This is a genomic window from Chryseobacterium rhizosphaerae, assembly GCF_003385455.1.
Classification (GTDB): domain Bacteria; phylum Bacteroidota; class Bacteroidia; order Flavobacteriales; family Weeksellaceae; genus Chryseobacterium; species Chryseobacterium rhizosphaerae.
Map to the genome: position 1 here is coordinate 1 of NZ_QNUF01000010.1, position 115343 is coordinate 115343.

Here is a 115343-nt window from a genome sequence, read left to right on the forward strand (position 1 = left end):
ATATTAAACACATAAATCTATAAAAAGTATTGTAATAAATTCGGAATTTATTTTTATAACACGTTGAAAACAAGCCATCACCATCATTAGCAATTCGTTTAAAATAAACAATTACCATTAATAATATTAAATTCTAAAAAAAAAAATTAAAAAATATCTATTTCAATATCTACATCAATATCTTTTAATTCAAACAGATTTAAGCCCTTATTCTCAAACTTCCCTTTTACAGTAAAAGCCTTATTATAAAACTCATTATGTTTATTTCCATTTTTAACGAACGTTATATGTGAAGATAGAAAACCATCATCAACTACAAACATTCCAGTATTAAGATCAATATTTATATTTTTTGAATCAATATCTACCTTCCAATGATTACAAATATAACCTTCCGGCTGAGTATTGTTCAATACGGCATTCCATGTATTAAAATCATGGCATAATAGCTCTGTAAGCTGATTTTTAAAAGTATCAATTTCCATAATTAATATTTTGAGTTTGTTATAAAAAATAAAAAACACCCACAAAATGTGAGTGTTTTCTTCATTAAAATTTAATGAACTTCATGGTATATATTATATTTTTTATCTCTAGTAACATCTTATGGTAATCAATGATGTTCAGAATATGCTATTAATTTTGGATCAGTAAACAGCACCTTCAAATAATTGGATTCTACAGAACTGCTAATTTTTCCGTTATTTTTTATCATAGTGAATCCTAATGAAGCTCCTTTCTTCAAATACATCTGAAAAAAAAATACTCCGGTAGGCAGCATGTCCTGAGGATTAAGTTCGAAGACTTCTTTACTATTAATATTTACAGCATATTTATCCCGTGTTTTATTATCTTTTATGACAGATGAAAGAATGATTCTATAGGTACCTTCTTTCCCCATAATTATTTCATTATCCTTAAGGAAAATTCCTTCCGTATTGGTACTCTCTATACTCAGCTCTGAAAAAATGTTTTTTTTCCTTATGCCTTCACCTTCATATCCGATTCCGCTAAAGGAATAAATAGATTTTTTGTCAATAATTTCACATTTAGCTGTGTTCTGTGCATATGCGAAGTTCATAAAACTGATTAGAAAGGATAAGGACATAAATTTTAAATATATTATTTTTTCTAAATGATCTGCATTTATCCACTGATATTGAAAGGACGCAGTTGTAGGTAATGCTAGCTATTTTTTGTCATTCTTTATATTTTATATGGTTAATACTTAAACTTTATTAAAAATTCTATGAATAAAATATTGGTATTGGCAGATATAAAATAAAGGCAGGCCCTAATATGGCTAGGGCCTGGACTTATTTAATCAAATAAGGAATGATGATGCAAAAAATAAAAATCATTGGCTTTTCATCATTAAAAGACTGGCCCTTGTAGCAAGGGCCCAACAACAAAGAATGGAAACAGATCTTGTGATTGAGGGAACCAAAAATTCTGATTATAGCATTCTTTTTCATCAGTTGTATTTTTTTAAGTGTAAATAAAAATCACTTGTATTAATAGATTTAACGGGAACAATGTTTTCTCTCTATTTTTCTGCAAGATTATGGTTTTATTTGTTGAAATGAAAAGAATTCATGTGAGATTTTCCGAATAAATAACACAATAAACAACTAACAATCAAAATATTACAATATATAACCTTTAATTAATAATGTGAAAATTTTGAAGCATTATTAAAGAAATTGAAAGAAAAAATTAATTAATAAACATAAAAAAACTCCTCATAAGGAGTAAGGAACTTATAATAATTTTCATCAGAAACAGCTATTGCAAATACATTACATCTTCTTGTTTTAGCTGGCTGATAAAATAAGAAGGAGTCATTCCCGTTTCTTTCTTAAAAATAACTGCAAATACTTCTCTGGATGTGAAACCACATTCTTCTGCCAAATAACTGATTTTATACTCTCTGTATACAGTATTTTTATAGAGCTTATTGGTGATATAGCCAATTCTTAATCCATTAATATAATTGTTATAACTTTTTCCTTTATGCTGCTTAATAATTTCAGACAAATATCTGGGGTTTGTATTCAGTTCACTGGCAAGAAATGTAAGTGTAAAGTCTTTTTTTATAAACTTTTGTGAATTTTCAATTTTTCTCAGCTTTGACAAGATATTATCTACAGTATCATTTTTAATAATAAGGCTTGGTATTTTTTCATTGGAATAAATGATCCTTTCATTATTTTCTATGGCCAAAGTTTCAGCGGTTATATCCTTTTCTTCAACGGATACAGATTCTACTTTTTTTAGGTCTTCGATGATCTGCTCATACTTTTTATGTAAGATTTTGTTTCTTCTTTTCCAATAAGCCCACCCTCCTAACATTGAAAGGATAAGTAAAATAGCCCCTGCCACCATCATTCTATTCATTAAATCACGGTTATCATTCTCCTGTTCAGATAAAATATGTTCTATAGGCGTATTGATCATTTGCCTTTCTGCATTTACAATACTATCATTCAATTCGGTAAATTTTTCCATATATTCGGAAGATTCTTCTTTATTCCCTTTCTCTACATGGGACTTAAACAGAACTTCATAAATATCTCTCCGAATATATGGAAAACTGGATTTTTTCTCCATAAAAGCAGCTTCTTTAGCATATTGGATAGCTTTATCATAGTTTTTCTGATCAAAATAAAGCCATGCAAATTCATTTAAAATCAGTATCTCAGTTTGTACATCTATTGAATAGTTCTTATTTCTGCAAATTTCTAAAGCTTTGGTAAGATACTCTTCAGCTTTTTTAGGGTTTGCCTTCGCCACATTCATCATTCCTAAATTCATATAAACACGGGAAATCATGTAATACTTCTTACTTACAAAATTCTTATCAGCACTTATCTTTAAAACTTCATCCAATGTTTTTTTTTCATAAGACATTACAGAATCTATAGGAGCATTGATATGGGCCATATAACTCCCTATCCCTGTATAGATAAGAGATCTATAATAAAATCTGGAATCAGCTGATGTAATTTTTTCAGATATTTCTAAAGCTTTGGTAAATTCTTTTAAACTTTCATCATTGAAGCCCAGTTCAGTATAGGCAGAAGCTCTAAGTCTAAAGGTATTTGACAAGTCATCCATTTTTTCCAAATTGCTTGACAAAAGTTCTGCTTCCTTACTAATCTCAATTACCTTTTTGAAATTGCCAGTATCAAAATACTTTGCCATCTGGATCATAAGATTGTCAAGCATGCCTTTCTTATAATCTATTTTTTTAGCTGAATTATAGCTTTCTATTGAAAGTTGAATAGCTTTTTTAGGGTTAGTAGTACTTATTTTTCTTAGTTCAACAATTTCTTTGTCCACATCTTTTTCAGATGATGGCATTGAATAGATACAGCTAAAAAAAAAACACAATATGAGGGAGATAATTTTTTTCATAGTTTGTGCCGGTAATATGCAAAATAAACACTAATTCTAAGATATTTGTTTATTTTTTCCTTTATATTTTCCGAATTTATTACATGACAAAACAAACACAACACACTAAATTACAGACAGATAAAATTAAAAAGCATCCATTTCAATTCATGCCTATTTTTGAATAAAAATGAACCGGACATTAAAGTTATATCTGATTTAAGTCGAGTGTAAATTAAGTATTAAAAGAATATAAGTGTTGATAATACGATCACTATCTTCTGATTATTTTGATACCGATCCTATCTTTAAATCAACACCTGCAAGATATTGCATTAATCTATGGTGAAGCAAAGTGTCAACTGTTAAAAGGCCAACAAACATTATGGCAAATCCCAGTGCTAAACCTTTATAATAACCTTCAGGGATCATCAGGTATGATATTAAAGAAATAACAATTAATATAACCCAGATTTTCTTCAGCATTAAAAAGACATTATGATCTTTTTTTAATTTTTGTGATTCTTTTTTAAGAGCATCTTCAGTGGATAATTTTGTATGCATTTCCACTTTTTGTTCCTGTTGATTTCTATTCATCAGTAAATAGCCTCCATATCCAATATTAACTGCAAATAGCAAAAAAAGCGGCAAGGTCATTCCCCTGAGAATTACATTAGTATTTTTTACGAACAGTAGCAAAACAGGAACAAGAAGAACTGCAGCAGTTACCATCCATTTTCCCTGTTCAATTTCACCTTTAGTCCAAGTATAATAATCTTGGAAAAAATCATTTCTCATGTTTATGTAAGTCTTTGAAATTATAATTATTAATCTTATTCACCTCATTTTTATTCGTTAGTATATTCTTCAGAATCTTCAACAAAATCAATACAGCTTCTTTTGTTCTTATATTTTCTTTCTCAATTGTCAAAATTAAAGCATTACTACTTCTTTATTGTTGGCATTTAGTTCAATCTTATATTTCTGAAAAGCTCATAAACCTAAATAATGCCTTCCAAATACATCAAGAACTCTTCTTATCTTCGGTTAATTAAAATATTGAATAATATAAGAGGAATATTGCAGTTCTTATTCTTCTATATATTTATTATATTTATACAGCCATTTGTAAAGGGTTGTTTTGGGGATCCGGTATTTACTGATGATTTCTTCCCTGGTCATTTCCCCTTTATTGATTCTTCTGATGATAAATTCAATAATTTCTTTTGTATAAATATTTTTACGAAACTGAGGTTCCTGAGACTTTACCTCTTTTTTGATTTCTATCTGGTTATATCTATTGGCAGACGGAGGAGCATATAAAACCAAATGCTGAGAGTACAATCTGAAAAAATCATATTGTAATAGCTGAGACCATTTGATTAAAATATCCGTATCTAAAGTATCGGAGTTATACATCTGCTCAATATCCTTAGCTTCGCAATTAAAAATGCTGCATAAGCTTTCAATTTCTATATGATTCTCCTTTACACTGTTCTCAAGCAGTTGTCCGATATTAATTTGTTTTAAGTCCATCATTAAATTCATTTGTGTTTTATTATCTGACCATCCATTGATTTATCCTTAATATTTTAGGATTAAAAATTCATATCCGGATTCTATTTCCAGTACAACAATATGGTTTTAGGTGAATACAGAAAAAAGAACCGTGTGATAAATTCTGAATACATTACGATAACCACTTAAGGGTTCTATCCAATTTATACAAACAAAACATACATTGTTTATCAATATAGTATAACTCAATCTTGTAAGAAGTCATCTTGTATGAGGTCATTATTTAAACTGTTGATAAAATATGAAGGAGTAACTCCGGTTTCTTTTTTGAAAGTAACCGCAAAAACCTCTCTTGAAGAAAATCCACTTTCATCAGCCAGATAACTTATTTTGTATTCTCTATAAATAGGATTTTCAATGAGTTTCGTTTTAATATAGCCAATTCTTAGTCCATTAATATAGTTACTATAGTTTTTCTTTTTATATTGTTTTATAATAGCCGAGAGATATCGCGTATTGGTATCCAGATCATTCGCCAAGGAACTAAGACTTATATCTTTTTTTATAAATTTCTGAGATTTTTCGAATTTAGTAAGCTTAAGCAATATTGATTTAGTGGTATAATCAGGAATGTTTATTGTTTTTTCATTGGGAGCTTCAGAGTGCTCATCTTGCTCTGCTATAGTATTTTCTGTATCTGCTGCATCCGATATTTTATACATTTTTTTCCATACAGCGAGGCTGATGACAATAATAATGGCAATAATAATCCAGATTAAGATACTACCTTGTTTTGTTCGCGTATTAGGTGTCTGCTTACCTATTAAAATATCTTTCTCATTAATATTCACAGCATTCTTCTCTATATTCACAAGGCTGTCATTCAACTTAATATAAAGATTGGTGTATTTTCGTGCAGGTACTTCCTTTTTTAATGCTGAATATGCCTTAAAACCAACTTCATATATATCTCTGCGAACATAGGGCATATCTACTTTTTTTTCTGCCTTTTCTGCCTGATCTGCGTAGTACGCTGCTTTATCATATTTTTCATGATCATAATACATCCATGCAAATTCATTGAGTATACTTACTCCAAGATCTTTATGAATATGATATTTTTTATCTTGGCAAATTTCCAGCGCTTTTGATAATTTACTGACAGCTTCTTCGGTATTTCCCAAAGCAGCATTCATCATTCCCAAATTCATATAAGCAACAGCCATAATATGGTACTTTTTTTCCAGGAATTCTTTATTATCATCAATAATCATTGCACTTTCCAAGCATTTATTCTGATAATACATTACCGAGTCAATAGAAGCATTCACATGAGAAAAATAGGTTACAAATTCTTTATACACAAGAGCTTTCATGTAATTTCTATCATTTTTAAGTTCGATGTTACCTGCCGCTTCAAGGGCTTTTTTAAGCTCCTGAAGGCTTTCATTATCAGCATTCAATTCAATATAGGCAGAGGCCTTATATCTATGAGAATTAACCAGTGATGTATCATTTTTGCTGGTCAGTTTTTCAATTTCGTTACATAATGCAATTGCTTTTTTAAAGTTCCCAATCTCACAATATTTATTAATGAGTACGCTATTAATTTTAAGTAATTCTTTTTTATACCCTTTATTTTTGGCAATATGATAGATATCTGCAGAGAGGGCAATTATTTTATGGGGGTCATTGGCATGAGAATTTTGAATCTTTTTAATTTCTTCTTCAATTTGTGATTCATTTAATGATTTTAAGCTTGTAAAAGACAGCATACAATACAAAAAAATCAAAACTTTTTTTTCTATCATTAGTAGTGTTTGTGTTAACAAATTAAATCATAACCCATTGATCTGTACAAAAGAACAATGTAAGTTATTCTGAATTCAACTCGTATTTTTAAAATTATAAAGTTTTAATATTCAATAAATTAATAGCAATACAAATCATATTAGATTGGCTATTTTTTTTCGAGTATTTTTCAAAAAAACAGGGATATATTCATAAATCATCTTGTGTTAAATTTTCTCCGGCAGAGGTAAAGGTGTAGGTTTGCATACCTGTTAATCACAGATCGGTTAAACACCAATTTAAAAACAACATAAAATGAACAAAAAATTATTGACTGCTTTTGCTGTCTCATTATGCCTGTCACTTCACGCTCAATCCAACAGTGTAGGTATCAGTACTTCTACTCCCACAGAAACTTTAGACATTAACGGAACTGAAAGAATAAGAGAACTTCCAGTAGATGGATCTTCAAATGTAATCTACACTAAACCGGACGGAACAAAATCCATTAATAAAGACCAGTCTTTCAAAGCTCTTAAAACTCTTGTAGCCGACGCTAATGGTGTAATAGGTTCCGTAAACTGGATGCCTGTACAACCTTCTGTCGTTATTAGCGGAGCCGATGGCCTTGATGCTGTAACAACCACCAGTACAATATCTGCCGTAAACGGTGAACTCACAACAACACCTGTTTTAGCAACAAAAACCTTTACTCTATCTAAAAAATCAATGGTTACATTTTCTTATAATATTTCTGCTTCTGATATTGTAAAAGCCAACGGGGACAATCTCTTTGACGGAACTTCAAAAAGAGTGGGTGCAAAACTGATCCTAAACTCCAAGGACATTATCAATTCCGGCATTCCTTTTACCAACAGCGGACAAAAATATGTCTTCGGTGTTTTTTACCTGAACGGAAACAGAAGTATTATATTAAGCGAAGGTACTTATACTGTTAACCTGGTAGGAAACGTATTTGCCTACACCGGAGATACTATAGGAATAAAGGCAACCTTTGGTGCTACTTCTACAGATCAATTTGATATTATTGCAGTCCCTGTTCAATAATTTATTCGCCTAATTGAAAATTATATATCTCTAAAAAAACAAAATATACATAACATTCATTATTAACTTTTTAAAAATCATTTACGATGAAAAAAACATTATTCGCAGGATTATTACTTGCAACATTAGGAACCGCAAATATCAGTGCAAAAACACAAAGTATTCAAGAACCAGAAACGGCACAGTGCTATAGACAAGTATGCACCGTAATTACAGTAAAAGAAGGAAATTGTAATGTTACTTATAAAGTGACAACAACTTATTTCCTTTGCTTTGTTGTTTGCGAAAAAAGAACTGAAATAAAAAGAGACTGTTCCGGAGGTGGAAATGGTAATTTTACAAAGTAATTTTTAAGTACCCCCTCAACAAAATCAATTTTGTATAAGAAAGGAGACCCAAAAAGTCTCCTTTTGATATAAAAAACTATTTCTTTAATAATGCTTTTTAAATACCTATCTCAACAATTATCTATGAGTTGAACATTTTTTTCCATTTGGTTATTGTATTTCTGCTCAATTTAAAATGATTGGCAAGCTGTACATTATTCATATTATTTTTTTTCTGATATTCCAATATTTCAAGAATAGCCAATCTATCATAAGATTTATGTTTTTGATTGTACATATTTCCTTTTGTACCAAAAATAATTTCATTAAGCCTTATTATATCTGTTGAAGACAGTATTTTTTTATTTAAGATAGATAAGCAGTAAGGTATCTTCTCAGTATATTTTGCATTTAAAATATCTGAGTAAATTCTTTTATAATCAGGTATTAATTGTTGTATCTTTTCACCCATTTGTATAATGTTGTTTTAGGTATTCCGTAATCATTTATAGCTTCACTGCAAGATTTTTCCCCCCTATTAATCTTTTCAAGGATAAAATCTACCATCTCCTTAGTATAAATATTCTTACGGAATTGGGGTAATTGACTTTTTATACTTTTATTTTGTTCCTTTTTAAGCGGACTAAAAAGTATTAAATGTTGAGAATAGAGTCTAAAGAAATCATACTCCAGTAATTTACTCCAACGCAGCAGCGTATTGGTATCCAAATTCTCTTGGTTATACATACTGATAACCTCTTCTTCGGAACATTTGAGAAAACTACAGATACGGGATATTTCTATCTCCTTTTGAGCTACAATCTCTTTAATTAATTCTCCGATATTTATGTTTTTTAAATTCAAATCAAGTGTATTTTAAGTATTTTTAAATATCAATGGGATTTTCTTTTTTTATTGACGGTGAAAATCATTACAACTGTTTACTATGTTATCCACACTTAAAACACTCAATTTTAAGCTTTACGAACCACAGACATGAAAATTTTCTTTTGTCCGGATACTTGCATACACCACCATTTAAATTCGTACCATCTGTAAGTATTATTATCAATCTGTACCTGAAGATTTGTAGTCTCAACCTCTGCTGCGTCTGTACGCCAAAATACTATATTATTAGCATCAATCTGAAGATAACTTCCTGTCTGCAGATTGTTATTTAGTGAAGTTTCATTTTCATTACCCACTGTAGCAAACGACTGATAACTAACAAGTAAAGCCCCATTTGATATATTATATATACGTGGGTCATAATAGTCTGAATTAACTCCTTGTAAATTCATTTCCAAGCCATCAATAGATGGTAAGGACTGCAAACCATTAGCAACTATATAATCTTTTAAATTAAATGTACTAAGCTGAGCAGTTGCAGCAGGTACAGAATAAATTCTTGTAATAGCATCTCCTATATTCAAACCTCCATCATTAGGTTTGGGTAATCCATCAACATATCCTAGCACCCCATTTGCATCTGCTACTACAGTTTTAGTTGCGATGAAAGACTGATCTTGATTATCTGATTTTGAACCATCAGGTTTTGTAAAAATAGCATTTGCCGTTTGATGTTTGGGAAGTATTCGTATTCTTTCATTACCATTAACATCCAATATTTCAGTTGGATTTCCAGTATTGATACCTACTTGGCTATAGGCGTTGACAAAAAAGAAAATTGCCAGGAAACTAAATTTTTTCATAATGTTTTTTTTCTAAATGATTATTATTATTTCTATGGCTAGGGATAGTTTTAACCCTCATAAATTACCATTCAATATTTCTATTCCTTAATATTAAACAGATCCGGGGAAGCAATATTCTTTCACCCCAGAAGAGGGCTGGGAAATATTATTCCCAGCTATATATTAAGACATTTGTGTTTTGTTTCAGAAAATACAACTGTATGATTTTCCAGACAGGTGCAATATTAAATAAAACGTACTTCTCAAAACTAAAAAGATAACTTTCACATCTACTTTCACCCCTACTCACTTCTACTCAAAACTTATAACAATCTAAATATCAATAAGTAATTAAAAAAAATTTATAATATATAAATTCAAGTCAGTTTCCGTAGGAAGGTTAATTTTCTTGCGAATTCTATGTTTTTTATTCTCTATGGCCCGAATCGTTGTATTTGTTGCAATGGCAATTTCCTTTGTGGTTAGATTCAGTTTTAATAAAGCACATATTTCCAGTTCTGATGAAATAAGATTTGGACATATTTTTAAAATTTTTTCAAAAAATTCGGGAAATTCAGATTTAAAATAGGTAATAAAAAGCGAGTTTTTACTCATTGCTAATTCATACAATTCATTGGAAGAGTTTATCTTATCCGTTTTCTTTATAAAGTCGTTAAGCTTCTCTTTTTCTATATAATATTTAATGATCATTTTTTCTTTTCTATGTATAATGTACATTCCAATAAAAGTACAGAAGGAAATTTCCATCGCCTTATAAACTCTTATATACCAAAGTTTTACAGGTGATAAATTTTGATGAAGAGATGAAAATATAGAATAGTCTGTGATGATATTGATTAAAAAAAATATTACATAAGTAGCCACCAGCATAAAAATGATATACTTATCCTTATCATAGTCAAAAAAAAATGCTACAGCTATGGTAAGAGAGATATATGACAGATAGTTCATAGCTCCGTTTCCACTTATGGTATCACAGTAAAAAATAACCAATCCCAGAAACCAGAAAAGAAGCATTAAAAGATTCCGGTTAAATCGTATGTTATCCGGCCAAAGCAATGTACACAGCATAAAAAGAGCCATTCCGAAAAATATTCCTCCATACACAGGCTGATCTAAAAAGAAAACATTCAGTACAACATTGCAACCAAGAATAAATACAAGCACAAGAGTATAAATATCAAAGTAAAGACTTTTTTCATACTCAATCTCATCTGCAGCCAATTGTCTTTTTTCTTTTATATAATTTAACATAACAATTTATATAAATCCAAAATAGGCAATTATTCATCGAAATGTTCATCATCTGCTCTATGTGCAATAAACTAAAATACGCACATACATAACATATTAAATAACAATGATTTACATTTTAAATTTAGTTGTAAGAATTTCCGAAAATAACAAACCCATTTCATTCAAAAGTCTAAATTTTACTTGAAAATAAAGGATTTTGAGCTTCTGTCTTAAAAATAAACCATAAATTTATCTCAGAAAAACAATTCACTTTTTTATACTATTTTAAATTGCTATTTTCATTAATTCATACATCTTTCAGCTTTCTTTCAGGAAGCTACAGTTATTTTTTATACAATTACCCCGTGTTATATCGTGTTATATTTAGATATATCATTACCATTTCTAAATGATTTTAGTTTTGATAATTATAATTATATTCTAACCATGACAAGTATCACCCCATCATTTAAGTAAATTATCTTCAAAGTACTGGACATCCCTGATACAAGTCCTAATACTTCATTAGCAATAATCGCCTTCGTTTTCACAAAAGTTCAGTCTTGGGATTCGGACTTGGTTCCATTAGCTTGTAATAAAGATAATGGTTGAATTACGTTTTGAAATATTTGAATAAAAATATGGATAGTAATCTACAGATTCAATTTATCAAGCAGTGAAGCCATAAGGTTATGAAGATATTTTTCCTGCTCTGTATCTATGAATGTGCCTGAAATGCTTGAATTTCTGAAGACTCCTTCATCCCAAAGAAACATAACTCTTCCGCCTGGCCCTGTCATCCATATTCCTGCTTGGGTTAACGAAGGTGCAGCAACACTACCTCCTTCTCTAGCCAGAAGTTCAGAACCTGGAGCCAATTGAGTATTGAGTACTCTCCCCATGGTTTGAGCTCCAATAATGGTTGCAGTATTCGAAATAGTTCCAAAAACACCCGTAGTTCCGGTACTTCCCGCTATGGGAAAGGCATTAATTCCTCCTGAAGACACAGTTCCTGTTCCTCCAAACCCTTGAAGAGCAGGAGTATTCCTGCCTGCATCAAGTAATACCATAACCACTCCACCCAGATTAGCAAAATCCTTGATCTTGGCTATGATCGTTGCATCCAAATCTTCACCATTTTTCACTCCAATACAGAAAACATCTACAAAGTTTTTCAGCTGTGCTCCTGTATAGATATTCAATTGCTCTGTTTCAAATTGTTGAAAATCGATCCCTTCAACTTTATTATAAATCCCATTGGGTCCATAATTGAGCCTACTCTGTAATTGCGAATTGAAAATAGGAAATCCTGTTCCTCCTATTGCATAAAGGTTTCCATCCCATAATCCTGCCCAATATCCTATCGTTACTCGTTTTTTAAGTCCACCTGGTATAGTGGTCGGACTCCAATCCACATACCCCAATACTCCATTTGCATCTGCAACAACCATTTTCGTAGCCGTAAAGGTTTGATTCTTGGATTCTGACTTAGTTCCATCAGGTTTTGTAAAAATTGCATTGATTGAATTATGCTTGGGAAGTTCCCTTACCCTTTCAATTCCATTGACATCAAGAATCTCTGTAGGGTTAGGAGTGTTAATCCCTACTTGAGGGAAAAATAAACTTGCCGAAAGGCTCGTCATTAAAATAAATACTTTTTTCATTTGTTTTGTTTTCGTTATAATTATGACCAGAGAAAGAGGAAACAATTCATAGGAATGAAGTCTGGCAATTTTTTGGCAACAATAAGAACTTGAACATGAATTCAGCAAGTATATGTATTCATATTTACAGCTATTTATGATTACTTAAACTCTGATAAATTCAGTCATAAACAAAAAATACATTTTACAAAATACAACTACTGATAATCAATTAATTAAATCTTATCACATTATTGTTAAATTAAGAAAAATTCACAACTAAAAATTGATAATTGGTTAAAAAAAAGTAAAATATAATATCTTTGTCTCACCCAAAAAATATGAAAATTTAAAACTTGATTTTCTTTTTTTATTCTCAAGTAGAGATTTATTTATAAAAAAAGGAACAATCTTTTTTTCAAAAACACATACACCCTTAAATATTTAAACCCTAAAAAACACATGAAAAAAGCTGTATTACTTTCCCTTCTTTTTCTGTTCTGCTTTTGCAAGCAGCAAAAACAAAATGTACAGGAAGAAGATATTGATGAAGCAATTATGGCTGCCAATAAGATGCTTGACAGAACTTCCTCCAATCTCAATGTAGATAATAGCATTTCTCTTTTCACAAAAGCAGAGAAAGAGTCAGAAACCATAAGTTACAAGAAAGGAATCATGGAAAGCAACAAGTATTTGATGACCATTTACTATAGCTTTGTACAAGACAACAAAAAGTCTTTGGATCATGGTTATAAGGCTGAAAAGATAGCCCTTGAACTTAATAATGAACAAGCACTTTCCCAAATCCATGAATTTAGAGGAGGTGCCTTTCTGGATATGGGACTAATTAAGGAAAGTCATGATGAACTTCAAAAAGCACTAGCTTTATCCAGAAAAAATCAAAATCATTTAAGGCTTTCAAGTATTTATCTTAAAATGCTGCTTTACACTGAAAAGACAAACGCTCCCCAAGATACTATACTCGCTTACCTCAATAAAAGTCTTCATGAAGCAGAACGAATTAAGGATAATGATCAAGAACTAAGAAGTCCTGATGAGAAATATTATCAAATTTCCTACATTCACACAAATATGGGAATGTTTTATACAGGTATTTATAAACCTCAACAACCAGAACTTGCAGAAAAGCATCTTTTGGATGCATTATTCATCTTTGAAAAAAGAAAATTAAGCAATCCTACCAGCCAAATAAGCGCATTAAATGCTTTAGGTAGATTTTATGAGGCTACAAACCAACCTCAGAAAGCAGTTCCTTATGCTGCTAAGGCTTTGAAACTTGAAAAAGGAAGCCAACAGTTAGAGGAAAGATTAACTGCATTCATGGTGCTTGCCAATTCTTATGACACCCTCAAGGAGAAAGATTCCACCATAAAATATACTCAATTATATTCTCATCTATCAGACAGCCTGGCAATCATCCAAAAAAAAGAAGTCAATACCACTCTTAACAAAATCAGCATCCAAAAAGAAAAAAGCTATCAGGCTAACACTCAAAGAATCATTGCAATCGCACTTACTTCAATATTGATTTTAATAGTATCAGGATGGTTATATATAAGGTCGAGAAACAAAACAGCCAGAGGAAATTATGAAAAATTGATAAAAAAGCTTAAGACAGACTATCATTCATCTGTAGAAACTATTGAGGAGGTAGAAAAAAAAATACCTACAACCCTTCAAATCTCAGAGGAAACCCAAAACTCCATTCTTGCCAAATTGGAAAGATTTGAAAATTCTAACAGATATCTGAAGAAAAACATCAGCCTGAGTTCCCTTTCCCATTCATTAAATACCAATCAAAGATATCTTACAGAAATCATCAAAACCCACAGGGGAAAGTCCTTCAGTAATTACATCAATGGATTAAGGATAGATTATATCACCCACAAACTCTATGAAGCTCCTCAATACAGAGAATATAAGATCAGTTATCTGGCTGAGGAATGTGGATTTGCCTCGCATCAGGCTTTCATAAGGGTATTTAAACAAGAAACCGGAGTCACTCCTTCCTATTTTATTGAGAAATTTAAAAGCCAGAAGCAGAAGCTTTAAGAAAGAACAAAATAATTTTTTTTGGTTCAAAAAACAATATCTGTAACTTCGTAATAAGATATTATTGGTTTGTGAAGATTTAGCCCTTATTTGCCCCTCGATGGTGGTAAATAATTGATAATGAAATACCTGAAATTTTTGTATTGGGAAATAATTAAGGAAAACAGAATAATAAAAAAAACCAACTTATTGATATTTAACCATTTACAAACCATATGTTTTTGTAACAGTTTATCATAAGTTGGTTTTTTTGTTCCTAGTTGTCTCCCAAACTGGCAGTACTTTAATTTTTAAAACCAGCGAGCAATTACTTCACTTAACCTATCTTATTGTTACTTAATATACCTTAAACAGGTTTGTTTTTCTCACAAGAAGATAAAAAAATACAGCATTAGCCTATTGTATTGTCGTATTATTGGGGAGTATAATACTTAATGGGTTTTATTTGAGGTTGTATCAAGAACAAACTTTAGGTTTGCAAAATCCGTATTGGCTTCAACTAAGGTGCAAATTCCACCGCTGTATGTGTAAGTAGTAGTGTTTCCGTTCGGCAGATTGATCCTGTATTTTTGGGAATTAATCTTCTGAATAGGAATCATTTTTTGGAATTTCTCCGAAAAAACAGATTTTATATTTCCGGGTTCATTAAAATACAGGCTTGCAGTAGAGCTGAAAATGGACTGTTTTAGAGAACCATTAGCTCCATCTTTGTCCGAAAGAGTATAAAAATTTCCGTTCCAGGTAGCCGTGTTGTTCACTTTTAGTTTCCCGTTCATTGTTCGGTAAAGTTTGGCCTGCTGTAGAATATTCTGCTTAAAAGTAACACCCATTTTGTCATAAATCTCAATACTGTAAAGGATTTTAACTTTAGCGCGGGATTCAAAAAGATATTCCGTGATATCGTCTTTCAAAGAACGTTCTACGCGGATATTACCAATGGTTCTATCGTCTTTTATAATAGAATAATTCAGATATTCTTTGGTAATTGATGTTGTAATGTTTGCTTGAAGATAATTGTTCAACATTATCGAAAAAAACAGGAATGCTTTTATTGTTTTCATTGTTTTTTATTTTTTAAATAATAATGACTTCTTTTATTAGGGTTTTCTATTGGTGTATACTGAAAGGCCGAAAGGTGCATTCATAATAAAAATATTTATGATGCAAAATTAGGACTGGGAAAGGCTTAGAATGTTCCGTAAGATAAATGCGAACTACAATTTAATCATTTGAAAACAAGATATTTAAATACAAGACTACGTTCTGATTTATAATTCTGAACCTTGTTTTTTAAAATTCCGGAGGTGTTAGATGATAGTTCTTTTTTGAAGCAGTAACTGATGATGAATAAAGTATAGTATTCTCATTTCATAGTTCCCTGTTCCCAATTTTAGAACAGTTTGAAATGCATCCAATTTACTGGCTGTACACTGAATATGGTAACCTTTACTTTTTTGAAAAAATGGAAAGTTGACATACCCAATATTATGCTGTTAACACCATTAAACAAAAAAATAAATATGTTACGAAATGCAATCGTCATCCCGGTATAGACATTGAAAAACCCTTTAAAAACATTCCTGTATTGACAAAAGTTTTTAAAGTAAAAGCAGTCAGTATTTTTGAAAAAATTAGCTAGTATCAGCAAGTAATCACTTACAAATTATCATATTTTGTATTGATTTTTCTTTTCCCAGGAACCATTTTCATCGAGAATTTGTAAATAGCTGTTAGGTGGTTCATCAGAATGGTAAAGTTGATACAGCTGATCGGTTAGCGCTGTAAGGAAGGCAAAGAAAACTGAAAAATCTTCCTTTGAGTTGTAAAGTCCACCCCACTCACCCAAAACCCAACGTAATATATGACCATTGTCAAGCATGATTGAAACTACAGGATTAGGAATATTTACTTCGGATTGTTTGTAATAATCGTACTTGTGTCCTCCCAATAATGATATTTCCCGGGCAGGAATTTTGATAGAGCTTATATCGGAAAATAAAACAGCACCGAAACAGGAACTGGTAAACCCTAGTTCACTTAAGGTAATGACTTCTACCGACTGTCTTTTGGATGCTACTTTAAACAGCTTATAAATAGCCATCAGCGTTAATGGCAAAGAGATCAGCAATAGCCAGGTCGGGAAATAGGATCCCGATGGTATCACTAAAATAGTACTCGTTAATGCAATAGTCACCAACGTCGTAAAAAACCAAATCAGAATAGTCAAGGTTTTACTGCTGTTATTAAAACGAAATTGATAGGTCTTCATAAGTGTCCAAAAGCGTTGGTTAGATAAGATAATTTCTAAAAGAAAACTACAGTCTCAAAATAATACTAAATCTACATGCATTCAGCTATATATTGGCACTTTATATACCGTTACCGGGTATTATGGATTATTAGTAGTAATGACAAACATAATCAGGGGTTCATTTCCTGTATTTTCAATGGAATGATATCCGATGGAACTGATAGCGGTAATATCTCCTTTTTGAAGTGTTTTTTGACGTACAGCTCCTTCCGTTCCGGTTCTCTCACGATACTCTCCTGTTCCGTGTACAACCACATATAATTCTTCTTCATTCTTTTCATTATGGGTATGGAATCCGGATTCGTCACCGTTATTCAATAAAACCATATAAGCAGCCAGACGGTTATTAGCCAATTCCTTATGATCAAACATTTGGATCATGTATACAATTCCTTTTCCGCCATACATATTTTCACGTTTATCTATACGGGTAATGGTACGCTCGCTTTTTTCAAATGCCATGACATACAGGTGGATGTGTTTTGAAACTTCCTGTATAACGTGATCAAATTCTGCTCCTTCAGACAATATAACTGTATCAGCCATGTGGGTTATCTATTAATTTATAATAATGAAGATCAATGTACCAAAAAATATATAAAAAGACAACAAAAACAGCTTTCATTAATTTGTTTTCTGCTAAGTCTGAATAAAACTAAGGTATATGATTTAGCAGATTAACAGCAGTCTGTATTCACCATCATTTTCAACAGGGGCTCTATGAACACAGGGTAAAACCTCTTGCGCAGGGTGATCTACTGCCAGACGCCAAAGATGACCTACTCCCAGATTGGTAGGTTCCGCTCCTGGTTTAGGCTGATAATGCAGATCAAAGAAATATTCTTCCAGGAAGTTTTCAAATGTGGTTTCCGGACCGTCATGGAGTTCTTTAAGTTTTTCACGGATTTCAGGAATAAGGGTTTTCTGTACAGTCTGGTCGTTAGGTAAGATCTCACTGGCAGCTCCATGATAAGTACACAAAAAAGTATCTGTTCCAATGGGTGAACGATCTACATGATAAGAATATACGTCTGTGGAGAAGAAATCCAGCTCGTCATCACGGTCATAGCATTGCAGTAAATTGAGAGAAGGCAATGCCCCGAAATCAGTTAATAATTGTAGATCACTTAAGATCGTTTCTCTTGCAATACTCCCCTTTTCAGAAAGTGTCAGGGCTAAAAGGTCTTCGGCAGATACTTCTGTCACATTCTCCTTGAGCTGAAGTTTAGAAACAATTTCTTTAAAATCCCCATTCAAATTTCTATTCCAGCAGATAGCATTCATAGTTCCGTGAAAATCAGTATTGATAAGTTCGGAAAAAGTAGAGACTACTCCAATTTGACTGTTGTCAGAAAATGTCTTGTCCATAGTTTAAAGTAAACAATTTAGCCGTTTAATTCTTTGCAAAAATAAACAATACATAAGAAGATCACACTAAGATCAGACTTGTTTTTATGACCACAACTGATTGACATATCCTCGCTGGTATAAAAACTAAAATTGGCTTTCTCCATGTTTGGGAAAGCCAATGTATTATTCTTTATGTAGAGCTGTATAGTCTAAAGCAACTAGTAAACACCTGTTGATTCCCCATATTTTTCTACACAAACTTCGTCTGCTACTCCATAGAGGATTTGTTCTGTTACATCATTGACGCTGTGTGGTATTTCTTCAGGATTATCCATAATCTGAAAATAAAGCTCCTTACCGTTACTCACCACCCAATTGGCTATATCTTCTACCCCATCCTCAGATTCTTCCATATAATCAATAAAAGGCTCATCCTGCAATTCAACCGATGCATCAACGAATTCTTCCTGAAATTTGATAATTTCTTCTTTAGAAAAACCAGTCAGAATTTCTTTAAGCTTATCCCTATTAAGATCTGCTCTTCCAATGATAGACCAAAACCATTCGGATGTTTCAATATTTTCCATTTTTTATATAATTTATTTAATGTACATGTTTCGGTTTTAAATTCCCTTTAGCGTCCCATTCATGCGTTGCCCTCAGCTTTTTATTTAATCTTGTAAACGGAGTTCCCGGGCCAGATCTTCCAAGTCTGTTAAGAGTGTTGTCCCAAGGTAATGAGTACCCCATTTTTTCCAACCCTTCTCTCATAGATTTTTCAATGCTTTCCACACTGCTTAATGCTGTTTTATCTACGGTAAATACATCTAAAGATAAATTTCTTCCGGTTTTATTTCCGGCTGTTGCATACTTTTCAAATCTTCCTTTAAAAGTACCCACCTCACTTTTACCTATTTTTAAAAACTCGCCTGTATCTGCATCCTTTAAAATATATACAATCCCTTTTTGATTACCATCAAAGCTCAGATTCCTCCAATTAGGATCAGTAAGATCAATTGATTTTAGGTTTTCGGAAGGAATGATAGTATTCCACCCAAAAATATCAATAAACGAGTTTACATTTTTTACATAGGCATATAAATTAGGTTCACCAGACATCAGCCCGATCGGATCCTGGCTGATATAATTACCACTTTCATTATCATAATAACGAAAACGATTATAAGCCAGTCCGGTTTCCTCATCTATATATTGTCCCTGATATAAAAAAGGAACAAATGTATGATCTCCTTTCCTCAAAGAACCATAGATATCCAGTTCCCGTTCCCAGATTAAAATACCATCACGATTATACGCATGGGTTGGGGTTCCTAAATAATCACTGATTATACTAAACTGTTGCTCTCCTGTAATTTTACCACAAGGGGTAAAACTTCCTTCCTTATACAGCCAAGTTATTACATTTTCTGCAGATTCTACAGCCTCTTCTACATTATTTTCGGCATCAATCGTTAGCTCTGGCGGAAAACTACCTTCATATTGCCATTCATGCAGAGGAATATTCCCATCCCAGACCCAACGGGTCACTTTATTTTTATATTGTTTTGCAATACGCCGTCCTAAAGGATCGTAAAAAAAGACAACCTCACTGCCTTTAGGTAGGATTACCCTGGCCAACATTCCATTTCCTTTCCATTCGTATTGCCAGCCGATACCGCTTCCTGTAAGGCTGATTCCGTATTTATGTTCTATTGTGGAAGCAGATACTGCTGCACGCTGGCTGCTCTTTCTGAATTCCTTAAAGATCAGGTTTCCTTCGGCATCATAGTAATAATTATAGCGGATATCTTTTAAAAGCCTTCCTCCGGCTCCATACGTACGATCCGACTGCTCCGGAGTCTCAAACAGATTTCCTATAGCATCAGGTGCTTTATAAATGGTTTCGGTTTGCTGGCGGCTCTGGTAATTGCCGCTTACCAGATTATCCCATGAGTCATAATTAAAAGAGGTACTGGCTCCTGTAATTTCGTTAACCGTTTTCAGCAGGCGGTTGGCAGTACCCCAGAAATAACGGGTCCGGTTTTGTTCTACATTATGACTATTAATGCTGCTTCGTATCACACGGCCCTGCTGGTCTCTTTCCGTAAGCTGGCTGATTCCTCCCGTGAGCTCTCTTTGGATCTCCAGCCCTGTAGCATCATACTGCCACTGAGCTTTCCAGTTTCCACTTTCCATTTCCCTTACCTGCCCAAAATGGTCATACTGGCTGGTAATATCAGCCCCTAAAGAACTCTGGGTCTGTAAGGAATTATTCTCCTCATCAAACAAGGTACTCACCCAATGCTGGCCTTGCTGCTCTTTAAGAATACGGCCATCTTTAGCACGTTGTATTTTTATGGTGATATCCTGGTTGAGTGCTCCCGATAAGAATCCATCTTTATTATAATGATATCCTGTAAATGAAAGGTCACTATGCTGCTCCATGATAACATTCCCTGTGCCGTCATAATCATATTCGGTCCAGCGGTTATCGGGTCGTATCACTCTTTTCACCCTGCCTACTGCATCACGTTCATACTGCCGGTGCAACCCGTCAAATCCCCATTCATTGATTACATTTCCCACTCCATCCAATGCAAACCGGTATACTTCTCCTTTTTCATTGCTGATATTTTTCAGCTGTAACTCTGTATCATAAGCAAATTTTACGGTACGGTTATTTTGTGTGCGGCTTAGTAAAACTCCCAGGCTTCCATACCGAAAATGGACTTCATGTAAATCATCTTTCGCGTGGATGATGTTATAGGAAGTATCATATTCAAAATAATGCTCATTTCCATCCGGCTCTTTTATATACACCGTATTTCCTGCATCATCATATTTGTAATACGCCAGATTGCCACGCACGTCACGTTCACAAATTACATTTCCCACCTCATCATAATCCCATTTGTTATAGGTTTCGTTGGGATAGATCACCTGTACCATGCGGTGGAATTTATCATAGAAAAAATGCACAGAACGGTTGTTACTATCGGTGATTTTTCTAAGATACCTGTTTTCATACTGATAAAACAGTTTTTCACCGGAAGGAAGTTTCTTTTTTATAATCCTGTGAAGATCATCGTAGCTCCATTCTATTTCCGTCCCTCCGGGCGTTGTGACTTTAGTCAGGTTAAAAACATCATCATATTGAAACTGAGTTGTTTCATTATTCTCATTTTCAACAGTTTCCAACAATCCATTTTCAGTATAGAGGTATTTCTTCGTAAGACCTTCGGCATTTACGGTTAATTCAAGCTCCTGATACTGATTGTATTTTTGATGGGTAACCCCTCCGTTTTCATCTATTATTTTATAAATCAGCTTATCATCATCATAAAAATATTCTGTGGTAAAGCCTAAACTATTCCGCGTAATTGTCTGTCCCGGATTATATTCTGTAAAGTATTCCAATACCCCACCATCACCCCAGGTATGAATACATTTTGCATCATCCCCTTTGCCTTCATATTCCCAATAAAAGTTCTGTCCTGTCTGGTTGGTGAGCTGTATGAGTAAATGATGGTTATAATAAAAGTGTTTTTCCGCTCCTATGACATCTTTGTTGTAGATCATATTCCCCAATTCATCATATTTATATTGAATATAGGTGATCTCTCTATTTTCTGAAATGGTATATAAACGGGTAATGCGTTGATCAGCATCACTTTCGACTTTTATTATTTTACCTGTACTGTCTATAATCTGTTTTAAACATCCATTGGGATGATATTGAAATTCCATGATAAAACCGTCTGCTCTGGAAATTGAAGAAAGCATCCTGTAACCTTCCTTATTCAAAGCTCCATTAAACCTGTAACGAAGGTTATTGGAATCTGTCAGCAGATATCCTTTTTCATCGTTACTAAAGGTCAACTGTTCTTTTCTGCTAAAATATTTTTCACCATCACTAACCAGTGGAACAACCGTCTCACGGCCATCTGACAGGCGTAAGGAAGCAAAATTATTTCCCAGATCAAACAATCCCATATGATAGCTGTGATGCCAGTTAAAACCTAACGGCCCATTTACCTCGGCATCACTGTAGTAGGTTCGCTGCCATACAAAAGGGATAGGTCCCGGCAGCTCGATATCTGTATTTGTGGAGTATACTCTTCCTGTAGCAGCATCCACGGGTTCACCAAACAAACGGCATTTTACAGGCTGTAAAACTTTTGCCAGCTTAGGTTTGTTGGGTTTAATACCGTCAATAGCGTCCTGTAATTTGTTTCCTGCTTTTTTCCATAATTTCCCCATTCCTTTCAGTCCCAGGCTCATCGCCAGCTGAAAAAGGTCGATGGTAGGGGGACCTCCTGCCAAAACAGGCTTCCCTGCTGATGTCATGATCAGCAGCATGGAAGTAGGAGCCATTAATGCTACTTTCGGTTTAGGTTTTGTAATACGAAATGGCGCAGGGATTCCTATTAAATTACATGACAAAGCAAGATGGAATTGCGTACTGCATGGCCCGCCATCTGCTAAAACAGTACTGCTTCCCAGAAACATTTCTGAGCTTGCAATAGGTTTTACTATAGGAAACGGAATATGTAAGAAAATTCCCGGTAAATGCTGAATTCCTGTTCCCGCATTCGCCACCCACTGCCCATGAACCTGTACAGAAGGTTTCATACCGTTTACAATTGCTGTACATACCGAAGCTAAACTTGTTGGAGGTTCAGATCCGTCAGCAGGAGGAGCAGGAGGTTCCGGCAAAACGCTGGAAATAGCATTCATGATGGCACTCATAATATCGAAAACCATTCCGATGTGAGGAACCGGCAATAAAGGCATTGGCGGAAAAATGGTTTCATGGAAATCTATACCAATAGCCAGATCAAAATACTTCCCTACAGGCATCCCGGGCATAGCCGGTAAAATACTGGCCATATCTTTCTGCAAATGGTCCAGTTTATTTTTAGCCTCTCCAAAAAGTTCACCAAAACCTTTTCGCGGAGCCGGTGATGTTACTACTTTTCCAATAATATCTGACATAGGCTAGTTTTTAAGTTTTGATAATTGATCTTTCCAAACCGACTGTTCCATTTTTAACGAAGCAGAATCAACACCTGCCTGCGCTAATAAACTTTCCCAATCATCACCTAACCAGTCTGCCAACTGTAGTTCTATTTCATTGACTTCTTCTTTTGTCTTGATCTGCTTTCCTAAATAAAGCCCCATAAAAGCGGCATGCAGAAAAGTAGACTGCCTTCTGACACTGATATCTAAATACGCTCCGGCAGCCAAAGAAAAAAGAATGCTTTCAAAGGCCTTCTGAAGGTTATTTTTTTCATAATAAATATGTGCTATAAGCCGGTTAGTCTCCATAATATAGTAGACATCCTGGCGTTTGGATGCTTTTTCTGATAATTCCTGATAGACCAACAAGGCAGCATCCCTGTTTTTGTTACCATATAATAAAGCTGCTTTTAGAAGCATACAGGATTTCCAGACCGGATAACCTGTAGCATCATCATCTACCATTGCTTTTGATGATTCTTCCAGTGCTTTATCGGTATATTCTTCACTTTTTTTAGTATTCTGTACGGCAAAGAAGGCTTGTGACGCCACCAGCAAACCTGCTATTTTTGAAGATACAGAGCCTATTTCCTCGGTAATCGTTATCAGACGTTTCACTTCTACTTCAGTCCTGTTTTTTATTTTCTGAGTCGTAGAATCCATCACTACAATCACCTGCTTCCGGAATCTGGCATCAGCATCTACCGTATTATAATTATCACTTGCTTTATACATTTCATTTTTAATAGCCTCTGCCATTTTAAGCTTTGGATATATATAATGATAAAGAGCTTCATTATCTTTTTTCCCTTGCAGCTTTATACGTCTTTCCTCAGCCAGATCCATCGTTACCAGACGTAAGGAATCGGGAACCGTTTCAATAACCTGTTGAAACCAGTGGGCTATATTTTGTTTCGCATGGGCTACCAGAGGGAAATACAGACAGAAATAAAAATGCTCTCCTTGATCTGTGATACTTCTTTTAAAGCGCTCCAGCTCACTAAACAGGCTGACCGCACTGGGCAGCAGGCTGTCATCAGGAACAAAAGCTTCTTTAATGATATTATTCTCCCAAAGTGCCCGGTGCAGATCTTTATCTTTTTTAGGATGAGGAGTAAACCAGGTTACGAATTCATTCCATAACTGCTCTTCAAATAATTGTTGATCACCATGATATTCGGCTTCAAAACGGAAAAAGATGTCATTAGATTCTCCAACAGGAGACTGCTCGATCTGCATGAATTTATCAATCATCTCAACATCCGGATACTGTGCTACCCAAACAGCCAGTTTCCAGGATTCCTTTTTTTCAGCAACAGACCATAACTCTTTAAGTTTATAATATTCCTGTGCTATTGAGGATGTTTCCATATTATGAATTCAGTTTAACTAAACCTCCCGTAATTATTGTTTCCCCTTCTCCATTCATAGAGACCTTACTGCCACTGATACTTGTTTCTTTTCCGGTCACCTGAACTTCTTTACTGCCGGAAGCCGTTACAGTAACACCGCTTACAGCAGCCACATTGGCTTCCGAGCTCAGCTCTACACCAGCTTTACCACTTCCCATAGAAATAATGGTATCCCCTGTGATCTTAATATTTTTAGCGTGAATGGTAATGGTTTCATCTTCAATAACAATAGATGATTTTCCATTATTCAATGAGATTTTTTTACTGGCCACTCCGGAAATGGTATCCTTACCATCTACTGTAATTGTATTTCCGCCTGTCTTGTCTTTGATGGTGATTCCTCCTCCATCATCAAGGCTTATAATATGACCGCTTTTACTGCTAATGCTTTTCACGTTATTACCCTGACCGCCACCTCCTCCGGCTCCCCCATGAAACATTCCTCCCATGACGAATGGACGGTCAGGATGCTGGTGAACAAAATTGACCATGATTTGGTCATCTACCTCAGGGATAGCCATAAACCCTCTGTTTTTACTTACTTTATCGCTGCTTCCCCCATCAGGAGTCATAACACGAACAAATTCAGTAGTATCGGGACCGTTCTGCCAGTCAAACTGTACCTGAACACGCCCCTGGTTTAAAGGATCTGTATTGGAAATTACTTTTGCAAACTGCGGCTCTGCTTTAGGATAATGGAATTCCGGTCTTGGCATAAATCCGGTGTCAGCTGCAATGGCATCAAAAAAACCTGTATAATGTCCTCTTGCATCCACTTCATGTCTTACCTCCGTCATCATCAGTTTTGTAAAGTAAGAGGTTTCATTAGTATCCGGTTTTCGCATTTCAATATCTGCAGTACAGCCCGGATATAAAAACGGAACAGAAGTAGATCCTGAAGTGGTAAATACATCTACAGAATTACTTCCTGCCGCCCCTTTTTGGGAAGCATCTATATCCATGATCTTTGAAGCTTTTATAGGAGCTATACTCAGCGAGGGAGTGATAAACGTCTTTTCAGAAATTTCATAAGCCCGTTTAGCAATATCCGAAGTATGGTTAATTTTTGAATTTCCGGCAGTCAGTTTTTCATTTTTACTGCTGTTGTATCCATAGAAAGAAGGATTCACATGCTGGGCTTTCATCTTAATTTTCACATCTGCAACGTTGCTTCCATAAGTAAGTTTTATCGGTTTTTCCTGGGGTGGTAATTTTCCAAAATGCAGAACTTCACCATCATAAAAAAACTGCTCTCCATAAGCTTCAGCAATCCTTGCCAGGTAATTGTAATGCGTTTCATTATATTGAGAGCTATAAGAGACATTTCCATATTGAGCATCTACCCTGATATCAAATCTACTTGTTCCCAGGCCTTCTTTTATCACCTGATCGGCAACATTATTGAGACTTATTTCCTGCTTTCCTCCAAAGCTTTGGGTATGGGGAGCGGAATCTAATAAAATAGTAGGGCTATATCCTGTAAGAATAATATTTCCCAGACTTCCTTTATCCTGCTCAAAACCTACTTCGGTGATCACTCCTACAAAATTTCTTTCCGGACCATCATCAACATCTTTATACTTGAAAACAATGGTAATCCTTTTTCCAAGGAAGCTTTGAGCCTGTTCCAAATTATGGTTTTCCGTACTTCCCAATGTATCATGGGCTAAGGTCAAATCAAACTGATGATGTTTTACTGCACTTTGGTTAAGTTTGAAATGTTTAAAAAATTTGATTTCTTTACCTTCAATAAATATTTCCAGTTTCACCACCCTGTTGATCCCTGCAATGGCATTTTCAGGAATGTTCTGGGCATTGAATATTTTGGATGTAGGTTGTTTTACCCAAAGTTTTTCTTCAACAATTGACGGAGTATTGGGTAAAATAGTTTTGTTCAGGAGCTGATTCCCCGAATGGGTGAAGTTTTTTACCTCAGAAACCATTTTCTTGGGATCAGAAATATCTACGGATTCTTTTACTTTACTTAGAATATCTTTATGGGGTGAATCTATTCCCTTTTTGGGAAAGTTTTCTTCTGGTTTAAACATGATAATGAATTGTAATAGGTTACATGGGAATTTCTTCCATATCAAGAAAAGACCAATCGCCTCAAATGACAGTCAACAAGTTGCATTGGTCTTTTAGCAGCTTATCTTCAGACCGCTTTGAGATGTCTTTTTCAGAGTTTAATGAGAACTCAAACTCTTTTTCCTGCGATTAACAGCCACAGTTTTTCACAGTGGTTTTGAATTTTTTCATAAGTTTTTTTATTGATTTTGGTACTGCAATTTATCACCTTAAAGATTCACTTCAAAATGAAATAGGCAGTATTTTAAAAATTGTCGTAAAACTACGACATTCATTATTTTTTCATTATTTATGAATAATATAAACAATTATATCTATTTAACTAATAATCATATATTAACAATAATTGCAATATGATTACTAATCCACATCTACGAGCCGACAACAGATTATTGTCCCGAAAAAAGACTAAAAAATCAGATTATAATGTAACCCTGTTTCTATTGTTTATATTGCAGAAAACTTTTCAAAAAACCACCGTTGAATTGGCAGGCAGAAAATAGATAACCTGGTTCACCAAAGATATTCCATTCCAGGATGCCCTATATTAGTCTTATGGGTCACCAGGGCTTATTATAAATATTGAATTCCGGAAACAAAACTAAGGCGTATTTTTTCCCTGCTTACCGGAAAGGCTATACTTTCAGAAGAATTGCCAACGAAGATGAAATACTTTATCTTTGTTTTTCAAGACTTATCTAAACATTTATTCTCTATGAAAAAAAATAGCTTTTTATTTTCTGCAAAAGGAATTTTTACAGCAACACTTCTTTCTTTACATACAGTAGTTTACGCTCAAAAAACAGCAGATATCTCAACCATTTCGGAAAAAACACTAAGCAGTATCCTTGAAAAAAACAGACCCTATTACGCACAGGGAAAAGTTGCTGATTATATTCCTGAATTAGGAAAAATGGATGCCAAAGCAATTGCTTTTTCTGTGGTAGAGAAAAATGGGAAGATATTTAATGCAGGAGACACCCAAAAGAAATTCACCATGCAGAGCATTTCTAAAATCATAGCATTAATGGTTGCCGTAAATGAAAAGGGGGAAGCCAATGTTTTTGATAAGATGGGATATTTCGGATCCGACAGACCTTTCAACCATTTTTCCAATCTGGAAACAACAGGGAAACCTCTTAATCCAATGATGAATGCAGGAGCAATTCTTACTACTTCTTTAATTTCAGGTGACGGTGAGAAGCCTTTTCTTAAAATTTTGGATATGGTAAGGTATATTACTAAAAATCAAAACATTGATTACAGCAAATCCGTGTATGAATCCGAAAAATCTACAGGACACCGTAATCGCGGAATGTTCTATATCATGAAAAACAGCGGCCTGATTTCAGGGAATGAAGATCAGCTTGATAATTATTTTAAACAGTGCTCCATTGAGCTTACTGCAGAAGACCTGGCTAAGATCGGTTATTTCTTTGCCAACCAATGCGTCCGCTTTGATGGCGATTCCACTCATAAAAATGCTGAAATTTCAAAATTAATAGAATCCCAAATGCTCACTGCCGGCATGTATGAATTCAGTGGAGAGTATTCCCGTATGGTAGGTTTGCCGAGTAAATCAGGTGTTGGCGGCGGAATCACGGTAAGTGTTCCCGGAAAAATGGGAATTGGTGTTTTCAGCCCTGCACTGGACCAACATGGAAATTCATTGGCAGGATATCATATGATCCTGGATCTGGTGAAACAATATGGTTTAAGTATATTTTAAGGTTATTTTAATTTTTTACTCAATCAGTTCCTTATACGTTAAAATTTAAATAACCTTAGCGTAACACTTACATCCTGAATAACAAGTAAATAGGTGACATAAAAAGCAATAATTCAGCTCACCTTACAAGACTATAATCATTCAATATTTTTTATAAATCAAGCGGCATTTGGCCGCTTTTTTTATATATATTATTCCTATCCCAAGACTAGTTTCATTATTATATCACAAAATTGCATTATCTTTTAATTTCTGTCATATCATAATATAATTATTTAACCAATTACCCAAAGCATTCTAGAATAAGAAGATAGAGCCATAAAATCCATTTTCGACCAAAATATACTGTTTCATTCTCTCTTTTGAAACATCAAATTTTCGTGGATTTTACGGGCTTATTATTTATATTATCTTTTCGTAATATAAAAAAAACAAATCTCTTATTATTGAAATATTTTATTTTTTATTGCTATCTTTGCATGACATTATTACAATTATAAATGATTATAATTGTGTATTCTCAGATTGTACCAGCCTGTTTTCGAGAATAAAAAAATAAATTGTATACTTTAATAGCATTTGAACAATTAATATTTTTTTTGTTAAAAAATTATTATCAAATTGTATTTATGGTTAGAGATATAATATAAATTTATTACTTTTATTCCCTCATAATAAACAAACACTCATTATGCCAATATGTTTTAGTGTTTTGTTATGAAAATCTATATCCATATTTCAATACCATAAATGCTATGAAAAACTTGACTATTTTTGGGCGGAAGCCCCTCGCAAAGCTGGACACCAACAATCTTACATCGACCCAATCTTTGGTTGGCAGTCTCCGGATGACTAAATCACTCAATATTAGTAAATTATCATTAGATCACTATTATAATTAAAAATATTACAAAAACTAACTACTTTAAATTCCACTATAACAAACAACTACTTGTATACCAATAGGTTTATAGCAAATTTGTTATGGAATTTCATGCTAATATCATCAAAGCAATGAAAAACTTAACCATTATTGGACTAACTCCTTTTGAAAAACCGGATGTTAGCCTTATGCCTAAATTGCATAACGCAGGCGCATTTCCTGTCCTAAGTTTAGGGCATGAATTAATCACCGCCCAGGAAGCATTGAACCAGCTTGAGCAGACCCACATACCTTCTTATGGTATTTACATTTCTAATAAAACTTTTACTTCTCTCAGAATTCCGGAAAAAGTGAGCTTTGCCATTCTTCCATTCGGAATCGCCATCAATTTCTCTTCAGAACTGCCTGTCGTGTATCAGGTAAGCAGTTTGGAAGAAGCACTACAAGCTCAACAATCAGGAGCAAAAGGAATTATCGTCAAAGGAAATGAAGCTGCTGGCCAGGTAGGTTATGAATCTACTTTTGTATTATTTCAGCGTGTTATTAAAGAAATCACGGACATCCCGGTATGGGTACAGGGAGGAATTGGCCTCCACACCGCAGCAGCTGTAAAAGCACTGGGAGCCACAGGTGTTATACTGGATAGCCAGCTTGCCCTTTTCCCTGAAAGCTCGGTACCTCAGGATATCAAAGAGGTCTGTTCAAAACTGAACGGAACAGAAACAAGAATTATAGCCAACCACCGTGTATTGGTGAGGCCCAACTCTCCGGTATTACCGGAAAATATTACCGCCGAAGATCTTAGAAAATATTTTATCGATTTTGACCTCAGCAAGAGTTACATCCCTATGGGACAGGATATTTCGCTGGCAACAGATCTCTATGAGGATTTTAAAACACTTAAAAAAATGGTTTTCGGTTTCAAAGAAGCCATGTACGGCCATTTGAAACAGGCAAAAGCTCTTCAGGTTATTGATAAGGACAATCCACTGGCTCAGGAACTTGGCTTACGTTATCCTATCGCTCAGGGACCTATGACCCGTGTGAGTGATGTTCCTTTATTTGCCAATGCTGTAGCGGAAGCCGGAGCATTGCCTTTTGTAGCTTTATCATTACTGAAAGGTGAGTCGGCAAAGGCTTTGGTAATGGAAACCAAAAAACTGGCGGGTGAAAAAACATGGGGTGTAGGGATTTTAGGATTTGCCCCACCAGAATTAAGAGAAGAGCAAACCGCTTATATATTGGAGGCCCAACCTCCTGTAGTTCTTATTGCCGGTGGAAGACCCGCCCAGGCTAAAGTATTTGAAAAAGCAGGAATAAAAAGTTTCCTACACGTTCCTTCTCCTGCCCTACTGGATATTTTCCTGAAAGAAGGGGCAAAGAATTTTATATTTGAAGGACGTGAATGTGGAGGCCACGTGGGACCGCTTTCAAGCATGGTCCTTTGGGAAAAACAAATTGAACGTATCTTAAAAGAAGAACATCCTGAAAACATCAGTGTGTTTTTTGCAGGAGGAATCCACAATTCATTTTCAACAGCATTCGTTTCTATTATGGCCGCACCACTTGCAGCAAGAGGTGTAAAAATTGGTGTATTGATGGGAACGGCTTATCTCTATACTCAGGAAGCAGTACTTACCGGAGCTATCCAGGAAGAATTCCAGTTGCAGGCTATGCAGGCAAAAGACACTGTCCTGTTGGAAACCGCTCCCGGACACGAAACCCGTTGTCTAAATACGGCATTTGCACACCATTTTAATACAGAAAAAAACAAACTTCTGGCAGCAGGAATGGATAAAAAGCAAGTCTGGGAACAGCTTGAAAAACTAAATGTAGGTCGCCTCAGAATTGCCGCCAAAGGCATAGAGCGTCAGGGAGACCAGTTGGTTACGATTCCTAAAAGCGAACAGCTGGATTTGGGGATGTATATGATCGGACAAATTGCCACCATGCATAACCGTGTTATTTCACTTGCTGCCCTTCATCAAAATGTCATTGACAATTACGAACATATTCAATCTGCAGCATTACCGGAAGCGCCAATATCCAGCGAAAAACCACTGGACATTGCTATCGTTGGTATGGAATGTATTTTCCCGGGTGCCAAAAACCTGGAGGAATACTGGAGAAATATCATTTTAGGAAAAGACAGTGTCACAGAAGTACCGGATGAAAGATGGAATAAAGAACTTTATTACCAGCCGGATTCTGACGGACCGGATGTATCTCATTCCAAATGGGGTGGTTTTATTCCGAAAATCGACTTTGATCCCCTTTCATTTGGAATTCCACCGCAATCTCTTGCCGCTATTGAGCCTACCCAGTTACTCACCCTCTTGGTAGCCAAACGAGCAATGGAAGATGCCGGATATGGAGAAAAACATATTAACAGAGAAAATATTTCTGTAATTATTGGAGCTGAAGGAGGTAATGACCTTGCCAACAGCTACAGTTTCAGAGGATTTTACAAACAGGTTTTCGGGGAACTTCATGAAGAAGTAAAAGAAGCCTTCCCTCATACCACAGAGGACTCTTTCCCGGGTATTTTGGCCAATGTAATCGCAGGTAGGATTACCAACCGTTTGGATCTGGGTGGAAGAAACTTCACCGTAGATGCCGCCTGTGCTTCTTCTTTGGCAGCTTTAGATTTGGCTTGCCAGGAACTTGTATTAGGAAAATCCGATATGGTTCTTGCCGGAGGTGCAGATTTACACAATGGAATCAACGATTACCTGATGTTCTCAAGTACCCACGCCCTTTCCAGAAAAGGAAGATGTGCAACATTTGACGATGAAGCAGACGGAATTGCCCTTGGAGAAGGAATTGCAATCCTTGTTTTGAAAAGATATGAAGATGCCATCAATGACGGAGACCGTATTTACTCTGTAATCAAAGGTGTTGGTGGATCCAGTGATGGTAAAGCCCTTGGCTTAACTGCTCCTAGAAAAGTAGGTCAGGTAAGAGCATTAGAACGTGCTTACACTCAGGCTGGAATCAGTGCCGCATCTGTAGGATTGGTAGAAGCTCACGGTACAGGAACTGTTGTGGGTGACAAAACAGAATTAAGTGCCTTAACAAACTTATTCAGCCGTTCAGGTGCATTACCGGGACAGACTCATTTAGGTTCTGTGAAGACACAAATTGGCCACACCAAGTGTGCTGCAGGATTAGCTGGTTTAATCAAAGCTTCCCTTGCTGTTTACCATGGGGTGAAACCTCCTACCCTTCATCTTAAGCAACCTAATGCCTATTATAACGCACAGACCAGTCCGTTCTCTTTCCATGCTGAAACAGGATTATGGACTGAGAAAAACCGATATGCAGGAATCAGTGCTTTTGGATTTGGAGGAACGAACTTCCACACGGTAATTGCTAATCATCCAAAACAAGATGACTCTATCGCAATGCAGTCGTGGCCTTCAGAACTATTTGTATTCCGTGGGAATACGTATGAAGAAGCCAAAGGACAATCGAGCCAGATCAAAACCTTATTGGAAATCAATGATGGAATTCCATTAAAAGATATTTCTTACAGCTTAAGCATCGGTTCAGAAAAACCTATTCAGTTCAGTATCGTTGCAGATACAGCTGAAGATCTAATGATGAAGCTTGAATTGGTCTTATTAGGAATCGAAACTAAAGATACTTTCACCGTTAATAAAAAAGAAGGTAAGGTAGCCTTTACATTCCCCGGACAAGGAAGCCAGAGAATCAATATGGCTCGTGACTTATTCGTGGTCTTCCCGGCAATGCGTAAGATTATCGACAGCTATCCGGAGCTTGAAAAAGTGGTTTTCCCTTCTACAACATTTAACGAAGCGGATTTAAAACAACAGAAAGAAACCATTAAAGACACCCGTTTAGCACAGCCGCTTTTAGGAATTGTTGATCTTGCATTGGCCAAATTTTTAGAATCATTGGGAATCATTCCTGATATGCTGGCTGGTCACAGCTATGGTGAATTACCGGCTTTATGTTTCTCAGGTGTATTTGCAGAAGATCAATTAGTTGATTTAAGTATCCGGAGAGCTCAGTCTATTCTGGACTCAGTAGAAGGTGGAGATCCTGGTTCCATGTTAGCAGCAAGCAGCACTCACGAACGCTTACAGCCAATCATCGCTAAAGTGGAAGGATGTTATCCGGTTAACTTCAATGCACCTACCCAGTGTGTTATCGCAGGAAGTACGCCAGCAATCAATGCATTACTGGAAGTCCTAAAACAGGAAGGTATTTCTGCTAAAAAATTAGAAGTGGCATGTGCATTCCACAGTCCATTATTGGCAAAATCTAAAGGTTTATATGCTGACGTATTAAAAGACGTTCCTTTCCAGGAAATGCAGATCCCTGTATGGTCCAATACGACAGCAGAAGTATATCCACCGAATCCGTCAGACATTAAAGAAAGATTGACTGAACATTTGGTACAGCCTGTAAGATTTGTCGAGCAGATGCAAGCGATGTATAATGATGGAGCAAGGATCTTCATCGAGGTAGGCCCAGGAAAAGTACTTACTGGATTGGCAAAATCATGTCTTGAAAAAGATCAGTTGACCTTATATGTTGAAGACAGCAGCCGCAATAAATTCACCCACCTGCTTTGCATGCTTGCCCAATACCTGGGTACAGGACGTAACTTTAATATCACTAAGCTTTTCGATGGTCGTAACGTTAAACTTATCGACATTGATCAGCCTGAACTTTATAAGAAAAACCCTGCCATTTGGAGGGTTAATGGACAAGCTGCACATCCAACGACAGGCACACTGCCTTCCAATGGTGCACTACCAATTTTAACTCCTATTGCCATGAATAATTTTACGAATAATCAGCAAGCTCCTGCCACTGAAAGCTTATCAACAGCTGAACGTATGCTGCAGGAATATTTAAATAGCATGAAACTAATGATACAGGCGCAACGGGATGTGATGCTTTCCTTTATGGGACAGAATCCTCAGGTACACCCGGCCCCTGTTTATACTTCACCGATTCAGGCTCCTGCCGGTCAACAGATGGCAGCGATCCCTGTCCAGCCTGTTCGCCAGGAGGTTCCGGTAGCCGTGGCGCAGGTAAAACAGGCTCCTGTAAGAGATATCAAATCTTTATTACTACAGGTAGTAAGCGATAAAACAGGATATCCACAGGAAATGCTGGGAATGGAAATGGACCTGGAAGCGGATTTAAGTATTGATTCAATCAAAAGAGTTGAAATCATAGGAACACTTCGTAATGAACTGGGTACCCTGTCTAATGGCAATACCAACGAAGATACTGTAATGGAGCAATTAGCAGGAATAAAAACCCTGAGTGGTTTGGTTTCATGGCTTACCGAGTACTCAGGAGCGGGAGCAGCATCTGTTTCAGAAAAAAACGGAGCAGCAACGGAAGCTCCGGCTTCAAAACCTCAGGCTCAGTCTGCATTATCTCTTGAAGATCTTCAAAATGCCATTCTGACGATTGTCAGTGAGAAAACCGGATATCCAAAAGAAATGCTGGGATTAGACTTAGATCTGGAAGCAGACCTTAGTATTGACTCTATTAAGCGTATGGAAATTATCGGAGACCTTAAAACCAAAATCGGATTTGGTCAAAATCTGGAGCAGGCTGATGATCTTATGGAAAAATTAGCTGCCATTAAAACACTTCGCGGGTTAGCAAGCTGGATCAGCGATATGAGTGGTGATACCCATGAGACCAAAGCTGAAACTAAGGAGGCCGTCGCTTCTGAGCCGGCACAAAATATATTATCCCGTCTTCGTTTTGATATCACCCCAACGGATGCTTCCTTATTGCAGAATACAGAAGTATTGCAGGGAAAACGTTTTGCAATTACTCAGGATAGCAGCCAACAGACCTCAGCAATCAAAGAAGCATTAGAAAAACATGGTGCGATTGCAGAATTAGTAGATACAGAAAAAGACCTTTCCGGCTTTGACGGACTGATCATGCTGGATATGTTCTCTGCTGAAGTGAAGCACAGCATTATTGATCATGTAGATCTTATCAAAAAACTGGATTTCGATAAAGCTAAGTGGGTGTATCTTATCTCAGATATTCCGGCACACCTTCAGGAAATCAATGATGCCCGTATATTACGTCACCATCAGGGATATCCGGGTCTGTTCAAAAGTTTAGCCCGTGAATTTGATCATACGACCTGCAGACTGATCAGTCTGAGTACTCCTCAGGCAGTCAATCAGATTGCAGAGATCACTTTAAAGGAAATTCTGACCAATGATAAACCTGCGGAAGTTATTTACAAAGATGAACAACGACACAAAGTAGATATCATCCCATCCCCATTGTCTACCAGCCTGGAAGAAGCGCATATTCAACTGGATCAAAAGTCTGTTGTTTTAGTTCTCGGAGGGGCACAGGGAATCACAGCCGAACTTGCCAAACACATGTCACAAGCCTATCCTTGTACCTATATTCTGGTAGGAAGATCCGCTGACCCAAGAGAGGAAGCTTCAGATCTGAAAGAATTTGAAGCAATGAAAACAAAAGAGGAAATAAGAGCCCATCTTATTAAATCTGCAACATTCACTTCTCCTGCACAAGTAGAAAAAGAGACCGTAAGAATATTCAAAAACAATCAGATCCTTCGTACCATCCGCGATATGGAACTGCTTGGAAATACCATAATTTACCAGTCCTTAGATCTTTGTGATGAGGGCGGATTAAGCAACCTGATCAATGGTATTTATGAAAAATATGACCGTTTGGATGGAGTGATTCATGGAGCAGGTCTTTTAGAAGATAAATTATTCAAGCAGAAAACAACCAGCTCTTTCGGACGTGTATTTGATACTAAGGTAAAACCTCTACGTGTATTGGCAGAACAGCTTCGTACAGACTGTCAGTTTGTGGTCCTTTTCTCCAGTATCGCTTCCGTATACGGAAACAAAGGTCAGACAGATTATGCTGCTGCCAACAGTGTATTGGATGATTACGCCAATGCTTTGAATAAAAGATTAAAAGGAAAAGTAATTTCCATCAACTGGGGACCATGGAAAGGTGCCGGAATGGTTTCATCAACACTGGAAACAGAATATGAACGTCGCGGTATTTCTTTAATCCCATTGGATGAAGGTAAGGAGATCTTCCTTAATGAAATAAAATACGGAACTGAAAGCCAGGTGCTGATCATGTCGGGAAATAATTGGTAACCCTCTGTATAAACTAAGTATGAAAAAAACGGATGTTGCTGTAATTGGTCTGTCTTGTGTCTTTCCGGGGGCACAGGACGCCAACACTTTTTGGCAGAATATTGTCAATAAAGTAGACTCTACCCAATTGGCTCCGGCTGACAGGATAGATCCGGTTCACTTTAGTGATGCCACAAGCCCTGTTGACCGCTTTTATTGTCAGCGTGGGGGATTTATTCCTGACTATGAATTCGATCCTACGGCATTTGGTATTTTGCCATTGGCTGTGGAAGGAACAGAACCTGATCATTTGTTAACCCTTGATTTAGTTCAGAAAGCATTGCAGGATGCAGGGGTCTTTCAAAAAAAGGCTTCCCTTGAAAAAACAGGAATTATCATCGGTAAAGGAAACTATACCGGTCCTGGAGCTACCCGTGCCATCGAAATTGTAAGAACCGGAGAACAAATCTCTTCGTTACTGCAGGAGCTATTGCCTCAGGTATCTTCTGCGGATATTGAAAAAGTAAAACACGCTTTCCAGGAACGCAAAGGACGTTTTGCGGCGGATACCGCCATGGGATTAATTCCCAACCTTGTCGCTTCACTGGTGGCCAACCGCTTCAATTTGGGCGGGGCTGCCTTTACGGTGGATGCTGCCTGTGCCAGCGCTTTAATTGCGGTGGATCATGCCGTACAGGAACTTCAGCGGGGACGTTCGGATATGATGATCGCAGGAGGAGTACACACCGGGCAAAATGCTGCTTTCTGGAGTATTTTTGCTCAGTTGGGAGCGATGTCGCATCAACAGCAAATCAAACCGTTCAGTAGTGATGCTGACGGGCTACTGATCGGTGAAGGCTGTGGTTTCGTTGTCTTAAAAAGACTGGAAGATGCGGTACGTGATCAGGATAAAATCTATGCGGTCATTAAAGGAGTAGGTGTAAGTAGTGACGGTAACGGAACCAGTGTGATGAGTCCATCTGTGAAAGGTCAGCTGAAAGCACTGGAACAGGCCTGGAACCACGCAGAACTGGATGAAAAGCAGATTGGTTACCTTGAAGCCCATGGTACAGGAACTCCACTTGGAGACAAAACAGAGCTTCAGACCTTAGCGCAATTCTTTGGAAAAGAAGAGACTGCTCCTATGGCAGGTATAGGATCTGTAAAGTCCAATATCGGGCATGCCATGCCGGCTGCAGGAATCGCAGGACTGATTAAAACCTGCCTTGCATTACATCATGATACTCTGCCTCCTACATTATATTGTGAGAATCCGACTGCAGATATGCAGAACACAAGATTCGAACCTGTTCAGGAAGCAAAAAACTGGTCAAAAACAGGGCTGCCAAAAGTAGCCGCAGTGAATGCTTTCGGATTCGGAGGAATCAATGCACATGTTGTTCTTGAAGGCTATGATATGCCGAAGAAAGACAATGTACTGCTATTGGCAAGACCTACCCACGAAGAATTACTTGCTGCATTACAAAATAATGACAGCACAGTAGGCGAAGGAAATTTCAGGGTGGCGATATTCGATCCAACCCCTGCAAGAATAGAAAAAGCACTTAAAATAGTCTCCAAGAACATCACCTGGAGAAACAAACAGGATATTTGGTATACCTCTGCCCCATTATTAAAAGATGGCGGAAAAGTGGCCTTTGTATTCCCGGGCTTAGATGGTCTGGCCAAAGGTGAAGTAGATACTGTAAGCCGTTATTTCGGTTTATCAGCTCCTATAGAAACCGAAGGGGAAGGTCTTTTAACCGATGCCTTAAACATTTTCAACAACTACAGTATCCTTGATCATTCATTGAAAAAGCTGGGAATCATCCCGGATATGAATGCAGGACACAGCTTGGGAGAATGGCTGGCAGGTTATTCCTCAGAATTAGCAGAAGCCAATTCTGTAAAAGCTCTAATCGATGTATTGAATCCTGAAACCTTTGAATTAAAAGATTCTAAATTTATTGCTCTCGGAGCCGGTATTGATGCCGTTTCACCTCTTATTGAGCAAATCCAGAATCTATACGTATCCAATGACAACTGCCCTAATCAGGTGATCCTTTGCGGCAGCAATGCAGCACTGGATGAGTTGGTTCCGGTATTAAAATCAAAACAGATCTTCCACCAGATCCTGCCGTTCCAGTCCGGATTCCACTCTCCTTTTATCGCTGATAAACTGGATGTGATCCTTGCCGGAATGGAAAAAGCAGAGTTCCAACAGACCAAGATCCCGTTATGGTCTGCAACAACGCTGGAACCTTATCCGGCCGATCAGGCAGCCATCAGAAAGCTGAGCGCTGAGCATCTTGTTCAGCCGGTTCGTTTCCGTGAACTGACAGACAGACTTTACGAGGAAGGAGCAAGATTCTTTATCCAGGTGGGTACCGGAGGACTGATCGGTTTCATTGATGATACCTTAAAAGGAAAAGCATTCAGTACCATCGCTTCCAGTGTTCCTACCCGATCTGCACTGGCTCAGCTGCAGCGTGTAGTAGCTTCATTATTTGTGGAAGGAAAGACGATTGCCCTTGACTTTCTGGAGATTCAGAATCATACAAAAAAACCATCAGGAAAAGGAATCAAACTGGAATTGGGGTCACCTATTATCCGTAATTTCAAAGAAATTAAAAGCCTGGTTCCTTCTTTTGAAGCTTCCAAACAATATACTTCTTCGCCTATTGCTACAAAAAGCGGTCATCCACTTGTACAGGCCTTCCAGGACAATGTTGCAGATATGATCCGTATGCAGGAAGAAGTGCTAACCCTTTTCCAGAACCGCCCGGAAATTACTATCCAGCGTCCAGCTCCTGTAGCTGCTAAAGCACCAAGAAGTACCCATTTCTCAAAAGATCTGTATGTTACCCTGGAAAGTCATCCTTATCTTATCGATCACAGTTTATTGAGACAGCCTAAAGGATGGGCTCATGTCGCTGATATGGAACCGGTCATCCCGATGACTATGATTTTTGAGCAGCTGGCAGAAATTGCTGAAGCAGAAATTCCGGGAACACTGGTTCATAAAATTATGAATGTAAGTGTTTTCCAGTGGATGAATGTAGCCAAGCCTTTTGAAAAAACAGTACAGGGAGAATGGCGTTCATCTCACCACGCTTACCTGGATATCGAGAATTTTGCGAATGCAGAAGTGATTTTAAAATCATCTCCGGTACCTACCCCTGACTTCAACCTTTCCGTAGGTGATCTTTTACCTATCGAAAGAACTCCTGAAGAAATTTATGATATGCATATGTTCCACGGAGAAAAATATCAGGGGATTACTGAAATTTCATCAGTAGGAACTAAAGGTATTGTAGGAAAGATCAAAGGAAATGGTGGTAAAGGCTCTTTACTGGACAATGCAGGACAGCTATTCGGACTTTGGCTGCAGCTTACATTAGTGAAAGACCGTATTGCATTTCCGGTGAAGATCAGAGATATTGAATTCTTTGGCGATATGCATGACCAGGAAGGTATTTTCGAATGTACCTGTATGCTTACCGAGCTTAATGATGAATTTGCAACAGCCAATATCGTCCTTACAAGAGACGGAAAAGTTTGGTGTGCCATCACCGGCTGGCAAAACAGAAGATTGGAAATCGATGCTGCGTTATGGAATGTTTCCATGTCACCACTGCATAACCGTCTTTCGGAGGAAATTGCCCCTGAAGTATTCTTTTTCCACCAGGCGTATACCAGAGTGGCTTCGTGGGATTTTATCCTCAAAAGATATTTCAACCAAACGGAAAAACAATTTCAGCAACAGCTATTGCCTAACAAAAAGAAAAACTGGATGGTAAGCCGCGTAGCAGTAAAAGATGCCGTAAGGAATCTTCTTCGCAAGGAAAAAGATCATGCCTGCTTCCCGATTACCTTTGAAATCCGTTCCGATGAAGTGGGGAAACCTTACCTCATCAGTGATTTTACAGAAAACATTCATATTTCACTGGCTCATAAAGGAAAAGACGCAGTAGGAATAGCACGGTATGGAAAATCGGTAGGAATTGATATGGAGCTCATTGAAGAGCGCAGCTCCGGATTCTACGACATGGTATTTACCGAAAAGGAATTAGCATTATTAAAAGACAGAGATCAGGCAGAATGGACGACCCGTTTCTGGGTAGCCAAGGAAGCATACGGAAAGTTCCTGGGTACAGGACTGAAAGGAAATCCTAAGGCCTTCGAAGTCGAACTTATAAAAGATGATCACTTGTGGATCAACACTATTGAAATCAAAACTATTAAACATCAAAATTATATTATCGGATGGACACTGTAAACCCAACATTAAAATTGAACCACGAAGAACTATTTACTCTTTTAAAAGGTTTTATTACTGAAGTGATAGGCGCAGAATTTGTAGAAGAAATGGACATCACTCCTGAAAGTTCATTCACCAAGGATTTGGAAATGGACAGCATAGAAATTGTCTCTTTTTCTGAAAAAATCAAAGCGCATTTTGGCGATCAGATTGATTTTACCGGTTGGCTGTCTTCTATGGACTTAGACCAGCTGATCAATCTTGACCTTAGTATGATCATCAATTATATCTACGAATGCCAATAATCACTGTCAATAACAGGCAAGTTCATATACAGGAACTCAACAAAGATGCCGAACAAACCGTGGTGCTGATCCACGGGATGTTCAGCAACCTGTCCATTTATTATTTTAATATTGCCCCTATCCTGGCAAAGCACTTCCATGTAGTGATGTACGATTTGAAAAGCCACGGCATGAGTGAGCGTTTTCTCAACGGATATGATCTCAATACCATGTCATCCGATCTGATTAGTTTAATAGATCATCTTCAGTTGGAAAAAGTACATTTGATAGGCTACAGTTTCGGCGGTCTTATCGCTTTGAAAACAGCATTAGAATATCCGAATCGCATCAACCAGATGGCCGTTATGGAAGCACCGGATCCTCAGGACGAAAAGGCACGTAATATTATTGATGAGTACAGCAAAGAGTTTCTTGAGCATTATGTAGCCAATTTTACGGATACCACCAAAGTACAGATGGGGAAAAGACAGATGGAAAAAAACCATCGTATGTATGAGTTTCTGTTTAACCAGACCAGCATTAAGGCAGATATGATCAAGGAAAAACATTTTCTTGGTGAGGCATCCCTTACCGAACTGGCGGTTCCCACCTTATTAGTGTATGGTGCGGAGTCCAACTGCAGGCCTACAGGAGAATGGTTGCAGACACAGATCAGCACTTCAGAGCTTGAATTGATTCCCGGTGATCATAATATCCCGATACAGGAACCTCATCTCATCGCAGAAACTATCGTTCATTTTTTATCTAAAATTTTAACACAAAACCATGGCTAAATTTGCATTTATAGTTCCACCATTGACCGGGCACGTCAATCCAACCCTAAGCATCGGGGCTACGTTGCTGGAAAGAGGACATGAGGTGGCCTGGATCAGCCTTGACCCTAGTTTGGAGGCTAAGCTTCCTGCAGGAGGAGAATTATTACTGATCCAATACGATCAGTCTGACGAAGAAAAGAAAGAGAGCGAACAATATCTTGATATTATTTCAAAAAAAGTAGTCTACGGAATAGACAGCATCAAGTTTCTTTACGAAGATGTCCTTATTCCTCTAAACAGACATTGTTATAAAGGTATCGTGGCCTTACTTAAAACATACCAACCTGATTTGATTATCGGAGACCATCAGCTTTTTGCGGCACCTATTGCTGCAAAGGCACTGGGAATTCCTTATGCCACTTCTGTTACTGCTCCGGCTGCCATTAAAATCATGAATGAGCTGCCCAAGGTACACGAATGGGAAGTGAATCAGATCATCGATTTACAGAAAGAACTTGGCGTTAATGAAGAGCGTTCCCTGGCTACTTCTGACCTGTTGACCCTTGTTTTGACCTCCACTTATTTCTTTGGTGACATGGAGGATCTACCTTCTCAATATCAATTTACAGGTCCGGTTCTTACAGAGCGCCGTATCTCTTGTGAATTCGATTGGGACAGATTAAAAAGCGCTACCAACAAAAAGATTTTAGTAAGCATCGGAACTACTTTCGATCACGATCATAAAAAAGCATTCTTCCAAAAGGTTATTGATGCTTTTAAAGATGAAGATTTAACGGTTGTAGTGGTTTCCGATCCGCAACTTTTCGGGCAGTGGCCTGAAAACTTTATGGTGTATCAGCAGGTTCCTCAATTGGATCTCTTACCTCATCTGGATGGTGTGGTTTGCCATGGCGGTCACAATACCGTTTCCGAAACGCTATCCAATGGTATTCCTTTGGTAGTCATTCCTATCGCTTACGACCAGTCACATGTGGCAGGACGCGTTGTGCGTACAGAAGCAGGGGAACGTCTTAACTTCAACCGATTCAAAGCCAACCACCTGAGAGATGCCGTCCATCAGATTTTACATAATCCAGGCTACCGGGAAGCCGCCCAAAAAGTGGGACAGTCTTTTGTGGAAGCGGGAGGTTCAGCGACTGCAGCAGATTTATTGGAAAAAGCTATATTAAGGGCTTCAAAACCTGAGAAACCGTCTAAATTCTTATTTGTTGTCCCTCCATTTTTCGGACATGTCAGCCCTACTTTAAGTGTAGGAGCGAGTCTGATTGCGCGTGGTCATGAAGTAAAATGGTTTGGGATTACCCCTTTAGACAGCAAACATATTCCGGAAGGAGGTTCTTATTATTATCCTGAAGAAGACCTTATTCCGTATCAGGATGAAATCGCCCGTATTTTAAAAAGACAGGACGACGGACCGGCATGTTCCGGACCTGAAGTGATGAAACTGGCACTGGAAGAAACCTATGTCCCGTTTGCCAAGATGATGATGCCGGGATTAACCCGCCTTACAGAAAGCTGGAAACCTGATGTCATCGTGAACGACTGTATTAGTTTTGGAGGAGCCCTTTTCGCTCATAAACATAATATCCCCTGTGTCACCACAACCCCTGTTCCACCGGATGTGATGGGAGACACGGAAAAGTCCGCCCCAAAAATCTGGGAATGGCAACAAAACCTGATCAAGGACCTTCAGAAAGAAGTAGGTATCCATGAGGAAGGGATTTATATCCATTCTCATAAATTAAATATGGTGTTTACTTCACAGGCTTTTGCCGGTTTTGAAACCGTTCCGTCTCATATGAAATTTGTAGGTCCGGTAAAAGGCCGTCCCAATGATGCTCCTTTTGACTGGGATAAGCTGAATGCTTCTACTACCCCAAAGATCTTTGTATCCTTAGGTACCTTATTAGTGGACATCAGAAAAGCTTTCTTTGAAAAGATTATTGCTGCATTTGCTGACCAGCCGGTTACGGTGATTGCGGCTACTCCACCGGAGATCTTTGAAGAATGGCCATCAAACTTTATTGTGAACAGTTTCGTCCCTCAATCAGCGGTCATGCAGCAAATGGATATGGTGATCTGCCATGGTGGTTTCAATACCGTTAACGATACATTCAGAAACGGACTGCCTATGCTGATTACGCCTATTGCTTATGATCATTTTCATATCGCCAAATTAATCGAACAGGCGGGCTGCGGAATCAGCATCCGATACAAGAGACTGCGTGTAGAAGCTCTTCGTGAAACTGTTTTTGAATTACTGGAAAACCCTAAATACAGAGCTGCCGCTCAGGAAGTTCAAAATACGTTTAATCTTGCCGGAGGTAATGATAAAGCGGTAGAATTGCTGGAAAACTTTGTACAGGAACATTCCACATTAGCGTCCGTATAGCCTATGAACCAACCTATTAAAAGAAGATTATTATTTGGTGAGCGAATGTTACTGGGAGACGGAACAGAACCGTTCAATGCGGTGATCCCTTTCAGGCTCAGAGGTACCTTTGCATTAAAGGATATCCAGCAGGCTTTGGCTCAGATCCAGCAAAAACATCCGTGGCTAAGAGCCCTTATTGCTCACGATGATAAAAATATCCCCTGGTTTGATGTTCCTGAAAACCCGATCTCTATTCCGGTGCGAATTATTGCCCGAAAAGGAGAAGATCAGTGGCAGGAAGAATCCAAAAGGGAATGGAATACTTTATTCGATCCTAAAAAATTGCCTCTTATCCGGTTTGTCTGGATTAAGGGGGAAGACGTTTCTGACATGCTATTTGCATTCCACCATTGTTTATGCGATGGTGGTTCTGCAATGGCCTTCCTTTATGAGTTTTTAAAAATATTGGATAATCCAAAAGCTGATATTGGAATAGAAAACCCAATTTTAGGTATTCAGGATGTGGTTCCTGCCCATATTTTAAACAGCCGGAAGAAAAAATTAAAAGCCAAATTCATTGGAAGATTAGCGGCTACAGCGATTAAGGTTATCCCTACCGGTAAAAAATCTATTGATCGTCAAAATGATTATTTAATCAATTGGAAAGTAGATGAAACTGTAAGCCAGCAACTGATTTCCTATTGCAAAGCCAATGGCGCTACCGTAAACACGTTCTTAAGTGCTGCTTTACTTCAGGCATTCAAGAAAATAAAAGGAACCGGAGCTTTCAATAAAGTGTCGTGTCCTGTAGACATCAGACGTTTTGCTACCCAGGTGAAGAACGATCATATTTTTGCTTTTGGGCTGATGATCGTGGTTTCTGCTAATGAAAAGCTGAGCTTTATAGAAAATTTACATGCGATGCAGGCTTCTGTAGAACGTAAAACCTCTAAGCTGGACCCTTATATTACCATGATGGTGATGGAATTCGGACATGATGCGTTGAATAATTTCACCAAGCTTTTAAAGAACGGCAAATCATCCAATGACTGTATGTTTTCCAACCTGGGACGCATCCAGATTCCTCATGAGTATAAGGAGTTTTCGGTAGATACTATTTTCAGCCCATCAGTAATCGGACCATTAGGGAATACAACGACGATGGTGGTTTCTACCTACCGTGGAAAAATGGACTTTTCCTTTGTGGGAAGTGAAGGGTACCTTCCTTATACCGAAGCATTGGCCATCCGTGATGAGGTGATGCAGATCATCAAAGTACAACTGGAATATATCGCCGTATCATGATCAAAAGAAAACTAATGATGGTGGAAAGGATCATGTATGTAGATCCTCAGACCCCTTTAAACTGTGTGTTTACCGCCAGGATTAATGGAGAACTCCAGGAGGAGAACTTCAGGATAGCTCTGGAAAAAATCCAGCAGAAACACCCTTTACTACGGGTGGTGGTAGATACCCAAAGTGAGAAATATCCGTTTTTTACTGAAGAAAAAGAGATCACTCCTATTCCACTCCGTATGGTTGAGCGACAGACCGATCAGGATTGGCTGCTGGAGTCCGAAAAAGAATGGTTCCGTTTATTTGATGAAGAAAAAGCGCCTATGGCCAGAATGGTATGGATCAAAGGAAACGGAGTCTCCGAAATCATGTGGGTAATGCCCCATTGTATTTCTGACGGAACCACCGGTGTTACCCTTATGCGCGAGCTCCTTACACTGCTGGATGATCCATCCTCTGAACTAGTCTCCTACCAGGCATTTGATTCCGTAGATGATTTTCTGCCTTCAGATTTCAATGCAGGCCGAAAAAAATACAAAGCCAGACTTTACTTATTATTCGCCAGGATATTCTTTTCTATCCAGCGAAAAAGTAAAAAAAGAAACAAAGGAAACAACTATGCGATTCACTGGAAACTGGATCCTGCCACTACCCAACACATTACTGAAAAATGTAAAGCCAATGGCATTTCCGTTCATGCTTTACTATGTTCTTCCGTAATGCAGGCTTTCCAGGATATACAGGGCAAAAAGGCCAAAGGTAAAGTGATCAGTCCTGTAGATGTGCGCCATTTTATTCCGGAGATCAAAGAAGACCACCTGTTTGCTTTTGCTCCCACAGTGGAACTTTCCCTGAAAAAAGGCAGCCGGAACATACTGGACAACGCTAAGGAAATAAAAAAAGACCTCGTTCAGAAAATCAATACGATGGAAGCCCGGGAACTCCTGTGGATGGGTGAACATATGCATCCCATCGTTGACCGGATGATCAATATGCTGAAATCCAGTGAAGGCGGACATGATGTTACCCTATCCAATATGGGGAAAATCAATATCCCAAGTGAATACAAACATTTTAAAGTGGAAACCATCCTCAGTCCTACAGTGGCATTTCCATGGCTGAATTCCAATACCTGGGTAGCCAGCACCTACAACCAACAGATGGATTTCACCTTTATGTCCAATGAAAATTTCCTTCCCAAAGAAGAAGCCCACCAAATTAAAGATAAAGCCATCGAGCTGATGACCTCGCCCCTATGAAATTTAAAATAAAACCGAAACCACCTAAAAAACTAAAGAAAACCACCCTCAAACGCTTTTTATTAAAGCGGATGATCTATTATGTCCTTCCCAATGTATTCTTCAATTTCATTATCGCTTATGCCAGCTTTAAAGAATTAGGCTACACCCATTTTTTCTCCGGAGAACAAAATCTGGCCCGCCTTACCCTACCCATGGCACTATTTCTCCCCGTTGTCCTCACCATAGACATCATCAAAAGAGTAACCGATGCCGCCGGACAAGGTGCCATTGAGTTTACCGTAGATGAACAGTTGAATATAAAAAAACTAATGACCAAGCTGAGTATCCTGCATGGCGTGATTACCTGTTCTTTGGTCTTAGCTATGCTTTTTTTAGGACAGTATAATTTTTCTAAGGATTATAAGCTGGATGCTACGGCGATGGCTGTTGTTGTGGGAACACTGGCTGGGATTTTGTCTGTTATTTTTGTGTATTTGCCGGTGTGGAGGTTGAGGAGGTGGATGTGTAAACGAGTGCAGGCTGTGGCTGTGGACTTAAATGCATAATTTATTTTTTGATACATCCCTAGATTATAATATAAATTTCTATCTTTGATAGTATCATATGATACTATCAAAGATATGAAACCTCCTTATACTATTACAGACACCATTTTATTTTTAGTAGCTTCTATTTCTGAAAAAATAGGAGAAATCAATGCTTCACATCTGTATAAGCCTGTCACTGAATTAAGGAAAAAGAACAGGATTAAAACCATCCAGTCTTCATTGGAAATTGAAGGGAACACAATTACCGAAGAGCAGATAACCGCTTTACTGGAAAATAAAAGAGTCATTGCTCCCCAAAAAGATATTCTTGAAGTTCAGAATGCAATACAGGTGTATGAAGAAATCAATAAACTAAATCCTTATCACCTGAAAGACTTAGAAAAAGCACATTCTATTCTGATGAAAGGATTGGTTGCTCATCCTGGTAAGCTAAGAACCACTAATGTGGGTATCATTAAAGGTTCGAAAGTAGAACATGTAGCACCGGGAGGCACCATGATAAAAGGATTGATGAAAGATCTCTTTGCTTATCTGAAAAAAGACAAAGACCTGATTTTAATTAAAAGCTGTGTCTTCCACTATGAGTTTGAATTTATACATCCTTTTACGGACGGTAACGGAAGAATGGGCAGGCTCTGGCAGACCTTAATTCTGATGCAGCAATACCCTGTATTTGAATATCTACCTGTAGAAGCCCTCATCAGGCAAAAACAGACTGAATATTATCATGCCTTATCCGAATCTGATAAAAAAGGAAATTCTACCCTGTTTATAGAATTTATGCTCGGTATTATTCTCGAATCTTTACAGGAACTTTTACAATCTCAAAATAAAACATTGTATACAGAAGACAGAATTTTCTTATTTAAAGAGAAAGTAAAACAAAATAAGTTCAGCAGGAAAGACTATATGCAGAACTTCAAAAGTATTTCTGCTCCCACTGCAAGCAGAGACCTAAAATGGGCTGTTGACCAGGGTATTTTATCAAAATCCGGAGAACAGAGGTTGACAGAATATTGCTTTAAAGAATAATGATGTAATACGATCTGTGATTTTTATGTATTTGCCGGTGTGGAGATTGAGGAGGTGGATGGGTAGGAGGGTGAATACAACAATTTTAGATATAAATTAATTATATATTTTATTATAAAATAAAGACCTGAACGTTATCCATTCAGGTCTTTAGCTTTTATATAAGCACACTATTACAGTTCAATTGGGAAAATATGATTAATAGATATATTATTACTAATACTAAAATTACTTCATAATTTTCTAAAAGGTCATATTACTTCTCTTCCATTCCCCTGTGGAATCAAATTATTATTTTTCAGCCATTCAATTGCATTAAAAAACTCTTGACGTTCAATTTTTAATTTTGAATCATGCCAGTTTTCTCTAGCTTCAGTTACGATTGCCTCATCATCAATTTGAGTTTTTCTAATAATGAGATTATTCCATCCTGAATATATAGTAGCCACAACTTCAGCTTCGTGAGTTGTCTTCATATTTGCAAATAAGTCGATTACTCTTCTGATCTCTTGTAATTTAGGTCTAAGATCCAGAACACACCTCATCATAAATGCATTAAAATTCTCTGCTTTAATATATTTATGACCATCATAATTGTCTCCTTTTACTTCCTGAACAGAAAACCATTTTTTTTCTTTTGCCAAAGGTTCTACAACTTTTACCAAATGTTCAAAAGCAGCCGGACCAGCAGCCATTTTCTTTGCAACTCTTCCAAAATCTAAGTCAATATGCTTTTCAATAACCTCAACAGTTTTTTCCCCTTTTGTTCTATATAAAGATTTTCCATTTTTTTCGTGAGCTTCTATTGCAAGAGCAATAACCATTGCCTGTTTGTCTGCTTTTTTCTTTGCATTGAAACTCTTGGTTCTTGCAAAATATGGGTCAATTATAGGTTGAGTGATAGGAATAACTTTAGCTCTCCTCAACTCACCTTTGAACGCACTATCCAACACGCTATTTTTAAGCCTTTTTAAAGCCTCTAATTTATTTTGGTAGTATTGGGTTAGTTTTTGGCTTTTCTCGGTTGTTTGGTCTAAATATGTAACTATGCGTTGTTGTTCGATTATCGTTGGATAATTAATCTCAAACTTTTCCAACATATTCTTACTTAGTGCCTCTCTCGTAGCTCCTCCGCTTGAATTATATAGAAGTTGATTTTTGTAAAATGGGCTTATCAAAGAATAATGTAAAAATTTCGGGAGTAATAACTCTTTTTTTATTCTTAAAATAGAAACGTGCTGATTAACTCTTGCAGGTAAAATATTTTCAGGAACGATACAGCATCTTGCAACAGAAGCACCAGTAATATTCAAAAGAATATCATTGTTCTCAATTTCAACATTTGATAATTTTTTTGCTTGAACTTCATCTATAAATGCAAGATTTTTTTCTTTAAATCCCCAGTCGTGAACATTTAAACTTCTGATTAAAGATATTCCACTTTCTTTGTATGAGTTCTGTCCGCCAGTTGGGGTAGAACCACTTCCTATTTTTAAAGTAAGTTTTTTTAGATTCTCAGTTTTCCAATTTGCGTGTTTTCCTTCAAACATCTCATCCAAAACACTTTCGTTCAGTTGTTTTAGTTTTTGGATGTTTCCTTCTACCAAAGCAATGGTTTGGTCTAATTTTTCGAAAGTTTTATCTAATACCGAAACGATTTGATTTTGTTCTGAAAGTGGAGGAAGAGGAAAATTATACTTTGAAAAAGTTGATTTGTTGATGATTGAAACTACTGCCTGATTGGCATTTTCCAGCATATACTTTTCTAAAGTCAAAGCATAATAGTACCCAAACCTATAATTAACAATTTTATTATTAAAATTAATGCTATTAATTTGTTGATTGGTAATTAAATCAGTGCCTGCAATACCAACTTTCCCCAAAGAACCAATACAGCAAACCATTACAGAATTTTTTGGGATTAATCTTGATTTAGTCAATGCTTCCTCAGTAACATACTCCTGTGTTTGTATGACAATACCATTTCCAAGGTTTGGAGGTTTAACAAAAGGGATATTACCATTTAAATAATATTTAACAACACTTTTAGGAGGAGTATTTCCAGTAATAACTTCTCCAACTTCTTCCAATTTCTTCCACTCCCAACCTTTTGGTAACTTATCCTTCATAACCTGTCTGAATTAGGTTGTCAATTTCAGATAAAAGCAAATTAATATTTTTATCATTGCTTTGGATGTCTGCAAAGATTTCGCTTGGAGATTGATGGATTATTTCTTTTTGCTTTGCTGGGTTTTTTGCACTCAAATCGTAATTTCTTTCTCTAATTTCATCAGCTGTAGCGAGCCAAGAGTTTTCCGTCGTAGCACGTGTTTTATAAAGTTCTACAAATTCAGCAATATGCTCGTACTGGATAGGCTTATTCTTAGTAAGTTTCTTTTCTAAGTTGACTTCATAATACCAAACGTCCTGCGTTCCTCCTTTACGTTCAAAAAAGATAACATTCGTTTTTACTCCACTATAAGGTAGAAAAACACCTGCCGGTAAACTTAGTATTGTATGTATGTTAAAATTATCTAACAAGTCTTTTTTTACCGCAGTAAATGCATTATTACTTTGGAATAAGATACCTTCCGGAATTACAATTCCCGCTTTTCCGTTCAAAGCTAATTTTTTCATAAAATGCTGTAAAAACAGTACCTCAGTTGCACTACTTTCAATAGGAAAATTGTTTTGAACTTCCTTTTTTTCTTTACCACCAAAAGGAGGATTAGCGAGAATAATAGAATAACGGTCTTTCTCCTGAAAATCTCTAATATTCTGAGTAAGCGTATTCTGTTTGTAAATGTTCGGACTTTCGATACCATGCAAAATCATATTCATCACACCCATCACATACGCTAAAGGTGTTTTTTCGTTCCCAAAAAACATTCCTTCTTTGATATGTTTTAGCTGAGTGGTGCTGTATTCATTTTTCTTTTGCATTACATAATCAAACGCCTGAATTAAGAATCCGGCACTTCCTACCGCTCCGTCGTAAATAGTATCATTCACATTAGGTTCAAGTACATCAACCATTGCCTTGATAACAGGACGAGGCGTATAAAATTCTCCTGAATTTCCACCATCGCTTCCCATTCCTTTAAGCAAGTTTTCATAAATAATACTTAACTCAAATAAATCTTCTTGGCTCTGGAAATTAAGGTCTGCAATATTTTCTATAACTTCCCTTAGTGTATGTCCGCTTGCAATTCGATTGGTGATGAACTCGAAAACAGCACCAATTTTATATTTTACACTTTTTACATCCTGCTGATTGGATTTGAAGTTTTCCAAATAAGGGAATAGATCATTATTGACAAAATCAATAAGATCATCTCCTCCTATTGCACCTTTCAAATCATACTTTCCATCTTCTTTAAGTGGATAAGCCCATCTATCCCAACGATATTTGGGATCAATTATATATTCGTATGGTTTGCCATCAATTAAAGCATCAGATGCTTTGTTTTCTTCATAATCGTGTAAATATTTTAAAAATAAAATCCAACTGATTTGTTCGGTATAATGCATTGCCCCACTAATTCCATCGTCTCTGCGGAGAATGTCTGTAATTCTGTCTATTCTTGATTGTAAATTTGCTATCGTCATATCCTTACACTGCCTGATACATTACTTGTTGTAATTTGTAAAAAGCATTAATTAAATTATTCGCATTGCCAAATGCTTTGGCAGCTTCCTGTGTCGTTCCTAAACCATTCAACTGAATAAGTTCGGAAAGTTTATCTCTTTTCAATTCCTCAATTCCGTCTTTCTTGTATCTATCTAAGACAAAATACAGGAATTGTTGGGCTTTTTCATTTTCATAGTTTTTGAAAAAATCTGATTTTTGTTTTGTTGTTTCAGCTCTATGATTTCGAGTAACGAGCTCTTTGCTGTAACTTACATAGGCAAGTAAATCAAATACATCACTCTCTTCCGCTTCAAACATTTTTTGGAGCGTTTCTATTTGCTCATCATCAAATCCAGTTTGCCCTAACTTTGTCAAAAGCTCTTCTCTTGTTTCAGGTTTACTCCATAATTCACGAAGTTGCTCTTCACTACTAAATAAATTGGGTAAAAATTCGATCAATTTCTCCAAAAATTCTGAAACTGTAAGCGGTCTTCCGTTATCTCCAACATAACGAACCTCCACATCTATCACCTTAATATTTCTCCCATTTAACTTGACTACAATTTTTTCTTTTTGGGGTTCAGGTGGCATATAAATACCTTCATCATTATCATCTTGTGAATTAGGCTTAGGTTTGGGTTTCGGTTTTGTTATTGGGTTTAGATCTTCTTCGCCATCAATTATAATTTCATCCTCTTCTTCTGCAGAATCATCCCAATCTTTATCATAGAAATTATTTGTAGCTCCAGTAAAATCTATAATCGTAAAAAAATCTTTATTCTCAAAAATACGGGTGCCTCTACCAACAATTTGTTTAAATTCCACCATAGAATTTATAACACGAACTAAAACGACATTTCTAACATTTCTTGCATCAACTCCGGTAGTGAGCATCTGTGATGAAGTAAGAATTACAGGAATGTCTTTGTCATTATCTTGAAATCGTTCTAAAAGTTGTTTTCCAATTTCTCCTTCATTACTTGTAACTCTTACGCAATAATGTGGGTCTTTTACGGATTTATGTTTATTAATCGCATCACGCATCATTAAAGCATGTTCTTGATTGACACAGAAAATAATTGTTTTATCCATTTCTCGGATATTTGCCAAAATTGCTCGGGCAATTAAATCCGTTCTATCTTCAACAATGATTCTACTTTCAAAATCAGAAAGACCATAAATCCTGTCTTCAAGCTCTCCACTTACTACAATGTCATCCTTGGTTGGAATATACTCATCAATATTGGTTCTTATTCTTTTAACCTTATAAGGTGTCAAAAATCCATCATTAATTCCATCCTTAAGAGAATACTCATAAACAGGTTTTCCGAAGTAATTATAAGTGTTTACGTTGTCGTTACGTTTTGGAGTGGCGGTAAGTCCTAGGTGAACTGCCGTTGCAAAATAATCTAAAATATCTCTCCAGGAACCATTCTCATTGGCTGAACCTCTATGACATTCGTCAATAATAACAATATCAAAAAAATCAGAAGGATATTGTTTGTAATAACCTCCAATGTTTTCTTTTTCGGCAATTGCCTGATAAATTGCAAAAAATACATTTGCATTCGTTGGAACCTGACCGTTCCTAATCCGGATTTCGTCACCATTGATTTTAACCAAATCTCTTTCCAACGGATTAAATGTATTAATGGCTTGGTCAGCCAAAATATTTCGATCAGCTAAGAATAAAATTTTTGGCCTCCGTTCTATCTTATCTACATTCCAACGAGCTGTGAAAAGTTTGTAAGCAATTTGAAAAGCAACAAATGTTTTTCCTGTTCCTGTTGCTAAAGTAAGAAGAATGCGTTTTTTGTCTTCAGCTATGGCTTCAATTACCTTGTTTACTGCAATTTCTTGGTAATATCTAGGTTTAAAGTCTCCTGTTAAATAAAAAGGTATGCTTAAAAGCTTTTCTTTTATACTATTTTTCTGAGCAAAGATCCTATTGTACATTTCTTCCGGAGTTGGATAATTTCTAATAAAATCTCCTTTTCCTTCTGAAATGCAAAACTCATAAATCTGTTTTCCGTTACTGGAATAAACAAAATCAATTTTTAGCTTCTGAGCATAATCAATGGCCTGCTGTAAGCCTTCAGTTGATTGTTTATCGTATCGCTTTGCCTCAATGATTGCAAGAGGAACATTTTTATATTTAAGCAAATAATCAACATATAATCGTTCTCCTCTTTTATTCCCGGATAATTTTCTTCCGTCAGTAAAATAATACTCACGGATAATGTAAGCCTCGTCCCATTCAGATAATCTTAACTGTGGGTCTATAAATTTAGCTCTGGTATCGTGTTCTGAATAGGACAAATATTAGTTTTTAAAGTTTTCAAATTTACAAAAATAGTTTAGCAAAGCCACAAAAACACACAACACTGTAACAATCAATACATTACACCATTACATATTGTAGCTTCTCCATTTTTGAAAATGCTTTACAGAGATAAGTAAAATATATTTTGTACATATTTCTTAAAATCCTCACAATACATTTAAACACCAAAAATTAGTAAAACTTCTTAAAGTAAAGCCCAAACTTACCGAAAGAAATAATATTGGAAGAAGAATTATTCAAAAGGTTCAAAATTTTGTAGATGTTTTCATTGATGGAGTTAACGCCTAATCTAAAATAAAAAAGGTTCAGCGTATGCTGAACCTTTTTCTATATCTTAAGTCATCCCTACCCAATCAACCTCTCAAGCCTCACCATCATCTCATCCTTCTCCTTCAGCATCCTTTCATAAAGTTCCATCTTTTCTTCATGCATTTTCAGAATAGCTTCTACCGGATTGAAAACAGGATGTATATTAATTGCTGAAGCCCCCTCTTTGAAATCAGTAAACGTATTAGAAATAATATTCACCGCCTGCTCCTCATCAAAATTTTGAAACGCTTCCACCGGAATTTTCAATACTTCAGAAATTCTTTTCAGTAAAGGGTCTTCAATAATTTCTTTCTGTTCCAGCAGAGAAACTTTCTTCTGGTTCCAGTCGTCTCCAAGGTCAAGAGCCAATGCTTCCTGCTTGATGCCCAGCATTTCCCTGAATCGTTTTACATTGCGGCCCTGATGTATTTTATGTTCCATGACAATTCAACTTTTATGAAGAGTTAAATATAGAAAAATATTGGCAAAAAAGGCTTTAAAAAGCGGTCGAAATCTGTTTTTTCCCTTGTCTTCGGTTTTAAATGATTGAATTTCTGAGCTAAGAGCATCTTTGCCGAAAATTTTACGTTTTCCCGTAATCATGCCTTAAAGATTTTCCTTATTATTGTAGTCTATACACTACAAATACGTGAAAACTAATATCATTGATGTTTTAATACCTTAGAAAGCATCTTTCAATTTAAAAAACATATTATTTTTATCATCAACGACCGGTTCATGATGTAGTAATGAATCATATCTATACAGAAAACTAAAAACCAATATGACTTTTACAGAATTAATTGACGAGATAGAGATTTGGGATCACTGGCAGGGTGAATACAACCGTTTTGTACCCCAGTTTGTCACGGAGGCAAGCACAGCGAAAAATTGGGAAGATTGGGATCAGGATATATTCTATGAATTTTTCATGCGTCCGGGAGATCAGTGTGTTTCTTCTTTGAAACAAGGATACTTTACCCATGAAGAAAGAGATCAAATCAAAGAAAAATGGACGGAGCTTTCTGTATTATTACAGGAAATTGCGATAAGCCAAAAGCACCCTTTATTTGATACTTACTATCAGATCAAAGAACTGATTAGAAAATGTACTTATAATAATAAAAAAGCCGCTACCAACAGACTGATTGCAAGTTTGCAGCCTCAACTATTATGTACAATTGTTAATGAAGATAAATTGAGAGGTTTAATCTATCTTCTGAACAAAAATGTTGAGAATTTTGAACTGAAACTTACGTATGATTGGTTTCAGGACAGCTATAACCTTCTTCAAATTTTCAAAGAAAAACTCAACAAAGACGTTTATGAAATTGTAACCCTTCCATGGCAGGTTTACGATTATTTTCAGGAACAAAATACCCCATCTTCCATAGAACAAAATGATATGAGTGAAAATAAACTGGACCAGCAGATCCAAATTTTAGAATATAAAAAACAAATTATCCTTCAAGGTCCTCCTGGAACCGGAAAAACCAGAATGGCCAAGGAGTTGGCTGTTCAATTATTGGGATTGAATGATACTAAAGAATTAAAAAACAATCCGCAGTTTAAGCTTATCCAGTTCCACCCCAGTTATGCCTATGAAGATCTCGTGAGAGGAATTGTAGCCAAACCAGACGAAGATGGAAACGGGATTATCTACGAAGCCGAAAATAAAGTATTAGGTGACTTTATTAAAAAAGCTTGTGAGCAATCTCAGCAAATCAATGGATTTCCTAAAACGGAATGGCTCAATGAAATGTTTGAAGAATTCAAAACATTCATAGAAGAAGAATTGATTGCAAATGACCACAAAATACAACTAACCAATAAACTTTTTCTGACCCATATCGGAGAGAATTCCTTTCACATTTCCAGTGAAGGATGGAAAGGAGACCGTTTAAAATTCAGTGAGATAATAAAATTGTATCAATACAATATCACTCAAAAAGAGGACACAAAAAAATATGATGATCTGGCAAAAACAGTATATCACAGAACATCATACTATTTCCCGGTGGTAGATAAATTCAGAAAGTTTTTGGAAGGAAAATCAGTGCCTGTTCATAACGAAATACAATCTCAATCTCAAAACTATGTACTGGTAATTGACGAAATCAACCGGGCCAATCTTTCTTCCGTTTTAGGAGAACTAATTTATGCTTTAGAATACAGAGGTAAATCAGTGGAAAGTGTATATGAAGTTGATGGCAAAAGAGACCTTACTCTCCCTCCCAACCTATACATCATCGGCACTATGAATACGGCAGACCGCAGTGTTGGACATATTGATTATGCGATACGACGACGTTTTGCTTTTATTGAGGTGTTGCCTGAACCTCTGGAAGATGATGATCGTATTCATTTTAATACGGAAGGGTTCAAAAAAGTATCGGCCCTATTCAAAAATGGAAATGTAAGTGGTGAATTTGAGGCGAAGGATGTTCAACTGGGACATAGTTATTTTATTGCTAAACATAAAGATATCAGAGCTGATCAAACAAAAGAGGACATTTTCAGAATGAAGATGAATTATGAAGTGGTTCCTATTCTTCTGGAATACGTGAAAGATGGCGTTCTTATCGGAACTTTCGAGGATAAGAATGACAACAATAAAGAATATGACATCAAAGACTATATCAATACCCTGAAAATAAATAATTAATGGGAATTTTACTTTCGGAACATAAAAGTTTTCTGATCAGAAGACGTATTCCTGAAGAACCTGTTGCAGAGCTGCAGGATGAACTGTATCTTGATGAGGACTCTTTTCAGCGTTTTACAGCTTTGGAAAGTAAAAGGTTCAACCATCAGTCATTTTCTTTTTCAGTGGTAAAAGGAGAAAACCATTGTGAGATTAAGGCAGATTATTTTGTAGGTATTGATTGGCTGGGGAAGACTGGCAGAACCATCTATGTGGAGCCTAAGATCAATGCCGGTTTGTCACAATATTTCCGAAACTGTCTCAATGAGGAAGAAAATTCTACTGAAACTCCTGAAGAGTTTAATAATAAAGAGAAAGCAGAAGCTAAGGAAATTAACTACCTCAGCATTCTTTTGGACATCATGTCTCTACCCGAAACAGCCCGATATTCAAAAGACGTGATCCAGATCGACTGGAAGGCCCAACCCATTACCATTGATCAGAAAGCTGATCGCTTAACGCCATTTTTGATTGTACAGTTTTTACAGCATTTAAAAACAATTGCAAAAAAGGGTCTGAAAAAATCCTATTATAAAGTTCAGGAAAACCTAAACAGTAAGGTGAAAGGGAAAGTATTAGTGGGGCAGCATATTAAAAAGAATGTTTTTAAAAACAGACTCACCTCCACTTTTTGTGAATTTCAGGTATTTGGTGAGGATCATCTGGAAAACCGTTTTTTAAAAAAAGTGTTAGAATTTGTGGCCAGTTATATCGGGAATAACACCTCTTTATTTCCTGCAAAATCCGATTTACCAGCCATTAAAGATATTCTCAATTATTGCAGACCGGCTTTTGAACATATCAGTACTGATGTTGATGAGTATCAACTGAAAAACATCAAGAAAAATCCTTTCTTTAATGAATATAGAGAGGCGATCCGAATTGGACAGCTTATCCTGAAACGCTTTTCATATACTATTACCAAAACAACGCAGAAAAAAATAGAGACCCCACCCTTCTGGATTGATATGCCGAGGTTGTTTGAACTCTACTTTTATTATCAGCTAGTGAAAGCAAATCCAGGAGATGAACAATATATCCACTACCAGTTTAGCACCTACGGAAATTATCTTGATATTTTAATCAGCAAACCCGGATTTGAAATGGTTATTGATACGAAATATAAGTTGAAATACACCAAAAGTCATATCCATAAAGATATTCGACAGGTTTCAGGATATTCCAGGTTGAAGAAAGTGGTACATAAAATAAAGAGTAAAAATGAAGCGTGGGATGAAAATAATATATTGAACTGTTTAATTATTTACCCACACCTCTATCAACCTAGTGAAAACAGCCTCAATGTTCCACAATCACTACTCACCAGCTTTAAAATAAAAGATATACAAAAGCAATTTGAAAATAAAGAAAATCAGATTACTGCTTATCATAAAATTTTTAAACTGGGAATAAATTTACCTGTAAGCTAGTAAAGAAACTTAATGACAATGAAGGTTTAAAATAATGTGAATATAGTATTGAGATTCCCACGGAATGACAAATAGCACGCTTAATCTTTCCATTTTTTTTGTCATTCCGTATGAATCTAAGCATAAAACCTTTAATCAATTTCACTGATATAGCTGACGTCGGGTGAATTAACTCCTCGATATCATATTATTTATCTAACTTCTAAGCCAATCATAATACTTTCATCTACATTCTACGGCATTCTCATATAATTTTTGTTCTTTTGCAAAAAGGTTTTAAATTTTAAATAATTGCATGTCGAAGTTTGATGAAATCCGGTATTTCCATGATCAGGAGGTGAATGAAGCGTTAGGGAGTGTGTCCCGCGACCCTATGATGAAAGCGCTGATGAATTTTACTTTTCCAGATACGGATGAGCAAATTTGGCTGGAACAGTTTAAAAACATTCATTCCATCAGTGATTTTCAGAGGCATTTTATAGCACAGACCGTTCGTCAGATCCTTACAAAAAGTTCTGATGGTTTGACGACTTCAGGTTTCGATCAGCTGGATAAAAATACCCCTTACCTTTTCATTTCGAATCACCGGGATATTGTGTTGGACACTTCCCTACTTAACCTTGCCTTACTGGAGAGCGGCCACATTATGACCGCTTCGGCCATTGGTGACAACCTTGTTGGGAGAAAGTTCCTGAATATACTAGCCAAACTGAACCGTAACTTTTTAGTTCAGAGAGGGCTGTCGCTGCGTGATCAGCTTAAAAGCTCACAAATCATGTCCGAGTATATTGAGCAGCAATTACACCAGGAAAAGCGTTCTGTATGGATTGCCCAACGTGAAGGCCGTGCTAAAGACGGTAACGATGCTACTCAGCAAGGCGTTTTAAAAATGCTGGCAATGGCAGCTGGAGATCAGTCCCTGACGGATTATTTTAAATTTTTAAAGATTGTTCCCATCTCCATCTCTTATGAATATGACCCTACCGATTCTTTAAAAATGCCCCAACTGCTGGCCAAACACAGAGAAGAGGAATACATAAAAGGTAAAAATGAAGATTTTACCACCATGCTTAGTGGTATATTGGGTCAAAAGAAGAGAATTCATCTGCATGCCGGTCATGTCATTGACAAAGAACTGGATGATATTGCAGCTACCATTGAGAATAAAAATAAGCAGCTGCAAGCCGTTGCCCAAATCATTGATGATTCCATTATCAGGAATTATAAGTTATGGCCAACAAAATTTATAGCCTATGATCTGCTTCATAATACCCAGACCTATGCTTCACAGTATACCGAACAGGAAAAACAACTGTTTATCCGAAGACTGGAAATGCGTATTGATCCTTCTGATCCCGTTTCTAAAGAATATTTCCTATCGATGTATGCCAATCCGTTAATCAATAAAATAAAGATTGAAGAAAGCTTTTCAGAATAACAGGCTTTAGTGGAGCATTGTTTATTTTATCAATTTGAAAATCTTTTTTAAACCATAGATTTAGCATATTTTTTTGCCATTTTTAAAACATACCCCTTCATTTCAAAAGAAAATCAGAGGGTTTCAAAAAAACTTATGTGAACTTCTCAGCAGTTTATTTGTAACTCCATTCTCCTAAAGTGTGCCTAAAACTTTTGTGACTTTTGTGGTTATAGTTTTCTCCCGGCAACTCAGGTAAATTGACTTTATATCACTCGATTTTAATGGAACTGATGTTTTTCCCATACAGCTTATTCAGCGACAAAGTCGCCCTTCTTTACTGCCTTACAATAAACATTCGAATCACTATTCCTTAGCGTTTAAAATATTCAACAGAAATCCTTTGCGTCTTTGCATTTTCCAACCTATAAAATAATCTCAAAATAAAGTTGGTATATCGCAAAGGCGCAAAAAATATTAACATGCCCAATAATCAAAGGCGCAAAGATTTTATCTCCGATAAAATTGTATTCTCCATAATTTTTCAAATAGTATTTAGATTTTGCCGATGAAACCAACCCACACCCAGACCATCTTACTCATCTATTAATCGTGAAAATCACGGAATACCCAACGGAAATCTCCGATTTCCTTGCGCCTTAAAAACACCATATCATTTAAAATCCTTTGCGTCTTTGTGTTTTCCAACCTATAAAGTATCTAAAAATAAAGTTGGTATATCGCAAAGGCGCAAAAAACATTAACATGCCCAATAATCAAAGGCGCAAAGATTTTATCTCCGATAAAATTGTATCCTCCATAATTTTTCAAATAGTATTTAGATTTTGCTGATGAAGCCAACCCACACCCAGACCATCTTACTCATCTATTAATCGTGAAAATCACGGAACACCCAACAGAAATCTTTGATTTCCTTGCGCCTTAAAAACACCATATTATTTAAAATCCTTTGCGGCTTTGCGTTTTCCAACCTATACCCTATTACTCACCTGAAAATCCCTGTACAAATACGCTCTTTATCTCTATAACTTTCAAAATCAACCCAAGAAATCGCATGTGTTTTTTCCAGAAAAAAGTACCACATATTTTAAAAATACAATGAAATCCAATCTATTAAAAATAAAATTGTTTATATTTAAATGAATAAAATAGCAGCGGAATTCAATGTTTTGAAAGGCAAGATAATTGCAGTTATCTAAAAACCACACAAAATCAGACCTATGAATGTACAGTTAGATTCACATGCTAAAACTGAAAATGAGCCTATTGATTATTTTCTTCAGGATGTTTTAAACGGCTTACAAAGCACTCCCAAAAAGTTATCTTCAAAATACTTTTACGATAAAATTGGGGATCACCTTTTTCAGCAAATTATGGCAATGCCTGAATATTACCTTACCCGTTGTGAGCTTGATATTTTTAAAAATAAGACCGATGAACTTGCCGACCTCCTCATTCCGGAAAATGAGCCTTTCGATTTGATTGAATTGGGAGCAGGTGACGCCATGAAATCTACCTATTTACTTGAATATTTGGTAAAAAAAGGAGCTGACTTTACTTATATGCCCATTGATATTTCCGGGAATATCCTTTCCATACTCGACAAAAAAGTAAGCAGTCAATTTCCGGCATTGGAAGTAACCTGCCTGGAAGGTGACTATTTTGAGATGCTTCAAAAAGCGGCTTCATTATCCAACAGGAGAAAAGTGGTTTTATTTTTAGGAAGCAATATTGGAAATATGTCCCTGGAGGAAGCTGAAAGTTTCTGTTTGCATCTTAATAAAAACCTGTCTTCAAAAGATCGTGTATTGGTAGGTTTTGATCTTAAAAAAAATCCCCACATTATTTTGGATGCCTATAATGATAAAGAAGGGATTACAGCTGCCTTTAATCTTAATCTCCTGACACGAATCAATAACGAATTGGAAGGAAATTTTGATCTGGAACAATTTCAGCACTACCAAACCTATGATCCTGTAAGTGGAGCCTGCAGAAGTTTTCTGATAAGCCTTAAAAACCAAAAGGTAACGGTTGGAAATGTCAGCATTTCATTTGAAGAACATGAACTTATCAATATGGAAATTTCTCAGAAGTTCTCTGCAGAACAGATCAGCGCATTGGGAGAGAAATCAGGGTTTGCCATAACCGGAGAAATTAAAGATTCTAAAAAATGGTTTGTAGACAGTATCTGGCAGGTACAATAAAAGTAAAGCATCTGAAAAAAGTATTGGATGCATTCGATATAAACTACATCACTAAAACTAAAAGACATGACACCAGAGATCACCACAAAAGATATAGTGAAAAAATATACGGATATCCGCAGACGTTCAGAAGAGATCTGTGCCCCGTTGGAAATCGAGGATTATGTAGTACAGCCCATCGTTGATGTAAGCCCACCGAAATGGCATCTCGGTCATACGACCTGGTTTTTTGAAACTTTTATTCTGGCTCCTCATTTTCCTGAATATGAAATTTTCGATCCTAAGTATAATTTTGTTTTTAACAGCTATTACGAAACTATTGGGGCAAGAGTAATCCGTACAGACCGGGGAAATCTCAGCCGCCCTTCTGTTTCAGATATCTATCAATACCGGAAATATGTGGATGAGCAGATGAAAGCTTTTCTTCAGAGCAGATTTATGACGGAAACCATTGAACCGTTATTGGAACTGGGTCTGAACCATGAACAGCAGCATCAGGAATTATTAATGACTGATATTAAATATATCCTGGGACATAATCCGCTATTTCCAGCCTATACAAAAGGGAAACAAACTGTAAAACCCTACGTGGAGGATGTACACATGCTCAGATTTTCAGAAGGCCTTTATGAAATAGGTTTTCATGGAGAAGGATTTTGTTTTGACAATGAGTTAGGAAGGCATAAAGTCTACCTTACCGGTTTTGAAATAGCCAGCCAGCTCGTAACCAACGGTGAATATTTGGCATTTATGGAAGCTGGCGGGTACAACGATTTCAGGTACTGGCATGCCGAAGGCTGGGATTGGGTGAAGCAAAGCCATGCTGAATCCCCATTGTACTGGCATTTTATAGACGGCAAATGGATGAATTATACATTGAACGGATTACAGGAAGTGGATCCTAATGGTATCCTGTGTCATATCAACTTCTATGAAGCATCTGCTTTTGCATCCTGGAAAGGAATGCGTCTTCCTACTGAAGCAGAATGGGAAGTGGCATCGGATCATTTTAACTGGGGAGACCGCTGGGAATGGACCAATTCGGCCTACCTGCCCTACCCTCATTTTAAAAAAGAAGCAGGAGCTGTGGGTGAATACAATGGAAAATTTATGGTCAATCAAATGGTTTTACGTGGTGCTTCCGAAGCTACACCTCCCGGCCATAGCAGAAATACCTACCGCAACTTCTTTCAAACCAATTTAAAATGGCAGTTTACAGGAATCAGACTTGCCCAATAATTTTTGCCGATGATTACAGTTGAATCAGTTTCAAAAAGTTTTAACGGAAAAACCGCAGTAGATCATATTTCTTTTCAGGCCTATGATCAGGAAATACTCGTGCTCTTAGGAACCAGCGGCTGTGGGAAAACAACCACCCTTAAAATGATCAACCGGCTTATAGAAGCAGATTCCGGAAACATTCTTATTGACGGCAAAAATATCCGTGATCAGAAAGCTGAAGAGCTGAGAATGGGAATTGGTTTTGTGATGCAGCATTCCGGGTTATTTCCTCACTATACCATCCAACAGAATATTGCGGTAGTTCCTGAACTGCTGAAATGGGAGAAAAAGAAAACGGAAACAAGAACCCACGAGCTTTTAGCTAAGCTTCACCTTTCGGAAGAGGTACTTTCCCGGTTTCCCAATGAATTAAGTGGCGGACAGCAGCAGCGGGTTGGCATTGCCAGAGCTTTGATTGCCGATACTCCGGTTTTACTGATGGACGAACCTTTCGGAGCCCTGGACAATATTACGAAAGCAGATATCCATTCCGAATTTAAATCTTTGGAAGAGCTTAAAAACAAAACAATAGTATTGGTCACCCATGATGTACAGGAAGCATTTGAGCTGGGTCACCGGATATGTCTGATGGATCAGGGGAAAATTGTTCATACCGGTACTCCAAAAGAAATGCTTTATCGTCCTGAAAATAATTTTGTCCTCAATTTTTTTGCTGAAAACCGGCTCTTACTGGAATATAAAGTAGCCACTTTAAAGGATATTGCCCCTTTCCTGAATACTGAAGATTCCTATCACAAACCTGATCTTTCAGAAAACACAAGCGTCTGGAATGCCCTGCAGACATTAAGCTCAGATCACAATCATACAGGGTTGTATGAAAATCTGGTCAAAGCATTTAATCATTACAGAAAATTACAGACCGTATGACGCATCAAAGTCTTTGGCAGTTTATTGCTGAGCAGCACGAAAAGTTAATAACCCAGATTATTCAGCATCTTGGGCTTACCTTTCTGTCTTTATTATTGGCGATCCTGGTGGGACTTCCTCTAGGAATATTGATTGCCAGAAAAAAAAGGCTTTCCGGTTCTGTGCTTGGTATTGCCGGTATTTTGCAGACCATTCCTAGTATTGCATTGCTTGGATTTATGATTCCCGTGTTCGGCATCGGTCCTAAACCGGCTATTGCCGCCTTGTTAACGTATGCTCTTTTACCTATTATCCGCAATACATATACCGGAATCACAGGTGTAGATCCTGCTGTGATTGAGTCTGCCAAAGCAATGGGAATGAACAGAAGCCAGCTGCTTTTTAAGGTTAAACTTCCTTTAGCTATGCCTGTTATCATTGCCGGAATAAGGACTGCCGCCGTTATTAATGTAGGGGTAGCCACCTTAGCTTCATTTGTAGCAGCAGGTGGTTTGGGAGAATTTATCTTTGGAGGTATTTCGCTTAATAATACCAATATGATTTTGGCGGGTGCAATTCCTGCAGCATTACTGGCTATTCTATTGGACCAGGTGATTGCTATGATACAAAAGTCGGGATATCTGGTATTCCGGAAACTGAAATATCTAGCACCGATTGTTCTTGTTATCATGGCAGCCGGCTATCTGCTTACTTCTGTTTCACATCATAAAATAAAAGCAGGTTTTACCCCGGAATTTATGGGAAGGCAGGATGGTGACATCGGGCTGCGTTCTGTCTATGGGCTCAATGTAAATCCACTGGTTGTCAATGATGCCATTATGTATAAAGCAGCTTATGAAAAAGAACTGGATCTGATCAGTGGTTATTCTACAGACGGGAGGATCAAGGCCTTTGATCTCTATGTACTGGATGATGATAAAAAAATCTTTCCCCCATACTTTGCGGCTCCCATCATTAAAACCAAAACTCTGAAAAAATTTCCGGAACTGGAAAAAGCTTTAAATCTGCTGGCGGGAAAATTCAATGATTCTATTATGACCGATTTGAATTACAGGTCTGATCATCTCCATCAGACACCGGAAAAGATTGCCAGGGATTTTTTAGTCCAGAATGGTCTCTACAAAAGTCCCCGGAAAGGAAATTCAGGAACGGTAAGAATCGGTTCAAAAATCTTCGGGGAACAATACATTCTTGCAGAAATGTATACTATGCTTATTGAAGGATATACGGACTATAAAGCGGAAACAAAAACAGGCTTGGGAGGAACTAAAATCTGTTTTGATGCCTTAATGAATGACGCAATTGATTTTTACCCTGAATACACGGGAACCGGGCTTCTCGTCCTCTTACAGCCTACGCCACAAATCCTGAAAAATGTTACCCAAAGCGCTGATAAAACCTATCAATATGTTAACTCAGAATTTGAAAAACAATATGGAATTCAATGGCTGAAACCGCTTGGTTTTAATAATGCATATGCCTTAATGATGCGCCGAAAACAAGCTGAAGATCTTAAGATAAAAAGCATCTCTGATCTTAAAAGGTATGTAGACGGAAAATAGGTTGCCTTTATTTTTACTGACCGCTACTTCTTCTTTTTTCTGAACACTTACCCAATCCAACCACAGTTAAAAAAATACTAAAATAGAGCAAATAAAATTTGAAAGATATTATATGAACTATCTTTAGCTATAATTAAAAACATGCAGAATAAAATACTTCCTTTTATTGCCTTATTATTGTTTTTGGATTCCTGCCAGGCTCAGGATACGGATATTCTTCTGATAGATCAACTGGATAAAACATTCAGTGTTTCAAAATTTTACCAATCAAGATTGCAGAAAACTAATGAGATTTTATCAACCGATCTCAAAAAGATGGATAAAAACGCGGCATTAAAAGCCCTGGAAACAGCTATGTTTGAAAAAGACACATTGGCTTTCTACGCATCAGAAGGAAGATTGCCCTCAGACTTTTATCTTGAGTCTACCAATGACTGGATGAGCAGAAAAAAGAAACCGGTCAAATATTTTGGCTATCAATATAAAACAGTAGCTTATGATGAAGCAAAAGATACTTTGGCGATCGTAAATACAGTAGCCTTCCCTTCTTTGGACATGGCGGAAAACAATAAAGGAGAGTTTTCGTATCTAAGAGCCAGTAAAGCCTCAAGAAATAAAAAAGATTTTTCAAACCTGCTGAGTTTTCTACAAAAAAACAGCAAACGTATACCTATTGAGGACAGCTCATCTGAAGAAGTAAGCTGTTGGGAAAATAAAAACTTCTATTACATTCTGTCTAAAAAAGATGGAAAGGAGGAAGAGATCCTCTCATACGATCATTCAGGAAACAAAAATTCTAAAATGATTGAGATTTCAAACATACGTCTGAATGTATACAGCAAAGAATATATTCAAACTCTCGGAAAAGAAAAGTCCTATATTCCGGAATACATCCCGGCACCTAAATGAAAGCTATGAAAAACAATATACTGACCTTATTTTTAACGGTAACAATGAGACAAAAAGTTCCGTTAGGTATTGCTCTTGTTGCGGGAACCTGTATTTCTTCTGCCCAGACATTCACCTCATCCGGAATCTGGTATGATATCATCCCCGGCAAACTTAATACAGACAGCCTTTTGGTCCAAAAAGGGTTTAAAATGAAGTACAGCGGTCCCAAAAAACAAGGAGGTCTTTTGTCTTGTTATTTTAATAAAAAGTCTGATGAATGGATGTTTATTCATGCCAATATTCAGAATCAGATCACTTTCATATCTTATCTGCTCCCTACCTTAGAAAAATATAAGAAAAACCTGATGGAGAAGAAACAACTGCTTCCAGGAGAAGAAGTACAGGCAATGGGTAAAACCAGGCAGGAAAACAAGATATATTATGATCTCGGCTATATTTTTAAAAGACCTGAGTTATCATCTGATCAAAAGGAATGAAAGCCATGGTAAAAATTACCCAACGATCTTTTTCAAAAACATTATCTTCGCAGCAAATAAAAAAAACCTGACAATATGAAAAAAATAATATTTCTCGCCTCAGCTGTTCTTGTATTAAATTCATGTGTAGTATCCACTGCCGCAAAAGTGGTAAAGGGAGCAGTCAATGTAAGCTACAAGGCAGTAAAAGGAACGGTGAATGGGATTAGCTGGGCCGTAAGCAAAGCTAAAGGAAAGATTGATGAAGACCGTTTAGACGGAACCTGGAAAGTAGTGGGTGTATACCGTGGTTCTTTTGAAGATTTTTCAAAAGATCAGAACCCGGAAAGTTCATTCAGTACAGATTGTACAGAAAGTTATGATCAGATTATTTTCAAGGCTAAAAAATCTAAATTTCAGCCGGTACACTGCAGTTCTGAGAAAGAAGACTGGGTAAAATATTCTCTTGAATTTGGAAAAAACCCTTTGACTAAAGAAAAGGAAAACTATATAGAATACAACTCCAACAACTATATTTCCGTCATTGATGTCAACAACAAAACAATGGTTCTGGAAGGTAATGTAATGCCCAAACTGGCATTTTCCGGAGCTAAACTCTATCTTTTAGAAAAGGTGAAATAATCATTAAAAAGGTAATGAGGAGTTACTTAACCTGTACTCCTCTCCTTTTTAAAATACCTAATGGCTGCTTCAGTGTAACACTAAAAACATCAAAGTATTGTCAGACTTTAATCTCAATACCTTCTTTGAAAAGGCAATATATCCTTTGCTTGATCTTACGGATAGGGAGAAGCAAATGCTTTTGTCTGAAACCCGTGTTCTATCTTTAAAAAATAACAGTTTTCTAATCAGGGAAAATACAATTGTGGATCATCTGTTCTTTTTAAATAAAGGATTGGTAAGAAGCTTCTATACTAAAGACCACCGTGAAATCAATACTGAATTTTTCTTTGAAAATGATTTTCTTACCGCATTAACAAGCTTTCTGACCGATAAAATAACATATCTCAATTTTCAATGTCTCGAGGAATCTGAGGTCATTGCTATACCCAAAACTTTAATTGACCACCTTTTATTGCAGGATCAGAAATGGCATGTGCTCCTCAATCAGATCCTGAAAAAGGAGTTTATCAAAAAATGCTGCAGGGAAAGTTCTTTCCTGTTACATGATTCCCTTGAACGGTATCTGTATTTTCTTGAACAGTTCCCCAATTCGGAAAACAGAATTCCTCTTTTCCATATCGCCTCCTATCTGGGGATAAGCCCGGAAACATTAAGCCGCATCAGAAGTAAAAAATTAAAGCAAATTGATTTAAGTCAAGTAAATAAGATCTGATTTTCTGCACTTTTGTTTTAAATAATTCAATTATGGACAAAAGAGTACAATTTGATTTTGAAGTTTATTTTACCAACGGAGGAAATCTTAAAGGGGAAGATTTCAGACTGGACATCATGGGCGATGACATTACAGATCGGGAGCTTGCAGATTATATTATTGAAGATCTTAGGTTACTTATGGCCGGCAAGGTAAATATTCTGAATAAGCAGATCTTCAGTGAGCCTCACAAAAGAAAATCCGCAAAAGAACACTCCCCTACGGAAAGACTTATAGATCTAAGTCATACCATCGAAGAAGGGCTGATCACCTATAAAGGACTTCCGGCTCCTCATATCTGTGATTATCTAAGTCGCAAGGATTCTCAAAAGTTTTATGACAAAGGTACAGAGTTTCAAATTGGCAATATAGAGATGGTCACCAATACAGGAACTTATATCGACTGTCCTTTTCACAGATTTGAAAACGGAAAAGATACAGCCGAAATAGAATTGGAAAAGTTTGCTGAATTAGATGCCGTAGTCTTTCGGATTCCTTATTCTGAGACACTGGAAATCACAGACGAACATTTCAGAAACAGGGAGATCAGAAATAAAGCCATACTCATTCATACCGGCTGGGATCGTCACTGGAATACTGAAACCTATTATGAAAACCATCCTTACCTTACGGAAAGTGCAGCAGAATATCTTAAAGACTGTCAGGTAAAACTTGTCGGCATTGATTCCCATAATATTGATGATACAGCAGGCAAAAGCAGACCGGTACATACTATTCTTTTAGATGCCGAAATATTAATTGTGGAACATCTTTGTAATCTGGATAAACTGCCTGATGAAGATATCACTTTTACCGCTGCTCCTCCAAAATTCAAAGGGGTAGGAACTTTTCCGGTAAGGGCATTTGCTTCGGTAAAACAGACTTTACAAAAATAGTTTTCTGCGCAAGAGTTTCTATTGATAAATAGTGAAATCCCGGCTATTTTAAAAACTGAGCTGCGACAAAATATCCTCCGCCAACGACCAGTAATGGCAAGGCTATAGACATCAGTACCAAAGGCCAGACAAATATTCTTAAATAAGTATATAATCTTACAGAAGAAGGATCCGCAGGGTCATAAATAACGGTCTCTGTTTCACCTACTGACCAGAATGAAGGATTACTTCCTTCCGGCAATTCATAGGTATATTCAATATTATTTCGAGCGCGGAAGGTAAAAAGAGGCAGATATACCTCTCCGTCTGATTCAATTATCCGCAGAGAGGTAACAGTTGCTGTTGCCTTTTCTGCTTTCTTCAGGAATGCAAGTGTACTTCTGAAGCTCAGTAACGCTGCAACAAACAGAATCACTCCTGCCCCAAGGATGATATAATATGGCCACATAGCTTTCTTTTTATGGTTGTTCATCATATTGCTTCCTGCAAACAGACATTTGACTACTCACTGATTTTCAGATTCATATCTTCAATATAAATATACAAAGATTTACTATATCCTAATTAAGTCCTGCCAATCAATCTGCTATTTGGTCTCTATTGCTACAATTTTTTTTCCTTCTTCTCCCAAATAATGAACCACCAGCTTTTCATATACTTTGTGCCCATCATCTACATTCGTAAATATTAGAATTCCTTTTCCTGATTTTGGAAGTACAAAGGCAATACAGCGTGTTCCAAGATCAGCTCCTCCGTGTGATAAGGCATAGTTGCCATTTCCCAAATCATAGATTTCAAAACCCAATCCGAAGTATTTATTCTCCTTCGTTTTTACCTGATTTTTGGTCATTTCCTGAAAAACTTCAGGCTTTAAATTTTCACCCTTCATAACACTAACCATAAAATTACCGTAATCCTGAATGGTAGTATGCAAGTCATCCGCAGCATTGGATACTTTGTTTTTTTCCGTGGGATAAGGCTGACCTTCTTTATTATATCCTATCGCAAATCTCGATTCTTCTGTATGCTGATTCCAAATATAATCGGTGTCATCCATGCTAAGCGGCTGAAAAATCAGCTCCCGGGCAAGTTGGTTCAATGGTTTTCCGAATTTCTTTTCCAATGCTTTACGCAGGTATTCAAAACCTTCTCCTGAATATTGGTATTGTGTTCCCGGCTCAAACTGAAAGTTTAGCTTTTTATCAGGATTCATCCATCTCCAGTTCGGAAATCCTGTCTGATGGCTCAATATAAGTCTGGTGGTCAGCTTTCTGTGTCTTGGATCGTTTAGAACATCAGGATCTACCCAGTACTGGTCAAGAGGTTCATCCAGCTTCCATTTCCCCAAACTTACCAGACGCAGTGCTACCATTGCTGTTACAGGCTTGGTAAGGGAAGCCACATTGAAATAGGTATTATAAGGTGCCGGAACTCCTTTTTTTATTTCCCCAAAAATCCTTATCTGTTTAAGCTTTCCTTCTTCAATAATTCCCAGCCCGAGTGTCGGAATTTTATTTTCTTTCAGCCAGCTTTCAATCGCCTGGTCGTCCCCAGGAATATCCTCCTGAATCGTTGATTTTGCCTGATGATCAAAACTCAGGGATTTAACCAGTTTCCAGCTTCCATTTTCTATCATCCAGAAATTGGTGAACTTAGCTTTCCCTCCTAATTTTTCGGGTTTTCCTTTTTCTTTTTCAGAAAACTCATGGCTGCCATTCTGAATAACGGCATATAGTTTTCCGTTTTGGTACATCGGATAGATTTCAGAACTTTTATCTATTAAAACTCTTTTTACCTGGCGCATTTCCGGTGCCTTGCACAGTCCGTTTTTAAAATCAATCATGAATTTCTTTTTATCAGAAATACCGTCTTTGTCATGATAAAACTCCAGCCGGTCGCTCAACATATTCTCCATTTGAGAAATATTGCAGGTATTAAAACCTACTGAAAAAAGAAGACTGTCTCTGGACATAATAGTCTTATACAGGGCTTCAGTTTTTTCTATCTGTGCTTGTGTATTGCTGAAGAAAAAGATGAAAAAAGGGAGTATAAAATGAGTATACTTTGTCATTGTTAATAATTTTGACAAAGATTAAATTTTAGTCCGTTTCAATGCAAAAAATGAACCTGACAAAAACCCGACAAAGCCCTGACATGCTTTATATCATGCTGAAATTCAGCTTGAAATACAGTTTCTTATTCCTATCTATTTCCGCTGCATTACGGAGAATAATAAATACATTAGAGAGTGCAATCAGGATCATCAGGATCAGGGTAAACGGACCTCCGAGCTTTAGAAAAATCCCCAGCATAAATACAATAGGAGCCACTGCCGTCCACAACATCTGAACCGAGATAATCTGTCGGGTAAGGTTGTTTCTCTGCTTCATGGTAAACATCAGCAGCAGGGGAACTAAAATATTAAGGGGTGGAAGCACAATACATAAAAGCGAAGAAAGGTTGATTATTTTAATCAGAGAATAGTTTATTTCTGGTGCTTCTTCTTTGATCTCTGTGGTTTTCTCATCGGTATGTACTGCAACTGCAATATCATTCTGCAATAGGTTTTCTTCTATATCCAGGGTTTGTGCCAGCGCCCGGAGTGTATGTCCTTTAGGCTCCGTACCCGCTTCTATCCGCTGGATCGTGCGCACAGAAATTTTAGATCTTTCTGATAATTCTTCCTGGGTCAGATTTTTCTGCTCTCTTACTGCTTTTAATTTAGACATAGCATGTGTATTCTACAAAGAGATATGTATTCATTTTCGCTGGCTAATTTACATCTTTTTCAGTAGTAACGGTAGAAGCAATGCAGTAGAAAAGTTATTCCTATAAAAATCAACCATTTTATCAAAAATAAATGTAATTTTATTAAAATTATTTACGATATGTTATCGATAATCAATTAAATAGCATTTTTATACAACTCACAACACCAATCTTTTTATGGAAAATACCTCAGCCTCTCCATCGGAAATCAGGAAAAATATAGCAACCTATCTGGGACTCACCCTGCTGTTTTGTCTACCTGTTTATTATATGTGTATTGTTACCGGAAAACTAGGAGGCGGAGCCATATCTTACGCTACCATTATTATGTGGTGTCCGGCTATTGCAGCACTGCTGACCTGTCGTATCAGAAAAATCCCTATTGCTTCCCTGGGCTGGAAATGGGGACTCACCAAATATCAGGTGATGGCGTATTGTATTCCGCTGCTGTATTCCCTTGTCCCCTACCTTATCATCTGGATAAGTGGTGCCGGTGGTTTTTATAACCATGAGTTTGTGGCTGAAACAGGAAAAGGTATGGGCTGGAATCTTCCTGATGGAGTAACCATTATTCTGTACATCCTTCTGATGAGCAGTTTTGGAATGGTACGTTCCATCGGTTCTGCCCTGGGCGAAGAAATTGGCTGGAGGGGACTTCTGACTCCACAATTAGCGAAAATAAACTCCTATACTGCAACTTCCTTATGGATGGGAGTGATCTGGTCACTCTATCATTATCCTCTTCTTCTTTTTTCCAATTACAATACGGGCGGACCCAAATGGCTGGAATTAACCTGCTTTACGGTTATGATATTTGCCTGTTGTTTTATCTTCACCTGGCTGCGCTTAAAATCCGGAAGCCTTTGGACAGCGGCTATTTTACATGCCAGCCATAACCTTTTTATTCAGGCTATTTTTACCCCTCTTACGGTAGACAAAGGACATACCAATTATTATATCGACGAGTTTGGTATTGCTCTTCCCATTGCTACAGCTATCGTAGCGTACTTCTTCTGGAGAAAACGAAAGGAGCTGCCGGAGCAGACTCTTGAAAAATCAGATTCATCTGTTACCATTCAACCATTATCATAACATGTAACAACATTAGGATTGTTTTATATCAATCTGCCTTTTCCATCTTTCTGAATTTTCTGGATATAAGGAGTATTTAACATGGAATTGTCTGTGCCTATTTTATATACAAATTCGGAACAGGATTAGAACTGTTCTGAATTTGTATCTATTCACATAAAATAGCTTAGAATGAATGTTTCCTCAACTTTTACATTAGAAAACCTTCACAGATTTAATGATCATTAATGATACTTACAGGAGGCAATGTTGAAACTCCAGGGGGTAAAGGTGGTAACAGCGGCCTGTTTCGGAGGGTCACATCATAGGTAATATGGCTGATGATCCAGTTGATGATAAGATCACCGGTCTCATTAGCAGGTATCAGTGGCTGGTTAAAATCTATAGGTCTTGTAAACTTGTTTTTCGTTGAAAAACTAATTAAATCTCCAACCCAGGGATCATCCTGTTTTGGATTATTTAAAGTTCTTATAAGAGGAATGCATCTAAGTTCCCAGGTTCCTGCCACCCAGTCATTACCATCCCCATGGTTCTTTCTATTGAAAAACAGATAATTAAAACCTTCTCTTTCCTTCTCATTGTAAGTTTCATCATTGTTTTCACTTGCATAATCACTAAAGCAAAGGTAGCTGTAAATTTCATTCCGGTATTCTTTTAAAAATGCACGTAATTTTTCCCGGTTATTTACAGAATCTGGACTTTGGAAGTGCCATGCTGTAAATGTTTTTGCTCCGTCTTTTTTTGTTATAATGATAGCACAGCCATTCATTTCTCCGGTAATAACATATTGCGGCTCGGCTAAGGTAGGATACAAGGGAATATTTTCCAATCTTCCTATATTTGAAAAATCATCTTTTGGAGTTCCGGAAATGTATGGGAAAAAGTATACCGGACCTAAATTGATCCGCTTATACCCAAAGTATCTCTTAAGTAGGCCAACGTTTTGGCTCACCGTAACCCCGCTAAAATCAAGATCATCAAATTCTACAATTTGCAAATCAGTTTTTTGGGGGAGCATATAAGATGGATTTTTTTTGCCTTCTGTTTTCCTTAAGGCCTCTCTGAAGTTTAAAGAAATAGCCTTGGGATGATTCCATATAAGATCCTCCGGCTCCGTTTCCTCTACTATTTTTTTTAGCATGTAAATTATTTTTAAATGGGTAAAAAACTACTATTGACCGAAAGAACCGGCCTCCCTTATTTTAGCAGCCAGTTCCTGTAAAGATGCACGCGTCTCTGCATTGACATTAGCACCAAACAAAATCATAAGCTCATCTAAAACATGTTGTCCTTTGCCTCTCTCACTTTGCCAATAATCTTCTTCGGTACTCCCTACAGTTTTATGATTTTCATGGGTACTGATCTTTTGTAGTAGTTTCTGTACATCAGAGTCGTTAAATAACTCGCCTATCTTCTGTTCTCCTACATTTCCAAACAAAAGATGAATTAATCGTATGGCAAAATGAACTCCATAACCCACCTGATCAGAGGTAAAGTCTTTTGTCGCTATCATCGCACCAAGCCGTCCCTTACGGTCTACTTTATTGGGTTCCAACAGGGCCTGGTACTGCTGATATTCATTTCTTCCCATCCAGGTCCCTGCGCCTGCTGCAGAAAACAACAGTTGTACGTATTTTTTTTTCATGATATAAGTTTATAATTGAATTTTTAAAGTTTTCATTTACTCAATGAAACCTGTACCAGGTTTTCTGAAAACTGATATCACAAATTTCTGTGTAAAGATTCTGATTCATCAAAGGGGAAAACCCCATTTTCAAAAAGTAAGGGTTTACCCGTATTACATGTAAACGCCCTCTTATTTTTGGATTGTGGTTGCCTTGAACACGATCAAAAAAAGAATGGATTAGTCTTTGACCAATCCATTCTTAAACAGTTTTTACTATTATATTTGACAATTCACAGATATATACTAAACCTGAGGATCTATATATAAAATCAAATCTCCGGGAAGTGTCACACCTGTTAAAGGTGCTATGGAAGCCGCCGGCCAATTGAAAGAAGTACTGGCACTTCCAATATTGGCTCCTACCTGAGATAAGCTGATATTAAACTTAAGCTGAGTAACCACTATTGGTACAACAATAGCTACCACAGCGGCTACACAGGCCCCTAAAGTTCCAAATGTTGCAATAATCAATGCTCCAACAATAGCCCATCCGCCCGGGCTTAATGCTGCAGAACCACTTCCGGATGGTGCATCAACATTAAACGAGATCGTCTGACCCGATAATCCCGGAGTAAGATAAATGTGACCACTCACATTTATCCAGATTAAGCTTGAAAATGCCGAAACAGGATACCCAACGGCACCATAATCAGACTGTATCTGTCCATTGTTATTAACGTAATTATTCATACTCGTTAATTTAGGATTATACTCGCCATCGAGATTAACAGATGTGTTGAGGCTTACATTATAAGGTGTACTGGAGTTTCCTGTTACTGTAAATGAGCTGGCGGTGGTATTTAATTGGGTAGCCAGAACAGGAAGCAGCATATTATTAAGAATACACCGGTTAGATATATACATGGCGGCATTCTGATCTGATGGCAATAGAGCCGGGCCTCCCATAAAATTTAATGAACCAGCAGATCCCGTACTTGTATTGGCTACTAACGCCAAAATATTAGAGTCCGGATTTGAGGTGTTGGCCTGAATAGCAAAATAAATACTCCCTACAGGCTGTACAGCAGCCGGGACACCTTCCAGATTTACAGTTCCCAGATAATAAGAACCTCCTTTGTATACCTGTTGCAGGTAATATTCCACCATTCCGTTTAATACAGCTACCCAACCTTGCGGAGGATTTACACTTACACTAAATATAGCATATTGACTGGTAAAATCCAAATATAACCGTACCGCATCAGTACCGTCAAGGGTTACACTTAAATATTGAAGATTGGAAATAATAAGCAGAGTACTCCCATCCGGAATCACATGAGAAGCGCCCGAGAATGTCAGAGTTCCGCTTATTGGAACTTCTATAGAGGCCATAGAACTTGTGCCTGAACTTTGTGGGGGCGTTAAATTGGTGGTTGGTGTACCAAAAGATCCGTCAAATGTTATCCCTCCCGATGATGTATTAACATTACTGGGGAAAAGATTATCATTGTAAGCTGCTCCAATAAGCTCATTAAGCAGTGATTGGGTTGCTACCGCTACTAGGTCCCATCCCTGGGTCATTACTGTTGCCATATCTTTATTTTTTTAGGGTGGTTAATAAAATATCAGAAGCCTCTTTGACCATCTGAATAACATCCTGCGGGATCCCGATATTGGCATCTTGCATAGCCTTCATAGGATTTTCCACATATTGCTGACCATTATCCGCTGACCTTGAGATCCATTCTATGATTCTGCTCTCGTAAGGCATTAAGGCAACAAAAGCCTCCTGAATTTTTTTATTAACTGTTGAATCCGAGGTAATATTTGATGTAATCATTGAAGAAAAGCCCTTGTTGGCATGAAAGCTTACATCATAGGATTTTCCATTTTCATTAAATTGAAATGATGTTTCGGTTAAAGTCTGTTTTTCCATGTGATTTGATTTTTGATTGTTGCCTACTCTTAAAGGTTTTCAGCATTCCCTATTGATTATAAACAATAACGATATGAAGATCGTCCCTGCTTTTTTTGATTTGTTTTCTGATTAGTAAGCTCAAAGTAACGCACAAAAAGAAGGGAATTTTAGAGTGTAAATAACCAAATTATGTATTCAGTATAAATACTCTTACTACACTGATTAAATAACAAAAACACAACTCATAACTCATAATGTATAAATACAACGCTCCCACCCAACATTTCACCCATGAGAGAATTCCCTTATTTTTTAAAATTCAGTCTTTTCCCTTAATGAAGATTTATTTTGATTGATGAAATTTGTATCAGACAAAAGAGGTTAACAATCTTACCGTTGAGATTCAATCAAAAAATAATATAAAGGTTGAGTTGAAAGAAAAGTCTTTGAAAAAAGATATTTAAAAATTAAAACAATAGTAACCCATTAAACCCAGAATATGGCAGATACAGTAAACAACCAGACTACAGATGCAGTAACGCAGACGAATGTTACCGTGCTTGGTGAATCTCCCGCACAGGCCATGAGTATGCTCTACCAGATGGCTACACATGCCAGTGGAATTTCCATTCAGAATTCGGTAACGAATCAGCAGAACTTAAATCAGCTTAATCCTGCGATTGTTGCAGATGCCATTAAAATTTTAAAAGGATAATCTAAAACCTTACGATCATGAATGAGCACAACAGTCAAATCCAACAATCGCAGACAGCGGATGCCACCACTCCGGTGGAGAAAGCTGTAGTATTTGTAAACAGTGAGGTATTGGCACCCCCAAAAGCATCCCCTATGACCGGAGTAGCAAAAGTAATGATTGAACAGTCTACGGGAATGATGGTTCAGGATCTGCAGTCTTTTTTAAAAGGATTTGAACAGGTAGGTCTTATTGCCTTAAGCAGATTAGCCAACAATTTATTGACTTACGGATCGCCTGTAGGTCCTGCTCCGGGCAGTAAAGATACAGAAGCTCACAAAGCTGAATTTGTACAGGCAGAGGGGACGGGACATAGTAATGAAATGATGAAAGACTTATTTAAAATGGTGAGTGATTATGCAGAAGTAAAAGCTAAAATTTCCAATACCATATACAACGCTAATACGCTTCCTATTCCGAATGAAACACCGGTATCTCCCCCTTATACCGATATTTTATCAGAGGCTGAAAATCCTGAAAAAAAAAACAGGTAGATCCGGTAACGGAACAAACCTCATCAGAAAAAGAAGAAATGAAAAAAAGCTTTATTACGGCTGATCATGAGGGGAAATTAGTATTGAAGTCAATAAAACTGACACAGCCACTCGTAAAACCAGAAATTAAAGAAGCAGTAATTCCTTCAGAAGAATCTGAAGTTACAACAGAAAAGAAAACCATAATAACCCAACTCATTGACAAACTTAAAATAAATAAGAAATGAATTATTCTACAGTAACCAAACCCGCTAAAATTTTAAATCTACAGAGCTTACATGATTTAAATGAACGGCTTTATCTGACCAGAAACAGTGATACCGCTTATTTGGACACAAAAAACACAGATAGCAAGAAAACCGACAATAATGCAGAGCGTATTGTATTTAATCTCCAAACATCGGACATTAATATACAACCTTCTGTAAGACTGGTCAACTGCACCAGGGGAAGTAAAAGATACAATCATTTTCAGTCTTTTGTGATAGAACCTAAGGATAAATCAACCGGAATCGTAGTTATTATGATCAAGCTGGATGATCCGAAAGCCTTTTATTGTAATGTAAGAATTTTACCCCTTACTACTTTAAGCGACATTGCACTTCCGGAGAGCGATTCAAAACCTCTCACTATTAATCTTGAAAGATCAAAATGCATTCTCAAAACAGATATTACAATTACTCCTTCCAATACAGGAGAAGCAATGTACTCGGTACATGATGTAGATGTTTCTGATGTTTCTGATCTGGTCACTCCGGTTGAGATGATAGAATTAAAGAGGGAACTGGAGTTTCAGGCTTCCAAGCTGATTGCCCATTATTTCCAGGAAATCCTAAGTATTGTAGTGAATGAAACGCCAGTAAATAATGGGAAGCCTATTGTGATTTCGGATGATTATATTCTAACCCTTCCTCACAATCAATTAAAAGAAATGCTTTCAGCCAATGCTATTTCTGGGTGTATTTCTTTAGAAGTTACAGGCTATAATGTAATCAGAGGTCTTAATCCGGACTGGAGGGCTGCTTCTGCATTTATCGGTTATATACTGTAATTACCAGGTATTTTTTTAACATCATAAAAAACAACATTAATGCGCAGAAGAATTCCCAAAAAAATTCCTGTTCAGCAGCCTCCTGTCCCGGTGACGGAAGAATACAATAAGCCTGCTATCATTGAAGAAGAAGTGATGCCTTTTGTATTGAGGCACGAAGATGAAATCATTAATTACATCAAAGAAAAAGCAATAAAGGAGACCATGAAATCACTGGCACCTTTACTGGAAAAACTGGAAGAAGCTGTTAAACAGCAAGAAGCAGCTCCCACTCAGGATTTTCCACCCACTGCTTCTGCTGCCCCGGCAATGAATTATGAAGAACAGCTGAAACAGCTTCAGGAGGCTTCAACAGCAAAGGTAAAGGAGAAAGAGATAAAAATAATGGAGCGAATGAATAAGCTGAATACAAGGCTTGGTAATATTCGCATCTAAAAACATCAAAAACTAAATATATACTATGAACGAAATTAATGCATTCATCACAGGAATGTCTACGGCTGTGCCCGGTGCCATTTCTACACAGGTAAGTGCCCATTCCACAGGGCTCATGCAGATTAATTCTGCGTTAAACCAACAACGGGATTCTATGATGGGAATAACCAATTATGTCATGGGAGTCAAAAAAATGAGTTCCGGAAAACGGAAATACCGAGAATTGGAAATGCTTAAAAAGGGAAGGTTTTAATCCCTGCATCAAAAACTATGGATGCGGTTTATTTTCTCTGTAAAGATAAAATCCGGTGCCCTCAACATATACCATCAGGTCAACATTTATTTTGCACCGGTTTTTAGATGCTGTCAGTGTACAAAAGCAATCATTCAGAATCCATTTTTTTTCCGGCCCAAAGGAATCGATCACTACCGGCATACCTACAGCAGAAATATATTTTTAAGACAGATATTAAAATTATAACCGCATCCTTTTAATAAAAAATATGCTTTAAACTCGCACAGATTTTACAGATCATGGTTTCAACCATTGTATTAAGAATCACCCTTCGGATCTAATCATCAATTACCAGTCTATACCAATGCTTTTGAAATTTATTCATCTGCAGGATCTGTTGTGAGTTTAAAAATAGAATAGAAAACTAGTTTAAATCAATAATTTATTAACCGAGATCAGATCTCACCAAAAACAATTACAACTATGGCAACAGTCAATGAACAAATCACAGACGCAGTAACGCAATCTAACGTAAAGGTAGTAGCAGAATCTCCTGCAATGGCTTTAAGTAATGTGTATCAATCGGCAGCACATTCTACAGGAATTATGTTTGAAAATGCAGTCAATACGCAAAATCAACAAAACATTTTAGGTCAGGCAGCCACTACTCAGGGAATCCTGCAGATCTATAGCCTGGATACTGTAGCAGATGCCGTTTCGATTGCGAAGATCCTTAAACCCTAATTTTTAAACTTTTTGATAAAAAGTGATCATCCCAGCCGGAAAATCCGGTTGTTTTTTAACCCATAAACAATAATCGTTATGCCAGTAAACGGACAAATCACAGACGCAGTAACTCAGTCTAATGTAAAAGTAGTAGCAGAGTCTCCTGCAATAGCTTTAAGTAATGTGTATCAGACAGCAGCACATTCTACAGGAATTATGTTTGAAAATGCGATTAATACTCAAAACCAGCACAATATCGTTACCCAGGCAGCTACAACACAAGGTGTTACTCAAATTTACAGTAAAGATACCATCGCTGATGCTATTTCTATTGCTAAGATCCTGACCCCTTAATCCATTTTTGCAGACCGCAGCATACAACAATTTTACAATGCCGGAAAAACCGGTTGATTTTTAACCTTAATAAAAAATTATAACTATGGCATCAGTCAACGAACAAATCACAGACGCAGTAACCCAGTCCAACGTAAAAGTAGTAGCAGAATCTCCTGCAATGGCGCTGAGTAACGTATATCAATCAGCAGCACATTCCACAGGAATTATGTTTGAAAATGCAGTGAATGCACAAAACCAACAAAATATTCTGACTCAGGCAGCTACGACACAAGGTATTTCACAAATCTATAGCCTGGATACTATTGCAGATGCGGTTTCCATTGCTAAAGTCCTTAATCCGTAATTCATTTTTGCGAAAAGCAGAATACTATCCGAGCAACCGGAAAAACCGGTTGTTCTTTAAACCTAATAAAAAATTATAACTATGGCATTACCTACCGAAAAAGCAGGAACAACAGTCAACGAACAAATCACAGACGCAGTAACACAATCGAACGTAAAAGTAGTAGCAGAATCTCCTGCAGTGGCACTGAGCAACGTGTACCAGACAGCGGCACATTCTACAGGAATTATGTTTGAAAATGCAGTGAATTCACAAAACCAACAAAACATAGTTACGCAGGCTGCCACTACACAAGGGATTTCACAAATCTACAGCCTGGATACTATTGCAGATGCCGTTTCTATGGCTAAAGTCCTTAATCCGTAATTCATTTTTGCGAAAAGCAGAATACCATCCGAGCAACCGGAAAAACCGGTTGTTCTTTAAACTTAATAAAAAATTATAACTATGGCATTACCTACCGAAAAAGCAGGATCAACAGTCAACGAACAAATCACAGACGCAGTAACACAATCAAACGTAAAAGTAGTAGGAGAATCTCCCGCAATGGCACTGAGCAACGTGTACCAGACAGCGGCACATTCTACAGGAATTATGTTTGAAAATGCAGTGAATTCACAAAACCAACAAAACATAGTTACGCAGGCTGCCACTACACAAGGGATCTCACAAATCTACAGCCTGGATACTATTGCAGATGCGGTTTCTATGGCTAAAATCCTTAATCCGTAATTTATTTTTTGCGAAAAGCAGAATATTATAATCCGAACAACCGGAAAATCCGGTTGTTTTTAAACCTCATAAAAAATTATAACTATGGCATTACCTACCGAAAAAGCAGGAACAACAGTCAACGAACAAATCACAGATGCAGTAACGCAATCGAACGTAAAAGTAGTAGGAGAATCTCCTGCAATGGCATTGAGCAACGTATATCAATCTGCGGCACATTCTACAGGAATTATGTTTGAAAACGCAGTAAATGCACAGAACCAACAAAATATTCTAGGTCAGGCAGCGACTACTCAGGGAATTCTGCAGATCTACAGTCTGGATACTGTAGCCGATGCAGTTTCTATGGCTAAAGTATTAAATCCTTAATTATAGTGTGTTTTTTAGATTTCTTGTTATCAGGGAGTACATCAATGTGCTCCCTGATTCTTTATGATTATTTATCTAGCAAAACAATTTCATTCGCATCAATAATACTGTTTTGTACCGCGTAAATGACCAATCCAGCCATATTCTTCACTCCTGTTTTAATCATAAGATTGGTTTTGTGGGTTTCTACAGTTTTAGGAGAAATAAACAGGGAATCTGCAATTTCTTTCGTACTCATTTGTTGGCAAACCAATCGTAAAACTTCCACTTCTCTCTCTGTAAGTTCATTTTTAGAAAAAGAATGAAATTCAGGAAGCTTGTTGGAAAGCTGCCCTCTCATTGCATCAATCTGTTCACTGGAAAAATAATGCCCGGTATGGTAAACCGTGTTGAGGACAGTCAATAGCTCCTCCAGCTCAATTTCTTTAGATAAAAACGCATGAGCCCCCATTTTTAGCATTTGTCCCATAAAAGAACGGCGATAAAAACTGGATAGCACTACGATTTTAGTTTGTATTTCTCTTTGGGCCAAGGCAGACATCACATCAAGACCATCACCATTTGCCATTCTCAAATCTAAAATCAGAATATCCAAAGAGCCACAATCTTCTTCGGCGAGAAAATGACACCCACTTTTTGCTGTAACGACTACCTGATAGATGCCGCTATTCTCGATATAATTTTTCAAAAGCTGTACAAACAGCAGGTCATCATCTACAATGCCTATTTTAATTCTTGAATGTTCCATGTATATTGTTTTATTGTATTGCCATACAGGCGATAAATTTTGTTCCTTTCTCAGGTTTTGTTTTAAGTTTATAGATTGCTTTGATTTTTTGTGCTCTTGAATGAACATTTCTTAATCCTATCCCACCCGAATGATTCCCTATAATAAAGCCACGACCATTATCTTCTATGGTTAACATCAGATAATTCAGCGATATTCTTAGGGATACATCCACTCTGGTAGCTTCAGCATGTTTAAGAATATTGGTGATTAATTCTTGTATGATTCTGAAGATATTTAATTTTACAGGATTGCTGATTGCTATCTCTATTGTAAGATGATGAAAAATAACTTCTATATTTTTATTAATCGGTACGAGATAATCCGCAATTAAATCTGCAAGATCAATTTCATTGAGATCAGGAGGAGTCAGATTATGGGATAATTCCCGAATCAGCTGCATTGATCTTTTTAAATCAACATTAAGCTCTTCCGGCTTTTTCTCATTGATAGTCAAACGAATAATATTCAGCTGCGAGATGATATTATCATGAAGTTCTTCTGCCAAACGTTCCCTATCCTGTTCCTGTAAGCTCAGCATATGCTCCCCGTATTCCTTTTTCACATCCCTGAACATCGTCGAGACTTTCTGCTTGTTTTTTTTGATACTTTTTAAATAATTAATAACCAATAATGTGATGAATAATGTTGTTAAAAAAAATAGCCCAATACCGATCCATATCCATACAACTACCTGATTCTGATTTTCCCAACAGCACATCCCAGATTAATAAAAGCAATATAAAAAGACAATAACAAAACGCCTCTAAGAAGCCAGATGGGGCCTACCCAGCTCAGATGGTTGCTGATTAAAAAATTAAAAGTAGTAGAGATCACACATTCAACGGAAAAGAACAGAAAAACAACGATGTTTACAATAAACATACTTTTTTCAACTCTTCCTACTCTGATGATCTTCATGAAATAAGAAGCTGCATAACTGCAAATAATAATACTACTGATGATATTAGAATAGAAAGTGACCGATGTAGCGTTTTGTATATACAACATATTACCAATCAGCAAAAACCCTGCATAACAATAGATTATCCATCTGATTTTGCGGGAAAGCTGAATATAATAATTGCTATAAATTACCGTAAGGGCTACCAGACCAAAAAACTGGCTGAGTGCATAATTATAGGTGTTAAGCGTGTTTAATTTCATCAACCGGTCAATTAAGTCGGCCATCTCCAACGTCAGCTCTCCTGAAAGAAGTACAATCACAGGAAACTTTGTTCTTATCCCTTCTTTTACCAATACAATCAACCCTGTCAGTAAAACGAGATTAATCATAATTTGCAAATACAGGGAAAGGCTGTTATACGAAAACACTGGTGCTTTGCTTCAAAAGTTGATAATCACTGAGACTATCAATCGTAAATGGAGGTCGTGGAGTAGAATAGTTTTCTGCAGTTTCACTGATATGGTTAATCGCTAAACTTTTCACCGTAATCATTTCGATATGATAAGGGAAATTACTTTCTTTTTTTTCTAAGTTATTCGTGAGTCCAAAGAAGCAGATACATGTCTGAGCATCCAGAATCCCCATTCTTTCATAATCCGAAAACGGAATAGAGATCAGTTGAAAAAAATCTTCTGTTTTCTGAGCCTGAAGCCAGGAAGTAGCAAACATATTCCATCTGAAACTTCTATTTATGGCCGCTTCTGAAGTAATTGAAGGTGGATTTAATTCCATATCATTACTGCTTTCCATCTTCCCGTCAGCAAAATCACGGGAAAAGCTTTTAATAACTATAGCACCAAAATTAGCCTCTTTATCACTTGTAGAATCAATCAGAAAAAACTTTAATTGTTCCTCATGAATACCTACATAAGCATGAATTCTTTGGTGTTCTCCTGTAAGGTTTTTTTTCCACCGTTCAATTTCTGCTCCTGAAACACTGAAATGGGTTCCCTGATTTAAATAATTCAAAATTTTGGTCCCATTCGTATCAATCCCGTTTTTGTAAGAATCAATAATATTTTTCCATTTTCTAATGGCTTCAAAGATATTTTCAGTAGTCATGATAGCTATTTGTGAATGATAATTATTTTATGTGTTGAAATTTACAAAAAAAATGCACTCCTATTTATTTTTAAATCACTTTTGTGTGGAAAACATAATACAACGTAATTAAAATTAATATTCATCTATTTTTTTTTCAAAAAACATGAGAAGCAGTATGTATCTTTGTAATACAAAACGATCTCATTTAAAACCTCTTTACATCATGATTCCATTCCACGAGCTTTTATTCTTTATCCTGGCGGCACTTGTTCTTGTAATCAGCCCGGGGCCCAATATGATTTATCTGATATCCAAATCAATAACGCAAGGAAAGAAGTCAGGGTTTATTTCATTGATCGGGGTAGTCTGTGGATTTCTGTTTCACATCGTTATGGTATCTTTTGGGTTGACCGCCGTATTATTTGCGGTGCCCATCGCTTATACAGTCCTTAAAACAGTAGGAATTATTTATCTTTTATACTTAGCTTATCAGGCCATTAAACCTAAGAGCAAAAACATTTTTGAAGTCGATGAAAACGGATCTCATGACAGTCCTAAAAAGCTTTTCAGTATTGGCTTTTTAACCAGTATGCTCAATCCCAAAGTAGCTGTCTTTTACCTGTCCCTTTTTCCACAGTTTATCAAACCTGAATATGGATCAGTACTGATCCAGAGTTTGGAACTTGGAGTTATACAGGTTCTGGTAAGTTTTAGTGTTAACTTTTTAATCATATTAACCGCGGCAAGAGTGGCTTTATTCTTTGCCCACAACCCTGCCTGGATAAGAGTACAAAAGTGGTTCATGGCTAGTGTACTGACCTGCTTAGCTATAAAGATGGCATTCTCAAAGGCAAAATAAAGATGAAGCATACCATTCCCACCTATGATTTAAGTGATATTTCGGAGCATCATTTTCTTATCAAAAGACTGGATGAAAATTATCACCATTCAAGAGATACTATTTTGGATAAAGGGATACACCGTGACAGCCATTATATTTTCACTTGTATGGAAAGTGGCCACGTAAAAATGATGGTTGATTTTAAAATCATTGAATCTCAAGGCAGCTCTATTTTCTGTGTATTGCCTAATCAGGTGCATCAGGGGCTTTTGATGAAAGATGTGAGCGGTTGGTTTGTAGCGGTAAAGGCAGATTGGCTTCCGGATACCGTACGTGCTGTTTTTGAGGAATCCCTGGACGAAGTGAAGCCTATTACTATCGATAAAAATTGGATGGAAAAGATCAATACATCTGCCAGTATGCTCCAGGCTTCCTTCACTGAGGAAACATTCGCCTCCAAAGAAGGGCTTTTGATTGTTCACTCTTTATTGAATGCTTTTGTCGGGATGTTTGCTTTTATATATTCCCGCGAAACCACCTCTGAAATATCTGATGAAAACCGTTCTTTGCAGCTGGCAAGAGCTTTCAGAATCAGGATAAGAGAAAATTTTAAAACCACGAAAAGTCCATCAGAATATGCTGAACTTCTCAATATTTCAAGAGGATATCTCACCGAAGTAATCCGGGAGGTAACCGGAAAACCCGCACAATACTGGATCCATCAGGAAATTATCATAGAAGCAAAAAGATTATTAGCCTTTACCCATCTTACAGTAAAGGAAATTGCCTATGAATTGGGATATAGTGATCACACTTATTTTAGCCGTTTATTTTCAAAACTGGTGGGCCAGCCTCCCTCAGCATTTCGGGATAAAAATAAAACAGGAAAGTAACCCACGAATAATCCAACCAATTCCCTGAAACAGCTATCGCTATATTTTAATTTTACAGCTTCCTTTGTCATAAAAAATTATTTATGCCAAGCTTACCAAAATGGATCAATGATACTGTAGAAAATGTGTGGTCTTCAAAGTTTAAAGACTGTAATGTTATCGATAAGAAGAAAATTACTGATGAGCTTTACTGTATACGTTTTGCCACAGACTTGCAGGATATTCATTATGAACCTGCCTATGCCATAGGAATAAGAGTCAACGATAGGGATTTCCGTAATTATTCTCCTTTTAATTTCAACAGAGAAGCAGGTACATTTGACATTCTCTTTCATATTCACGATACCTCAGCAGCAGGAAGTAATTTCGTAACCCACCTGTCAGCAGGAGATTCTATAAAAATTTTAATACCCAGAGGAAAACGTTTTTTTGATCCCGATGCCATGATGCATTTCTCAATAGGTGATGAAACATCCCTGGGAAGCTCTCTTGCCATTAAAGAAGCTGCTGAAGAATCTAATCTCTTATTTGGCTGTCTCCATGAGGTGGAAGATTCTTCAGCTCTGGAAACCCTGAATTTATATGGATACCATGCTCCAAAGAATAACATCATGGTTATTATTGAATCTCTAACTGATTTTTTAAGGGAAGAAAAACAAGCTATATACAATGATGATGTTATTTTCTATGTAACGGGAAACGGAAATACAATGACGCTGATCAGAAAATTCCTAAAGGCAAAAGGAGTATCCTCCAGATGCATCAGATCACAAGCCTATTGGATAGAAGGAAAGAAAGGATTGTGATACTCACAATTTTATCTGACAATTAAATCGCTAATAATTGTCAGATAAAATTAAAGATCAGGGGGGGGGACCTCATTTTATTTCATCTTTTTCCCCAATTCTTTTGCCTTTTTCAGCCAATGCTTCCGCTGTTCTTCCTTAGAATTCCTGATTACTCCAATATAAGTTACCCTCACCGGTTTTACACCGCAAAACTCCAACGTAGATCTTTTAAGCTGATTAACACTGGGTCTGCCGAAAAAAAGACGGTAATACCAACCCGGCTGATCTAAAGTGGTAATAATATGTCCTGTTTTCCCTTTCAGAAACCGATCCCACCATACAGAGTTTTCCCTGTATTTAAAAGCCATTCCCGGTAAGAAAAGCCGGTCTAAAAAACCTTTTGTGATGGCGGGCAGGCCACCCCACCAAACAGGATGTATCCAAACCAGGTGATCAGCCCATTGAATGATTTCCCAGGCTTTAAGCAAGTCCGGTTCCAGTTCCATCCTTTTTTGATATCCGAATTGCAGATTAGGATTAAAATCGAGATAGGCAATGGTAATTTCCTTTACTTCTGCCCCCGATTCCTTTGCTCCGTTTCTGTATGCTTCAGCAATTCCAAAATTGAACGAATCTTTATTTGGATGTCCGTTGATAATGGCTATTTTTTTCATTGCGTTACCTTGATATTAATGGTTTCATATGCATTAAGCTGGGCTAATAATGATAAGGGTTCATGCAGCTGGTGTCCAAAATAAACATTATTTCCATGAGGGTTTCTCAACAGCTCTTCCGTATGCAGCACTGCTGATAAAGCGGTTAATTCTGCCTGTCCTTTTGTACTCTGTAAACTTAATTTCCTGCAAATCCCTTTATCTTTTACAACAATTTCAAATACTGACTGATCTCCTTTTCCACTGGATCCGAAGATCATCTTTCTTTCTTTTAAAGATAAAATACTGAAAATTCTAAGGTACTGAAAAGAGCCAAGCAACCACGTAATAAATTTTGAATTGTAGGTCATTTTTACACTGACATCAGGAACTCTTTCTACCCGGTTTAAAATATAAAGATCCGGAACATCAAAATTATAAGCCCTCCTCTTCCCTATGCCAAAGGAAAAATCAAAAACTTCAGTATTTAAAAAATGCCGGATAGAAACAGGTTGATCATTTTTATATTCACTGAAAGGAACAGCCACATTTTCTGCCATAAAATGAGCAGAGCTTTCTCCAGCCAGATCCTTTACAGAATAATATACAAAAAGCTTAATCTCCCGGATATCTACCCTATCTGAAAGCGTATTTGCCAATCCCGGAACAATTCCTCCCATCCACCCTGAGCTGAATACAATCCTGCTGCTGACTTTTCGGTTCTTTGCCAGATCGTAGGCTTTTACCAGATCAGGAGTTGGCTTGGTGATATCCAGATAATCGATCTTATTGTCAATAGCAAAGCGGAGAACATGATCCGTTTTATCATTGACTGAAAGAATGATCAGGTTGATTTTCTTCTCTAAAATTATGCTAAAAGAACCCAGATCTGTGACGTCAATCTTTAGGTCTTTATCAGTTTTACCTCCTTTTCGTCCCCCAATAAAAATATTGAACTGAGGATTTCTTTTTTTTAAAATACGGGCAATCGTTTTACCCACTAATCCGGTTCCACCAATAATCAGAATATTATGCTCCATCTATTTTTTTTACAAAATTATAGAGCTTCCGGACCAATGAACAGGACAAATGTCTAAAAAGAAATTTCCTTTCGGATACGGCTTAAATGGCGTTGGGTAATCCCAAGATAAGAAGCCAGGAACTGTAGCGGAATATTCTGGATATAATCCGGTTGGTTTTTAAGTAAATCGGCATACCTCTGGGCAGCATTGTTACGCTGAAGCTGAAAGAATCTTTTTTCAAGTTCCATATATTCCTGCTCGGCTATTGCTTTTAAAAATAAGGTCCAATTGGGATTATTCCGAACCAGCTCTTCTATTTTATCTTTTTTCAAAATAAGCAGATCAGCATTGGAGATAGCCTGCATAGTTTCCATACTTGGAGCCCCTGAAATAAATGATGAATAGGAAGCCATCAGATTATTGGGAAATCTGAAACAGTACGTAGTATCTTTCCCATCATCGGAAATATAATACGAACGGAAAATTCCGGATTCTATGAATGCAATCTCTTTACATGGATCACCTTCCTGCACAAAGTAGTCATTTTTACTGACGCTCCGGGGTTCAAAAAGATGTAAAAACTCCTCAATTTCACTTTCTGAAAATAGGGAAAACATTCGAAAATAATCCTGTATCATAGTTTTTAAAAAATAGTATCCTTCCTACTTGAATACAGCGAAAATAAATAAAAACAGCATGAAAATAAAATTACGGACTATAAAGTATAACGAAAAGCAAAAATGATCTCATGAGGAATTGTATCCTATCCTTTTACAAAAAACGTAAAACCACCCCGAATGGAATGGTTTTACTACCGTTTTAAAACTGATTGAGTTATGTATATGAAGATATGATGTTTGTGTTGATGCAAATATAGGCAGCTCTCAATTCCCCTGTGTCAGGGGAATCCCTAAAGTTTTCTCCGTAAAAATACGGTTGTATAAAAAGAAAAAGCCCTGTAACAAGACGTACAGGACTTCAAATGTATCTAACAATTATTCTGTTAAAGTTCAATGCTGTGCCAAAAGCTATATTCCTTAATCAGCACAAACATCTTATTAAAGAGGGCTTACCAACTGTAAGAACCATTCTTTAACCTCTCCTTCTAAATAAGGAGCAATTTTTTCTTCACATGTTTTATGATACCCATTTAACCAGGCGATTTCATTTTCTAAAAGAATTTCTTTCACTATGGTATCTTTAAAGAACGGGCAGAATGTCAGTGTTTCAAATTCGTAGAAAGTTCCGTTAATTGTTGTTTCCGCTTCTTTCACGGCAATCAGATTTTCATGACGGATTCCATATTCTCCTTCAAGGTAATATCCAGGTTCATTGGAGCATACCATTCCCGGAAGAAGGTCCTGTGGATTCAGATCTTTTCTGATGCTTTGCGGGCCTTCGTGAACATTCATAAAACTTCCCACACCGTGACCTGTTCCGTGATTGTAGTCTTTGCCATCCATCCATAACGGAAGTCTTGCAATGGCATCAAGTTGTACTCCTTTAGTTCCTTTCGGGAATTTCACCATAGATAAACGGATCAGTCCCTGTAATACTAATGTTGAGTTTCTCTTGAAATCTTCGGAAACAGCTCCCAAAGCAAAAGTTCTTGTAATATCTGTAGTGCCTTCAAGATACTGTCCTCCTGAATCTACCAGGATGCTTGCATCATTAGTCACGTCTTTGCTTCCTTCCTTCTTGGCCGAATAGTGAATGACAGCACCATTACCTTTATACCCTATGATGGAACCGAAACTTTCTCCCACAAAATTCTCACCTTCTGCACGGAAGCCTCTCAGTTTTTCACCGATAGAATATTCGTTCATGGTTTCTTTTCCGGCATTATGAGTTAGCCAGTAAAGGAATTTTACCATCGCTACCCCATCTCTCGCCATTACTTTTCTGAAACCTTCCAGCTCAGTTTCATTTTTTTGAGCTTTCATCAGATTTCCGGGAACCGGAGCTTTGATAAACTGATTATCTGTTTTTAATGTTTCAAAAATCTGTTGGTTGGTGTTCGGAGAAACCAGTACTTTTTCATTTTTGAATGCTTTCAGATAATGATAGAATTCTTCGTAAGGCATCATTTTCACGAAAGAATCATCCATTTGTTTTCTGGCTCCCACTTCCATTTTATCCAGGTCTGTGAATAAAACAGCATCATTTTTAGTGATCACAATATATCCTAAAAATACAGGGTTACTCTGTACATCACTCCCTCTAAGGTTGGAAGTCCATGCTACATCATCTAAACTTGAGATGATGTGAACAGTAGCATCCTGATCCTCCATTTTCTGACGGATAGCAGAAAGTTTATCTGCTACAGATTGACCGGCTCTTTCTACCGGGTGTACAAAGATTGGATTTTTTGAAGGTGTACCTCTTTCTTTCCAAACTTCTTTTAAAAGAGGAATATCAGCCAGTACAATATTTTTTGAATTAAATTTTTGAGAAAGCAGTTCCCAGTTAGCATGAGAAGCTGCTAAAGCATTAACGGCCACTTTACCTCCTGCAGGAATTTCCGAAATAATCCAATCGATATAATTGGGAGTTCCTTCTATTCCATCTTTGAAAAGGTCAATTCCTGAACCTTCCAGCTCATCAACCGCTTGTGTAAAGTATCTTCCGTCTGTCCAAAGCCCTGCTTTATCTTTGGTTACTACCACAAAACCGGCAGAACCCAGAAATCCTGATAACCAGGCTCTCTCCTGCCATTCTTCAGGAAGATATTCACTCATATGGGGATCTGCAGAATATACTATAAATGCATCAACATTATTTTTCTGCATTTCTTCACGAAGCGCAGCAACTTTTTCCTTTGAAGTCATTCTTTTCATTTTTAAACACCGAAAGTTACGAAAAAATTGAACCCGAAGGATCAATTCCACCGTCTATTTTCCGTAATAATCTGTTATTATTCCTTAATTTCCCAGTAAACAGTCACTATCTATTGAATCTTATAATATATGGTAAGTCTTTTTAATGAATTAAGTATTCTGAAGAAGTTTCTCAATATATTGAGCACTAATAAACCCACTCCTACATCCGGAATGGGTAATTTATAATTGAAAATATTTAATTTACTGATTCTTAAAAAAGGGATAGCGTTTAGTTGTCTTCAAACTCATTATCTTTAAGCAGCTCAGCCAGCACTTTCTTGGCACGCATCACTCTCACTTTGGTATTGGCAACAGAAATCCCCAGTTCTTCGGCAATTTCTTTGATGCTTTTCTCTTCAAAAAATCTAAGTTTGATAATATCCTGATAGTTGGCATCCAAAGATTCAATGGTTTTAATGATCTTTTTCTGCTCTTCATTGGAAATCATCAGTTCTTCAGGAGATTTTGCATATTGATTTTTAACCTCATCAAGATTTTCAACGGCATCCTCATTTTCGCGGCTTCTCTTTCTCCAGAAGTCAATGACCGTATTCTGAGCTATGGTAAGGACCCAGGTTTTAAACTGAAAGTGGGGATCAAACATATCCAGCTTTGAGAGTACTTTGGAAAAGACGTTCACTGTGATTTCGTCGGCATCATTTTCATCCCTTACTTTTTTCATCACAAAAGAGAAAACATCTACCCAAAAAACATTAATGAGTTTAGTCTGAGCCTTTTGGTCCTTGTCCTTGGCTTTTTGAATGAGCAGAAATAGCTGTTCGTCGTTCATTACTAACAAATATAGCATATTTGAATGAAAATTCAAAGACTGAAGAAAACTGAATTGGCAAATATATCAATCAGCAAATTTCCCCTTTTGCCCCCTTGATACTTCTGAATTTACTATCTTTGCCCCGTAAAATTTTTAAAGAAAAAATCAATGAATTCCTTTATAGAAGAACTTAAATGGCGTGGTCTGTATGCCGATATGATGCCCGGAACCGATGAACAACTGAATAAAGAGGTAACTACTGCATATATTGGTTTTGATCCGACAGCCGATTCTTTACATATCGGAAGTCTTATCCAGATAAAAATTCTTGCGCACTTCCAACAGCACGGGCACAAGCCTATTGCTCTTGTAGGAGGAGCTACAGGTATGATTGGAGATCCATCCGGAAAATCTGCGGAAAGAAATCTTTTGGATGAAGAAACGCTTTTACATTATGTTGACTGTCTAAAGAATCAGCTGTCAAGGTTTTTAAATTTTGATGGAAACGAGCCTAATAAAGCAGAATTGGTCAACAATTATGATTGGATGAAGAATATTTCTTTCCTTGATTTTGCAAAAAATATCGGAAAGAATATCACGGTCAACTATATGATGGCTAAAGATTCTGTAAAGAAAAGATTTTCAGGGGAAGCAGGTGCAGACGGAATGAGCTTTACGGAGTTTACTTATCAGCTGATTCAGGGATATGATTTCCTTCACCTGTATCAAAACAATAATGTAAAACTTCAGATGGGAGGTTCTGACCAGTGGGGGAACATTACTACCGGAACAGAACTGATCCGTAGAAAAGCTCAGGGAGAAGCATTTGCATTAACGGTTCCTTTGATCACAAAAGCTGACGGTTCCAAATTCGGAAAATCTGAAAGTGGAGAAAACTATTGGTTGGACAAAAAGAAAACTTCACCCTACAAATTCTACCAGTTCTGGTTGAATGCTACAGATGATGATGCTGAAAGATTCATTAAATTCTACACATTCTTAGGAAAAGAAGAGATTGAAGCGCTGATTGAAGAGCACAAAACAGCTCCTCATGAAAGAAAACTTCAGAAGAAACTGGCTGAAGAAGTTACTGTTTGGGTACACGGAAAAGAAGAGTATGAAAAGGCATTAAAAGCTTCAGAAATTCTTTTCGGGCGTTCTACCGCTGAAGATCTTGTAAGCCTTGATGAGGAGACCTTCCTTGAAGTATTTGACGGTGTTCCGCAAAAAGAAGTGGCCCAAGCAGATGTATTGGGAATCAATATCATTGATCTTCTTTCTGAAAAATCAGGATTCTTAAAATCTAAGAGTGAGGCGCAGAGGGAGATGAAAGGAAATTCAATTTCTGTAAACAAACAAAAAGTAAATGATACTTTTGCAGCCAGCGAAAGCGACCTTATTGACGGGAAATTCCTATTGCTTCAAAAAGGTAAAAAAAGCTACTTTATTGTAAAAGTAATCTAATTCTGAATATACTATTAAAACGGCGCTGAGATTTTATCTCAGCGCCGTTTTTCGTTCGAAAATAATTTGATTTTAAAATGTGTAGCTTGCAGAAGCCGATAAATATTGACCGCTGGAAGTACCTTCTTTTTTTAATTCTCCGTCTACCCAGATTTGAACTTTTAACGTTGCAGAAGCGTCCACCCCAATTGCATTTACTGCAACATTGGCATTATAAGCACCTGCTTCTGAAGTCACTTCAGGGCTTGACCAGGTAGATCCGCTAAGGCTTGTAGCCGTTGTAGGATTACCGTCTATTCCATATACCGCCACATCAATGTCAGCTCCTGTAGAAGCAATCGCTTTAAAAACCACTTTATGACTTTTCCCGCTTCCCGGAGTATTGTCATCGTCATCATCTTTACTGCAAGATGAAACAAAACCGATGAACATGGTTGCTAATAATACAACAAACCTACCTCTCAACAGTTGACTCATTCTCATTTTTTTCATAATCTTTTTGTTTAAATTTTAGTTACTTTATTTAATATTCTATGATTAGTGATTTGATAACTGCAAAGCTATTAGAGTCCATAAACTTTATCAATCCTGAAAAATGAGTAATTTTTTCTACCTAGATTCAGGTATTTTTTTTGCTAAAATTTTTAATTAAATTGAGCATTTTTAAAAATATTATACAGAATTGATCCATCATGAAGAGATTACTTATCTTATTAAGCTTATTCCTGTCTTTCAGTTTACAGTCCCAGCAAATCATTCCTCTTCATGAGCAACCCTATTTAGACAGCCTGCAAAACATTACAACAACTAATACATCCAACATTCCAAAGGCCAATGCTTATTTCCTGCTGTCCAATTATTACAGAAATATCGATTCTCTTTTGAGCAGGAAGTACCTGGAAAATGGGAAAACATTCATCAAAAACAATCCTTTCCTTTCCGCAAAATATGATTTTTACAAAGCGCAATATTACCTGGACCGGAATAAAGCTAAGGCGGCTATCTTTTATGAGCAGGCCATTAAAGGATTATCAAAATTCAAGACTGAAGAGTCGGACCTCCTTCAGTCTTCAGCATGGTACAGCTATGGAGTGGCACAAAAGGATAAGGAAGGCTACCCTTTCTTGCTCAAGATTATCCTTGAAAAAAGTATTCCGTTGGCTAAAAAATATAAAAACAGCAGAAGTCTGGGATTTTTATATACACAACTTGCCGTTATTCTCATGTATAATGCTGAATTAAAAAAAGCTGAGAATTATAATACTAAAGCTTTAGAAATTCTTGAAAAGAACTACCCGAATTCTGCAGAGCTATTTTTCACCTATCTCAATTCTGCCAACAATTTCTGCTATCAGACCAACGGGGATGAAGCAAAAAAATGCTTGGATAAAGCTGAAAAGCTGATTGCCCCTTACCCGGAATCCTCTGTCAATGCATTTTATTATTACAGTAAAACCCTGTATTGTATTACCAAACAAAAGAATTCTGAAGCACTGCCTGTGATTGAAAAAGGAATTTTTTATGCAAAAAAGTTCAATCAGAATCTGCTGGCACAAATGTTTTATTTCAATAAATATGATATTCTAAGAAAATTAAAGAAATACCATGAGGCTAAAAATGTTCTGGAGGGTATTTTAACAGAAAAATCTCTTGCCCTTGATCTCAATAACCGAAAGACCATTTATAAGCAACTTTCTATACTCAGTGAAGAAATGGGGAATTCCCGGGAAGCATTGGTATGGGAACAAAGGTATTCCGGGCTTAGCGACAGTTTGAATACGGAAAATATAAAACTTGAGATCAATAAGATTGAATCAAAATTTAATGCTGCTGAAAAAGAAAGAAAAATAGCCACTTTAAATGCTGAAAAAAAACAAAAAGAATTAGAAGTCAATAAGAAAAATTCTTACTTATGGGGACTGAGCTTCATTCTGGTATTAGCCTTAAGCCTTTTACTTTTCTTTTTTATCATATTCAGAAAAAACAAAAAGATATCTGAGCAAAAGATCAACGACATCAAACAAAAGGAAGAATTATCACTTACCAAAGCTATTCTGGATGGTGAAGAAAGAGAAAGGGAGCGTATCGCGAGGGATCTTCATGATGGTTTGGGCGGGATGCTTGCCGGCGTTAAAATTAATTTTTCTACCTGGTCGTCCAGTCATTTAGATGCTGAAAAAGATCAGGAGTTTTACAGGATTTTAGGGCAATTAGACAGCTCTGTGAGTGAACTCCGCCATGTGGCTAGAAACCTAATGCCTGAATCCTTACTTAATTTTGGTTTGGAAACCGCTTTGCAGGATCTTTGTGAGTTTTATATCAGAAAAGACCTCGAAATTGATTTCCAGGCTATTGGTATTGAAAAAGATCTGCCCGTAACTATCCAGCTTAATATCTACCGCATTGTACAGGAGTTATTGGCTAATGCTATTAAACATGCTGAAGCCAGTAATATTTTACTGCAATGTTCTCAATCAGGGAAAAACTTTTTGATCACTATTGAAGATAACGGGAAGGGATTTGAAAAAGATATAGAGAAAACCAGTAAAAGTATGGGGCTTCGGAATTTGAAAAACAGGGTCAATTACCTGAGAGGAAAAATGGAGGTGAGTTCAGATACCCAGGGGACAACAGTTAACATAGAACTCAATATTGATGGAGAATAAAAAAATAAATATTGTCATTGTAGACGATCATCCTATCGTCATTGAAGGATTGAAAATGATGCTGAACAATCAATTACATTTTAGTGTTTCGGAAAGTTTCACCACCGGTTCAGAAATCATGGGGTTTATCAGATCACACAAAGCGGATATTATCCTTCTGGATATTACACTGCCTGATGCCAATGGAACGGAGCTCTGCAGAGAAATAAAAAAAATATCCCCGGATACTTCAGTCATTATGTTTAGTAACCGTTCTGAGAGAAGTATCATTATGCAGTCTCTTCAAAACGGAGCCAGTGGTTATATTCTTAAAAACACCTCTATTGATGAATTGGTCGTTTGTATTCAGGGGGCCTACTCGGGAAATATTGTTTTCTGTAATGAAACCAGACAGATTATCAGTAAACCCTCCCTAAATGACCATCCAATACCAAGACTCACTAAAAGAGAAAAACAGATCCTGCAAATGGTAGCAGAAGGAAAAACAAGCATGATGATTGCTGATGAACTGTTTCTGAGTCCTCTTACTGTAGATACACACCGTAAAAATCTATTGCAAAAGTTTCAGGTAAAAAACTCTACTGAGCTCATCACTATTGCCCTACAGCAGAATATGATCTGAAAATAAAAAACCGCTCTAAAAGCGGTTTTAATGATATATTAAATTTTTAAAACAATTCCTCCTCTACCACCAAGGCTACTGATCCACCATCGAATTCCACGTTGACCCCAAAATGATCTTTGAAACCTTACCTGCAAAAAGCCAAATCAGGCCCAGTCATAAAAATCTTTCTTTCATTTATTAAATTGTTTATTATTTAGTTTATTAAAAAATTATAGTAAACTCATTGTGCATGTTGGGACTAGGGTAACAGTTGATAATTATAAAATTTATGAAAAAAAAATATTATTGACAAAGTGATTCTGTGTAATAGAGATTTATTAACCTGTAATTTCCATATATCCCCATGCACGATGAGTATTAATTGCTTTTTCTAATCTGTATGGTATGAGAAATGGTATTTTTATCGGTTTCCATATTGACAATATAGTTTCCTTCAGGATAATTCTGCATATTGATCATATGCTTACCTCCTATCTGGATGATTTGATGCTGTAATTCTGCGAAAATCTGCTTCCCGGTCATGTCATATATTCTGATCGATTTAATTTTAGTATTTGAAGGGATACTCATCCATAGTTTTCCATCTTTTACTGGATTGGGATACATTATCGGTTTTTTTTCTACCTGAATATTTTCCGTAGCAAGGTTAGCATTGGCAGCATACTGAAAGTTTGAAGACTGGGGTGCTGATACCGGTGATATAAGGTTGACGATTGAAAAGACCGCAATTGTTTCTCTATTGTTTTTATACCATATATAATTGATCATTTCTGTCACTGAAGTCGTACCTGCACCGGATGATGTTACAGTACTTACTTTTTTCACTCTCAGCACATTGGTAAAAGTACCAGCAGGTGTTATAATGGTACCATACCCATCCGCTGTAAATACATCATTGGTGGTTGTTGTAATGGTATTATCCGTTACGGAAGAAGTATCTGTAAAAGACTGTCCATACGTAAGAGGAAATATAAGTTCAATCGGGGTATCCGTATAAGCATAGGTAAAATTCATTGTTTCATTACGAGCACCTAAATGTTCAAACTGAGTGTCTGTAAGACGGAACATATTTTTATCAGGGAATTGAGTTCCGGTACTGGGATCAATTAATGCTATATACCGGTTTGCTGTGGGAAAAGCCGAACATTCAGCAATACCCGGACATACTCCCCAGACAAACGTAGCCCCAATCGCTGTTCCTTGAATATTGGAAAAGTCCCAGGTTATATTCGCTCCTCCGCTTCCTGGAGAATACGCTCCCGGCGCAAGGGAAACAGCTGTATTTGGAAAAGTTCCGGTAATTATATCTGCACTTGTAATGGTAGGTTGTGCCTTTATCTGTGTAGTAAAAAGTATACATAAGATAATAATGAGTAGATATTTTGTTTTCATACTTTAAATTTTTGCTTTATAATTTTAAGATTTTGTTTCATACAAGAATTTCGAGTACAAATGTTGCTTAACCAGAGCTAAAAAAAAACTGTACGAATCAATTTTTTATAAAAAACAATAGAACTTTTTATAAAAAGTACGCCTTCAAATACCATATAAAACATTAAAAAACAAACAATTAAGCAATAATCATATATTTCAAATTATCCTTCTGGGTGGGATGTGTTTTGAAAGCATATTAATTTTTAATTTTACGCCATACACCAATGCATTCATAAAAATATCGCGGCACCATAGTAAAAACAGCTATGATGAAACAAAATTTAAATAATGGTTGGGTTTCTGAATATCATAGCATTGGAATGCCGGAAAGAAATTGATGGTGCGTTGAAAAAATGGATAGATAAAGGCAGATATGTTTTAAACCATCTACCGAACTTTTAGGATAATACTTAAAAAAAATAATATGAAAATACAATGTAAAAACAGCTTAAAAAAATTATCAAGAAAAGAACAATCAACAATCATTGCCGGGCAGCTTTCTCTTATTGGTGATGATGGACCTGGTGGTGGCGGTGGAACTAATAATGGCAACGGTTCGGGCACTGTAGATCATTGCTGGAAGATGACGATCAATGAATGCTGTTCTTCAAATATGTGCATCGATCAATGTGCACATCTATGTTCAACTTCCGTATAAGGCTATTTCAATCAGGATCAATTCTCCGCATTTAATTTCTCAATATACTGAAACGGGGTAACTCCCGTTTTTTCTTTAAACGTTCTTGCAAAAGAAATTCCACTTTTATAACCCACAAGATCAGCCAGCGCCTGGGTAGTGTAATTACGCAGTTTTCTATTTTCAGATAATTCCTTCAGAATATAATTGATTCTTAATTCGTTGGTATATTCACTGAAGGATTTCTTCATGTATTTATTGATCGTCTGTGAAAGGTAAGTGGTATTCGTGCCCAGTCTTTTGGCTGCATAGGCCTGGTTAAACTCATTTTTAAGATAGATCTTTTTGTCTTCCAGTTCAAGCAGTTTTTCCATGATCTCAGCTTCTTTTTCATTGCTGATTGTGAAGCTGCTTTTATTCTGATGATTGTTTAGGCTGCTGTTCTTCACCTGAAGTAATATTTCATCCAGCCTGATTTCTATTTTTTTCTTTTTCCGGATCTGAAGCAATAAATATCCTGTAATACAGCCTATCAATACGACCAGTATGATAATAAGAAACAAACGGTTCCTAAGTATAGAAGCACTTTTATTGATCTCTTCATTCAAATTTTTGGAATTGATTTCCCTATAAATATTGGCAATATTTTTCTTTTCCAATTCAGAATTCTTTTGGTACAGCTCAATGAATTTGTTATTAAAAAATTCTACAGAATCTGCTTTCCCTTCTTTTAAATAAATTTTGGATAAATAATCCTGGGCAAAAATATAGTCTATATTTACCCGTGAATCTTTCTCCATTGAATGGGACATTTCCAGAAAACTCTTCTTGGATTTCATATATTCATTCAACTCATAGTAATTCACTCCTAAATTATATTTAAGATTGAGAATTTCATCCTTAAGCTGCAGAGAAGTATAGAGATCCAGACTTTTCAGATAATATCCAGATGCTTTCTGGTAATTTTCCTGCTTGTTATTTAATGTCCCCAGCTTTAGATAAGTGCCTGCCAACAGCTTTTTATCTTTTGTAGAACGAAGCAGTTGATTAAAATTTTGCAGCGCACTGTCTGCATATTTTTTATTCTTATCCGGGTCAGAGATGTATTTATCAGAATACAGGTGACCTAAATTAGAAAACAGGTTGTTGTAAATAATCTCAAAATTCTCCTTTTCATATAGATACTTATTATTCTCCAGAAGCTCAAGCACTTGCCTGGTTTCCGAAATAGCATCATCTGTTTGCTTTATATTAAGCTTTACATAGGCAATATTTCCCTTGATCTTTATATGTTGCCGGATATCATTATTTTTTTGTGCAAAAAAATCAGCCCTTATAAATTTTTTTAATGCTTCATTGGGAGATTCATTGGCCATATCGGTGTTCCCGAGAATATTATATATGTGTGACAGATTCCCATAATTTTGCTCAATTTCAGGAATTTTCTTTAAATAGGTATTAATTTTTACCATATAACCCTGAGTTGCATTTTCCTTTCCGGTAATGGTCAGTAAGTATCTTTTTGCAGTATATGCAAATGCCAGATCAGCATTATTTTTTGAAGCAAAAATTTTATCTACGTACGTTAAAGCACTATCTGTACCTATTTTCTGGTAGATAAAAAATTTATCCTTGTAAGCCTGTATATTTTGTTGGTTCTGTGGAAATACAGAAGAAAATGCAATTAAAAATATCAATATCGTTATTTTTTTCCACATCTATTTTTCGAACTAAAATTAATATTCTAAGATACTTAATTTTGTTCCTAGATTTTAAATAATAAAACAATTTAACAACATTATCTATCAACCTACCAAAGTCAACAATTCAAGATCTAACATTTAAAAAGAAGTTACAACTGATCTTCACAAAAATCAAACGAAAATCTAATACCTGTCAAATGATAAAAAAATAAAAAAACCGCCTTAAAAAGCGGTTTTAATGATATATTATAATGTTTATTTACAATTCTAAGAAGCTGTAATCAATAGAAGCTACTAAAACACCTTTCCCTTTCTTCTTGCTGGTTTTTGCAATTTCACCATCTATCCAAAGGTTGATTGTCAATTCCGAATCAGTTTCGGGAAGTAATGCATTCGCATCCAGATTTAATTGTGCCTGGCTGGAATTCACAAAAAACTCTTCACTCTTCCATGAGGTCCCTACAGGATCAAAGATGTCATTTTTAGTAGTACCCACCTGGGTTACAATAGTTTTAATAACTCCTCCGGTAGTTGTTTTCACTTCGAACTGAACTACATGATCCTGAAATTCATCATCGTCATCTTTTTTACAAGAACTTACAACGGTAATCACAGAAAATAATAAAACGAATAAAAAAGAAAGTCTAAGTAAACTTTTTGATTTGTAAAATTGCTTCATTCTTCAAATAGATTTTTTAATGTTTCAAATATAAGTTTTTTATTAATATAAAAATAACTTTTATGAAAAATTTCCAATAAAGATTTGCAAATAATATCAAATCAGCAAAAAGCAAAACAGATCTATAAAATGCAATAATACAGTGCAAACAGCTAATTGTTAAACATACAATATATTATTTGATAAGTTACCCAACCGAATTATAAAAGGTAAGATTACAATATGATTTATTAATTATATTTGCTGTATGAATTTAGATTATCTAGTAAGAGAACCAGAGAATATCACAGCCAATACTCCTATTCTTTTTATGCTCCACGGATATGGCAGCAACGAACAGGATCTTTTCAGTTTCAGAGAAACATTACCTGCTGATTGGCTTATTATAAGTTTCAGAGCACCCAGAGACACCCAATTTGAAGGGTATTCCTGGTTTGATATTGACTTCAACAACCCGGAGAATTTCATTGATTTAGATCAGGCCAAAGAATCATTGGAAGGTACATTGGAAAGTATATTAAAAATTATCAATCACTATGGTCTTACAGAAAGTAAGGTTCATTTGTGCGGTTTCAGCCAGGGAGGAATATTATGTTATGCCTTAGCGTTGAAGCACCCTGAATTATTTAATAATATTGCCTGTCTTAGTTCTTATCCGGAAGAGAAACTTTTAGATGGTATTGTAAAAGATAAGAAGAAACTTGAAAAATTACGTTTTTTCATATCACATGGAACAGAGGATGCTGTCATTCCATTAGAATGGGGAAGAAAGGCTGCCGACCTGTTGTATGATCTGAGCTGTTATTTTACCTTCAGAGAATATATGAGCGGACATGGTGTCAATCAAAAAAACTATATGGACCTGATGGATTTTTATTCAAAAAACGCATAGCTTTATTTGAAATAATTTCAAGATAAACACTACATTATTGTAGTTTATATAAACATTCCTGCATTTGGAATGTTTTTTTATTTACAATTAAGATAATTTCGTTAAATTCAGTAAATGAAATTCAAACTTCTTTTACTGGGTGTATTGTTTAGCATTTTTATAAATGCCCAGAACTCATTTGAGTTGATCAACACCAAAAAAGCTGTTATTCCTTTTAAATTTATCAATAACCTCATCTTTATTCCGATCACCGTCAATGGAGCAGAACTTACTTTTTTAGTGGATACGGGAGTAGCAGAAACGCTGCTTTTCAGCCTGGAGAACAAAGAGGTAAAGTTAGAAAATGTTGAAAAAATAAAATTTTCAGGTCTTGGGGGAAGCCTAAGTATCGACGGGTTCAAATCTGAGCGTAATACAGCCCGAATTGGGGATGCTGTCATCAATACCTCGATGTCTATTTATATTATTCTTGATGAGGAATTTAATATTTCATCTCATGTAGGAATTCCTGTAAACGGAGTTATTGGCTATCATTTTTTTAAAAATCATCCTATCTCTATAGATTATCAGGCAAAGAAAATTACCATCTATGAAAATGCTGACCTGCTCACAAAGAAGATCAGAAAATATGATGAATTTCCTATTACCATTGAAAAAGATAAACCTTATATGTATGCTGATGTAGAAATGACCCGTGAAAAGAATAGCTCAAAACTTTTGATTGACCTAGGAAACAGCGATGCAATATGGCTCTTCCCTACCCTAATCAAAAATTTTGTATACAACAGACCTAATATTGATGATTTTCTGGGGCGTGGATTCAACGGAGACATCTATGGTAAAAGAAGCAGAATACGCAATTTTTATCTTGGAAATTTTCGATTTGAAAAACCACTGACCGCTATGCCGGATGAGTTTTCTATCCAACATGTTAATTTAGTGGACAATAGAAAAGGTTCTGTAGGTTCAGAAATTATGCGTCGGTTTACTATTATTTTTGATTATGCCAACAAAAAATTATTTTTAAAGAAGAACCGGAATTTCAATGATCCTTTTCATTTTAATATGAGCGGATTAGATTTCAGACAGGATGGATTAGAATGGGGTCATGAAAGAGTACAAATTGAAACTCAGTCTTCGACTGCCAAAACAGATTCAGTGTACAAAGGGGATTCTTTTCAATATAAATTCACGCTGAAGCCTCTCTTTTCCATTTCAGGAGTAAGAAAAGATTCTCCAGCCTATAAAGCAGGTCTCAAAAAAGATGACAAAGTAATCAGCATCAATAGAAATAAAGCTTCAGACATGACTCTGGAGAGTATTATGGAGCTTATGAAATCTTCCGAGGGACAAAGCATTACCATTGTTGTCCAAAGAAAAAATGAGACCTTGACCTTAAGTTTCACTTTGGAAGATCCAATACCTTATCAAGATTAATATAGGAAGTCCAAACAAACCACTTTAGACGGAATATAATCATTATTGGAAACCACCATCTGTCTTTGGCGGATGATGATAATACCGTAATCTATCAAGTATTTGGTCACAGCTCAGCAGTCTGGACATCTTTCAAATTTTCTCCGAATGACTTTCTTGATGATTTACTACGTAGAAAAGTGAATAAAAAAGCGCCGGATACCCTTGTAAACATTCCTGCATTTGGAATATTTTTTATTTACAATTAATATAATTTCGCTAAATTCAGTACATGAAATTAAAATTTATTTTATTATTTTTTTTCTTTGGCATTTTAGGTAATGCACAGAATTCTTTTGAATTAATCAACGCCAAAAAAGCTGTTATTCCTTTCAAACTTATCAATAATCTGATCTTTATTCCTATTAATATTAATGGGGCAGAGCTTACTTTTTTAGTAGACACAGGTGTATCCGAAACCATGCTTTTCAGTATGGAAAACAAGAAAATAAAGCTTGAAAACGTTGAAAAAATAAAATTTTCAGGACTTGGGGGAAGTTTAAGCCTTGATGGGTTCAAGTCTGAACGTAATACCGCCAAGATAGGTGATGCTATGATTAATACCTCCATGTCTCTTTATATTGTTACCAATGAAGAATTCAACATTTCACCCCATATAGGGATTCCTGTAAACGGAGTGATTGGATATCATTTTTTCAAAAACCATCCGGTTTCAATAGATTATGTGGCTAAGAAGCTAACTGTGTATGAAGATACTGACCTGTTTAAAAAGAAAATCAAAAAATTTGAAGAACTTCCGATTACCATAGAAAAAGATAAACCTTATCTCTATACCGATATAGAGATGACCAATGAAAAGAAAAGTTCAAAATTATTAATTGACCTTGGAAACAGCGATGCTATATGGCTCTTTCCTTCTCTTATTAAAAATTTTGTTTATAACAGACCTAATATTGATGATTTCCTCGGACGTGGTTTCAATGGGGATATCTATGGTAAGAGAAGCAGAATTCACAATTTTTATATTGGAAAATTTCAGTTTGAAAAACCACTTACCGCAATGCCTGATGAATTTTCTATCCAGCATGTGAATCTTGTAACAGACCGGAAAGGTTCTATAGGTGGAGAAATAATGCGTCGTTTTACCATTTTTTTTGATTATCATAATAAAAAACTATACCTTAAAAAAAACAGAAATTTTGATGATCCTTTTCATTTTAATATGAGTGGACTGGATTTCAAACAAGACGGCATGCAATGGGCCGAAGAAAGAGTGAAAATTGAGCCTAAACCATATTCAGGTTCTATGAATGAGACCTTTAAAGCAGAATCATTCCAATACAATTTTAGCTTAAAACCGCTTTTTTCAATTGCAGGAGTCAGAAAAGATTCTCCCGCCTATAAAGCCGGGTTAAAAACAGATGACAGACTTATCAGCATCAATGGTAAAAATGCATCAAATATGACATTACAAAAAATTAATGAATTAATGAAATCTTCTGAGGGCCGGGACATTAATATTGTTGTCCAAAGAAACAATGAAACCTTAAAAATAAGTTTCACTTTAGAAGATCCAATACCTTATCAAGATTAAAATATGAAGACCGAAGAAACCACTTTAGACAGAATAAGAACCCGTCCGAGATTTAAAATGTTTACGCATCTTACCAAAGAAGAATATGCAGAAAGTTTAAAAAAATATCTTGCCGGACATAAGGATGAATTTTCCGGAAATATAAACAAAGAGGTGGCTACCATCTCTGTAGAAACAAAATATGATAATTATTGGAAACCCCGCCTGTCTTTGCGGGTAGAAATGGAAGATGACCATACGGTAATCCGTGGAGTATTTGGTCCCAGCTCAGCAGTCTGGACATTTTTCATGTTCCTTTATTTCTCTTTTTCTATTCTCTGGATGACCTTCTTTACCATGTATTATGTAGAAAAGCAAATAAAAAGCGCCGAATACCCTTGGGCATTGAGCGCTTCTTTTGTGATGTTATTTTTTATTCTTCTCACTTATGCTGCAGCAAGATTCGGGCAGCATAAAGGAAAGGAAGAAATGCTTAAACTGAGAAGATTTGCTGAAGAATCGACTTTACAGTTTGAAAAAAAGATTAATTAGACGACGGTTCTACCGGTCTCTCGCTATCAACCGGGGTAGCCATCGCTTTAGCCGTTTTGATAGAATCTGCTACTTTTTCTCTGTTGCTTTGTTCTTTCAGCATCTTGGGAACATCCGGTTCCAGTAATTTGGTCAGCTCTTCCACGGAGATATTATTAGCATTGGGATCATCCAGAAGCTTCTTCCAGGGTCTTCTTCCTCCCCAGTTGTAGTCACCAAATACCATTACCGCTGTTCCTCTCGCTTTTGTAGTAGCACCTCCAGGATTCAAGATCCAGGTATCTGCGTAAGAGTATAACCATTGGGCATCTTTTCTCAGTAATCGTAAGCATGAGTGCGATGCAGGATATCCCGGAAGCGTATATTCATGCCATCCGATCCCTCCAATATTATGGATATTAAAATTATAAGGAAGTTTCCATTCACTGCTTACAGTGGAAATGGAGAGTTTCTTTTTCCAGTTGGCAAAAGTAAGTCCTCTTGTGGTCTGTGCAGCCTTTTTCCCCATACTTGTAGGCCCCCACTTCACCAGACTTCCGTTAGAATAAACAGCATAAGCCTGTATAGGGTATGAAAAGATCACAAACTTCTTTACTCCACTTAATACATCAAGCTGCATAGGGAAAGGTGAATATGCCATCAGGGTGGTATCTATTTTCGCAGGGACTACTAAGGTATCTGCATTCCACTTACTTTTAGAATCCAGCCTGTTTAAAGCTAAAATGGCGGTCCTTTCTTTTTCGTTATATTTTTTACTGAATTCCGCATAGAGAGAATCTCTCATTTTTTTATCTTTTGGGATCACGAAAGCATTGTAAAATCCATTTTCCTGCATTACCGGTGGAACAGATTCTTTCTTGACTACGGGTACGGAATCTTTCTTTATAGAATCAGTCTTCGCTTCAGGACTTCCCGACACAGAAGAAGCTGTATCTTTAAAAGTATCACTTATTTTTTCTATTTCTTTTTTACAGGAAACAAGAAATACTGCGCATAAGCATGCGTATAGAAATAATTTTTTCACAGACATGTTCTTCATAAATAAATTAGGTCACTTAGTTTGGCTACCCAGTACAAATATCAGACCTAAAATCGAATCACAAAAGACATTATGGAAAATACCGTAAAAAAACGGTAATAAAGTAGATTCTTTACAACAATTTATTAGTTTTAGCATAAGTTAACGCTTCGGCAATATTATTTACCCCAATTTTTTCAAAAAGTTTTTTTCGGTGAAACTTCACAGTATCGGCAGTAATGAAAAGTTTTTCAGATATCTCGTTGATCGTCAAACCACTCGCGTATAGACTTAAAATTTCATATTCTCTGGAGGAAAGCTTTATTTTTTCACTTTTTTCCCAGACATCTGTTACATAATCATACTTCAATAGGGTATCTGATCCTTCTTTGCTAAGGACAACATTTCCCGAAGCGCTGCTATTGGAAAGCGAAACGATGCATAAAGCTTTCCACACCTGCCCTTCTTCGGTAAGAAACATCGGGGTAAGCTTGTGATTGACAAGAATAAGGTTCTTTTTACCGTTGATAAGATAAAAGTCGTAAGAGATGGAATACAGTTTCCTTTCGTCTACAGGAATGGTTTCATAAAAATCAAATCCTGCTTTATTGATCTTGATCAGCATCTCTACATCTTCAGGTTTTACATTCTGAAAATAAAAAGCATAGCCCAGCTCCTTTACTTCCTCGGAGCTTTTCCCACACAGGAAGAGAGGATTTTCAGAAACATATTCAAATGCTTTCGTCTGATAATTAATAACGTATAAACTTTGATAAGTGGTTCTTGCCAGTGCTTTTACAGCCTCCAGATAATCTCCGGACTGGCTGAAGTCGATGTCTGCATCCTTACTGACTTCGTTTTTATCATTAAAAAATCTATTAATTTCTTCCATAGGTTTAAAATATCAATCTGTACACTACACAAAAGAGTAGTTTTAGCTTCGATACCACAAATCTACACAAAAGTGTAGCAGTTTTCAAAATACCGTGATTTACTTTTGCGAAAAGATTTTCATGATTGTGCCTTTTTGGAAGATCGTCGCAAGATGGGTTTGAAACCAGCTTTAAAGAAGCTATCAATAAACTCCTTTACTGTTATCAATAACCATGATATAAAGAAGCTGCCAAAACAATTCGGTCATCGTAAAAAGTAGATTTCAACAATGAAGTTTTTATCGTAATCGCCTCGGATAATGGAGGATTATTCAGACTGAAAATATTATAAAACAACGGCCGAATTATAGCAGCCTTCAAAAATCAGAACACTTTATTACTCTATTACTGTCTTACCAGGCAGTATTTTTTTGTGATCAACAGCCCGCTGGGAAGCCTACAATATCGCAAAAATATCTTATCAAACATTATGATAAAGGAGAAAACCCAAACTGGGAAAGGCAATGTGGGAGAAAAAAACTAGAATACTTTAACCTCAATCATTTAGATTATAAAAATTTGCTGCTTTATCAATACTGATATTTAATAATTTGTTAAAGATGCTGTGCCCATATTATCTATAATTTTGACAAAATATCAGTTATCATGTTATACATCATTATGGTAGTTGTACTACAGGCACTTATCACCCTTACCCTATTAATCTCTCTTATCAGAAACCGAGAATCTGTACTGAATATGTTGCTATTATATATTGTGGTAGTAACACTGGATATGGGATATGAATATTTCATTATTCAGAAGTTTGGATATGAATCCGTACTGTATGAAATACCGGGAAGCCTCCGTGTTTTTAAAGGGCTTATTTTCTTATACATTACCACCTATTTAATCAATGCCAGATGGCGGGATAAACTCAAATATCTGATTATTCCCTTAACTCTGGTTGTTATTCATCATGCGATTGCTCTTTCTGCAAAAATTTTCGGCCTTTCCTGGGCAGATATCGCTATTCAATCCTATAAATCCTATTTCATTTATTATAGTTATTATTGGGTAGCCAGTCTTTCTGTATGCATTTATCTTTTAATAAAGCATCGCCACAGCAGTAATCATCCTCTGGCCAGAAATTTCCGGTACTTAGCCTGCTATGTTTTAATGGGAGTATTGGTTTTCTGGGCTGTTTATCAGCTGGGGTTAAATACATTGGTCTATCAAAAGATTTACAGCCTTTTATTTCTTATTCAATTTGGCTGGATTCTGTACGTGTATATGGTAACCTATCAAAACAAAATGAAAGAAGAGCCACAAAATACCTATTCTCTTCCTGTTCCAAAAGAAACATATCAATATAAAGATCTTTCAAAAATAGACTTCATTACCGTACAAAATGCCATTACTTCCTTTTATCAGGACAGTCACATTTATCTGGATGAAGAATTCACCCTGGATCAGCTTTCCAGCCATCTGAAAATCAATAAAGCAGACCTAAGTATTACTTTCAACAAGCATCTTCATTCCAACTTTCACGAATATACCAATAGAAACCGTATTTATCATTTTAAACAGATTTTATCAGAAGATCCTTCTGCCAGTGTTATTGATATTGCATTTCAGTGTGGTTTTAAATCCAAGTCTACTTTTTATAAATACTTCAAAAAGGAATTTGACTGTCTCCCCTCCCAGCTCGTTCATTAGTTACAATAATTTAATATTGGTAAAATATTGATTTACAACACATTTCGCCTCGAACTCAATGAAAGAAGTTGCATAAAATTTAAATGAACTAAAACTTTTTAATGACCTTACATCTTTGCATGAAATTTTTACAGAGATGGCACGCAAAAGACTTTTTTTAACAAAAGCAGCATTTTTTCTACTTGGGCCTTTAGCCTTTGCACAGACAACCATTCATGGTATTGTAGTGGACGGTGAGGGAAACCTTCCCAATGCCCTGGTCTATATTGAAAATACCGGGGAAAAGGTTACCTCCAATACGGATGGTTCCTTTGTTCTTAATAATGTGTATGATGGCACTTATAAACTTGTTGTCGAATACAAGGGATATGAAAGACTGTATATTCCTTTCTCCGTCGCAGATAAAAAGGAAACTGATCTCGGATTAATCAGATTGGGGGCAAAACCTAAAGAAAACAGTCTTCAGGAAGTGATTGTTACCAGTGTATACAAAGCATCACAGGCCAGGGCTATCACGATGAAAAAGAACTCCAATACGATTACAGAAGTTCTTTCCGCTGATGCAATAGGAAAACTTCCTGACCGTAATGCAGCAGATGCCGTACAGCGTATGCAGGGAGTATCTATTGAACGGGATATGGGTGAAGGACGCTTCGTAGCGGTAAGGGGAACACCGGTACAATGGACTGCCTCTACCCTGAATGGCAATAGAATGCCAAGTGCCAGTGGTGATAATGCCAACAGAGGAGTCCAAATGGATATCTTTCCGTCAGAGCTCATTCAGAATGTACGTTTATCTAAAGCGCTGACTCCTGATCTGGATGGGGATGCCATTGGTGGAAATGTAGATTTTATCACCAAAACCTCTCCTAATAAAGAAACCCTGGCAATAAGCATGGCTTCCGGCTACGTTAATATGTCCAAAGCCCCGACCTACAATACATCAGTAGTATACGGAAATAAAATTACTGATAAACTGAAATTTATTACCTCAGCGGTCATCTGGGAGCGCTCTACTGCCATAGATCAGATGAGGAATATTTTCAATTACGGAAACAAGGACAAAACAGCTTCCTACTCGATCAATCAGTTACAGTTACGGGATTATCAGGCCAACAGAAGAACATTGGGATTCAATCTAGGATTGGATTATGAGATCGACAGCAGGAATAAATTATATATTAAAGGATTGTACAGTCAGTATAAAGATGGGCAGTCCGTACGGGAAACCTATTTTAATTTCGACAGTAAAAATGTAATGCTTCAGGCCCGTCATGCAGATTATCTTACCGATCTGTATTCTATGCAGCTGGGGGGTAACCACCAGGTAGGACAGCGCATGGAAGTCAATTGGTCATTATCCAAAGCACGTTCGGAATTCAAATTTAACTCACCTTCGAATCTTTCTCAGGATGAAAGAGGCTATCCTATGGTCAATTTCATACAGCCTATGACCTACGGAAATCTGTCTGCAGACGGAAGAAAATATAATGCGATGGATGCTCCTGACGGCGTTGGAGATACAGGAGCTTATACGCTGCCTTATACCCTGCAGAGTATAGCCGCAGATAAGCTAAGATTAAACCAGATTATCCTCAGCCAGAATCATAACAGTGAAACAGACCTCCGGGGGCAAATTGATTTAAAATATAAAGTATCAGACAGATTTGAGTTTAAATGGGGAACAAAATATAATAATAAAGAAAAAGTAGTCAACAGTTCTTTACTGGTCTGGATGCCCAAATCATCCCTGGGGATTCCCGGAGCACCGGTTACTTACCTGAACCAGCTGGAACGCGAAGGATTCCCCTACAGAGGAGGTTTCATGAACCCTCTTGGTAATCCATATAACTCAGTGATCATTGATCAGATCACCAACGCGCAAATTGACCAAATGTATACGACCGGTACCCAAAACAGTTTAGGCTTGATGCAGGTCAATACCAAAGACAGCAGCTCCAATATTACGAGCTCCTACAGAGGCACTGAAAACGTATGGGCAGCCTACCTGATGGGAACCTGGAAAATTACTGATCAGCTGCAGGTATTGGGAGGATTCAGAAATGAATACAATGCTATTACATTCTGGGGCAAAAAGGTAACCTCTGATCAAAATGCCAGGGCAGTAGATATTAAAGACAATAAAACATATAATGTACTGCTTCCCATGGTCAATATGAAATGGAATATCAACAGTGACCGCATCCTGAGACTGGCCTATACCCGCTCCTTCGCAAGACCTGATTTCAATGATCTGAACCCGGGAACAATCGTAAATGATATCACCAATACGATCACCCAGGGAAATACCAAGCTGGACCCTACCTTTTCGAACAATTTTGATATCATGTTTGAAAACTACTTCGGTAAACTGGATCTTATTACAGCAGGCGTTTTTTATAAAGATATCACCAATCTTATCTATAAAGATCAGTCCGTTACAGAGATTGCCGGAAGGTCTTATACTTTTACTGCCCCTAAAAACCTGGAAGGCGCTCAACTCTTCGGTTTTGAATTTGGGATCTCCAAGCGTTTTGAAAATCTGCCGGGTTTTTTAAAGAATATAGGTTTTGAAGGCAACTATACTTATATCTCCTCTAAAATGGATATGCCTGTCTATGAAAACGGTAAACAGACCGGTACGATGTCTACCACTATTCCCAATCAGGCAAAACATATTTTCAATACGATACTGTTTTATGAAACCAATAAATTAATGCTTCGTCTTGCCGGAAATTATAAAGGGAATTATGTAAGTGAGATCAGGGCGGCTGCAGGCGCAGATCACTATCAGTACTTTGATAAAAACTTCACTGTGGATATTTCCACCTCATATAGTATTACAAAGAGAATACGCCTGTTTATAGAGCTTAATAATGTTTTCAATGAACCCAACCGCTACTATATGGGAGTAAAGGATCGTGTAGAAAATATTTCTTATTCGGGGATGCGCGGACAGATGGGTTTCAATTTCAATTTTTAATCAAAATTATTTATTCATATGAAAAAGTATATATATGGAGCTGCATGTTGTATGGCAGCATTAATACAGGCACAGGATAAATGCCAGAATATAAAGATCAATCAACTTCAGGTTATAGGAACCCACAATTCATATGCCCAGCCGGCAGACCCAAGGGTATTGGAATTGGTTACTCCAATCATTAACGGTATGATGCAGAAATACAGCAGCAGCATGTCTGAAGAGCAAAAAGCTAAATTCAAAGAATACCATCCTTACGGAATGGATCTGAAAGAGGGATTGAATTACAACCACCCTGATTTTACAGAACAACTCAATGCCAATCTCCGGGGCCTGGAAATAGATGTTTATTATGATCCGGAGGGGAAACGTTTCAGCAATCCTGCTACCTATCAGATCTTACAGGCAAAGGGAATAACTGATTTGGCGCCTATGAATACAAAAGGCCTGGACCAGCCTGGTTTCAAAGTACTGCATATGGCGGATATAGATTTCAGATCGCATTATCCCACTTTAAAAGATGCCCTCACAACCCTTCGTCAGTGGTCTGACAAACATCCGGGACATAGCCCTATCTTTATGATGATAGAGGCAAAAGATTCAGGATTCCCTATTTTTGAAAACAGCACGAAAGTTTTACCTTTTGATAAAAAAGCATACGATGAGCTGGATGAAGAAATCATAAAGTACCTTGGAAAAGATAAGATTATTACTCCCAAAGATGTTCAGGGTAAGTATTCAACATTAAAAGAGGCTGTAACGCGCCATAACTGGCCAAAGCTTAAAGAAGCTCAGGATAAATTTATCTTTATGCTGCTTCCCGGAAGTGCCGGAACTTTATCCTCTAAAAACAATCCTTATCTTATCAATGGCTCACTGAAAGACAGAATCATGTTTCTCAGCAGTGAACCTGATGATTCTTTTGCCGGTTTTATTCTTCGGGATAATGCCATCATAAGACAAAAAGAAATACAGGATCTGGTAAAGCAGGGCTTTATGGTAAGAACAAGGTCAGACATTGAAACTTATGAGGCAAAGATCAATGATACTTCACGGGCTAAAGCAGCCTTCAGCAGTGGTGCCCAGGTTATCTCCACCGATTTCTTCCGCCCCGGAAATACATACGGCACCCCTTATTATGTACATCCACCTCAGGAAAAGGATTATATGAACAATCCCGTCAACACTTCCTGCAAATAATAGTAAAGCCGGTTCTGAAAACAGAACCGGCTTTTTTAAATGATCTCTCAGAAAACAAAAAAAACCTGTAAATACTTACAGGTTTTTTAATTGAGTTGCGATCCGGACGGGATTCGAACCCGCGACCTCCGCCGTGACAGGGCGGCATTCTAACCAGCTGAACTACCGGATCAATTTTTTTTAAAGAAATTGATAAAACTTCTGCGATCCGGACGGGATTCGAACCCGCGACCTCCGCCGTGACAGGGCGGCATTCTAACCAGCTGAACTACCGGATCAATTTTTTTTAAAGAAATTGATAAAACTTCTGCGATCCGGACGGGATTCGAACCCG

At 36.7% G+C, this 115343-nt stretch carries 97 protein-coding genes and 3 tRNA genes (1 of these 100 running past the window's edge); 52 read left to right on the forward strand and 48 right to left on the reverse strand.

All coding sequences use genetic code 11. The features are described from left to right. Nucleotides 1-146 precede the first annotated feature (146 nt). From DRF57_RS10420 to DRF57_RS10445, 6 genes are all read right to left on the reverse strand, one after another. Complete coding sequence (locus DRF57_RS10420) at nucleotides 147-485, reverse strand: hypothetical protein (RefSeq protein WP_047486712.1); 339 nt, start codon at nucleotides 483-485, stop codon at nucleotides 147-149. Between the two features lie 128 nt (nucleotides 486-613). Further along, a complete protein-coding gene (locus DRF57_RS10425; RefSeq protein ID WP_115918386.1) occupies nucleotides 614-1081 on the reverse strand; it encodes a hypothetical protein in 468 nt (155 codons plus the stop codon). 704 nt (nucleotides 1082-1785) lie between these two features. Next, nucleotides 1786-3363, reverse strand: a complete 1578-nt coding sequence (locus DRF57_RS10430; protein ID WP_167449362.1) for a tetratricopeptide repeat protein — start codon at nucleotides 3361-3363, stop codon at nucleotides 1786-1788. A 318-nt stretch (nucleotides 3364-3681) separates the two neighbouring features. Continuing rightward, on the reverse strand, nucleotides 3682-4194 hold the full coding sequence (locus tag DRF57_RS10435) for a hypothetical protein (protein ID WP_047486719.1): 513 nt from the start codon (nucleotides 4192-4194) through the stop codon (nucleotides 3682-3684). 291 nt (nucleotides 4195-4485) lie between these two features. Continuing rightward, a complete protein-coding gene (locus tag DRF57_RS10440) occupies nucleotides 4486-4935 on the reverse strand; it encodes a transposase (RefSeq protein WP_307724818.1) in 450 nt (149 codons plus the stop codon). Nucleotides 4936-5159: 224 nt separating this feature from the next. Further along, on the reverse strand, nucleotides 5160-6725 hold the full coding sequence (locus DRF57_RS10445; RefSeq protein ID WP_047486725.1) for an AraC family transcriptional regulator: 1566 nt from the start codon (nucleotides 6723-6725) through the stop codon (nucleotides 5160-5162). 295 nt (nucleotides 6726-7020) lie between these two features. On the opposite strand from DRF57_RS10445, the gene DRF57_RS10450 reads away from it, so the two are divergent. Beyond that, nucleotides 7021-7773, forward strand: coding sequence for a hypothetical protein (locus tag DRF57_RS10450; RefSeq protein ID WP_047486727.1), 753 nt, complete (start codon nucleotides 7021-7023; stop codon nucleotides 7771-7773). 86 nt (nucleotides 7774-7859) lie between these two features. Then, nucleotides 7860-8120, forward strand: a complete 261-nt coding sequence (locus tag DRF57_RS10455) for a hypothetical protein (RefSeq protein WP_047486731.1) — start codon at nucleotides 7860-7862, stop codon at nucleotides 8118-8120. Between the two features lie 121 nt (nucleotides 8121-8241). On the opposite strand, the gene DRF57_RS10460 is transcribed toward DRF57_RS10455, so the two are convergent. The 5 genes from DRF57_RS10460 to DRF57_RS10480 all read right to left on the reverse strand — a co-directional run bounded on the left by DRF57_RS10460 (nucleotide 8242) and on the right by DRF57_RS10480 (nucleotide 12714). Next, a complete protein-coding gene (locus DRF57_RS10460) occupies nucleotides 8242-8571 on the reverse strand; it encodes a helix-turn-helix domain-containing protein (RefSeq protein ID WP_115918388.1) in 330 nt (109 codons plus the stop codon). Next, a complete protein-coding gene (locus DRF57_RS10465; protein WP_047486737.1) occupies nucleotides 8547-8963 on the reverse strand; it encodes a helix-turn-helix domain-containing protein in 417 nt (138 codons plus the stop codon). The genes DRF57_RS10460 and DRF57_RS10465 overlap by 25 nt, the downstream gene beginning before the upstream one ends. A 110-nt stretch (nucleotides 8964-9073) precedes the next feature. After that, entirely contained in the window at nucleotides 9074-9811 is a 738-nt protein-coding gene (locus DRF57_RS10470) for a hypothetical protein (protein ID WP_047486740.1), read from the reverse strand. Between the two features lie 333 nt (nucleotides 9812-10144). Further along, entirely contained in the window at nucleotides 10145-11068 is a 924-nt protein-coding gene (locus DRF57_RS10475; protein ID WP_047486743.1) for a helix-turn-helix transcriptional regulator, read from the reverse strand. A 635-nt stretch (nucleotides 11069-11703) separates the two neighbouring features. Continuing rightward, nucleotides 11704-12714, reverse strand: coding sequence for a hypothetical protein (locus DRF57_RS10480; RefSeq protein ID WP_047486745.1), 1011 nt, complete (start codon nucleotides 12712-12714; stop codon nucleotides 11704-11706). Nucleotides 12715-13155: 441 nt separating this feature from the next. Between DRF57_RS10480 and DRF57_RS10485 the strand changes: the two genes are divergently transcribed. Continuing rightward, on the forward strand, nucleotides 13156-14766 hold the full coding sequence (locus DRF57_RS10485) for a helix-turn-helix domain-containing protein (protein ID WP_115918390.1): 1611 nt from the start codon (nucleotides 13156-13158) through the stop codon (nucleotides 14764-14766). Nucleotides 14767-15197: 431 nt separating this feature from the next. Here the strand turns inward: DRF57_RS10485 and DRF57_RS10490 are convergent, their stop codons facing one another. The 8 genes from DRF57_RS10490 to DRF57_RS10525 form a co-directional block, all read right to left on the reverse strand. Then, a complete protein-coding gene (locus tag DRF57_RS10490) occupies nucleotides 15198-15827 on the reverse strand; it encodes a DUF6134 family protein (protein ID WP_123863310.1) in 630 nt (209 codons plus the stop codon). A gap of 605 nt (nucleotides 15828-16432) precedes the next feature. After that, a complete protein-coding gene (locus DRF57_RS10495; RefSeq protein WP_123863311.1) occupies nucleotides 16433-17035 on the reverse strand; it encodes a hypothetical protein in 603 nt (200 codons plus the stop codon). A 120-nt stretch (nucleotides 17036-17155) separates the two neighbouring features. Beyond that, nucleotides 17156-17623, reverse strand: a complete 468-nt coding sequence (locus DRF57_RS10500; RefSeq protein ID WP_052188560.1) for a cupin domain-containing protein — start codon at nucleotides 17621-17623, stop codon at nucleotides 17156-17158. Between the two features lie 123 nt (nucleotides 17624-17746). Beyond that, entirely contained in the window at nucleotides 17747-18445 is a 699-nt protein-coding gene (locus DRF57_RS10505) for a DUF1826 domain-containing protein (protein ID WP_115918394.1), read from the reverse strand. Between the two features lie 200 nt (nucleotides 18446-18645). Beyond that, entirely contained in the window at nucleotides 18646-19014 is a 369-nt protein-coding gene (locus DRF57_RS10510) for a DUF4240 domain-containing protein (RefSeq protein ID WP_047486761.1), read from the reverse strand. A gap of 16 nt (nucleotides 19015-19030) precedes the next feature. Next, on the reverse strand, nucleotides 19031-23422 hold the full coding sequence (locus tag DRF57_RS10515; protein WP_115918396.1) for a DUF6531 domain-containing protein: 4392 nt from the start codon (nucleotides 23420-23422) through the stop codon (nucleotides 19031-19033). Between the two features lie 3 nt (nucleotides 23423-23425). Further along, on the reverse strand, nucleotides 23426-24817 hold the full coding sequence (locus DRF57_RS10520) for a hypothetical protein (protein WP_115918398.1): 1392 nt from the start codon (nucleotides 24815-24817) through the stop codon (nucleotides 23426-23428). Nucleotide 24818: 1 nt separating this feature from the next. Beyond that, nucleotides 24819-26906, reverse strand: coding sequence for a type VI secretion system Vgr family protein (locus DRF57_RS10525; protein ID WP_115918400.1), 2088 nt, complete (start codon nucleotides 26904-26906; stop codon nucleotides 24819-24821). A gap of 755 nt (nucleotides 26907-27661) precedes the next feature. Between DRF57_RS10525 and glsA the strand changes: the two genes are divergently transcribed. From glsA to DRF57_RS10575, 10 genes are all read left to right on the forward strand, one after another. After that, on the forward strand, nucleotides 27662-28675 hold the full coding sequence (gene glsA, locus DRF57_RS10530; protein WP_115918402.1) for a glutaminase A: 1014 nt from the start codon (nucleotides 27662-27664) through the stop codon (nucleotides 28673-28675). Nucleotides 28676-29659: 984 nt separating this feature from the next. Further along, nucleotides 29660-36724, forward strand: coding sequence for a type I polyketide synthase (locus DRF57_RS10535; RefSeq protein WP_228450278.1), 7065 nt, complete (start codon nucleotides 29660-29662; stop codon nucleotides 36722-36724). A 19-nt stretch (nucleotides 36725-36743) separates the two neighbouring features. Further along, nucleotides 36744-40982, forward strand: a complete 4239-nt coding sequence (locus DRF57_RS10540) for a type I polyketide synthase (protein ID WP_115918404.1) — start codon at nucleotides 36744-36746, stop codon at nucleotides 40980-40982. Then, nucleotides 40970-41269, forward strand: coding sequence for an acyl carrier protein (locus tag DRF57_RS10545; protein WP_047486771.1), 300 nt, complete (start codon nucleotides 40970-40972; stop codon nucleotides 41267-41269). Before DRF57_RS10540 ends, DRF57_RS10545 begins: the two co-directional genes overlap by 13 nt. Continuing rightward, the gene (locus DRF57_RS10550) at nucleotides 41260-42042 is read left to right on the forward strand and encodes an alpha/beta fold hydrolase (protein ID WP_115918406.1); all 783 of its coding nucleotides are present in this window, start codon (nucleotides 41260-41262) and stop codon (nucleotides 42040-42042) included. The genes DRF57_RS10545 and DRF57_RS10550 overlap by 10 nt, the downstream gene beginning before the upstream one ends. Further along, nucleotides 42035-44437 carry a glycosyltransferase gene (locus DRF57_RS10555; protein WP_115918408.1) on the forward strand — a complete coding sequence of 801 codons (2403 nt, stop codon included), beginning with the start codon at nucleotides 42035-42037 and terminating at the stop codon, nucleotides 44435-44437. Before DRF57_RS10550 ends, DRF57_RS10555 begins: the two co-directional genes overlap by 8 nt. A gap of 3 nt (nucleotides 44438-44440) precedes the next feature. Beyond that, nucleotides 44441-45724 (forward strand): condensation domain-containing protein, encoded by a 1284-nt coding sequence (locus DRF57_RS10560; RefSeq protein WP_115918410.1) that lies wholly within the window; start codon nucleotides 44441-44443, stop codon nucleotides 45722-45724. Further along, nucleotides 45721-46974: a condensation domain-containing protein gene (locus DRF57_RS10565; RefSeq protein WP_115918412.1), complete on the forward strand. Its 1254-nt coding sequence runs from the start codon at nucleotides 45721-45723 to the stop codon at nucleotides 46972-46974. Before DRF57_RS10560 ends, DRF57_RS10565 begins: the two co-directional genes overlap by 4 nt. Before the next feature lie 71 nt (nucleotides 46975-47045). After that, nucleotides 47046-47522 (forward strand): hypothetical protein, encoded by a 477-nt coding sequence (locus tag DRF57_RS10570; protein ID WP_228450276.1) that lies wholly within the window; start codon nucleotides 47046-47048, stop codon nucleotides 47520-47522. Nucleotides 47523-47597: 75 nt separating this feature from the next. Next, nucleotides 47598-48557 carry a Fic family protein gene (locus DRF57_RS10575; protein WP_174772359.1) on the forward strand — a complete coding sequence of 320 codons (960 nt, stop codon included), beginning with the start codon at nucleotides 47598-47600 and terminating at the stop codon, nucleotides 48555-48557. Nucleotides 48558-48808: 251 nt separating this feature from the next. Here the strand turns inward: DRF57_RS10575 and DRF57_RS10580 are convergent, their stop codons facing one another. The 4 genes from DRF57_RS10580 to DRF57_RS10600 form a co-directional block, all read right to left on the reverse strand. After that, nucleotides 48809-50686, reverse strand: a complete 1878-nt coding sequence (locus DRF57_RS10580; RefSeq protein WP_115918418.1) for a restriction endonuclease subunit S — start codon at nucleotides 50684-50686, stop codon at nucleotides 48809-48811. Further along, nucleotides 50676-52166 (reverse strand): type I restriction-modification system subunit M, encoded by a 1491-nt coding sequence (locus DRF57_RS10585; RefSeq protein WP_115918420.1) that lies wholly within the window; start codon nucleotides 52164-52166, stop codon nucleotides 50676-50678. Before DRF57_RS10585 ends, DRF57_RS10580 begins: the two co-directional genes overlap by 11 nt. Nucleotides 52167-52170: 4 nt before the next feature. After that, entirely contained in the window at nucleotides 52171-54507 is a 2337-nt protein-coding gene (hsdR, locus tag DRF57_RS10590; RefSeq protein ID WP_115918422.1) for an EcoAI/FtnUII family type I restriction enzme subunit R, read from the reverse strand. Nucleotides 54508-54877: 370 nt separating this feature from the next. Beyond that, nucleotides 54878-55282, reverse strand: coding sequence for a helix-turn-helix domain-containing protein (locus tag DRF57_RS10600; RefSeq protein WP_115918424.1), 405 nt, complete (start codon nucleotides 55280-55282; stop codon nucleotides 54878-54880). Nucleotides 55283-55625: 343 nt separating this feature from the next. Here DRF57_RS10600 and DRF57_RS10605 point away from each other — a divergent pair, with 343 nt between their 5' ends. From DRF57_RS10605 to DRF57_RS10660, 12 genes are all read left to right on the forward strand, one after another. Next, nucleotides 55626-57506 (forward strand): McrB family protein, encoded by a 1881-nt coding sequence (locus DRF57_RS10605; RefSeq protein WP_115918426.1) that lies wholly within the window; start codon nucleotides 55626-55628, stop codon nucleotides 57504-57506. Then, nucleotides 57506-58975, forward strand: a complete 1470-nt coding sequence (locus tag DRF57_RS10610) for a 5-methylcytosine restriction system specificity protein McrC (protein ID WP_115918428.1) — start codon at nucleotides 57506-57508, stop codon at nucleotides 58973-58975. Before DRF57_RS10605 ends, DRF57_RS10610 begins: the two co-directional genes overlap by 1 nt. A gap of 295 nt (nucleotides 58976-59270) precedes the next feature. Continuing rightward, the gene (locus DRF57_RS10615; RefSeq protein ID WP_115918430.1) at nucleotides 59271-60413 is read left to right on the forward strand and encodes a 1-acyl-sn-glycerol-3-phosphate acyltransferase; all 1143 of its coding nucleotides are present in this window, start codon (nucleotides 59271-59273) and stop codon (nucleotides 60411-60413) included. A gap of 1220 nt (nucleotides 60414-61633) precedes the next feature. After that, nucleotides 61634-62617, forward strand: coding sequence for an L-histidine N(alpha)-methyltransferase (egtD, locus tag DRF57_RS10620; protein ID WP_115918432.1), 984 nt, complete (start codon nucleotides 61634-61636; stop codon nucleotides 62615-62617). Between the two features lie 66 nt (nucleotides 62618-62683). After that, a complete protein-coding gene (gene egtB / locus DRF57_RS10625; protein ID WP_047486824.1) occupies nucleotides 62684-63856 on the forward strand; it encodes an ergothioneine biosynthesis protein EgtB in 1173 nt (390 codons plus the stop codon). A 9-nt stretch (nucleotides 63857-63865) separates the two neighbouring features. After that, nucleotides 63866-64786, forward strand: a complete 921-nt coding sequence (locus DRF57_RS10630) for an ABC transporter ATP-binding protein (protein WP_115918434.1) — start codon at nucleotides 63866-63868, stop codon at nucleotides 64784-64786. After that, complete coding sequence (locus DRF57_RS10635) at nucleotides 64783-66348, forward strand: ABC transporter permease/substrate-binding protein (RefSeq protein WP_115918436.1); 1566 nt, start codon at nucleotides 64783-64785, stop codon at nucleotides 66346-66348. The genes DRF57_RS10630 and DRF57_RS10635 overlap by 4 nt, the downstream gene beginning before the upstream one ends. A gap of 141 nt (nucleotides 66349-66489) precedes the next feature. Next, nucleotides 66490-67257 carry a hypothetical protein gene (locus tag DRF57_RS10640; protein WP_115918438.1) on the forward strand — a complete coding sequence of 256 codons (768 nt, stop codon included), beginning with the start codon at nucleotides 66490-66492 and terminating at the stop codon, nucleotides 67255-67257. A gap of 5 nt (nucleotides 67258-67262) precedes the next feature. Then, entirely contained in the window at nucleotides 67263-67736 is a 474-nt protein-coding gene (locus tag DRF57_RS10645; protein ID WP_228450274.1) for a hypothetical protein, read from the forward strand. Between the two features lie 75 nt (nucleotides 67737-67811). Further along, nucleotides 67812-68357 (forward strand): membrane lipoprotein lipid attachment site-containing protein, encoded by a 546-nt coding sequence (locus DRF57_RS10650; RefSeq protein WP_047487191.1) that lies wholly within the window; start codon nucleotides 67812-67814, stop codon nucleotides 68355-68357. 97 nt (nucleotides 68358-68454) lie between these two features. After that, a complete protein-coding gene (locus tag DRF57_RS10655) occupies nucleotides 68455-69072 on the forward strand; it encodes a Crp/Fnr family transcriptional regulator (protein WP_123863312.1) in 618 nt (205 codons plus the stop codon). Between the two features lie 32 nt (nucleotides 69073-69104). Next, nucleotides 69105-70007, forward strand: a complete 903-nt coding sequence (locus DRF57_RS10660) for a cyclase family protein (RefSeq protein WP_115918442.1) — start codon at nucleotides 69105-69107, stop codon at nucleotides 70005-70007. Between the two features lie 43 nt (nucleotides 70008-70050). On the opposite strand, the gene DRF57_RS10665 is transcribed toward DRF57_RS10660, so the two are convergent. From DRF57_RS10665 to DRF57_RS10675, 3 genes are all read right to left on the reverse strand, one after another. Continuing rightward, a complete protein-coding gene (locus DRF57_RS10665; RefSeq protein ID WP_241508020.1) occupies nucleotides 70051-70482 on the reverse strand; it encodes a DUF3592 domain-containing protein in 432 nt (143 codons plus the stop codon). A 111-nt stretch (nucleotides 70483-70593) separates the two neighbouring features. Further along, nucleotides 70594-72078, reverse strand: coding sequence for a serine hydrolase domain-containing protein (locus tag DRF57_RS10670; RefSeq protein WP_115918446.1), 1485 nt, complete (start codon nucleotides 72076-72078; stop codon nucleotides 70594-70596). 88 nt (nucleotides 72079-72166) lie between these two features. Next, nucleotides 72167-72736: a helix-turn-helix domain-containing protein gene (locus tag DRF57_RS10675; RefSeq protein ID WP_115918447.1), complete on the reverse strand. Its 570-nt coding sequence runs from the start codon at nucleotides 72734-72736 to the stop codon at nucleotides 72167-72169. Between the two features lie 217 nt (nucleotides 72737-72953). Between DRF57_RS10675 and DRF57_RS10680 the strand changes: the two genes are divergently transcribed. Continuing rightward, a complete protein-coding gene (locus tag DRF57_RS10680) occupies nucleotides 72954-73868 on the forward strand; it encodes a type II CAAX endopeptidase family protein (protein WP_047486850.1) in 915 nt (304 codons plus the stop codon). A gap of 214 nt (nucleotides 73869-74082) precedes the next feature. Here the strand turns inward: DRF57_RS10680 and DRF57_RS10685 are convergent, their stop codons facing one another. The 4 genes from DRF57_RS10685 to DRF57_RS10700 form a co-directional block, all read right to left on the reverse strand. Beyond that, nucleotides 74083-75009, reverse strand: a complete 927-nt coding sequence (locus DRF57_RS10685; RefSeq protein WP_047486853.1) for a hypothetical protein — start codon at nucleotides 75007-75009, stop codon at nucleotides 74083-74085. Between the two features lie 30 nt (nucleotides 75010-75039). Beyond that, nucleotides 75040-75513, reverse strand: coding sequence for a hypothetical protein (locus DRF57_RS10690; RefSeq protein ID WP_047486855.1), 474 nt, complete (start codon nucleotides 75511-75513; stop codon nucleotides 75040-75042). 285 nt (nucleotides 75514-75798) lie between these two features. Then, nucleotides 75799-77088: a TULIP family P47-like protein gene (locus DRF57_RS10695; RefSeq protein WP_047486858.1), complete on the reverse strand. Its 1290-nt coding sequence runs from the start codon at nucleotides 77086-77088 to the stop codon at nucleotides 75799-75801. 4 nt (nucleotides 77089-77092) lie between these two features. After that, nucleotides 77093-77431, reverse strand: coding sequence for a hypothetical protein (locus tag DRF57_RS10700; RefSeq protein WP_047486862.1), 339 nt, complete (start codon nucleotides 77429-77431; stop codon nucleotides 77093-77095). Nucleotides 77432-77912: 481 nt separating this feature from the next. Between DRF57_RS10700 and DRF57_RS10705 the strand changes: the two genes are divergently transcribed. The 12 genes from DRF57_RS10705 (at nucleotide 77913) to DRF57_RS10760 (ending at nucleotide 82909) form a co-directional block, all read left to right on the forward strand. After that, nucleotides 77913-78128, forward strand: a complete 216-nt coding sequence (locus DRF57_RS10705; RefSeq protein WP_047400697.1) for a RebB family R body protein — start codon at nucleotides 77913-77915, stop codon at nucleotides 78126-78128. Nucleotides 78129-78145: 17 nt separating this feature from the next. Next, nucleotides 78146-78661, forward strand: coding sequence for a hypothetical protein (locus DRF57_RS10710; protein ID WP_115918449.1), 516 nt, complete (start codon nucleotides 78146-78148; stop codon nucleotides 78659-78661). 38 nt (nucleotides 78662-78699) lie between these two features. After that, entirely contained in the window at nucleotides 78700-78888 is a 189-nt protein-coding gene (locus DRF57_RS10715) for a hypothetical protein (protein ID WP_047486867.1), read from the forward strand. Next, nucleotides 78885-79712 (forward strand): hypothetical protein, encoded by an 828-nt coding sequence (locus DRF57_RS10720; RefSeq protein ID WP_084087891.1) that lies wholly within the window; start codon nucleotides 78885-78887, stop codon nucleotides 79710-79712. Before DRF57_RS10715 ends, DRF57_RS10720 begins: the two co-directional genes overlap by 4 nt. 39 nt (nucleotides 79713-79751) lie before the next feature. Beyond that, nucleotides 79752-80147: a hypothetical protein gene (locus DRF57_RS10725; protein ID WP_047486873.1), complete on the forward strand. Its 396-nt coding sequence runs from the start codon at nucleotides 79752-79754 to the stop codon at nucleotides 80145-80147. Nucleotides 80148-80172: 25 nt separating this feature from the next. Next, nucleotides 80173-80400, forward strand: a complete 228-nt coding sequence (locus tag DRF57_RS10730; RefSeq protein ID WP_115918451.1) for a RebB family R body protein — start codon at nucleotides 80173-80175, stop codon at nucleotides 80398-80400. Nucleotides 80401-80865: 465 nt separating this feature from the next. Continuing rightward, a complete protein-coding gene (locus tag DRF57_RS10735) occupies nucleotides 80866-81126 on the forward strand; it encodes a RebB family R body protein (protein WP_047486879.1) in 261 nt (86 codons plus the stop codon). 78 nt (nucleotides 81127-81204) lie between these two features. After that, the gene (locus tag DRF57_RS10740) at nucleotides 81205-81462 is read left to right on the forward strand and encodes a RebB family R body protein (RefSeq protein WP_228450270.1); all 258 of its coding nucleotides are present in this window, start codon (nucleotides 81205-81207) and stop codon (nucleotides 81460-81462) included. An 85-nt stretch (nucleotides 81463-81547) separates the two neighbouring features. Continuing rightward, nucleotides 81548-81808: a RebB family R body protein gene (locus DRF57_RS10745; RefSeq protein WP_047486885.1), complete on the forward strand. Its 261-nt coding sequence runs from the start codon at nucleotides 81548-81550 to the stop codon at nucleotides 81806-81808. Between the two features lie 81 nt (nucleotides 81809-81889). Further along, a complete protein-coding gene (locus DRF57_RS10750) occupies nucleotides 81890-82174 on the forward strand; it encodes a RebB family R body protein (RefSeq protein WP_084087887.1) in 285 nt (94 codons plus the stop codon). An 81-nt stretch (nucleotides 82175-82255) separates the two neighbouring features. Then, nucleotides 82256-82540, forward strand: a complete 285-nt coding sequence (locus tag DRF57_RS10755) for a RebB family R body protein (protein WP_115918455.1) — start codon at nucleotides 82256-82258, stop codon at nucleotides 82538-82540. Between the two features lie 84 nt (nucleotides 82541-82624). Continuing rightward, entirely contained in the window at nucleotides 82625-82909 is a 285-nt protein-coding gene (locus tag DRF57_RS10760) for a RebB family R body protein (RefSeq protein ID WP_047486890.1), read from the forward strand. Nucleotides 82910-82976: 67 nt separating this feature from the next. Here DRF57_RS10760 and DRF57_RS10765 read toward each other — a convergent pair whose 3' ends face one another. Genes DRF57_RS10765 through DRF57_RS10780 form a run of 4 tightly spaced genes read right to left on the reverse strand, consistent with a single transcriptional unit; the run spans nucleotide 82977 to nucleotide 85725 of the window. Further along, nucleotides 82977-83657, reverse strand: a complete 681-nt coding sequence (locus DRF57_RS10765; RefSeq protein WP_115918457.1) for a response regulator transcription factor — start codon at nucleotides 83655-83657, stop codon at nucleotides 82977-82979. 10 nt (nucleotides 83658-83667) lie between these two features. Continuing rightward, nucleotides 83668-84417, reverse strand: a complete 750-nt coding sequence (locus DRF57_RS10770; protein ID WP_084087886.1) for a sensor histidine kinase — start codon at nucleotides 84415-84417, stop codon at nucleotides 83668-83670. Next, nucleotides 84387-84992, reverse strand: coding sequence for a hypothetical protein (locus DRF57_RS10775; RefSeq protein ID WP_115918459.1), 606 nt, complete (start codon nucleotides 84990-84992; stop codon nucleotides 84387-84389). The genes DRF57_RS10770 and DRF57_RS10775 overlap by 31 nt, the downstream gene beginning before the upstream one ends. 25 nt (nucleotides 84993-85017) lie before the next feature. After that, nucleotides 85018-85725 (reverse strand): hypothetical protein, encoded by a 708-nt coding sequence (locus DRF57_RS10780; protein ID WP_047486902.1) that lies wholly within the window; start codon nucleotides 85723-85725, stop codon nucleotides 85018-85020. Between the two features lie 205 nt (nucleotides 85726-85930). On the opposite strand from DRF57_RS10780, the gene DRF57_RS10785 reads away from it, so the two are divergent. The 3 genes from DRF57_RS10785 to DRF57_RS10795 all read left to right on the forward strand — a co-directional run bounded on the left by DRF57_RS10785 (nucleotide 85931) and on the right by DRF57_RS10795 (nucleotide 88247). Next, on the forward strand, nucleotides 85931-86566 hold the full coding sequence (locus DRF57_RS10785; protein WP_115918461.1) for a LysE family translocator: 636 nt from the start codon (nucleotides 85931-85933) through the stop codon (nucleotides 86564-86566). Between the two features lie 2 nt (nucleotides 86567-86568). After that, the gene (locus DRF57_RS10790; RefSeq protein ID WP_115918463.1) at nucleotides 86569-87441 is read left to right on the forward strand and encodes a helix-turn-helix domain-containing protein; all 873 of its coding nucleotides are present in this window, start codon (nucleotides 86569-86571) and stop codon (nucleotides 87439-87441) included. Between the two features lie 83 nt (nucleotides 87442-87524). After that, entirely contained in the window at nucleotides 87525-88247 is a 723-nt protein-coding gene (locus DRF57_RS10795; protein WP_115918465.1) for a siderophore-interacting protein, read from the forward strand. A gap of 77 nt (nucleotides 88248-88324) precedes the next feature. Here DRF57_RS10795 and DRF57_RS10800 read toward each other — a convergent pair whose 3' ends face one another. The 5 genes from DRF57_RS10800 to DRF57_RS10820 form a co-directional block, all read right to left on the reverse strand. Continuing rightward, nucleotides 88325-88903, reverse strand: a complete 579-nt coding sequence (locus DRF57_RS10800; protein ID WP_115918467.1) for an NAD(P)H-dependent oxidoreductase — start codon at nucleotides 88901-88903, stop codon at nucleotides 88325-88327. Next, nucleotides 88900-89922 carry a saccharopine dehydrogenase family protein gene (locus tag DRF57_RS10805; RefSeq protein ID WP_115918469.1) on the reverse strand — a complete coding sequence of 341 codons (1023 nt, stop codon included), beginning with the start codon at nucleotides 89920-89922 and terminating at the stop codon, nucleotides 88900-88902. Before DRF57_RS10805 ends, DRF57_RS10800 begins: the two co-directional genes overlap by 4 nt. Nucleotides 89923-89975: 53 nt before the next feature. Next, the gene (locus DRF57_RS10810) at nucleotides 89976-90542 is read right to left on the reverse strand and encodes a Crp/Fnr family transcriptional regulator (RefSeq protein ID WP_115918471.1); all 567 of its coding nucleotides are present in this window, start codon (nucleotides 90540-90542) and stop codon (nucleotides 89976-89978) included. 420 nt (nucleotides 90543-90962) lie between these two features. Beyond that, entirely contained in the window at nucleotides 90963-92732 is a 1770-nt protein-coding gene (locus DRF57_RS10815) for an aminopeptidase P family protein (protein ID WP_115918530.1), read from the reverse strand. A 280-nt stretch (nucleotides 92733-93012) separates the two neighbouring features. After that, a complete protein-coding gene (locus DRF57_RS10820; RefSeq protein WP_047486924.1) occupies nucleotides 93013-93573 on the reverse strand; it encodes an RNA polymerase sigma factor in 561 nt (186 codons plus the stop codon). Between the two features lie 150 nt (nucleotides 93574-93723). On the opposite strand from DRF57_RS10820, the gene tyrS reads away from it, so the two are divergent. Beyond that, nucleotides 93724-95019, forward strand: a complete 1296-nt coding sequence (gene tyrS / locus DRF57_RS10825) for a tyrosine--tRNA ligase (RefSeq protein ID WP_047486927.1) — start codon at nucleotides 93724-93726, stop codon at nucleotides 95017-95019. A 72-nt stretch (nucleotides 95020-95091) separates the two neighbouring features. Here tyrS and DRF57_RS10830 read toward each other — a convergent pair whose 3' ends face one another. Beyond that, entirely contained in the window at nucleotides 95092-95511 is a 420-nt protein-coding gene (locus DRF57_RS10830; protein WP_115918473.1) for a hypothetical protein, read from the reverse strand. Between the two features lie 200 nt (nucleotides 95512-95711). Here DRF57_RS10830 and DRF57_RS10835 point away from each other — a divergent pair, with 200 nt between their 5' ends. Then, the gene (locus DRF57_RS10835) at nucleotides 95712-97685 is read left to right on the forward strand and encodes a tetratricopeptide repeat-containing sensor histidine kinase (protein ID WP_115918475.1); all 1974 of its coding nucleotides are present in this window, start codon (nucleotides 95712-95714) and stop codon (nucleotides 97683-97685) included. Next, complete coding sequence (locus DRF57_RS10840) at nucleotides 97675-98307, forward strand: response regulator (protein WP_115918477.1); 633 nt, start codon at nucleotides 97675-97677, stop codon at nucleotides 98305-98307. Before DRF57_RS10835 ends, DRF57_RS10840 begins: the two co-directional genes overlap by 11 nt. 360 nt (nucleotides 98308-98667) lie before the next feature. On the opposite strand, the gene DRF57_RS10845 is transcribed toward DRF57_RS10840, so the two are convergent. Beyond that, entirely contained in the window at nucleotides 98668-99702 is a 1035-nt protein-coding gene (locus DRF57_RS10845; RefSeq protein WP_115918479.1) for a T9SS type A sorting domain-containing protein, read from the reverse strand. A 466-nt stretch (nucleotides 99703-100168) separates the two neighbouring features. On the opposite strand from DRF57_RS10845, the gene DRF57_RS10850 reads away from it, so the two are divergent. Next, nucleotides 100169-100402, forward strand: a complete 234-nt coding sequence (locus DRF57_RS10850; RefSeq protein ID WP_047486943.1) for a hypothetical protein — start codon at nucleotides 100169-100171, stop codon at nucleotides 100400-100402. Between the two features lie 17 nt (nucleotides 100403-100419). Here DRF57_RS10850 and DRF57_RS10855 read toward each other — a convergent pair whose 3' ends face one another. Both DRF57_RS10855 and DRF57_RS10860 read right to left on the reverse strand, forming a co-directional pair. Continuing rightward, nucleotides 100420-102078 carry an AraC family transcriptional regulator gene (locus tag DRF57_RS10855; protein ID WP_157969886.1) on the reverse strand — a complete coding sequence of 553 codons (1659 nt, stop codon included), beginning with the start codon at nucleotides 102076-102078 and terminating at the stop codon, nucleotides 100420-100422. A gap of 265 nt (nucleotides 102079-102343) precedes the next feature. Further along, the gene (locus tag DRF57_RS10860; protein WP_047486949.1) at nucleotides 102344-102763 is read right to left on the reverse strand and encodes a hypothetical protein; all 420 of its coding nucleotides are present in this window, start codon (nucleotides 102761-102763) and stop codon (nucleotides 102344-102346) included. A gap of 247 nt (nucleotides 102764-103010) precedes the next feature. Between DRF57_RS10860 and DRF57_RS10865 the strand changes: the two genes are divergently transcribed. From DRF57_RS10865 to DRF57_RS10885, 4 genes are all read left to right on the forward strand, one after another. Next, a complete protein-coding gene (locus DRF57_RS10865) occupies nucleotides 103011-103655 on the forward strand; it encodes an alpha/beta hydrolase (protein ID WP_047486954.1) in 645 nt (214 codons plus the stop codon). A 114-nt stretch (nucleotides 103656-103769) separates the two neighbouring features. Then, nucleotides 103770-105092, forward strand: coding sequence for a retropepsin-like aspartic protease (locus tag DRF57_RS10870; protein ID WP_047486957.1), 1323 nt, complete (start codon nucleotides 103770-103772; stop codon nucleotides 105090-105092). A 271-nt stretch (nucleotides 105093-105363) separates the two neighbouring features. Further along, nucleotides 105364-106686 (forward strand): PDZ domain-containing protein, encoded by a 1323-nt coding sequence (locus DRF57_RS10880; protein ID WP_115918485.1) that lies wholly within the window; start codon nucleotides 105364-105366, stop codon nucleotides 106684-106686. 3 nt (nucleotides 106687-106689) lie between these two features. Continuing rightward, complete coding sequence (locus tag DRF57_RS10885) at nucleotides 106690-107217, forward strand: hypothetical protein (protein WP_047486964.1); 528 nt, start codon at nucleotides 106690-106692, stop codon at nucleotides 107215-107217. On the opposite strand, the gene DRF57_RS10890 is transcribed toward DRF57_RS10885, so the two are convergent. Further along, nucleotides 107210-108247, reverse strand: a complete 1038-nt coding sequence (locus tag DRF57_RS10890) for a L,D-transpeptidase (RefSeq protein WP_228450397.1) — start codon at nucleotides 108245-108247, stop codon at nucleotides 107210-107212. The genes DRF57_RS10885 and DRF57_RS10890 overlap by 8 nt on opposite strands. Nucleotides 108248-108368: 121 nt before the next feature. Further along, complete coding sequence (locus DRF57_RS10895) at nucleotides 108369-109127, reverse strand: response regulator transcription factor (RefSeq protein WP_047486969.1); 759 nt, start codon at nucleotides 109125-109127, stop codon at nucleotides 108369-108371. Nucleotides 109128-109773: 646 nt separating this feature from the next. Between DRF57_RS10895 and DRF57_RS10900 the strand changes: the two genes are divergently transcribed. From DRF57_RS10900 to DRF57_RS10910, 3 genes are all read left to right on the forward strand, one after another. Then, the gene (locus DRF57_RS10900; protein WP_115918487.1) at nucleotides 109774-110826 is read left to right on the forward strand and encodes a helix-turn-helix transcriptional regulator; all 1053 of its coding nucleotides are present in this window, start codon (nucleotides 109774-109776) and stop codon (nucleotides 110824-110826) included. 136 nt (nucleotides 110827-110962) lie between these two features. Further along, a complete protein-coding gene (locus DRF57_RS10905; RefSeq protein ID WP_115918489.1) occupies nucleotides 110963-113809 on the forward strand; it encodes a TonB-dependent receptor in 2847 nt (948 codons plus the stop codon). Between the two features lie 18 nt (nucleotides 113810-113827). Then, complete coding sequence (locus DRF57_RS10910; protein WP_115918491.1) at nucleotides 113828-115009, forward strand: phosphatidylinositol-specific phospholipase C domain-containing protein; 1182 nt, start codon at nucleotides 113828-113830, stop codon at nucleotides 115007-115009. Nucleotides 115010-115107: 98 nt separating this feature from the next. Here DRF57_RS10910 and DRF57_RS10915 read toward each other — a convergent pair. From DRF57_RS10915 to DRF57_RS10925, 3 genes are all read right to left on the reverse strand, one after another. After that, nucleotides 115108-115181: transfer RNA gene (locus DRF57_RS10915), tRNA-Asp, on the reverse strand. A gap of 32 nt (nucleotides 115182-115213) precedes the next feature. Then, nucleotides 115214-115287 (reverse strand) — tRNA-Asp (locus tag DRF57_RS10920). 32 nt (nucleotides 115288-115319) lie between these two features. Beyond that, nucleotides 115320-115343, reverse strand: a tRNA-Asp gene (locus DRF57_RS10925) (it continues 50 nt past the right edge of the window).

Excerpts from the sequence above, each read along its gene's own strand:
- DRF57_RS10420 (WP_047486712.1), bottom strand. The coding sequence starts at position 485 with ATGGAAATTGATACTTTTAAAAATCAGCTTACAGAGCTATTATGCCAT.
- DRF57_RS10425 (WP_115918386.1), bottom strand. The coding sequence starts at position 1,081 with ATGAACTTCGCATATGCACAGAACACAGCTAAATGTGAAATTATTGAC.
- DRF57_RS10430 (WP_167449362.1), bottom strand. The coding sequence starts at position 3,363 with ATGCCATCATCTGAAAAAGATGTGGACAAAGAAATTGTTGAACTAAGA.
- DRF57_RS10435 (WP_047486719.1), bottom strand. The coding sequence starts at position 4,194 with ATGAGAAATGATTTTTTCCAAGATTATTATACTTGGACTAAAGGTGAA.
- DRF57_RS10440 (WP_307724818.1), bottom strand. The coding sequence starts at position 4,935 with ATGATGGACTTAAAACAAATTAATATCGGACAACTGCTTGAGAACAGT.
- DRF57_RS10445 (WP_047486725.1), bottom strand. The coding sequence starts at position 6,725 with ATGATAGAAAAAAAAGTTTTGATTTTTTTGTATTGTATGCTGTCTTTT.
- DRF57_RS10450 (WP_047486727.1), top strand. The coding sequence starts at position 7,021 with ATGAACAAAAAATTATTGACTGCTTTTGCTGTCTCATTATGCCTGTCA.
- DRF57_RS10455 (WP_047486731.1), top strand. The coding sequence starts at position 7,860 with ATGAAAAAAACATTATTCGCAGGATTATTACTTGCAACATTAGGAACC.
- DRF57_RS10460 (WP_115918388.1), bottom strand. The coding sequence starts at position 8,571 with ATGGGTGAAAAGATACAACAATTAATACCTGATTATAAAAGAATTTAC.
- DRF57_RS10470 (WP_047486740.1), bottom strand. The coding sequence starts at position 9,811 with ATGAAAAAATTTAGTTTCCTGGCAATTTTCTTTTTTGTCAACGCCTAT.
- DRF57_RS10475 (WP_047486743.1), bottom strand. The coding sequence starts at position 11,068 with ATGTTAAATTATATAAAAGAAAAAAGACAATTGGCTGCAGATGAGATT.
- DRF57_RS10480 (WP_047486745.1), bottom strand. The coding sequence starts at position 12,714 with ATGAAAAAAGTATTTATTTTAATGACGAGCCTTTCGGCAAGTTTATTT.
- DRF57_RS10485 (WP_115918390.1), top strand. The coding sequence starts at position 13,156 with ATGAAAAAAGCTGTATTACTTTCCCTTCTTTTTCTGTTCTGCTTTTGC.
- DRF57_RS10490 (WP_123863310.1), bottom strand. The coding sequence starts at position 15,827 with ATGAAAACAATAAAAGCATTCCTGTTTTTTTCGATAATGTTGAACAAT.
- DRF57_RS10495 (WP_123863311.1), bottom strand. The coding sequence starts at position 17,035 with ATGAAGACCTATCAATTTCGTTTTAATAACAGCAGTAAAACCTTGACT.
- DRF57_RS10500 (WP_052188560.1), bottom strand. The coding sequence starts at position 17,623 with ATGGCTGATACAGTTATATTGTCTGAAGGAGCAGAATTTGATCACGTT.
- DRF57_RS10505 (WP_115918394.1), bottom strand. The coding sequence starts at position 18,445 with ATGGACAAGACATTTTCTGACAACAGTCAAATTGGAGTAGTCTCTACT.
- DRF57_RS10510 (WP_047486761.1), bottom strand. The coding sequence starts at position 19,014 with ATGGAAAATATTGAAACATCCGAATGGTTTTGGTCTATCATTGGAAGA.
- DRF57_RS10515 (WP_115918396.1), bottom strand. The coding sequence starts at position 23,422 with ATGTCAGATATTATTGGAAAAGTAGTAACATCACCGGCTCCGCGAAAA.
- DRF57_RS10520 (WP_115918398.1), bottom strand. The coding sequence starts at position 24,817 with ATGGAAACATCCTCAATAGCACAGGAATATTATAAACTTAAAGAGTTA.
- DRF57_RS10525 (WP_115918400.1), bottom strand. The coding sequence starts at position 26,906 with ATGTTTAAACCAGAAGAAAACTTTCCCAAAAAGGGAATAGATTCACCC.
- glsA (WP_115918402.1), top strand. The coding sequence starts at position 27,662 with ATGAAAAAAAATAGCTTTTTATTTTCTGCAAAAGGAATTTTTACAGCA.
- DRF57_RS10535 (WP_228450278.1), top strand. The coding sequence starts at position 29,660 with ATGGAATTTCATGCTAATATCATCAAAGCAATGAAAAACTTAACCATT.
- DRF57_RS10540 (WP_115918404.1), top strand. The coding sequence starts at position 36,744 with ATGAAAAAAACGGATGTTGCTGTAATTGGTCTGTCTTGTGTCTTTCCG.
- DRF57_RS10545 (WP_047486771.1), top strand. The coding sequence starts at position 40,970 with ATGGACACTGTAAACCCAACATTAAAATTGAACCACGAAGAACTATTT.
- DRF57_RS10550 (WP_115918406.1), top strand. The coding sequence starts at position 41,260 with ATGCCAATAATCACTGTCAATAACAGGCAAGTTCATATACAGGAACTC.
- DRF57_RS10555 (WP_115918408.1), top strand. The coding sequence starts at position 42,035 with ATGGCTAAATTTGCATTTATAGTTCCACCATTGACCGGGCACGTCAAT.
- DRF57_RS10560 (WP_115918410.1), top strand. The coding sequence starts at position 44,441 with ATGAACCAACCTATTAAAAGAAGATTATTATTTGGTGAGCGAATGTTA.
- DRF57_RS10565 (WP_115918412.1), top strand. The coding sequence starts at position 45,721 with ATGATCAAAAGAAAACTAATGATGGTGGAAAGGATCATGTATGTAGAT.
- DRF57_RS10570 (WP_228450276.1), top strand. The coding sequence starts at position 47,046 with ATGATCTATTATGTCCTTCCCAATGTATTCTTCAATTTCATTATCGCT.
- DRF57_RS10575 (WP_174772359.1), top strand. The coding sequence starts at position 47,598 with ATGAAACCTCCTTATACTATTACAGACACCATTTTATTTTTAGTAGCT.
- DRF57_RS10580 (WP_115918418.1), bottom strand. The coding sequence starts at position 50,686 with ATGAAGGATAAGTTACCAAAAGGTTGGGAGTGGAAGAAATTGGAAGAA.
- DRF57_RS10585 (WP_115918420.1), bottom strand. The coding sequence starts at position 52,166 with ATGACGATAGCAAATTTACAATCAAGAATAGACAGAATTACAGACATT.
- DRF57_RS10600 (WP_115918424.1), bottom strand. The coding sequence starts at position 55,282 with ATGGAACATAAAATACATCAGGGCCGCAATGTAAAACGATTCAGGGAA.
- DRF57_RS10605 (WP_115918426.1), top strand. The coding sequence starts at position 55,626 with ATGACTTTTACAGAATTAATTGACGAGATAGAGATTTGGGATCACTGG.
- DRF57_RS10610 (WP_115918428.1), top strand. The coding sequence starts at position 57,506 with ATGGGAATTTTACTTTCGGAACATAAAAGTTTTCTGATCAGAAGACGT.
- DRF57_RS10615 (WP_115918430.1), top strand. The coding sequence starts at position 59,271 with ATGTCGAAGTTTGATGAAATCCGGTATTTCCATGATCAGGAGGTGAAT.
- egtD (WP_115918432.1), top strand. The coding sequence starts at position 61,634 with ATGAATGTACAGTTAGATTCACATGCTAAAACTGAAAATGAGCCTATT.
- egtB (WP_047486824.1), top strand. The coding sequence starts at position 62,684 with ATGACACCAGAGATCACCACAAAAGATATAGTGAAAAAATATACGGAT.
- DRF57_RS10630 (WP_115918434.1), top strand. The coding sequence starts at position 63,866 with ATGATTACAGTTGAATCAGTTTCAAAAAGTTTTAACGGAAAAACCGCA.
- DRF57_RS10635 (WP_115918436.1), top strand. The coding sequence starts at position 64,783 with ATGACGCATCAAAGTCTTTGGCAGTTTATTGCTGAGCAGCACGAAAAG.
- DRF57_RS10640 (WP_115918438.1), top strand. The coding sequence starts at position 66,490 with ATGCAGAATAAAATACTTCCTTTTATTGCCTTATTATTGTTTTTGGAT.
- DRF57_RS10645 (WP_228450274.1), top strand. The coding sequence starts at position 67,263 with ATGAAAAACAATATACTGACCTTATTTTTAACGGTAACAATGAGACAA.
- DRF57_RS10650 (WP_047487191.1), top strand. The coding sequence starts at position 67,812 with ATGAAAAAAATAATATTTCTCGCCTCAGCTGTTCTTGTATTAAATTCA.
- DRF57_RS10660 (WP_115918442.1), top strand. The coding sequence starts at position 69,105 with ATGGACAAAAGAGTACAATTTGATTTTGAAGTTTATTTTACCAACGGA.
- DRF57_RS10665 (WP_241508020.1), bottom strand. The coding sequence starts at position 70,482 with ATGATGAACAACCATAAAAAGAAAGCTATGTGGCCATATTATATCATC.
- DRF57_RS10670 (WP_115918446.1), bottom strand. The coding sequence starts at position 72,078 with ATGACAAAGTATACTCATTTTATACTCCCTTTTTTCATCTTTTTCTTC.
- DRF57_RS10675 (WP_115918447.1), bottom strand. The coding sequence starts at position 72,736 with ATGTCTAAATTAAAAGCAGTAAGAGAGCAGAAAAATCTGACCCAGGAA.
- DRF57_RS10680 (WP_047486850.1), top strand. The coding sequence starts at position 72,954 with ATGGAAAATACCTCAGCCTCTCCATCGGAAATCAGGAAAAATATAGCA.
- DRF57_RS10685 (WP_047486853.1), bottom strand. The coding sequence starts at position 75,009 with ATGCTAAAAAAAATAGTAGAGGAAACGGAGCCGGAGGATCTTATATGG.
- DRF57_RS10690 (WP_047486855.1), bottom strand. The coding sequence starts at position 75,513 with ATGAAAAAAAAATACGTACAACTGTTGTTTTCTGCAGCAGGCGCAGGG.
- DRF57_RS10695 (WP_047486858.1), bottom strand. The coding sequence starts at position 77,088 with ATGGCAACAGTAATGACCCAGGGATGGGACCTAGTAGCGGTAGCAACC.
- DRF57_RS10700 (WP_047486862.1), bottom strand. The coding sequence starts at position 77,431 with ATGGAAAAACAGACTTTAACCGAAACATCATTTCAATTTAATGAAAAT.
- DRF57_RS10705 (WP_047400697.1), top strand. The coding sequence starts at position 77,913 with ATGGCAGATACAGTAAACAACCAGACTACAGATGCAGTAACGCAGACG.
- DRF57_RS10710 (WP_115918449.1), top strand. The coding sequence starts at position 78,146 with ATGAATGAGCACAACAGTCAAATCCAACAATCGCAGACAGCGGATGCC.
- DRF57_RS10715 (WP_047486867.1), top strand. The coding sequence starts at position 78,700 with ATGAAAAAAAGCTTTATTACGGCTGATCATGAGGGGAAATTAGTATTG.
- DRF57_RS10720 (WP_084087891.1), top strand. The coding sequence starts at position 78,885 with ATGAATTATTCTACAGTAACCAAACCCGCTAAAATTTTAAATCTACAG.
- DRF57_RS10725 (WP_047486873.1), top strand. The coding sequence starts at position 79,752 with ATGCGCAGAAGAATTCCCAAAAAAATTCCTGTTCAGCAGCCTCCTGTC.
- DRF57_RS10730 (WP_115918451.1), top strand. The coding sequence starts at position 80,173 with ATGAACGAAATTAATGCATTCATCACAGGAATGTCTACGGCTGTGCCC.
- DRF57_RS10735 (WP_047486879.1), top strand. The coding sequence starts at position 80,866 with ATGGCAACAGTCAATGAACAAATCACAGACGCAGTAACGCAATCTAAC.
- DRF57_RS10740 (WP_228450270.1), top strand. The coding sequence starts at position 81,205 with ATGCCAGTAAACGGACAAATCACAGACGCAGTAACTCAGTCTAATGTA.
- DRF57_RS10745 (WP_047486885.1), top strand. The coding sequence starts at position 81,548 with ATGGCATCAGTCAACGAACAAATCACAGACGCAGTAACCCAGTCCAAC.
- DRF57_RS10750 (WP_084087887.1), top strand. The coding sequence starts at position 81,890 with ATGGCATTACCTACCGAAAAAGCAGGAACAACAGTCAACGAACAAATC.
- DRF57_RS10755 (WP_115918455.1), top strand. The coding sequence starts at position 82,256 with ATGGCATTACCTACCGAAAAAGCAGGATCAACAGTCAACGAACAAATC.
- DRF57_RS10760 (WP_047486890.1), top strand. The coding sequence starts at position 82,625 with ATGGCATTACCTACCGAAAAAGCAGGAACAACAGTCAACGAACAAATC.
- DRF57_RS10765 (WP_115918457.1), bottom strand. The coding sequence starts at position 83,657 with ATGGAACATTCAAGAATTAAAATAGGCATTGTAGATGATGACCTGCTG.
- DRF57_RS10770 (WP_084087886.1), bottom strand. The coding sequence starts at position 84,417 with ATGTGCTGTTGGGAAAATCAGAATCAGGTAGTTGTATGGATATGGATC.
- DRF57_RS10775 (WP_115918459.1), bottom strand. The coding sequence starts at position 84,992 with ATGATTAATCTCGTTTTACTGACAGGGTTGATTGTATTGGTAAAAGAA.
- DRF57_RS10780 (WP_047486902.1), bottom strand. The coding sequence starts at position 85,725 with ATGACTACTGAAAATATCTTTGAAGCCATTAGAAAATGGAAAAATATT.
- DRF57_RS10785 (WP_115918461.1), top strand. The coding sequence starts at position 85,931 with ATGATTCCATTCCACGAGCTTTTATTCTTTATCCTGGCGGCACTTGTT.
- DRF57_RS10790 (WP_115918463.1), top strand. The coding sequence starts at position 86,569 with ATGAAGCATACCATTCCCACCTATGATTTAAGTGATATTTCGGAGCAT.
- DRF57_RS10795 (WP_115918465.1), top strand. The coding sequence starts at position 87,525 with ATGCCAAGCTTACCAAAATGGATCAATGATACTGTAGAAAATGTGTGG.
- DRF57_RS10800 (WP_115918467.1), bottom strand. The coding sequence starts at position 88,903 with ATGAAAAAAATAGCCATTATCAACGGACATCCAAATAAAGATTCGTTC.
- DRF57_RS10805 (WP_115918469.1), bottom strand. The coding sequence starts at position 89,922 with ATGGAGCATAATATTCTGATTATTGGTGGAACCGGATTAGTGGGTAAA.
- DRF57_RS10810 (WP_115918471.1), bottom strand. The coding sequence starts at position 90,542 with ATGATACAGGATTATTTTCGAATGTTTTCCCTATTTTCAGAAAGTGAA.
- DRF57_RS10815 (WP_115918530.1), bottom strand. The coding sequence starts at position 92,732 with ATGACTTCAAAGGAAAAAGTTGCTGCGCTTCGTGAAGAAATGCAGAAA.
- DRF57_RS10820 (WP_047486924.1), bottom strand. The coding sequence starts at position 93,573 with ATGAACGACGAACAGCTATTTCTGCTCATTCAAAAAGCCAAGGACAAG.
- tyrS (WP_047486927.1), top strand. The coding sequence starts at position 93,724 with ATGAATTCCTTTATAGAAGAACTTAAATGGCGTGGTCTGTATGCCGAT.
- DRF57_RS10830 (WP_115918473.1), bottom strand. The coding sequence starts at position 95,511 with ATGAAAAAAATGAGAATGAGTCAACTGTTGAGAGGTAGGTTTGTTGTA.
- DRF57_RS10835 (WP_115918475.1), top strand. The coding sequence starts at position 95,712 with ATGAAGAGATTACTTATCTTATTAAGCTTATTCCTGTCTTTCAGTTTA.
- DRF57_RS10840 (WP_115918477.1), top strand. The coding sequence starts at position 97,675 with ATGGAGAATAAAAAAATAAATATTGTCATTGTAGACGATCATCCTATC.
- DRF57_RS10845 (WP_115918479.1), bottom strand. The coding sequence starts at position 99,702 with ATGAAAACAAAATATCTACTCATTATTATCTTATGTATACTTTTTACT.
- DRF57_RS10850 (WP_047486943.1), top strand. The coding sequence starts at position 100,169 with ATGAAAATACAATGTAAAAACAGCTTAAAAAAATTATCAAGAAAAGAA.
- DRF57_RS10860 (WP_047486949.1), bottom strand. The coding sequence starts at position 102,763 with ATGAAGCAATTTTACAAATCAAAAAGTTTACTTAGACTTTCTTTTTTA.
- DRF57_RS10865 (WP_047486954.1), top strand. The coding sequence starts at position 103,011 with ATGAATTTAGATTATCTAGTAAGAGAACCAGAGAATATCACAGCCAAT.
- DRF57_RS10870 (WP_047486957.1), top strand. The coding sequence starts at position 103,770 with ATGAAATTCAAACTTCTTTTACTGGGTGTATTGTTTAGCATTTTTATA.
- DRF57_RS10880 (WP_115918485.1), top strand. The coding sequence starts at position 105,364 with ATGAAATTAAAATTTATTTTATTATTTTTTTTCTTTGGCATTTTAGGT.
- DRF57_RS10885 (WP_047486964.1), top strand. The coding sequence starts at position 106,690 with ATGAAGACCGAAGAAACCACTTTAGACAGAATAAGAACCCGTCCGAGA.
- DRF57_RS10890 (WP_228450397.1), bottom strand. The coding sequence starts at position 108,247 with ATGTCTGTGAAAAAATTATTTCTATACGCATGCTTATGCGCAGTATTT.
- DRF57_RS10895 (WP_047486969.1), bottom strand. The coding sequence starts at position 109,127 with ATGGAAGAAATTAATAGATTTTTTAATGATAAAAACGAAGTCAGTAAG.
- DRF57_RS10900 (WP_115918487.1), top strand. The coding sequence starts at position 109,774 with ATGTTATACATCATTATGGTAGTTGTACTACAGGCACTTATCACCCTT.
- DRF57_RS10905 (WP_115918489.1), top strand. The coding sequence starts at position 110,963 with ATGGCACGCAAAAGACTTTTTTTAACAAAAGCAGCATTTTTTCTACTT.
- DRF57_RS10910 (WP_115918491.1), top strand. The coding sequence starts at position 113,828 with ATGAAAAAGTATATATATGGAGCTGCATGTTGTATGGCAGCATTAATA.